Annotated in this window: 91 protein-coding genes and 6 pseudogenes (1 of these 97 only partly in view); 73 read left to right on the plus strand and 24 right to left on the minus strand. The window is 51.6% G+C overall.

What is annotated here, in order from left to right; all coding sequences use genetic code 11:
- Positions 1-1,349: the end of an efflux RND transporter permease subunit gene (locus BQ7394_RS22090; protein WP_075559385.1), read on the plus strand. 1,681 nt of this gene lie to the left of the window's left edge; only the last 1,349 of its 3,030 coding nucleotides appear in the window; the start codon falls outside the window, past its left edge; the stop codon is at positions 1,347-1,349.
- Positions 1,346-2,686 (plus strand): TolC family protein, encoded by a 1,341-nt coding sequence (locus BQ7394_RS22095; RefSeq protein ID WP_075559386.1) that lies wholly within the window; start codon positions 1,346-1,348, stop codon positions 2,684-2,686. The genes BQ7394_RS22090 and BQ7394_RS22095 overlap by 4 nt, the downstream gene beginning before the upstream one ends.
- 182 nt (positions 2,687-2,868) lie before the next feature.
- Here BQ7394_RS22095 and BQ7394_RS22100 read toward each other — a convergent pair whose 3' ends face one another.
- From BQ7394_RS22100 to BQ7394_RS22110, 3 genes are read right to left on the minus strand one after another with little or no spacing between them, the layout of a single operon-like run.
- On the minus strand, positions 2,869-3,330 hold the full coding sequence (locus BQ7394_RS22100) for a DUF4625 domain-containing protein (RefSeq protein WP_075559387.1): 462 nt from the start codon (positions 3,328-3,330) through the stop codon (positions 2,869-2,871).
- Positions 3,327-5,483, minus strand: coding sequence for a TonB-dependent receptor (locus tag BQ7394_RS22105; RefSeq protein WP_075559388.1), 2,157 nt, complete (start codon positions 5,481-5,483; stop codon positions 3,327-3,329). The genes BQ7394_RS22100 and BQ7394_RS22105 overlap by 4 nt, the downstream gene beginning before the upstream one ends.
- A 44-nt stretch (positions 5,484-5,527) precedes the next feature.
- A complete protein-coding gene (locus tag BQ7394_RS22110) occupies positions 5,528-5,857 on the minus strand; it encodes a hypothetical protein (RefSeq protein WP_235848801.1) in 330 nt (109 codons plus the stop codon).
- 371 nt (positions 5,858-6,228) lie between these two features.
- Between BQ7394_RS22110 and BQ7394_RS22115 the strand changes: the two genes are divergently transcribed.
- Both BQ7394_RS22115 and BQ7394_RS22120 read left to right on the plus strand, forming a co-directional pair.
- A complete protein-coding gene (locus BQ7394_RS22115) occupies positions 6,229-7,464 on the plus strand; it encodes a site-specific integrase (protein WP_075559390.1) in 1,236 nt (411 codons plus the stop codon).
- 6 nt (positions 7,465-7,470) lie between these two features.
- Positions 7,471-7,830 carry a RhuM protein gene (locus tag BQ7394_RS22120; protein WP_075559391.1) on the plus strand — a complete coding sequence of 120 codons (360 nt, stop codon included), beginning with the start codon at positions 7,471-7,473 and terminating at the stop codon, positions 7,828-7,830.
- A 100-nt stretch (positions 7,831-7,930) separates the two neighbouring features.
- On the opposite strand, the pseudogene BQ7394_RS22125 reads toward BQ7394_RS22120, so the two are convergent.
- Together BQ7394_RS22125 and BQ7394_RS22130 are read right to left on the minus strand one after the other, a co-directional pair.
- Positions 7,931-8,158: pseudogene (locus tag BQ7394_RS22125) on the minus strand (helix-turn-helix domain-containing protein); the annotation flags it as partial.
- Positions 8,159-8,363: 205 nt separating this feature from the next.
- The gene (locus BQ7394_RS22130) at positions 8,364-8,663 is read right to left on the minus strand and encodes a helix-turn-helix domain-containing protein (RefSeq protein ID WP_075560173.1); all 300 of its coding nucleotides are present in this window, start codon (positions 8,661-8,663) and stop codon (positions 8,364-8,366) included.
- Between the two features lie 201 nt (positions 8,664-8,864).
- Here BQ7394_RS22130 and BQ7394_RS22135 point away from each other — a divergent pair, with 201 nt between their 5' ends.
- The 6 genes and pseudogenes from BQ7394_RS22135 to BQ7394_RS22160 form a co-directional block, all read left to right on the plus strand.
- Positions 8,865-9,236: a helix-turn-helix domain-containing protein gene (locus tag BQ7394_RS22135; RefSeq protein WP_075559392.1), complete on the plus strand. Its 372-nt coding sequence runs from the start codon at positions 8,865-8,867 to the stop codon at positions 9,234-9,236.
- A gap of 3 nt (positions 9,237-9,239) precedes the next feature.
- Complete coding sequence (locus tag BQ7394_RS22140; protein WP_075559393.1) at positions 9,240-9,593, plus strand: helix-turn-helix domain-containing protein; 354 nt, start codon at positions 9,240-9,242, stop codon at positions 9,591-9,593.
- Positions 9,594-9,612: 19 nt separating this feature from the next.
- Entirely contained in the window at positions 9,613-11,217 is a 1,605-nt protein-coding gene (locus tag BQ7394_RS22145) for a DUF3945 domain-containing protein (protein ID WP_075559394.1), read from the plus strand.
- 64 nt (positions 11,218-11,281) lie between these two features.
- Positions 11,282-13,372 carry a type IA DNA topoisomerase gene (locus BQ7394_RS22150; protein ID WP_075559395.1) on the plus strand — a complete coding sequence of 697 codons (2,091 nt, stop codon included), beginning with the start codon at positions 11,282-11,284 and terminating at the stop codon, positions 13,370-13,372.
- 302 nt (positions 13,373-13,674) lie between these two features.
- Positions 13,675-14,127, plus strand: a complete 453-nt coding sequence (locus BQ7394_RS22155; protein ID WP_075560174.1) for a DUF1896 family protein — start codon at positions 13,675-13,677, stop codon at positions 14,125-14,127.
- Positions 14,117-19,627, plus strand: a pseudogene (locus tag BQ7394_RS22160) (N-6 DNA methylase); the annotation flags it as partial. The gene BQ7394_RS22155 and the pseudogene BQ7394_RS22160, both read left to right, overlap by 11 nt.
- Before the next feature lie 405 nt (positions 19,628-20,032).
- Here BQ7394_RS22160 and BQ7394_RS22165 read toward each other — a convergent pair.
- The 3 genes from BQ7394_RS22165 to BQ7394_RS22175 are packed head-to-tail and all read right to left on the minus strand — an operon-like array spanning position 20,033 to position 22,357.
- Positions 20,033-20,557 carry an acyltransferase gene (locus tag BQ7394_RS22165; protein WP_075559397.1) on the minus strand — a complete coding sequence of 175 codons (525 nt, stop codon included), beginning with the start codon at positions 20,555-20,557 and terminating at the stop codon, positions 20,033-20,035.
- A gap of 4 nt (positions 20,558-20,561) precedes the next feature.
- Complete coding sequence (locus tag BQ7394_RS22170) at positions 20,562-21,425, minus strand: aldo/keto reductase (protein WP_075559398.1); 864 nt, start codon at positions 21,423-21,425, stop codon at positions 20,562-20,564.
- Positions 21,426-21,448: 23 nt separating this feature from the next.
- A complete protein-coding gene (locus tag BQ7394_RS22175; RefSeq protein WP_075560175.1) occupies positions 21,449-22,357 on the minus strand; it encodes a helix-turn-helix domain-containing protein in 909 nt (302 codons plus the stop codon).
- Positions 22,358-22,624: 267 nt separating this feature from the next.
- Between BQ7394_RS22175 and BQ7394_RS22180 the strand changes: the two genes are divergently transcribed.
- From BQ7394_RS22180 to BQ7394_RS22260, 15 genes are all read left to right on the plus strand, one after another.
- On the plus strand, positions 22,625-23,617 hold the full coding sequence (locus BQ7394_RS22180; RefSeq protein WP_075559399.1) for an aldo/keto reductase: 993 nt from the start codon (positions 22,625-22,627) through the stop codon (positions 23,615-23,617).
- Positions 23,618-23,623: 6 nt separating this feature from the next.
- Complete coding sequence (locus BQ7394_RS22185; RefSeq protein WP_235848802.1) at positions 23,624-24,376, plus strand: flavodoxin family protein; 753 nt, start codon at positions 23,624-23,626, stop codon at positions 24,374-24,376.
- A gap of 111 nt (positions 24,377-24,487) precedes the next feature.
- Positions 24,488-25,483: an alpha/beta hydrolase gene (locus BQ7394_RS22190; RefSeq protein WP_075560177.1), complete on the plus strand. Its 996-nt coding sequence runs from the start codon at positions 24,488-24,490 to the stop codon at positions 25,481-25,483.
- Positions 25,484-25,497: 14 nt separating this feature from the next.
- Entirely contained in the window at positions 25,498-26,466 is a 969-nt protein-coding gene (locus tag BQ7394_RS22195) for an aldo/keto reductase (protein WP_317043298.1), read from the plus strand.
- Between the two features lie 179 nt (positions 26,467-26,645).
- Entirely contained in the window at positions 26,646-27,572 is a 927-nt protein-coding gene (locus tag BQ7394_RS25460) for a cyclophilin-like fold protein (protein WP_161951808.1), read from the plus strand.
- Positions 27,573-27,574: 2 nt separating this feature from the next.
- On the plus strand, positions 27,575-28,288 hold the full coding sequence (locus BQ7394_RS22210) for a flavodoxin (RefSeq protein WP_075560180.1): 714 nt from the start codon (positions 27,575-27,577) through the stop codon (positions 28,286-28,288).
- Between the two features lie 81 nt (positions 28,289-28,369).
- A complete protein-coding gene (locus tag BQ7394_RS22215) occupies positions 28,370-29,479 on the plus strand; it encodes a carboxymuconolactone decarboxylase family protein (RefSeq protein WP_075560181.1) in 1,110 nt (369 codons plus the stop codon).
- Positions 29,480-29,564: 85 nt separating this feature from the next.
- A complete protein-coding gene (locus BQ7394_RS22220) occupies positions 29,565-30,485 on the plus strand; it encodes an alpha/beta hydrolase (protein ID WP_075560182.1) in 921 nt (306 codons plus the stop codon).
- 4 nt (positions 30,486-30,489) lie between these two features.
- Complete coding sequence (locus BQ7394_RS22225) at positions 30,490-31,050, plus strand: flavodoxin (RefSeq protein ID WP_075559400.1); 561 nt, start codon at positions 30,490-30,492, stop codon at positions 31,048-31,050.
- An 18-nt stretch (positions 31,051-31,068) separates the two neighbouring features.
- Complete coding sequence (locus BQ7394_RS22230; RefSeq protein WP_075559401.1) at positions 31,069-31,830, plus strand: SDR family NAD(P)-dependent oxidoreductase; 762 nt, start codon at positions 31,069-31,071, stop codon at positions 31,828-31,830.
- A gap of 110 nt (positions 31,831-31,940) precedes the next feature.
- Positions 31,941-33,380 (plus strand): iron-containing alcohol dehydrogenase, encoded by a 1,440-nt coding sequence (locus BQ7394_RS26365; RefSeq protein ID WP_449406352.1) that lies wholly within the window; start codon positions 31,941-31,943, stop codon positions 33,378-33,380.
- A gap of 8 nt (positions 33,381-33,388) precedes the next feature.
- The gene (locus BQ7394_RS22245; protein WP_082212101.1) at positions 33,389-34,807 is read left to right on the plus strand and encodes a flavodoxin; all 1,419 of its coding nucleotides are present in this window, start codon (positions 33,389-33,391) and stop codon (positions 34,805-34,807) included.
- A gap of 15 nt (positions 34,808-34,822) precedes the next feature.
- Positions 34,823-35,383 (plus strand): flavodoxin, encoded by a 561-nt coding sequence (locus tag BQ7394_RS22250; RefSeq protein WP_075559402.1) that lies wholly within the window; start codon positions 34,823-34,825, stop codon positions 35,381-35,383.
- A 12-nt stretch (positions 35,384-35,395) separates the two neighbouring features.
- On the plus strand, positions 35,396-36,517 hold the full coding sequence (locus BQ7394_RS22255; protein WP_075559403.1) for an NAD(P)-dependent alcohol dehydrogenase: 1,122 nt from the start codon (positions 35,396-35,398) through the stop codon (positions 36,515-36,517).
- A gap of 12 nt (positions 36,518-36,529) precedes the next feature.
- Positions 36,530-37,246, plus strand: a complete 717-nt coding sequence (locus BQ7394_RS22260) for a dihydrofolate reductase family protein (protein ID WP_075559404.1) — start codon at positions 36,530-36,532, stop codon at positions 37,244-37,246.
- A 31-nt stretch (positions 37,247-37,277) separates the two neighbouring features.
- Here BQ7394_RS22260 and BQ7394_RS22265 read toward each other — a convergent pair whose 3' ends face one another.
- Positions 37,278-38,183 (minus strand): helix-turn-helix domain-containing protein, encoded by a 906-nt coding sequence (locus BQ7394_RS22265; protein WP_075559405.1) that lies wholly within the window; start codon positions 38,181-38,183, stop codon positions 37,278-37,280.
- Positions 38,184-38,494: 311 nt separating this feature from the next.
- Between BQ7394_RS22265 and BQ7394_RS22270 the strand changes: the two genes are divergently transcribed.
- The 18 genes from BQ7394_RS22270 to BQ7394_RS22355 all read left to right on the plus strand — a co-directional run bounded on the left by BQ7394_RS22270 (position 38,495) and on the right by BQ7394_RS22355 (position 57,141).
- Positions 38,495-39,667: an aldo/keto reductase gene (locus tag BQ7394_RS22270; RefSeq protein ID WP_075559406.1), complete on the plus strand. Its 1,173-nt coding sequence runs from the start codon at positions 38,495-38,497 to the stop codon at positions 39,665-39,667.
- A 6-nt stretch (positions 39,668-39,673) separates the two neighbouring features.
- Entirely contained in the window at positions 39,674-40,702 is a 1,029-nt protein-coding gene (locus tag BQ7394_RS22275) for an alpha/beta hydrolase (protein WP_075559407.1), read from the plus strand.
- A 12-nt stretch (positions 40,703-40,714) separates the two neighbouring features.
- Positions 40,715-41,362, plus strand: coding sequence for a flavodoxin family protein (locus BQ7394_RS22280; RefSeq protein ID WP_139317743.1), 648 nt, complete (start codon positions 40,715-40,717; stop codon positions 41,360-41,362).
- Positions 41,363-41,391: 29 nt separating this feature from the next.
- Positions 41,392-42,894, plus strand: coding sequence for a 4Fe-4S binding protein (locus BQ7394_RS22285; protein WP_075559408.1), 1,503 nt, complete (start codon positions 41,392-41,394; stop codon positions 42,892-42,894).
- A gap of 19 nt (positions 42,895-42,913) precedes the next feature.
- Positions 42,914-44,329, plus strand: coding sequence for an aldo/keto reductase (locus BQ7394_RS22290; protein WP_075559409.1), 1,416 nt, complete (start codon positions 42,914-42,916; stop codon positions 44,327-44,329).
- Positions 44,326-44,745 carry a DUF1893 domain-containing protein gene (locus tag BQ7394_RS22295; RefSeq protein WP_075559410.1) on the plus strand — a complete coding sequence of 140 codons (420 nt, stop codon included), beginning with the start codon at positions 44,326-44,328 and terminating at the stop codon, positions 44,743-44,745. Before BQ7394_RS22290 ends, BQ7394_RS22295 begins: the two co-directional genes overlap by 4 nt.
- The gene (locus tag BQ7394_RS22300; protein ID WP_075559411.1) at positions 44,742-46,646 is read left to right on the plus strand and encodes a TonB-dependent receptor; all 1,905 of its coding nucleotides are present in this window, start codon (positions 44,742-44,744) and stop codon (positions 46,644-46,646) included. The genes BQ7394_RS22295 and BQ7394_RS22300 overlap by 4 nt, the downstream gene beginning before the upstream one ends.
- A gap of 22 nt (positions 46,647-46,668) precedes the next feature.
- On the plus strand, positions 46,669-47,652 hold the full coding sequence (locus BQ7394_RS22305; protein WP_075559412.1) for a DUF362 domain-containing protein: 984 nt from the start codon (positions 46,669-46,671) through the stop codon (positions 47,650-47,652).
- 1 nt (position 47,653) lies between these two features.
- The gene (locus BQ7394_RS22310; protein ID WP_075559413.1) at positions 47,654-48,802 is read left to right on the plus strand and encodes an aldo/keto reductase; all 1,149 of its coding nucleotides are present in this window, start codon (positions 47,654-47,656) and stop codon (positions 48,800-48,802) included.
- 27 nt (positions 48,803-48,829) lie between these two features.
- Positions 48,830-49,342: an ECF transporter S component gene (locus BQ7394_RS22315; protein ID WP_075559414.1), complete on the plus strand. Its 513-nt coding sequence runs from the start codon at positions 48,830-48,832 to the stop codon at positions 49,340-49,342.
- Between the two features lie 2 nt (positions 49,343-49,344).
- Positions 49,345-49,560 carry a Sec-independent protein translocase subunit TatA/TatB gene (locus tag BQ7394_RS22320; RefSeq protein WP_075559415.1) on the plus strand — a complete coding sequence of 72 codons (216 nt, stop codon included), beginning with the start codon at positions 49,345-49,347 and terminating at the stop codon, positions 49,558-49,560.
- 5 nt (positions 49,561-49,565) lie between these two features.
- Complete coding sequence (gene tatC / locus BQ7394_RS22325; protein ID WP_075559416.1) at positions 49,566-50,342, plus strand: twin-arginine translocase subunit TatC; 777 nt, start codon at positions 49,566-49,568, stop codon at positions 50,340-50,342.
- 5 nt (positions 50,343-50,347) lie between these two features.
- Positions 50,348-52,666, plus strand: coding sequence for a hybrid sensor histidine kinase/response regulator (locus BQ7394_RS22330; protein ID WP_075559417.1), 2,319 nt, complete (start codon positions 50,348-50,350; stop codon positions 52,664-52,666).
- Positions 52,654-53,973 carry a sigma-54-dependent transcriptional regulator gene (locus BQ7394_RS22335; protein WP_075559418.1) on the plus strand — a complete coding sequence of 440 codons (1,320 nt, stop codon included), beginning with the start codon at positions 52,654-52,656 and terminating at the stop codon, positions 53,971-53,973. The genes BQ7394_RS22330 and BQ7394_RS22335 overlap by 13 nt, the downstream gene beginning before the upstream one ends.
- 325 nt (positions 53,974-54,298) lie before the next feature.
- Complete coding sequence (locus BQ7394_RS22340) at positions 54,299-54,703, plus strand: dihydrofolate reductase family protein (RefSeq protein WP_075559419.1); 405 nt, start codon at positions 54,299-54,301, stop codon at positions 54,701-54,703.
- Positions 54,704-54,932: 229 nt separating this feature from the next.
- Positions 54,933-55,550 carry an RteC domain-containing protein gene (locus tag BQ7394_RS22345; protein WP_075559420.1) on the plus strand — a complete coding sequence of 206 codons (618 nt, stop codon included), beginning with the start codon at positions 54,933-54,935 and terminating at the stop codon, positions 55,548-55,550.
- A gap of 184 nt (positions 55,551-55,734) precedes the next feature.
- Positions 55,735-56,661, plus strand: coding sequence for an Abi family protein (locus tag BQ7394_RS22350; RefSeq protein ID WP_075560185.1), 927 nt, complete (start codon positions 55,735-55,737; stop codon positions 56,659-56,661).
- 24 nt (positions 56,662-56,685) lie between these two features.
- Positions 56,686-57,141 (plus strand): hypothetical protein, encoded by a 456-nt coding sequence (locus BQ7394_RS22355; RefSeq protein ID WP_075559421.1) that lies wholly within the window; start codon positions 56,686-56,688, stop codon positions 57,139-57,141.
- Between the two features lie 58 nt (positions 57,142-57,199).
- Here BQ7394_RS22355 and mobC read toward each other — a convergent pair whose 3' ends face one another.
- The 3 genes from mobC to mobA are packed head-to-tail and all read right to left on the minus strand — an operon-like array spanning position 57,200 to position 60,902.
- Positions 57,200-59,209, minus strand: a complete 2,010-nt coding sequence (mobC, locus tag BQ7394_RS22360) for a conjugal transfer protein MobC (protein ID WP_075559422.1) — start codon at positions 59,207-59,209, stop codon at positions 57,200-57,202.
- 32 nt (positions 59,210-59,241) lie between these two features.
- Positions 59,242-60,495 (minus strand): conjugal transfer protein MobB, encoded by a 1,254-nt coding sequence (gene mobB / locus BQ7394_RS22365; protein WP_075559423.1) that lies wholly within the window; start codon positions 60,493-60,495, stop codon positions 59,242-59,244.
- A complete protein-coding gene (gene mobA / locus BQ7394_RS22370) occupies positions 60,474-60,902 on the minus strand; it encodes a conjugal transfer protein MobA (RefSeq protein WP_075560186.1) in 429 nt (142 codons plus the stop codon). Before mobA ends, mobB begins: the two co-directional genes overlap by 22 nt.
- A 385-nt stretch (positions 60,903-61,287) precedes the next feature.
- On the opposite strand from mobA, the gene BQ7394_RS26035 reads away from it, so the two are divergent.
- The 22 genes and pseudogenes from BQ7394_RS26035 to BQ7394_RS26370 all read left to right on the plus strand — a co-directional run bounded on the left by BQ7394_RS26035 (position 61,288) and on the right by BQ7394_RS26370 (position 77,754).
- Positions 61,288-61,455, plus strand: a complete 168-nt coding sequence (locus BQ7394_RS26035) for a hypothetical protein (RefSeq protein ID WP_167369468.1) — start codon at positions 61,288-61,290, stop codon at positions 61,453-61,455.
- A gap of 140 nt (positions 61,456-61,595) precedes the next feature.
- Positions 61,596-62,357 carry a ParA family protein gene (locus BQ7394_RS22375; RefSeq protein WP_075559424.1) on the plus strand — a complete coding sequence of 254 codons (762 nt, stop codon included), beginning with the start codon at positions 61,596-61,598 and terminating at the stop codon, positions 62,355-62,357.
- Between the two features lie 2 nt (positions 62,358-62,359).
- Positions 62,360-62,797, plus strand: coding sequence for a DUF3408 domain-containing protein (locus BQ7394_RS22380; protein WP_075559425.1), 438 nt, complete (start codon positions 62,360-62,362; stop codon positions 62,795-62,797).
- Positions 62,797-63,126 carry a DUF3408 domain-containing protein gene (locus tag BQ7394_RS22385; RefSeq protein WP_262497559.1) on the plus strand — a complete coding sequence of 110 codons (330 nt, stop codon included), beginning with the start codon at positions 62,797-62,799 and terminating at the stop codon, positions 63,124-63,126. The genes BQ7394_RS22380 and BQ7394_RS22385 overlap by 1 nt, the downstream gene beginning before the upstream one ends.
- Positions 63,123-63,854, plus strand: a complete 732-nt coding sequence (locus tag BQ7394_RS22390; RefSeq protein WP_075559427.1) for a conjugal transfer protein TraD — start codon at positions 63,123-63,125, stop codon at positions 63,852-63,854. The genes BQ7394_RS22385 and BQ7394_RS22390 overlap by 4 nt, the downstream gene beginning before the upstream one ends.
- A 194-nt stretch (positions 63,855-64,048) precedes the next feature.
- Positions 64,049-64,204: pseudogene (locus BQ7394_RS22395) on the plus strand (DUF4134 family protein); the annotation flags it as partial.
- A 420-nt stretch (positions 64,205-64,624) separates the two neighbouring features.
- Positions 64,625-64,759: a hypothetical protein gene (locus BQ7394_RS26505; protein ID WP_262497509.1), complete on the plus strand. Its 135-nt coding sequence runs from the start codon at positions 64,625-64,627 to the stop codon at positions 64,757-64,759.
- 112 nt (positions 64,760-64,871) lie between these two features.
- Positions 64,872-66,572: a group II intron reverse transcriptase/maturase gene (gene ltrA / locus BQ7394_RS22405; RefSeq protein ID WP_075555540.1), complete on the plus strand. Its 1,701-nt coding sequence runs from the start codon at positions 64,872-64,874 to the stop codon at positions 66,570-66,572.
- 116 nt (positions 66,573-66,688) lie between these two features.
- A pseudogene (locus tag BQ7394_RS26105) lies at positions 66,689-66,859 on the plus strand (DUF4134 domain-containing protein); the annotation flags it as partial.
- 11 nt (positions 66,860-66,870) lie between these two features.
- Complete coding sequence (locus BQ7394_RS22415) at positions 66,871-67,203, plus strand: DUF4133 domain-containing protein (protein WP_075559428.1); 333 nt, start codon at positions 66,871-66,873, stop codon at positions 67,201-67,203.
- Positions 67,200-69,704 carry a TraG family conjugative transposon ATPase gene (locus BQ7394_RS22420; protein WP_075559429.1) on the plus strand — a complete coding sequence of 835 codons (2,505 nt, stop codon included), beginning with the start codon at positions 67,200-67,202 and terminating at the stop codon, positions 69,702-69,704. Before BQ7394_RS22415 ends, BQ7394_RS22420 begins: the two co-directional genes overlap by 4 nt.
- 35 nt (positions 69,705-69,739) lie before the next feature.
- Positions 69,740-70,114: pseudogene (locus BQ7394_RS22425) on the plus strand (DUF3876 domain-containing protein); the annotation flags it as partial.
- Positions 70,115-70,230: 116 nt separating this feature from the next.
- Positions 70,231-70,860, plus strand: a complete 630-nt coding sequence (locus BQ7394_RS22430; protein ID WP_075560188.1) for a DUF4141 domain-containing protein — start codon at positions 70,231-70,233, stop codon at positions 70,858-70,860.
- Positions 70,861-70,863: 3 nt separating this feature from the next.
- Entirely contained in the window at positions 70,864-71,922 is a 1,059-nt protein-coding gene (gene traJ, locus BQ7394_RS22435) for a conjugative transposon protein TraJ (protein ID WP_075559430.1), read from the plus strand.
- 19 nt (positions 71,923-71,941) lie between these two features.
- Positions 71,942-72,565: a conjugative transposon protein TraK gene (gene traK, locus BQ7394_RS22440; RefSeq protein WP_075559431.1), complete on the plus strand. Its 624-nt coding sequence runs from the start codon at positions 71,942-71,944 to the stop codon at positions 72,563-72,565.
- Between the two features lie 6 nt (positions 72,566-72,571).
- The gene (locus BQ7394_RS22445; RefSeq protein ID WP_075559432.1) at positions 72,572-72,889 is read left to right on the plus strand and encodes a TraL conjugative transposon family protein; all 318 of its coding nucleotides are present in this window, start codon (positions 72,572-72,574) and stop codon (positions 72,887-72,889) included.
- Positions 72,870-74,213: a conjugative transposon protein TraM gene (gene traM, locus BQ7394_RS22450; RefSeq protein ID WP_075559433.1), complete on the plus strand. Its 1,344-nt coding sequence runs from the start codon at positions 72,870-72,872 to the stop codon at positions 74,211-74,213. The genes BQ7394_RS22445 and traM overlap by 20 nt, the downstream gene beginning before the upstream one ends.
- A gap of 41 nt (positions 74,214-74,254) precedes the next feature.
- The gene (traN, locus tag BQ7394_RS22455) at positions 74,255-75,247 is read left to right on the plus strand and encodes a conjugative transposon protein TraN (protein WP_075559434.1); all 993 of its coding nucleotides are present in this window, start codon (positions 74,255-74,257) and stop codon (positions 75,245-75,247) included.
- 2 nt (positions 75,248-75,249) lie between these two features.
- Entirely contained in the window at positions 75,250-75,825 is a 576-nt protein-coding gene (locus BQ7394_RS22460; protein ID WP_075559435.1) for a conjugal transfer protein TraO, read from the plus strand.
- Between the two features lie 10 nt (positions 75,826-75,835).
- Entirely contained in the window at positions 75,836-76,729 is an 894-nt protein-coding gene (locus BQ7394_RS22465) for a toprim domain-containing protein (protein ID WP_075559436.1), read from the plus strand.
- On the plus strand, positions 76,726-77,229 hold the full coding sequence (locus tag BQ7394_RS22470; RefSeq protein WP_075559437.1) for a DUF3872 domain-containing protein: 504 nt from the start codon (positions 76,726-76,728) through the stop codon (positions 77,227-77,229). The genes BQ7394_RS22465 and BQ7394_RS22470 overlap by 4 nt, the downstream gene beginning before the upstream one ends.
- Positions 77,226-77,754, plus strand: a pseudogene (locus BQ7394_RS26370) (glycoside hydrolase family protein). Before BQ7394_RS22470 ends, BQ7394_RS26370 begins: the two are co-directional and overlap by 4 nt.
- A gap of 112 nt (positions 77,755-77,866) precedes the next feature.
- On the opposite strand, the gene BQ7394_RS26695 reads toward BQ7394_RS26370, so the two are convergent.
- The 11 genes from BQ7394_RS26695 to BQ7394_RS22530 form a co-directional block, all read right to left on the minus strand.
- A complete protein-coding gene (locus BQ7394_RS26695) occupies positions 77,867-77,920 on the minus strand; it encodes a hypothetical protein (protein ID WP_449406353.1) in 54 nt (17 codons plus the stop codon).
- Between the two features lie 164 nt (positions 77,921-78,084).
- Positions 78,085-78,393 (minus strand): hypothetical protein, encoded by a 309-nt coding sequence (locus tag BQ7394_RS22485; RefSeq protein WP_075560189.1) that lies wholly within the window; start codon positions 78,391-78,393, stop codon positions 78,085-78,087.
- 47 nt (positions 78,394-78,440) lie between these two features.
- Positions 78,441-78,689 carry a DUF6956 domain-containing protein gene (locus tag BQ7394_RS22490; protein ID WP_075559439.1) on the minus strand — a complete coding sequence of 83 codons (249 nt, stop codon included), beginning with the start codon at positions 78,687-78,689 and terminating at the stop codon, positions 78,441-78,443.
- Positions 78,686-78,916 carry a DUF3873 domain-containing protein gene (locus BQ7394_RS22495; protein WP_075559440.1) on the minus strand — a complete coding sequence of 77 codons (231 nt, stop codon included), beginning with the start codon at positions 78,914-78,916 and terminating at the stop codon, positions 78,686-78,688. The genes BQ7394_RS22490 and BQ7394_RS22495 overlap by 4 nt, the downstream gene beginning before the upstream one ends.
- Complete coding sequence (locus tag BQ7394_RS22500) at positions 78,913-79,125, minus strand: hypothetical protein (RefSeq protein WP_075559441.1); 213 nt, start codon at positions 79,123-79,125, stop codon at positions 78,913-78,915. Before BQ7394_RS22500 ends, BQ7394_RS22495 begins: the two co-directional genes overlap by 4 nt.
- A 20-nt stretch (positions 79,126-79,145) precedes the next feature.
- A complete protein-coding gene (locus BQ7394_RS22505) occupies positions 79,146-79,403 on the minus strand; it encodes a hypothetical protein (RefSeq protein ID WP_075559442.1) in 258 nt (85 codons plus the stop codon).
- Positions 79,404-79,427: 24 nt separating this feature from the next.
- Entirely contained in the window at positions 79,428-80,711 is a 1,284-nt protein-coding gene (locus BQ7394_RS22510; protein WP_075559443.1) for a PcfJ domain-containing protein, read from the minus strand.
- A 2-nt stretch (positions 80,712-80,713) separates the two neighbouring features.
- Complete coding sequence (locus BQ7394_RS22515; protein WP_075559444.1) at positions 80,714-81,124, minus strand: PcfK-like family protein; 411 nt, start codon at positions 81,122-81,124, stop codon at positions 80,714-80,716.
- Positions 81,125-81,128: 4 nt separating this feature from the next.
- Positions 81,129-81,386, minus strand: coding sequence for a DUF6926 domain-containing protein (locus tag BQ7394_RS22520; RefSeq protein ID WP_075560190.1), 258 nt, complete (start codon positions 81,384-81,386; stop codon positions 81,129-81,131).
- A gap of 35 nt (positions 81,387-81,421) precedes the next feature.
- On the minus strand, positions 81,422-81,637 hold the full coding sequence (locus BQ7394_RS22525; RefSeq protein WP_075560191.1) for a hypothetical protein: 216 nt from the start codon (positions 81,635-81,637) through the stop codon (positions 81,422-81,424).
- Between the two features lie 4 nt (positions 81,638-81,641).
- Positions 81,642-81,980: a molybdenum ABC transporter ATP-binding protein gene (locus tag BQ7394_RS22530; protein ID WP_075559445.1), complete on the minus strand. Its 339-nt coding sequence runs from the start codon at positions 81,978-81,980 to the stop codon at positions 81,642-81,644.
- 1,098 nt (positions 81,981-83,078) lie between these two features.
- Between BQ7394_RS22530 and BQ7394_RS22545 the strand changes: the two genes are divergently transcribed.
- The 8 genes from BQ7394_RS22545 to porN all read left to right on the plus strand — a co-directional run bounded on the left by BQ7394_RS22545 (position 83,079) and on the right by porN (position 91,229).
- The gene (locus BQ7394_RS22545; RefSeq protein ID WP_075559446.1) at positions 83,079-83,870 is read left to right on the plus strand and encodes an O-methyltransferase; all 792 of its coding nucleotides are present in this window, start codon (positions 83,079-83,081) and stop codon (positions 83,868-83,870) included.
- Between the two features lie 80 nt (positions 83,871-83,950).
- Complete coding sequence (locus tag BQ7394_RS22550) at positions 83,951-84,514, plus strand: cob(I)yrinic acid a,c-diamide adenosyltransferase (protein ID WP_075559447.1); 564 nt, start codon at positions 83,951-83,953, stop codon at positions 84,512-84,514.
- 73 nt (positions 84,515-84,587) lie between these two features.
- On the plus strand, positions 84,588-84,809 hold the full coding sequence (locus tag BQ7394_RS22555; RefSeq protein WP_005633363.1) for a DUF2795 domain-containing protein: 222 nt from the start codon (positions 84,588-84,590) through the stop codon (positions 84,807-84,809).
- 153 nt (positions 84,810-84,962) lie between these two features.
- Positions 84,963-85,910: a PorP/SprF family type IX secretion system membrane protein gene (locus BQ7394_RS22560; RefSeq protein WP_075559448.1), complete on the plus strand. Its 948-nt coding sequence runs from the start codon at positions 84,963-84,965 to the stop codon at positions 85,908-85,910.
- Positions 85,911-85,913: 3 nt separating this feature from the next.
- A complete protein-coding gene (porK, locus tag BQ7394_RS22565) occupies positions 85,914-87,341 on the plus strand; it encodes a T9SS ring complex lipoprotein PorK/GldK (protein WP_075559449.1) in 1,428 nt (475 codons plus the stop codon).
- A 53-nt stretch (positions 87,342-87,394) separates the two neighbouring features.
- Positions 87,395-88,507, plus strand: coding sequence for a type IX secretion system motor protein PorL/GldL (gene porL / locus BQ7394_RS22570; protein WP_235848805.1), 1,113 nt, complete (start codon positions 87,395-87,397; stop codon positions 88,505-88,507).
- A gap of 23 nt (positions 88,508-88,530) precedes the next feature.
- Positions 88,531-90,099, plus strand: coding sequence for a type IX secretion system motor protein PorM/GldM (porM, locus tag BQ7394_RS22575; protein WP_075559451.1), 1,569 nt, complete (start codon positions 88,531-88,533; stop codon positions 90,097-90,099).
- A gap of 44 nt (positions 90,100-90,143) precedes the next feature.
- Positions 90,144-91,229: a type IX secretion system ring subunit PorN/GldN gene (gene porN / locus BQ7394_RS22580; protein ID WP_075559452.1), complete on the plus strand. Its 1,086-nt coding sequence runs from the start codon at positions 90,144-90,146 to the stop codon at positions 91,227-91,229.
- A 67-nt stretch (positions 91,230-91,296) separates the two neighbouring features.
- Here the strand turns inward: porN and BQ7394_RS22585 are convergent, their stop codons facing one another.
- Positions 91,297-91,626, minus strand: coding sequence for a hypothetical protein (locus BQ7394_RS22585; RefSeq protein WP_075559453.1), 330 nt, complete (start codon positions 91,624-91,626; stop codon positions 91,297-91,299).
- Positions 91,627-91,764: the final 138 nt, after the last annotated feature.

Consider the following 91,764-nt stretch of genomic DNA (forward strand, 5'->3'; position numbering starts at 1 on the left):
TCAATATGCGTGCGCAGGAAGGGGCTACCTTCGAGTTTATCCGCGATTATTCCGACCGGATAGCTGAACTGGCCGACTCTATCGCACCCGAGCGTAAGTTCCTGACCAACCGCTCGACGAGCAGTAACGCAAACATCAGCGTGATCCTGCCGGACATCAAAGAACGCGAGCGCTCGCAGATGGAAATAGCCGAGCAGCTTTCGGCGGCGGTGAGGAAAGAGACACAGGCCCGTGCATTCGTACAGCAGCAATCCACTTTCGGAGGACGCCGTGGGGGTATGCCCGTACAGTATGTATTACAGGCGCCCAGCCTGGAGAAACTGGCAGAACACCTGCCGGCTTTCATGCTGAAGGTAAACGAAAGTCCCGTATTCCAGATGGCGGACGTGAACCTGAAGTTCACCAAGCCGGAGACGCGTATCGAGATCGACCGCGACAAGGCTTCTTCACTGGGAGTAAGTACCCGTAATATTGCTCAGACATTGCAGTATGCGTTGAGCGGACAGCGTATGGGTTATTTCTATATGAACGGTAAACAGTATCAGATATTGGGAGAGATCAACCGTCAGCAACGTAACACGCCGCTCGACCTGAAATCCATCTATGTACGTAGCGACAACGGGGATATGATCCAGCTGGATAACCTCGTCGCCCTGCATGAAGATGTGGCGCCGCCGCAGTTGTACCGCTACAACCGCTTTGTGTCGGCAACGGTTTCCAGTGGTCTGAACAAAGGATATACAATAGGCGACGGTCTGGACGAAATGGATCGTATCGCGTCTGAGACGTTGGACAACAGCTTCCGTACGGCTCTTTCGGGCGAGTCGAAAGAGTTCCGCGAGAGTTCATCCAGCTTGATGTTCGCCATGATCCTGGCATTGTTGATGATCTACCTGGTGCTTGCCGCCCAATTCGAGAGCTTCAAAGACCCGCTGGTGGTGATGTTCACCGTGCCGCTGGCTATCGCCGGAGCGTTGATGTTTATGAGTTATTCGGGCATTACGATGAATATATTCAGTCAGATCGGTATCATTATGTTGATCGGTCTGGTGGCGAAGAACGGTATCCTGATCGTGGAGTTTGCCAACCAGCGTCAGGAGGCGGGGTTGAGTATGGCGGAAGCGATCCGCTCGGCATCGACACAGCGTCTGCGTCCGATCCTGATGACCAGCGTGTCTACCATCCTCGGATTGGTACCGCTGGTATATGCAACAGGCGAAGGAGCACAGGGACGTGTCGCGATGGGTATTGCCGTAGTAGGCGGTATGTTGGTTTCGACATTCCTTACTTTGTTTATCGTTCCGGCAATGTATAGTTTTATCTCAACAGACAGAGCAAAAAAGATATGAAAAGATTGGCAATAATCATACTGGCTGCATCTGCTGCCCTGGGTGTAAAGGCGCAGGAAGTATACAGCCTCAGACAATGTATCGAAACGGGACTGGAGCGTAACTATTCCATCCGCATCATACGAAACGAACAACAGATTAGCGACAACAACGCTACGCCGGGCAATGCCGGTTACCTGCCCACCGTGGATATGAGCGGCGGGTTCAGCGGTTCGATCAACAACAACCGTAACAAGCTGACCGACGGCACCACCGAAAAGCAAAACGGCGTCAACAGCGAAACCAGCAACATAGGCCTGAACGTGAACTGGACCGTATTCGACGGCTTCGGCATACAGGCCGAGTATTCGCGCCTGAAAGAGTTACAGCGGATGGGCGAACTGAACACCCGCATGACGATAGAGGATTTCGTGGCAGACCTTTCCAGCGAGTATTATAACCGTATCCGCCAGAATATCCGTCTGCGTAACCTACGTTCTTCCCTCGATCTTTCCCGCGAACGTGTCCGTATCGCGGAAGAGCGATATCATATCGGCTCCGGCTCACGCATGGACTTGCAACAGGCACAGGTCGACTTCAACTCCGACAGTTCGAAGGTTTTGAACCAGTTGGAGGTAGTCAACACCTCGCGTATCCGGCTCAATGAGCTGATGGCACTCGAAAATGTAGAGGAGAACATCGCTATCAAAGACTCGGTGATCTATCCGAATATCTTCCTGGATGAAGTGGAACTGTGGAAAAGCACGATAGAGTCGAACGCCTCGCTCCTGATCGCACAGAAAAACAAAACGCTTTCGGAACTGGATTACAAAAAGGTTAAAAGCCGCAACTACCCCTACGTAAAACTGAATGCGGGCTATGGCTACACCGCCAACTGGTATGAGGTGGGGAGCACCGACCTGCAACAACGCCTGGGCCTCAACTACGGCATAACCGTCGGGCTGAGTCTGTTCGACGGATTGAACCGCCGCCGCGAACGCCGCAATGCCCGTATCGAGATCGAGAATAAGGAATTACGCATGCAGGAACTGGAACTGGCCTTACGTGCGGACATGAGTAACCTCTGGATGGCTTACCAGAATAACCTCGACCTATGGAGCCTGGAAAAGGAAAACCTGGTCGTTGCACAAGAGAACTACCGTATCGCCATCGACCGCTACAAATTGGGTGAGCTTTCCGGTATCGAACTGCGCGAAGCACAAAACAGCTTACTGGAAGCCGAAGAACGCCAGTCCATCGCAGAATACTCCACCAAACTCTGCGAAGTCTCCCTGCTCCAACTGAGCGGCCAGATCCTGACGTATGTGGCTCCGGAACCGGAGAAAGCAAGTTTTTAACTACTTTTGGCTTGATCCAAAAGTAGACAAAAATCAAGGCCTCAGCTGGCGAGCGTTAAGCGCAGCAGCCGGAGTGAGCGTCCGGAGCATCCGCTGTAGGGGTCGTTCGCGAACGACCCTTACCTATCGACAGCGAACGTAGGATGCGGAGTAGCGAACCAGGTGCAGCCTTGAACTTTTGATTACTTTTCTTTCAAGAGAAAAGTAATTTTAATATTGCGCGCTACATACGCCTCGTTTCCGGCAGCATCCGTACAATATACCATCAGGTGATAATTACCTTCTGTTGCATTGGCCGGAATCTCTATTTCATGGTGATGGATATGCGTATTCTTCTGGCCTGACACATCCCATGACCGGTTAAATGCAAAAGCGACCGTCTCGCCTGTCACCGCCTTCGTATGGTCGTGCCCGTCGAAGTTATTGTGTATCTCGACCTTATAAGAGCCAAGCATCACATTATCCGACAGATCCATTTCAAAATGGATGGAAGAGCCCGGCTTCAACATCGCCCCCTCTTCCGGTTCGATCAGGTTGATGACCGGCTTCGTCGTGTCGCCGTCCTTTTCATCATCCGAACAAGATACAAACAAGGCAGATACTGCCAGGATACTAACTATCGATAGATAAAATGCTGTTTTCATTTGAGTAATTTTTTAAATGGAATCTTTATTAATAACTGGAAGTTACGTCCCGGCTCCGGGATCTCTACCTTACGATAAAAACTGAGGTGATTGTAATATTTCGTATTCAGTAAATTCCGGGCAGACAGAGTAACCTCTATATCCGTCCCGCCCATAGGAATACGGAAGCCGGCACCCAGATGCAATAACTGTGCTCCCGGCGTAGGATCTTCATTCCGGGCTACCCGGTTCTGATCGGCTATATACTGGTGTTCCACATAAAAACGCATCCGTTTCTTCTCCCACGAAAGCGTGTTCCGCAGGGAACCGGGGGGAGAGAAACTAAGCGGTATATGTTCGTCGCAGTTGTAGGTGTAGACATACTCGCCTCCCAATTCATAACTGAGATGCAACGGCAGATCGACCTTTGCTGAAAGTTCCCCACCGGCAAAAAGAGCCTCGGCTCCCGTATAGCGGTAAATCTGCCCGGCATGTGGAAGAACAGACCATTCGCCGGTCGGTTTCAAATAGATATAGTTGCTGAACCAACTGACAAACGGAGAAAAGGTAACCGAAAAGAACTTTCCAAAGAAGGAATAAGCCATATCCAACTGCCAGCCCCGTTCGGAGTCCAGGTTCGGGTCGCCCTGCTCATGCCGGAAAGTACCGTGATGCACCCCGTTGGAGGCCAGTTCGTTCGCACCCGGCAAACGAAAGCTATGTCCTACATTGACTTTCACCAGATGCTCCCTGGCCGGCGACCAGACAACACCCAACGAAGCGGAGTAATCGCCGAAGCTCCTGTCTACCGCATGACTGCGTACCTCATTCGCATCGATGACTGCCTGGTCGTAACCTTGCTCCTGGAGATAAGTAGCCAGATAAGCATCCGTAAAAGGGCTGATATCCGTTTTACCTATATCATAACGCAGTCCGCCGCTGACAGACAATACCTCCGTCGGCTTATAAGTAGTCAGCCAGGAGAAGCCTGTTGTAAAACGAGTATATTCCGGCAGCAGGAAAGAGTACCCCGAAATGGTATTCCGCTGGTACTGCAAGTCCCAGCCGGCACTGTGATCCCAAACCGGAGAGCCGGTAAGCCGCACTTTCACACCCGAACTGAACGTATTCAAGGTAAAAGCCAACTCTTTGTCCGGATCTATGTCGGGCACAGGCTGTGTGCCGTAATGGGTATGGAACAGGCTCCATTCCTCGCGGTGATTGTTCTGGTATCCCAGATCCCACTGAAGCAATAGCTTCTCCCAGGCATACTCCTGATGGGTAGTCACCTTCAGATGATTGACAAAACTGTAAGGCAATTCGATGTTCCGCGAACTACCGTCGTCCTCCACCCGCGACGGGTCGGGAATGCCGTGAGCACCCGGAAAGAAACCCACCTTCTGATAAGCGTTGCTGACCGCATAATTCCCCATATAACCGTTCTTCCGATATTGGGTAAATAAGCTCGCATCTCGCTCGAAGCCGGCCGTATTCTTCAACCGGCGGTTATATACAGGGATCTTCTGAGTCAGGTAACTGATCGTATCCGTCGGGATACGGTAATCGCTGAAATGCTGCTCCGAATAACGCAGCTTCGTGAACCAACGATCCTTCTTCACACCCAACATCAGGGAGCCGCCGAACAGTCCGTTGACCGACTTCCCCAATAAATCCACCTCACCGAACACCTGGTCGTCAAACGGAGGCGCGGCCTGGGTAATCTCGACTACTCCGCCCATCGCATCACTCCCGTACAGGAGCGAAGCCGGCCCTTTCCTTATGTTAACCTGTTCTACATTGAAAGCATCTATTTCAAGCCCGTGGTCGGCTCCCCACTGCTGGCCTTCCTGCTTGATGCCGTTCTCCGTCACCGATACCCTGTTGAAGCCCATACCACGAATCACCGGCTTCGAAAAACCGGAACCGATATCCATCGAATGAACCCCGGGAAGCTGTTCCAGGGTCTGCATCAAATTGCCGGAAAAATGCTCTTTTAGAAATTCTTTCCCAACCACATCCAAATGGAGTGTCGTATTCCTGTTCCGCAGATACTGGTAGTTTTCAGTAACCACAATCTCGGAAAGCGACACACTTCGGAGCGAGTCGGGATCTTGGGCATGAAGGGTACCTATACAGCATACCACCAGCATACCCGGAATTATTCCGATACGCATAAATACAATCTGTTTAATTTAGAAAATAATGAATTAGATATGTATCAGGCTACCGGCGGAGCACGGAGATTAGGTGAATAAGAAAGCAGAAAAACCTTCTTACCCGGGAAAGTAATACGCTCGACAGGACTGAGCGCAAGTATAAAATGTAAATCAAGTGAATGCGATTCGAGGAATGGCGAAAGGAAAAAATTACAGATCAGACAGTGGTCGGGGTTTTGAGAATGTCCTTCCCCTTCATCGGCATGCGAAGTAGTGCAGCAAGTCACCTCTTTCAGTTCATGCCTATGCGCGATCTTCACGACGAAGAACGGAAGCATGACCAAAAGCAATAACCACGCCAGGAATACCTGTTTTCTTCTTTCTGCCTTCACTAATGGGTCTGTTGGAGTGATAAATAATCCTTATTGATAAGACAAAGGTAGCAATAATCGGTGAGATATGGAAAAGTAGAGCAAAGTTATTGAGAAATAGGCTTTTTGAGAAAGTTACTTCTGTAACCGGATGACGAGAAAAGTCAAGTATGAACCAAGTTAGGACTTCGCTACGTTACCGATTCGTTACCCTGCATAATTGGTGGTATCGGAGCTTAGGAAGAATAGCGAAATACGCTATTATATAGTGAGTTACTGACAACTCACGTAATAATTTTGGTAACGGATGATAGTTGCACCGTTCCTCTGCGATTTGCGTATCGACGAAGGACTCTTCACCAAGTAATTTTGAAACCAAAAAGTTCAGAACGATGAAGAGTACATTTTCAGTCATCTTCTACCTCAAACGGCAGGTAGTGAAGAAAGACGGGACAGTTCCCGTCATGGGTCGAATCACGGTGGACGGAAGCCAGACACAGTTCAGTTGCAAGCTGACCGTCGATCCGAAGTTGTGGGACACCAAAGGCGGGCGCGTCACGGGCAGAAGCACGGCGGCACTCGAAACGAACCGCCTGCTCGACAAGATGCGCGTGCGCATCAACAAGCACTATCAGGAAATCATGGAGCGTGACAACTACGTCACGGCGGAAAAGGTCAAGAACGCCTTTCTCGGACTTGAACACCGCTACCATACCTTGATGCAGGTGTTCAGCAGGCATAACGAGGACTACGAGAAGCAGGTGGAGGCAGGCATGAAAGCCAAAGGCACGCTTGCCAAGTACAAGACCGTGTACAAGCACCTGCAGGAGTTCCTCACCATCCGCTACCATGTGAAGGACATTGCCTTGAAGGAGCTTACCCCGGCATTTATCTCCGACTTCGAGATGTTCCTCCGCACGGACAAGCATTGCTGCACCAATACCGTGTGGTTGTACGTATGCCCGCTGCGGACGATGGTGTTCATCGCCATCAACAACGAGTGGCTCATGCGCGACCCGTTCCGGGAGTACGAAATCAAGAAGGAGGAAACGACACGCAGTTTCCTGACGAAAGATGAAATCCGCCTGCTGATGGACGGGAAACTGAAGAACGCCAAGCAGGAGCTTTACCGCGACCTCTACCTGTTCTGCGCCTTCACGGGCTTGTCCTTCGCCGACATGCGCAATCTCACGGAGGAGAATATCCGCACCTACTTCGACGATCACGAGTGGATCAACATCAGCCGTCAGAAGACGGGTGTCGTTTCCAACATCCGCCTGCTTGACATCGCCAAGCGGATTATCGACAAGTACCGGGGATTGTGCGAGGACGGCAGGATATTCCCCGTCCCCCACTATATGACCTGCCTGCATGGAATCCGGGCCGTCGCCAAGCGTTGCGGCATCACCAAGCATATCACGTGGCACCAAAGCCGCCACACGGCAGCCACGACGGTTTTTCTGTCCAACGGCGTGCCCATTGAGACGGTGAGTTCCATGTTAGGGCACAAGAGCATAAAGACCACCCAGATTTATGCGAAGATAACCAAGGAGAAGCTCAACCAAGACATGGAGAGCCTTGCCGCCAAGTTGAACACCATTGAGGAATTTACCGGATGTAACATCTAAAACAGTATGAAACGAGGAATAATTATCATAGAGGACAAGAAGGTCAACGTAACCGGTAACGAGGTATGGATGACCGCCACCGAAATCGCCGGACTGTTCCGTGCAGGCGTCCCGGCAGTGAACGCCGCCATCAAAGCCGTCCGCAAGTCGGACGTGCTGAACGACTACGAGGTGTGCCGCTACATGCGGCTTGAAAACGGTCTGCACGCCGATGTTTATGCGCTTGAAATCATCATCCCCATCGCTTTCCGGCTGAACACCTACTGCACGCACGTGTTCCGCAGGTGGCTGGTGGAGAAGGCCCTTGCCAAAGAAAAGCAGCAGGCGTACGTGATGCTTGTCCACAAGGCAAACGGGTATTGCTGAACCCACATGGACATTGACGGTGCCGGCAACGCAAAGAGGAAACGGACAGCTCCCCGACCGGGGTTGTCCGTTTCCTCCTTGTGCATACCGCCGCCTTATCTCATCCTTCCAGCGGTTTCCTATAATTTGCTTCCAACACTTCGCGCAGTCCCGATTCCGGATAAAGCACCTTTCCCGCCAGCAGGATAAAAGGCAATATCCTGTTGTTGCGGTATTCCTGCAAGGTGCGGCGGCTCACGCGGAGCAGTTCCGCCACATCCTTGTCCGTCAGGTATCGCTCCCCGTCCAATGGCGGACGGTAACTTTCCAAAAAATCGGAAAGCCATCCGGCTTCTTTCCGCATCTTTTGCAGCAATGCGGNCTTGTCCGTCAGGTATCGCTCCCCGTCCAATGGCGGACGGTAACTTTCCAAAAAATCGGAAAGCCATCCGGATTCTTTCCGCATCTTTTGCAGCAATGCGGCTACTGGTTCACAATCCATCGTGATAACATTGTTGTCTTCGTTCATAATCATATCTGTTTTAAGTTAGTGGTTATCTGTCAGTGGGGCAAATTGTACCGACAAGCGGTATAAGCCTTTTTACATCTTCCGGCTTGTAGTAAAAACGGAAGCCGATTTGCGAATAACCGATAAAGCCCCTGTCCCGCAGTTTCTGCAACGTGCGCAGGCTGATTCTCAACTGCCCGCAGACCTCTTCGCCCGTGAGCCATTTCCCAAGCCGCTTTCCATCGCCTTTGCGCTGTAAGGCGGCTACCTTCTCCACGAAGGCATCCACTTGTGCCATCATTTCCCCGAAGGTCTTTTTCTCGATAGATACTATTTCCATATACAAAACGATTTTTGAATTTGTCGCAAAGGTAACGGTACGGGCTGAAACACCCATCGGTTTTGTCTGACTGGCAGCTTGTTGCGTCATTTGACCGGGTTACGGAGCCGTTTTCATAAAAATCTTACGTGAGTCACGTAGTGAGTTGTTAAAGCCGCCTTTGGCTATTGCCGAACTTTGCCGCAGAAACGATAAAAAACAGTAGTAATGAAAGTGATAACGATTGAAAGTTCCGCATACCAGGCTATGATGGAACAGATAGCGGAGATAGCCGGATATGTCCGCAAAGAACAGGAAGAAAAGAGGCGGCAGGAAGCGGCAAATAAAGAGTGTCTGCTCAATACAGCCCAAGCCGCCGAACTGCTGAACGTGAGTACCCGTACCCTGCAACGGATGAGGGACGACCACCGCATAGAATATGTGATAGTACGCGGCACTTGCCGCTACCGCCTCTCCGAAGTGCAAAGATTGCTGGAAACAAATACCGTCAGGAACAAGGAAGAAACAATAGACGCCCTGTTTCATAATTATTCCCTGCGGACGGGTGGCAAGAAAACCGACAAAGGAAGGAGGAAATGAGATATGGAACTGCTTACCCGTAACAACTTCGAGGGCTGGATGCAGAAAATCCTTGACCGCCTTGACCGTCAGGACGAGCTGCTGCTGGCGATAAAGGCGCAGGGGCAACAACCGCCGTCCCTCTCCGAAGGCATCCGCCTTTTCGACAATCAGGACCTGTGCATGCTGCTCCAGATCAGCAAGCGCACCCTGCAACGCTACCGCAGCGAGGGCGCACTCTCCTACAAGACCTTGGGCAAAAAGACCTATTACAGCGAAACGGACGTGCTGGACTTCCTTTCCAGACATGTGAAGGACTTCCGACAGAACGACATCGAGTTCTACAAGGCACGCATCCGCAATATGTTCAATAAATAACCAATTAAAATTTAATCAGATGGCAAAGAAAAAAGACGAAAAGGACGTGCTGGTTGTCCGCGACGAAAAGACGGGCGAGATCAGCGTGGTAGCCGGACTGAACGCGGACGGCACGCCCAAGCGCATTCCCGCCAAGGCGGAGAACGCGCAGAGTTTCCTGCAATTTGACCGGCACGGCGACGTGCTGGACAACTTCTTCAAGAACTTCTTCCGCCAGTGCAAGGAACCGAGCCGCTTCGGTTTCTACCGGGTGGCGGCAGACCAAGCCGACAAACTGCTGGAAGTGATGAAGGAACTGCTGAAAAATCCTGAAGCCAACAAGGAACTGCTCGCACCCCACAAGGTGGACACTTCCGGTTACGAGCAGAAAGTGCAGGAAGAACAGCAACAACAAAAAGAAGAAGAACAACAACCCAATCAGGAAAATCAAGAAAATCAGGAAGAACCTAAAAATCAAGAAGAAATGGAACAGAAACAAGAACAGAATCAGGAAGCCCCAAGGCAGACGCAGGGCAGACAGGGCTACCAGCCCATCGACGAGAGCAAAATCAACTGGCAGGAACTGGAAGAGCGCTGGGGCGTGAAGCGTGACGACCTTGAAAAATCCGGCGACCTCCAAAAGATGCTCAACTACGGCAAGTCCGACCTGGTAAAGGTCACGCCCAATTTCGGCGGCGAGGCATTCGAGCTGGATGCCCGCCTCTCCTTCAAGAAGGACGGGGAAGGCAATGTCAGCCTTGTGCCGCACTTCATCCGCAAGGAGCAGAAACTGGACGAGTACAAGGAACACAAATTCTCCGACGAGGACCGCAAGAACCTCCGCGAGACGGGCAATCTCGGCAGGGTCGTGGACCTCGTGGACAGGGAAACGGGCGAGATCATCCCCTCGTTCATCAGTATTGACCGCAAGACGAACGAGATTACGGATGTCCCGGCAAACAAAGTGCGCATACCGGAACGCATCGGCAATACGGAAATCACCAAGCAAGAACAGGACATGCTCCGTGCCGGGCTGCCCGTGCGTGACAAGCTCATCGAGCGCAAGGACGGCAGGAAGTTCGTCACCACCCTGCAAGTGAACGTGGAACAGCGCGGCGTGGAGTTCGTGCCGGGCACAGGCAGGTCGCCCCGTACAGCACAGACGCAGGAAGCCAAGGACAATCCCACGCAAGCACAAGCGCAGGCGCAAGGTACGGAAAATGCCGCCGGCACGAACAAGGAGCAGCGGCGCAACACATGGACAAACGCCGACGGCAGCATCCGCCCCATCAGCAAATGGAGCGGCGTGGAGTTCACCGACCGGCAGAAAGCCGACTATGTGGCGGGCAAGGCGATCCGATTGGAGAACGTGACCGACAAGCAGGGCTTCCACGCCACGATGTACATCAAGTTCAACCCGGAAAAGGGACGCCCGTACCGTTACGACACCAATCCCGACAATGCGCAGCAGGTCGCCCCAAGCAACGAGAGCCGCACGCAGGTGGCGGTGAACAACGAGGGAAAGACCAACGAGGCGACCCGGAACCTGAAAGAACCGTTGCAGATGGGACAGACCGCCCCGAAGGACGAGAACCAGCAACGGCAGCAGGAAAATCAACATAGAAGGACGGGCATGAAGATGTAATATCCCCAAGCCCGCCACTAAATCCAAACAATCCAAAGTATCAATTCATCAAAAACAATTCAGCATGAAGACAATCATTGCAGAGAAGCCCGGTGTGGCACGTGAGATTGCCCGCATCGTGGGCGCGACAAAGAGAGAGGAAGGTTATTTCGAGGGAGGCGGCTACGCCGTGACATGGGCATTCGGGCACCTCGTCCAGCTTGCCATGCCCGACGGCTACGGCAATCACGGCTTTGTCCGTGACAACCTGCCGGTCATCCCCGAAACCTTCAAGCTCGTCCCCCGTCAGACCAAGACGGAAAAGGGATACAAGCCCGACAGCGGCGTAACGGCGCAGATAAAGATTATCGCCACCCTGTTCAACAGGAGCGAACAGATTATCGTGGCGACCGATGCCGGGCGCGAGGGAGAGCTTATCTTCCGCTACCTCTACCATTACACCGGTTGTTCCACCCCGTTCGTGCGCCTCTGGATAAGCTCGCTTACCGACAAGGCTATCCGCGAGGGGTTGAAGAACCTCGAAGCGGGCAGCAAGTACGACAACCTCTACCTTGCCGCCAAAGCACGGAGCGAATCCGACTGGCTCGTGGGCATCAACGGCACGCAGGCACTCACCATCGCCGCCGGACACGGCACATACTCCGTCGGGCGGGTGCAGACGCCCACGTTGGGAATGGTGTGCGCACGCTACTGGGAAAACCGCCGTTTCACGCCCGAAGACTTCTGGCAGCTCCATATCGCCGTGGACGGCACTAATGAAGGAACGGTGAAATTCTCCTCTTCCGAAAGATGGAAAGAGAAAGAGCCTGCAACGGCATTATATAATAAGGTAAAGGAGGCAGGCACAGCCACCGTCACGAAAGCCGAACGCAGGGAGAAGGCGGAGGACACCCCGCTACTGTTCGACCTGACCACGCTCCAGAAGGAAGCCAACGCCAAGCATGGCTTCACGGCGGAACAGACGCTTGAAATCGCGCAGAAGCTCTACGAGAAGAAGCTCGTCACCTATCCGAGAACGGGAAGCCGTTACATCCCCGAAGATGTGTTCGCCGAAATACCCAAACTGCTTGCCTTCATCGGTAACCTGCCCGAATGGAAGGACAAGGTGCAGCCGAGAACCGTACCGACACGCCGCAGCGTGGACGGCGGCAAAGTGACCGACCACCACGCCCTGCTTGTCACGGGCGAGAAGCCACTGTTCCTCTCTAAAGAGGACAACACCGTCTATCAGATGATAGCCGGACGCATGATAGAGGCTTTCTCAGAGAAATGTATCAAGGACACCACTACCGTCACAGCGGAGTGTGCCGGAGTGGAGTTCATGGTAAAAGGCAGTGTAATCAGGCAAGCCGGATGGCGTGCCGTCTATGGCGAGGAAGAGAAAGAGGATATTATCCTCCCCGGCTGGCAGGAAGGCGACATGCTGATGCTGAAAGGCTGCTCCATCACGGAGGGAAAGACCAAACCCAAGCCGTTGCATACCGAAGCCACCTTGCTCTCGGCTATGGAAACGGCGGGTAAGGAGATTGAGGACGACGCACTCCGTCAGGCATTGAAGGACTGTGGCATCGGCACGCCCGCCACCCGTGCGGCGATTATCGAAACGCTATTCAAGCGCGGCTATATGGAGCGCTGCAAGAAATCGCTTGTGCCTACCGAGAAAGGACTCGCACTTTATTCGGTTGTGAAAACAATGCGTATCGCCGATGTCGCCATGACAGGCGAATGGGAAAAGGAGCTGGCACGCATCGAGCGCGGGGAGCTTCCTGCCGACACCTTCCGCAAGGAAATAGAGGCGTACACGAAGGAGATTACCTCGGAACTGCTCTCGTGCGACAAGCTGTTCGCCCGCAAGGATTCCGATTGCGTGTGCCCCAAATGCGGCACGGGAAGAATGCAGTTCTACGGCAAGGTGGTACGCTGCGACAATGAGGAGTGCGGACTGCCCGTGTTCCGGCTGAAAGCGAACCGCACCCTTTCCGACGACGAAATCAAAGACCTGCTCACCGACGGGCACACGAAGCTGCTTAAAGGCTTCAAGAGCAAGCAGGGCAATAGTTTTGACGCCATAGTCGCTTTTGACGGGGAGTATAACACGACTTTCGTGTTCCCCGAAAGGAAAACGACCAAGAAATTTTCAGGACGGAAGAAATAATATTATTTTTTGATAAGTTAGGCTGCATCTTAACAATAGAAATAAACGAGTTTATTTCGTATTGTCTTCGATTTGAATAAAATCCTCACGCTCACAAATGTAAATATGATTTTCATTTGTTTCGCTTAATCGGATTTTTGCGCTAACTTTGCCACTGGTTCAGAGTAATGAATTGTTCTTCGATACCGGATTACACTCATACTTTGGATTTAGTGGTGGCACTCGGAGGGATACCGGGTGCCTTTTCTTTCTCCTTTCCGACGATTATCCCGAACATTATCAATCCACTAAATTCCAAAGTAATGAACAACAAGAAGAAAAACGAGGGTCAGACCGACTTTTCCTATTACGGTCTGTATCTGCTGGACTACCTCCGCAACAACAAGTTTGAACAGGCGTCCGATGCCGCCTTCATCCGGGAGCGTGCCGACCGCGCCGCCGAAACGTATGAGCGGGCTCGGCTTGACGGCTATCCTGCCGAGGGTGCGCAGGAACTGGCGATGAACACCCTGCTGGGCGGGCTTCACTATTCCAAGTACGCCATCCTCCGCGAAGTCGTGGAAACCGAGTTTGCCGACGATGTGCCGGAGGAAAAGCGGGAATCCTTTATTATCAGGCTGCTTCCGCCCGTCGATGCGGTATTCTCCATTTACGACCTCTCGGACGACAACTTCGCCCTGTCGCCCGATTACGACCTGCTGCGCACGGAGCTGACGGGAGCCGTCATGCTTTATATTGACGAGTATGGCGTTTAACCGCAAACAGAAACTGCGGGACAACATCGAGGCGATACGGACGGCATTCCTGCTGGACAGGGAACAGCGCACCCCCACCGCACGCGAAAGGCTTTTGCTGGAGCGTTACTGCGGCTTCGGAGGGCTGAAGTGCATACTGAACCCTGCCAAGGAACTGACAGATGCCGTCCACTGGGCGAAATCAGACCTCGAACTGTTTGCCCCTACGGTGGAGCTGCACAGACTGGTGCGGGAGAACTGCCGTGACGAAATGGAGTACAAGCGCTACATGGACGCGATAAAGCAGTCCGTACTGACCGCCTTCTACACGCCGCCGGAGATAACCGATGCGATTGCCGACGTGCTGCACGGGCACGGCATACGCCCCGACCGGGTGCTTGAACCGTCGGCTGGCGTGGGCGCATTCGTGGATGCGGTGCTGGGCTATAAGCCGGATGCCGACATCATGGCGTTTGAGAAAGACCTGATGACGGGCAGGATTCTGAAACACCTGCATCCCGACCAAAAAGTGCGGGTGCAGGGATTCGAGAAGATAGAGAAACCTTTCACGGACTATTTTGACTTGGCAGTTTCAAACATCCCCTTCGGCGATGTGGCGGTATTCGACCCGGAGTTTACGGGCAGCAAAGACCCTGCAAGACGTTCGGCAGCAAAGACGATACACAACTATTTCTTCCTGAAAAGCCTTGACACGGTGCGCGAAGGCGGCATCGTGGCGTTCATCACCTCGCAAGGGGTATTGGATGCCCCGTCCAACGCACCCATACGCGAGTACATGATGAGCCATGCCAATCTGGTAGGTGTCGCACGCCTGCCGAACAACCTCTTCACGGACAACGCAGGCACGGAAGTGGGCAGCGACCTGATCATCCTGCAAAAGAATAGCAACAAGAACGGGGAACTATACTACAATGAAAAGCTATTTGTGCAGACCGAACAAACCTCTATCGGCACTCCCGTAAACGGGTATGTATGGAGCATCGGCTCTCTATCTAATACGGATATAGTCAAAGGTACAGACCCTTACGGGAAACCTGCATTTCAACTTATACACCGGGGAGGCATTGAGCAGATGGCGGAGGACTTGCGGGAACATCTGAAGATTGAGCTGCATCATTTTAATAAAGAACTGTATGACAGACACAGCCTTCATCCGGCACAAGGAAAAAGTACGGCAGTGGAAACGGTTTCCACGCCGATAGTCACTCCCGAAGTGCAGCCGCAAACTGAAACAGCACTGAAACCGGAAATTGAGCCACACCGTCCGATGAAACATTCGGAAGGCGTGCAGCTTACCCTGCTCGACCTTTGGGGAATGCCAGTAGAAGCACCCATCAAGAAGAAAAAGACGGTGAAGAAAGGCAGTACGGCAAAGCGTGTTCCTACCCGACCGAAACCACAGGTTACGGCTGCCCCACCTGTTGAAACCGCCAAGCCCGTGAACGGGAATAAGGAAGCAAAGCCGGAGAATATCGGGAAGCAAAGTGACTCTGACGATATTTACGCCACATTAGACTGGGAAACCAATCCGCCCATTAACGGCTTCTACGAGATGATGATGGATCTGACACCGGAGCGGCGAAAGGAACTTCGGGTACTGGCGGCACAGCATCAGGAGAAACGGTTGAGCGGAACAGACGTAAAAGCCGACTCCCCTGCCATGCCGGAGAAAGAAATGCAACAAGCCGGGACAAAGCCGAAGGAGGAAGCTCCCGACCTCTCGCCACGTCCCTATCACCGCACACCGGAGATGCACCTGCGTGAAGGCTCGCTGGTGGCAAGCAGGGCACGTGACATCGGTTATCTGAAGGATATCACCCCTTATGGCGCGACATTCCAGCCGCTCGGACTGACTGGTTATCAGAAAGAAAAGGCACTGCTGTATGTATCACTCCGTGACGCATACGAGCGTCTGTACCGTTACGAGTCGAACAGGCACGAGGAAAATGTCCCGTGGCGTGAGCACCTGAACACCTGCTACGATGAGTTCGTCATGCGCTACGGCAACCTCAATGCCAGACAGAACGTGAAACTGGTGATGATGGATGCCGGGGGACGCGACATACTTTCGCTGGAACGTGCGGAGGATGGGAAGTTCGTTAAAGCGGACATCTTCGACCATCCTGTATCCTTCTCGGTGGAGTCCGCCGTCAATGCCGGAACACCCGAAGAGGCTCTCTCCGCATCGCTCAACAAGTTCGGCACGGTCAATCTTGATTATATGCGGGAGATAACCGACAGCACGGAGGAAGGATTGCTTGATGCCCTCAAAGGGCGCATCTTCTACAATCCCCTCGTAACCGGTTACGAGATCAAGGACAAGTTTATCGCCGGAAACGTGATAGAGAAGGCGGAACGCATCGAGGCGTGGATAAACAGCAATCCCGAAAACGGGCGGTTGCCGGAGGTAAAGCAGGCTTTGGACGCGCTGAAGGATGCAGAGCCGGAGAAAATCCCGTTCGAGGACCTCGATTTCAACTTCGGGGAACGCTGGATTCCCACGGGCGTGTATGCCGCCTACATGAGCCGCCTTTTCGACACGGACGTGAAAATCGCCTACTCCGCAAGCATGGACGAGTTCTCGGTGGCGTGCGGCTACCGCACCATGAAAATCACGGACGAATTTCTGGTGAAGGGCTATTATCGGAACTATGATGGTATGCACCTGTTGAAGCACGCCCTGCACAACACCTGCCCGGACATGATGAAGTCCATCGGCAAGGACGAGAACGGCAACGACATCAAGGTGCGCGACAGCGAGGGCATACAGCTCGCCAACGCCAAGATTGACGAGATACGTAACGGCTTCTCCGAATGGCTGGAAGAGCAGTCGCCGCAGTTCAAGGAGCGGCTTACGACCATGTATAACCGGAAGTTCAACTGCTTCGTTCGCCCGAAGTATGACGGCAGCCACCAGACTTTTCCAGACCTCAATCTGAAAGGGCTTGCCAGCCGGGGAATCAAGAGCGTCTATCCGTCGCAGAAGGATTGCGTATGGATGCTGAAACAGAACGGCGGTGGCATCTGCGACCACGAGGTTGGAACCGGTAAAACGCTGATAATGTGCATAGCAGCGCATGAGATGAAGCGTCTGAACTTGGCGCACAAGCCGATGATTATCGGATTGAAAGCGAACGTGGCGGAGATTGCAGCCACCTATCAAGCAGCATATCCGAATGCACGTATCCTCTATGCTTCGGAAAAGGACTTCTCCACCGCCAACCGTGTGCGCTTTTTCAACAACATCAAGAACAACGATTACGATTGCGTCATCATGTCGCACGACCAGTTCGGCAAGATACCGCAGTCTCCGGAGCTGCAGCAGCGTATCTTGCAGGAGGAGCTTGACACGGTGGAGGAAAACCTCGAAGTGCTGCGGCAGCAAGGGAAGAACGTATCGAGGGCGATGCTGAAAGGGCTGGAAAAGCGCAAGCACAACCTTGAAGCGAAGTTGGAGAAGGTGGAACATGCCATCAAATCGCGCACGGACGATGTGGTGGACTTCAAGCAGATGGGTATCGACCATATCTTTATTGACGAGAGCCACCAGTTCAAGAACCTTACCTTCAACACCCGGCACGACCGTGTGGCAGGCTTGGGAAACTCGGAAGGAAGCCAGAAAGCCCTGAACATGCTCTTTGCCATACGCACCATACAGGAGCGGACGGGCAAGGACTTGGGGGCTACATTCCTTTCGGGAACGACCATCAGCAACTCGCTGACGGAACTGTACCTGCTTTTCAAGTACCTGCGCCCGAAGGAACTGGAACGGCAGGACATCCGCTGCTTCGACGCATGGGCTGCAATCTTCGCCAAGAAGACCACCGACTTCGAGTTCAACGTGACGAACAACATCGTGCAGAAGGAGCGTTTCCGATACTTCATCAAGGTGCCGGAGCTTGCCGCCTTCTACAACGAGATAACCGACTACCGCACGGCGGAGGATGTGGGCGTGGACAGACCTCACAAGAACGAGATACTGCACCACATCCCGCCCACGCCCGACCAGGAGTATTTCATCAGGCAACTGATGGAGTTTGCCAAGACGGGCGATGCTACCCTATTGGGCAGGCTGCCGCTTTCGGAAACGGAGGAGAAGGCGAAGATGCTTATCGCTACCGACTACGCCCGGAAGATGGCTCTCGATATGCGGATGATTGATCCGAACTATGAAGACCACCCCGACAACAAGGCGAGCCACTGCGCCAAGATGATAGCGGAATATTACCACAAGTACGAGGCGCACCGTGGAACACAGTTCGTGTTTTCCGATCTGGGTACGTACCAGCCGGGCGACGGGTGGAACGTGTACAGCGAGATAAAGCGGAAACTGACGGAGGACTACGGCATACCGGCAAACGAAGTCCGCTTCATTCAGGAGTGCAAGACCGACAAGGCACGCAAGGCGGTGATAGACGCCATGAACGCCGGGACGGTGCGTGTACTGTTCGGCTCCACCTCCATGCTCGGGACGGGTGTGAACGCGCAGAAACGGTGTGTGGCTATCCATCATCTCGATACGCCGTGGCGCCCGTCCGACCTGCAACAGCGTGACGGACGGGGAGTCAGGGCAGGCAACGAGATTGCTAAGCTATACGCTGACAATCAGGTGGATGTGATTATCTATGCGGTGGAGAAATCCCTTGATTCCTACAAGTTCAACCTGCTCCACTGCAAGCAGACTTTTATATCACAGCTTAAAAGTGGCGCGTTGGGCGCACGTACCATCGACGAGGGGGCGATGGACGAGAAGTCGGGCATGAACTTCTCGGAATACATGGCATTGCTCTCCGGCAACACCGACCTGCTCGACAAGGCGAAGTTGGAAAAGAAGATAGCCTCGCTCGAAGGGGAGCGCAAGTCGTTCAACAAGGGCAGGCGGGATTCGGAGTTCAAGCTGGAATCCAAGACGGGCGAACTTCGCAACAACACGGCGGTCATCGAAGCCATGACGGAGGACTGGAACAAGTTCCTTGCCGCCGTCAAGACGGACAAGGAAGGCAACCGCCTGAATGCGGTCAAGGTGGATGGCGTCAATTCCACCGATGAGAAAGTTATCGGAAAGCGTTTGCAGGAGATAGCCAAGAACGCCGCGACGGGAGGTCTGTACAAGCCTGTCGGAGAGATTTACGGTTTCCCCATCAAAGTGGTCAGCGAGCGGACGCTCAAAGAGGGACTGGAGTTTACCGACAACCGTTTCGTGGTGGAGGGGAACTACAAGTACACCTACAACAACGGGCATCTGGCGATGGCTGACCCGGTAGCCGCCGCACGCAACTTCCTGAACGCGCTGGAGAAGATACCCTCCACCATCGACCAGTACAAGGCGAAAAACGAGGTATTGGAGCGTGAGGTTCCGCAGTTGCAGGAGATAGCGGGTAAGGTATGGAAGAAGGAGGACGAGCTGAAACAGCTCAAATCAGAACTTGCCGCACTTGACCGGAAGATTCAGCTGGAACTTGCACCACCTATGCCCGAAACCACTGAAAAGGAGAACGACGGGCAGAAGGTTAAGCCGGTTGCGGAAAGTGTATGGAACATACCACCGCAGCACACCGAAGAAGTACCGCAGACACGCAGTCCAATGAATGAACGCAGTCCAGCGGGGAATTTCATTGCCGACCATATCATTATTGGACATCCAGGGTTTCAACTAAAAAATGAAAATCAACCTAAAGGGATTAAAATATAAAAGAGAGGCTGTCTCAAAATAGAATTGCAAAAGTAAAAATCTTATAGATTGAAACTTTGAAATAAAAAATCTCCTGCTTTAGCCCTTAATTACTTCAATTATAGGACTAAAAATAGGAGATTTTTATGTAGTAACTTATAGATTATAAGACTATCTCTGTTTTTCATTTTGAGACAGCCTCTTTCATTTACGAATACAATACCTGCAATTTTATTATATACGTTTTAATACTTTCGCCGGATTACCGCCTACCACCGTGTTGTCCTCCACGTCTTTCGTCACCACCGCTCCTGCACCGACTACGGCATTCTCGCCCACAGTGATACCCGGCAGGATGGTCGCTCCCGCGCCTATCCAGCAGTTGCGTTTCAGGCGGACGGGCTTGCAGGTAAGCACGGCATGGTCGTGGAGGTCGTGGTTGTTAGAGATAATCTGGACGTTGGCGGCTACCAGCACGTCGTCCTCGATGGTGATGCCGCCGGCCGCCATGAAGAGGGCGTTGTTCATCACGGTGACGTTCCTGCCGATCTTCACGCTGTTGCCGCGCACTACGGTCACAGGCGGCATCACGCGGCTGTTCTCGCCGATATTACCCAAAAACAATTCCCGCACCAACGCATCGTACTCCTTCGTACCGGGCATGGTGTGGTTTATCTTGAAACACAGTTGCATGCTGCGGAGGCTCTCCGCAGGATCGGCCTCTTCGGGTTTGCGCATGTCTATTCTGACTTCTTCCATTTCGTTATTTATTATTGGGGTTAAACTTCTTATCATATTCCAGAAGAAAACGCACCAGTTCGGGGTTGCGGTGCGACCATTGGAAATCCTGCGGTCGGTCGAGCGGCCGGATGGACTGCATCTCGGCATCGGTCAGCGCGAAGTCGAACACGTCCAGGTTCTGCCGCATACGCTCGACGTGCGTGGATTTGGGTATGGCGATGATACCGCGCTGTATCAAATAGCGCAATGCCACCTGCGTTACGCTCTTGCCGTGGTTTTCGGCAATCCCTTTCAGCACCGAATTGCTGAACAACTCCTCGTTCGCCTGCGCGATGGGTGCCCAAGCCATGATTTTCGTACCGTATTTACTGATCTCCTGCTCCATGTCCCATTGCTGGCTGAATACGTTGGTGCGGAGTTGGTTCACGGCGGGCTTTATCTCCACGTTCTCGGCCAAGTCCACGAACCGGTCAGGATAGAAGTTGCTCACTCCGATGGCGCGCACCTTGCCTGATTTGACGGCATTTTCCATAGCCCGGTATGTGCCGTAATAATCGGCGAACGGCTGGTGGATAAGTAACAGGTCGATGTAGTCGGTACGCAGTTTGCGCAGCGATTCGTCAATACTCTTGGCAGCTTTTTCTTCTCCGGCATTGCTGACCCACACTTTGGTGGTGATGAAAAGCTCGTTGCGCGGCACGCCGCATTTGTCGATTGCCCGGCCAACACCTTCTTCGTTGTAATAGGCCTGTGCCGTGTCGATGAGCCGGTAGCCTGTGCCGATGGCATCGAGCACACAACGTTCGCACTCTTCGGGGCTGACGAGATAGACACCGTAGCCCACTTGCGGCATCTCGATGCCGTTGTTCAATGTAATAGTTTGCATAATTTATAAGTATCTTCGGATTTTTAGTTCACATTCATCATATTGGCCCGGTAATCGTTCGGCGTGCATCCTTCCATCTTCTTGAACCAACGGGTAAAGTGCTGCGGATAGGGAAAACCGAGGCTGTCGGAAATCTGGCTGATACTTTTCGAGGTGGTGAGTATGCGCTCCTTGGCTACATCCAATGCCTTCTGCTGGATATGTTTCAAGGCAGACATCCCGGTCTCCTTTTTCACAAGGTCGCTGAAATAGTTGGTGGAGAGGCATAGCTTGTCGGCGCACCATTGCACGGTGGGGATGCCTCCCTTAGTCGGCTGCTCGGAGTTGAAGTAATCCCCGAGTAGTTCCTCGAAGCGTGCCAAAAGGTCGCTGTTCATGTTCTCGCGTGTAATGAACTGCCGGTCGTAAAAACGGATGCAGCGGTCGAGCAGCAGCTTGATGGTATCGATAATCAATGCTCGGCTATGCTTGTCGATAGGATGGCGCAGCTCCTCCTCGATGCCCTTCATGCAACCGATGACCACCTCGCGCTCCTGTTCCGACAAGTGCAGCGCCTCGCTGGCATTGTACGAGAAATAGGAGTAGTTTTTCATGATGGATGCCAGCGGCGTCCCACGCAGGAACTCGGGATGAAAGGCCAGTACCCACCCTTCCGGCTGATGGAGCTGTCCGTCATCCTCCGATCCCATCACCTGACCGGGCGCGAGGAAAAGCATGGTGCCTTTCTGATAGTCGTATATGCTGCGGCCATACCGCAAGTTACCACAGTCGGCATCTTTCAACAGCACCGAATATACATTATATAACTTATGGCAGAAGCGCAACGGCTTTGCCTTACGCCCGTCAATGAGGCTCACCAGCGGATGCAATGTCTCGACACCGAAGTAGTCGTTATATTGCTGTACGGTGTCTATTCTTGTTATTTCGCTCATAGTTGCTTGACTTTTATTCTGTTGCAAAAATAAATCTTTCATCCATAATTACCTTGATAACCGGAGAGGATTTTTGTACGGTGCAAAAATAGAGACGAAAAAAGAGACGACCTGTATCAAAATCACTTATTCAATTACCAATTTCACAGATACGGCGACAGCCCGTTCCCATACCCATTAAATTGGTCATTCTATCTGTGAAATTGATATGCCTGCGCTTTATCCGTTCCACTAATTTTGCGGCAGAAAATCAATCGTTTGGTAAATATGAAATACAGAAAACTCAGAAATTTGGATGTGTCGGCCATCGGCTATGGCTGCATGGGAATGAGTCATGGATACGGGCCTGTACCCGAAAGAAAGGAAGCCGTCAGGCTGATACGGTATGCCTACGAGCAGGGATGCACGTTTTTCGACACGGCCGAAGGGTATGCTGCCGGTGACAATGAACTATTGGTAGGCGAAGCGGTACGTCCGTTCCGCGACCGCATCGTGGTCGCCACGAAATTCGGAGGTCCACGGGTAGAGGGAGACAGACTGGTGCCGATTGAATACACTCCTGCTGAAATAAAGGCGCATTGCGAGGCATCCTTGAAACGGCTGGGTACGGATCATATCGACCTGTACTACCAGCACCGGGTCAGCCGTCGGGTCACACCGGAAGAGGTGGCCGGTTGCATGGGGGATTTGATACGGGAAGGTAAGATACTGGCATGGGGACAATCCATGCCTTCCGTCGAAGAGATACGCCGCGCCCATGCCGTAACCCCTTTGTCTGCCGTACAGAGCGAATATTCCATCATGGAACGTTCGGTGGAGAAAGACGTTTTGCCTGTTTGCGAGGAACTGGGGATCGGTTTTGTTCCGTTCAGCCCGCTGGCAAGCGGCTTTCTGTCCGGTAAGATAGATGCCGGTACACGTTACGAGGGGGACGACGTGCGTAGAGCGATTACCCGCTTCAGAGAGGATAACATTGCAGCCAACCAGCCATTGTTGGAACTGTTACGCCGGTTTGCAAAGGAGAAAGATGCCACACCTGCCCAGATATCGCTGGCTTGGATGCTTCACAAGAAAGGCTTTATCGCTCCTATCCCGGGCTCGCGCAAGGAGGAACGCATACGGGAAAACCTCCGTGCCGCAGAAGTTGTGCTCTCACCGGCAGAGTTCGCACAGATAGAACACGAGCTGGACAAAATCGAGATTCATGGCAACCGGACCGACGAGGATATCGTGTTCGGACTAAGAGGACAGTGTGACTAAAATACTATGGATAGGAGGATAACACGCCGGGAAGCCATCAAAAGAATGGGATCCGCAGCAGTCGGTTTAGGCTTAGGTGTCGGAGGTGTGAGAGCATTCGACATGTTGGATGACAAGGATGTAATTGGCAAAATGAAAGTATTGTTGGTCAACGGAAGTCCTCACAGGATGGGTTGTACCCATACGGCATTGGCTGAAGTGGAATCCGTATTGAAGGAAAATGACGTGAAAACCGATTACCTGTGGATTGGCAATAAGCCTGTTGCCGGATGTATCGCATGTGGCGCTTGCCGGGAAAGCGGAAGATGTTTTGTCGGGGATCCGGTAAATGACCTTTTAGATAAGGTACAAGAGTATGACGGTTTTGTCTTTGGAGCACCGGTACATTTTTCCGCCCTTCCAGGTTCCATGACTTGTTTCATGAACAGGCTTTTTTATTGTTCGAGGGTGAACAAGGATTTTGAAGGAAAAATCGCGGCTTCGGTAACGAGCTGCCGCAGAGCCGGAAGCATTGCTGCTTTGGACCAGTTCAACCGTTATTTCGTTTATAGCGGAATGCCTGTCGTGCCCTCGCAATATTGGCCGATGGTATTCGGAAACGAGCCGGAAGAGGTATTGCAGGACAAGGAAGGCCTGCAAGTCATGAGAACACTGGGACGTAACATGCTATGGATGCTGAAAAACAGAGAAGCCGGGGCAAAACTCGGTATCCTTTATCCGGAGCAAGAAAAGAGAGTTTCCACAAATTTTATACGCTAATCAATGACTGTCGAAACAGTCAAAATTAACATGGATATGAAAAGAGAGCTTAATGTATGCTTCAGGAAAAGATGGCTTGCCATCGCCCTTTCCGCATGGAGCGTTTCAGGTATGGCACAGAACTATGGAGTAAACAGAGTTTTCGAGCCTTTAACCATTGCCGGTCAAGGTAGCTTTACCGCCGGAGGTGTCGTCATGAAAGACAGTTTGGGAAGAACCTTTCATGGAGACCACGCATACGTGTTCTATCAGATTCCAGTAAACGCACACCGTTATCCGCTGGTGTTCGTTCATGGTATAGGACAATCGGGAAAGACATGGGAAACCACACCCGACGGACGCGAGGGATTCCAGACGATGTTCCTGCGCCGGGGATTCGGCACCTATCTCGTGGATCAGCCGAGAAGAGGACGTGCAGGGCGCAGCACGCTACCGACACAGACCACGCCGGTCATGGACGAGCAGATGCGTTTCGACCGTTTCCGTCTCGGTATTTACCCGGATTATTTCGAGGGTGTCCAGTTCAAGCAGGGTCGCGCTGTTCTGGATGCCTATTTTAGGCAAATGACATCGGACACGGGACCGTTGGATTTCGACGTGGTGTCGTCCGGCCTTGCTGCCGTTGCGGACAGCGTGGGCGGCTGCATATTCGTCACCCATTCGCAGGGAGGGCCGATGGGATGGGCTACCGCATTGAAGACATCGAACATCAGGGCTTTCGTGTCGTATGAACCGGGCGGACGTTTCCCGTTTCCTGCCGGCGAGTTGCCCGAGGACGAACGGTTGAAAGAGGGGAATACGGAAGTGACGACCATCACGACCGAGGAGTTCATGGCCTATACCCGTATGCCCATCGTCATTTACTACGGTGACAATATTCCCGACCATCAGGTAGAGAACAACGAGCAAAACACATGGAGGCTACGCCTCTTTCTGGCACGTCAATGGGCGGAATGCGTGAACCGCCACGGCGGGGATGCCACTGTCGTACACTTGCCCGAAGCCGGATTGTACGGCAACACCCATTTCCCCTTCTCCGACTTGAACAACGAGCAAGTGGCAGACCTGCTTTCCCGGTGGTTGCATGAAAAGAATTTGGACAAATAAAATCAGATACTGAAATGGATAGAAGAGATTTCATAAAACAGTCATTGCTGGCGACAGGCAGCATGATGGCGGCCGGGGCATTCGGAATGAATGCGTTCGGGCAGAAAGAACCGGATACGGCAAAGGTTACAATGGATTTTGTAACATTGAATAACGGTGTCAGAATGCCGATTTTAGGGTATGGAACACTAAGGCTTACCACGGAACAATGTGCCGGTTGTGTCGCGGAAGCCATACATAAAGGCTGGAGACTGATCGACACGGCCAAGAATTACATGAATGAAACAGAAGTCGGTAAGGGCATCCGCCAAAGCGGCATTCCCCGAGAGGAGCTTTTCATCACATCCAAACTTTGGATAGAGGATTACGGATATGAGCAGGCCAAGGCTGCTTTTCAAAAATCACTTGACCGCTTGGGGCTCGACTATCTTGACCTTTATCTGCTGCACCAGCCTTTCGGCGATGTGTACGGTGCATGGCGGGCGTTGGAAGAACTTTATGAAGCCGGAAAGATCCGGGCGATAGGCGTCAGCAACTTTCATCCCGACCGGATTGCGGACTTTGCTTTTGTCGGTAAGATAAAGCCTGCGGTCAACCAGATAGAGTTCAGCCCTTATTTCCAGCGTTGGGATGACAAACGGACGGATGACGAATACGGGGTACAGGTAGAGTCATGGGGACCATTGGTATCCGGGGCGCATCCGGAAGTGCTTACCGAACCTGTCCTTGTTGAAATCGGTAAGAAATACGGGAAAACTCCTGCCCAGATTATCTTGCGCTGGCTGACCCAACAAGGGGTTGTCACCGTGTGCAAAACCCAGCGTCCCGAACGGATGGAAGAAAATATCCGCATATTCGATTTCAAACTATCGGTAGACGATATATCGCGGATTGCGAAACTCGATAAGAAACACACCATGTTCAAAGACCATCGTTCACCGGAAGATGTACGGTGGTTTCATACAGAAGCTACGAGAAGATAGAGCAAGCACAACTGACGACCGCAAAGACTTGTCATGGTCTATACCGTAGAAATTGGTATAGGAAACAGAGTTTTGCGTTTAAGCCGGGGCTATGAAGCACGCTACCTTTGCAGCAAAGAAAAGAAAGAGCGAAAGATTCGCAATAAACCATAGTATAAATAATAAAAAGTCAAATGATTATGAAGTATTTAGCTGCAATGATGATGGCGATGTGCATGACATTCTCGCTGTCGGCTTGTGAAACGAGCAACACCGAAAATGAACCGGTAATACCGGAAACACCTCAAAATCCCGATACTCCGGGAGAAGACGACAATGACAACAACGGTTCCGGAGAAAGAACCGCTGTTACGCTGACTGTCGGCGAAACGGTACTCGAAGGCTATTTGAACGACAACCGGAGTGCCCGTGACCTGATTTCCCGTCTACCCGTGACGGTAAGCCTTAACCGTGGTGCCCATGACTATTGTGGAGACATCACTCCCGCATTGGCATACGACGAGGGAGACGTACAGAACGGATGGAAAAACGGCGACCTTGCCTTTTGGACTGCGGGAAATGATTTCGTGATATTTCACAGCGATGAAGAAAACTCTTCTTCCACTGGTAACATTGTCAATATCGGAGCGGTGACAAGCGATTTGGAAACGGTACGTTCACTCGGACAGAATATTAACGTGACAATCGCCAGAGCCGGAAACGACAATGAAGGCGGTGCTGACGATGACAACAATTCAAATGAAGATAACGATATGGTAACGAAAATGAGAATCACAGTGAACGGCCGGACACTGACCGCCACGCTGGAAGACAATGCCACGACACGCGCCATTGCCGGGCGGTTGCCCATGACCCTCCCGATGATGAACCTTTACGGGCGTGAGATGTGCTACCGTTTCCCCGAAGCCCTGCCTACGGACAATGCCCGCACACGCGGTTACGAGGTCGGTGAAATCGTTTATTACCCGCCCATGCACAGTTTTGTAATCATGTACCGTCAGAACGGCGAGCGTTTCCAGATGCAATCCATCGGTCGTATCGATTCGGGAGTGGAGGTGTTCAACGGTATAGGTGATGTGGAAGTACGGTTTGAAAAAGCGGAATGAATATGAAGAAACGGATTATTTTACTGACAATGCTTATGGCGGCTTTTGTAATGTCATTCGCCACTTCCTGTGGGAAAGACGATACAGATGCACCGCAGCAGGAACAACCGGATGCTCCGGATGATTCCGATAATTCAGACAACTCAGACAACTCTGACGAGCCGGAAGAGCCGGAAGAGCCTGACACGCCTTCCACGGGCAACGGAAAGGTACTGGTGGCCTATTTTTCACGTGCCAACCATGTACCTGACGGTACGGATGCCGTGTCGGGAGCCACGAACAAGGCACGCAACACGCAGACCGTGGCAATGGAACTTGCCGGGCTGACAGGTGGAGACCTCTTCGAGATTATCCCCGAACGTGACTATCCCGTATCGCACACCGAATGTTCGCAAATTGCCTTGCAGGAGTTCGAAGCCGATGCCCGTCCTGTACTGACAACCCATGTGGAGAATATGGAAGATTATGATGTCATTTACATAGGGTTCCCTATTTGGAGGTATTGCGAACCGATGGCTATCCGCACCTTTCTCGAAGAGTATGATTTTGCAGGCAAAACCATCCGTCCGTTCTGCACCAGCATGGCGGTCAGCATCAACGACGCGCAGGCAAATATTGCCCGCCTCTGTCCGGATGCCACGGTGGAAGACGGCCTGAGAATATCATACAATATTCCAAACAACATCGAAGAGATACTCTCCGAATGGATTAAGTAATAAACCATCCAACTCATTCAACAACAAAGAAACAGCAGTATGAAACTAAAGGAACAACTATTAGGAATCGCGGTGTCTGCCATGCTTGGCATAGGTGGCATCGCACAAGCAGAGGCACAGGAAATGGAAAATGACAAGAATTTATTAAGTAGAAGACAGCAGGCAATCGTCCCCATTGCCGCATTGACAGCCAAAGGCGATACGGCTCATCTGAAAACGGTACTGTCCGAAGGGCTGGAGTCCGGGCTTACCGTCAGTGAAATCAAGGAGGTTATGACCCACCTCTACGCTTACACCGGCTTCCCACGCAGTCTGAACGCTCTTACTACCTTTATGAAAGTGCTTGACGAGCGGAAGGCTAAAAACATCAACGATGTGGAAGGTAAAGACGCCTCCCCGTTACCAACAGATAAAACTTCGTTGGAGTTGGGCACAGAGGTGCAGACCCGTCTTTCGGGCAGACCGGTGCAGGGTGGCGTGATGGCATTCGCCCCGGCAGTGGACTATTTCCTCAAAGCCCACCTGTTCGGCGACCTTTTCGGACGGGACAATCTGGCGGAGTCCGACCGTGAGTTGGCAACCCTCTCGGCACTGGCATCGCTCGAAGGTGCGGAAGGACAGTTCCGTTCGCATGTGCGCTATGCCACGAATGCAGGCGTGACCTCCGGACAGCTTTGGCAGATTTCCCATATTCTGAAAGACAAGGTGGGCGCACGCGAGGCATGGCGTGCCAATCAGGTGCTGAGTGCCATTTATGAGCGCAAATATCCCATGCCCGAACCCATAACGGACGTGTTTCCTCGCGGCAAGGTATCGACTTTCAATTATTTCACCGGCGATGTCTATAACCAACGGCTCGTGTCGCCCGATGCGGAAACTCCCTGTCAGGCAAGCAACGTGACATTCAGTGCCGGAGCGCGTACCCGTTGGCACATCCACAGCGGCACGCAGATATTGCTTTGCACGGCAGGACGCGGTTGGTATCAGGAGAAAGGGAAGTCTGCACAGGCGTTGAAAGCCGGGGATGCCGTGAACATCCGTCCGGGTGTGGAGCATTGGCACGGCGCAGCCTACGACAGCGAGTTCAGCCATGTTTCCGTTATCCCAAATCCTAAAGACAACAAGGATACGTGGCTCGAAGCCGTCAGCGAGGAGGAATATATCAAGGTGAACAGTACGACAGTGAAATAATATGAATATCAAAACGAGGATTATAGGAATAGCGATTTCTGCCATATTCTGTATAGGCGGCATCGCACAAACAGAAGCTCAAGTCATGAAAAAAGAAGTAACATTCAACAACTGGGGCAACAGCATGGCGGGATGCCTGCATCTGCCCGATGATTTTGACGAAACGAAGAAATATGCCGCACTCGTTATATGCCATCCCGGTGGCGGCGTGAAGGAACAAACCTCTGCGCTCTATGCCGAGGGCATGGCAAAGGCTGGGTTCATCGCCTTGACGATGGATGCATCACATCAGGGTGAGAGCGGGGGTGAGCCGCGCTTGTGGGATAACCCATACGAACGGAGCGAGGACGTGAAATGCGGGGTGGACTACCTTACCACGTTACCCTACGTGGACCGCGAACGCATTGCCGCCATCGGTTCTTGTGCCGGAGCGGGCTATGCCATCTTCGCCACGCTGACCGACCGCCGCATCAAGGCGGTGTGCGGCATCTGCTGCACCAATCCCGGAGCCACCACCCGCCAAGGTTGGGACGGTAAGCGGAGCATCGAAGAGGTGAAACGCCGTCTGGACGAGATTGCCGCACAGCGTACCGCCGAAGCGAACGGCGCAGAGCCACGCTATGCTCATTACGTGCCGGAGGCAGATGAAATCAATGAAAGCACACCGCCCGATATGGTGGAGGCGAATGACTACTACCGTAACCCCGCCCGCGCCCTGCATCCCAATTCACCCAACAAGTTCCGTTTCATCGGCATGGCGAACCGTATCACGTTCGATGCCTATGAGTTTATCCCCGAACTGCTTGACCGTCCGTTGCTGGTCGTGGCGGGAAGCAAGGCAGGATCGCTGTGGCAAAGCAAGCGTGCCGTGGAACTGTCGAACGGTCCGAAGGAGCTGTACGTAATAGATGGTGCCGGACACTTCGACCTCTACGACAATCCGAAGTACATCGGCATGGCAGTCGGCAAAATGGCGGAGTTCTTCAATCATTCATTAAACCGATGATGCCATGAAGAACGTATGGTTGTTGCTCGGAGTTTTATTATCCATGATTGTCACCACAATGAATGCGCAGACTGTAACCAAAGACAGTAAAACACTTGTTGTATTCTTCTCACAGACTGGAAACACCCGGTCTGTGGGAAAAGCCATACAGGAGCTGACGGGGGCGGACATCTTTGAACTGGTTGCCGCCGAACCATATCCGGACGGCTATCGCGAGATAAGGGTTCGTGCCAAGGAAGAACAGCAGAAGGACATCCGCCCTGCCTTGCGGTCGCTTCCGGCAAGCATCGCGCAGTACGATACGATTTTCGTCGGATCACCTATCTGGAACTATACCATCGCACAGCCGGTAGCTACCTTTCTCGGGAAGTTCGACTTCAAAGGAAAGGTCATCGTGCCGTTCTGCACGCATGGCGGGGGCGGTGCCGGACACAGCGCTGCCGATGTCGCCAAACGTGCACCGGGTGCGAAGGTGCTTGAAGGTTATGCCTATACGGGGAGCAGAGCCGACAAAAAAGCCATTGAAGCATGGCTGCGTAAATTGAAAGCCATAAATGTAGCATGAGACACAGGAGATTTATTCATGGAAATATCATTCAATGAGAAAGTAGTTCTCGTCACGGGAGCGGCAGGTGGCATCGGTTGGGCTACGGCACGGATGTTTGCCGAATCGGGGGCGGCTGTGGCTTTGGCAGACTTGTCTGAACAAGTAGATGCCCGCGCAAAGGAATTGACGGAGAAAGGCTACAAGACCATTGCCCTGCACTGCGACGTATCGAAAGAAGAAGATGTCAAAAGAATGGTGGAACAGGTTGTCACCACATTCGGGAGGTTGGACATCGCTTATAACAATGTCGGCATCCACGCATCTGTTCGCAAGGATTTGGCGGAGACAGAGGGCTGGGATTTTGACCATGTCTTGTCGGTCAATCTTCGTGGGGTGTGGAATTGCATGAAGTACGAATTGATTGAAATGAAAAAACTGGCGGGCGGTGCTATCGTGAACTGTTCCTCGCAAGGTGGTCTGGTAGGTATTGCCAACATAGATGCTTATACGGCATCGAAACACGGCATACTGGGGCTGACGAAATCGGCCGCACTGGAGTATGCCCGTCAGGGGATTCGTATAAACGCCATCTGTCCCGGAACGTGTGAAACCCCGATGGTGAAGCACGCCATCGAAATGTCTCCCGAACATATGGCACGTGTCATCGATGCTATTCCGCTGGGTCGTATGGGCAAGCCGGAAGAAATTGCCTCAATGGTACTGTTGCTTTGCAGTGACTATGCCGGATTTGCCATAGGTCAGACATGGGCGATGGACGGAGGCTATACCGTAATGTGAAATTGGTATAGGAAACAGAGTTTTGCGTTTAAGCCGTGGCGACCTGTCCCTGTACCTTTGCAATCGGATAATTAAAACAAAAAAATACGATAACAATGGAACACTTCAACATGTACATCCCCACACGTGCCCTCTTCGGTGCCGGGGAGCTGAATAATCTGCACAAGCAGACATTACCGGGCAAAAAAGCCCTCGTGGTTATCTCCAACGGACGCTCTACGCGGGCAAACGGATACCTCGCCCGGCTGGAAGAACAACTGCGGCTGGCAGGCATCGCCTATGTGATATTCGACAAGGTAGAAGCTAATCCCCTGTTGGGCACGGTCATGGCGGGTGGAGCCACCGCACGTACCGAGGGTTGCGACCTGATTGTGGCACTCGGTGGTGGCAGCGTGATCGATGCCGCCAAAGCCATCGCAGTGACAGCCACCAACGAGGGCAACTATTGGAACTATATCTCCGGTGGCACTGGCAAAGCGCAACCATTGAAGCACCGTCCGCTTCCCCTCGTAGCCATCCCCACCACAGCAGGGACAGGCTCGGAGACGGATGCGGCTTGTGTGGTGACGAACGATGAGACGCACGAAAAGACCGGTTTCGGACACCCCTCGCTCTTCCCTGTGCTTGCCATCATCGACCCGGAATTGATGACCACCGTGCCGCCCCTGTTCACTGCCTACCAAGGCTTCGATGCCCTCTTCCACAGCATTGAGGGCTATGTTTCCAACCGTGCCAACCCCATGAGCGATATGTACGCATTAACAGCCATAGAGAATATAGCCCGCTACCTGCCTGTGGCGGTGGCTGACGGCAAAGATTTGGAGGCACGTTCTCGTGTGGCGTGGGGCAGCTACCTATCGGGGGGGGTGATGTGTGTGGGCGGGGTCACGAGCCAGCATTCGCTGGGGCATGCCATGTCCGCCTATCACCAACAACTANTGCCGCCCCTGTTCACTGCCTACCAAGGCTTCGATGCCCTCTTCCACAGCATTGAGGGCTATGTTTCCAACCGTGCCAACCCCATGAGCGATATGTACGCATTAACAGCCATAGAGAATATAGCCCGCTACCTGCCTGTGGCGGTGGCTGACGGCAAAGATTTGGAGGCACGTTCTCGTGTGGCGTGGGGCAGCTACCTATCCGGGGTGGTGATGTGTGTGGGCGGTGTCACGAGCCAGCATTCGCTGGAGCATGCCATGTCCGCCTATCACCAACAACTACCGCACGGGGCAGGACTGATCATGATAAGCCGTGCCTACTTCTCCCACTTGATCGAAACTCATGCCTGCGACGAGCGTTTCCTCCAATTGGCACGCACCATGGGACTTGCCGATGCCACGAAACCGGAGGATTTCATCGCCGCGCTCGAAGCCTTGAAGAAATTGTGCGGCGTCAGCGATCTGCGGATGTCCGACTATGACATTTCCACCGATGAATGGTCCCTGTTCGTCACCAATGCCAAGACCACGATGGGACGGCTGTTCATGCTCGACCGTGTGCCGCTCTCGTACACGGACTGCTGGACGATTTACAATGAGTCATATAAATAAGAGAAAAGATGAAAATGGGAATATTTACAATCATGACAATGGCTATGCTGACTGCCTGCGCCTCTTGCGATTCATCAGAAAACGTAGCCGAGGAACAGTTGCCGGAGGATGGGACTTCGGAACTGCCCGTAATCACCGAAGGACTGGCTACCATTCCCGGCGGAACATTTATGATGGGAAGCCCCGCTTCCGAAGCGTGGCGCATGGTAGACGAGACACAACACACGGTCACGCTCTCCGATTTCCAAATCAGTCTTTACGAGGTCAGCCAAATGCAATATGCCTCACTGATGGGACAGAACCCAAGTGCCATGCAGGGCAATGACTTGCCCGTGGAAAACGTATCGTGGACAGATGCCATCCGCTATTGCAATGCGCTGAGCGAGCATGAAGGTTTGGAAGCCGCCTACCGCATAGAAGGCAACGTAGTGACATGGAACCGTTCGGCAAATGGCTACCGCCTGCCTACGGAGGCAGAATGGGAATATGCCTGTCGTGCCGGAAGCTCCACTCCTTTTAACACAGGCGGCAATGTCACGGCGGCACAAGCCAACTGGTACACGAACTATCCTTATATAGACGGTGAGGGCGGAGGTGCTTACAACCGCCGCACCGTGCCGGTCACGGAGTACGAGCCGAATACGTGGGGACTGTACAACATGCACGGCAACGTGGGCGAGTGGTGCTGGGACGCTTTCGGCAGTTATGACGCTCTCCCCACCGATAATCCCGCAGCCGTAGCGGACGGTTCTTTCCGCGTTGTCCGTGGAGGCAGTTGGTTCGATGTCGGCAAGCACCTACGCTCAGCCTACCGCTCCGTGCTGCCCGCCGCTTACCGGGCTGATAATATCGGGTTCCGCGTGGCACGCAACACCGGGACAGGCGTGTCGGGCATCGTCTCTACCCGACTGCCAGAGGTTTCCGCCGACAACGCCCGTCGCACCTTGATTGTCTATTTCTCAGAAAGCGGGAACACACGTGGCTTGGCAAACCGTATACAGGCACTGACCGGGGCGGATATCTTCGAGATACGGCTGGTCAATCCCTATCCCGACAACTATTCAGCCCTGCTCGACCGGGCACAGGAGGAACAACGCACGCAGGCGCGTCCGGCACTTCGCGGCAGGGTGGAAAACATGGAACAATACGGCACCATCCTCTTGGGCTACCCAAACTGGTGGGCGTGTATCCCCATGCCGGTCGCCACGTTCCTCGAATCCTACGATTTCAGTGACAAGACCATCGTCCCCTTCTGTAGCCACGGCAACGGACAGATGGGGCAGACCGTACCGTCCATCTGCAAACTTGCACCGGACACAGACATACGCGAACCGCTTTCCGTGACATACAGCGGTGGCAGTTCGCTCGACAACGATATACGGTCATGGCTTTCTGCCAACGCTTGCTTTCAGAATAGAAACAAATGATAATATAGTTAAGAAATGAAATTCATAATTGGAATATTGCTGTTGCTGTTTGCTCAAGGAGCGAATGCACAGAGTCAATACGCTAAAGGACAAAAGGCGTTGATTGTCTATTATTCATGGAGCGGGAACACACGTACTGTGGCGCAGAAGATACAAGCTGCCACCGGTGCAGACCTGTTTGAAATCCGGCTGGTAAATGAATACCCTGCTGAATACCGGCAGGTGGTCGAACGATTCAGGCAGGAAAAGAACAGCAGGAATTGGCCTGCATTGAAAGAAAAGGTCAATAACCTCGGTCAATACGATGTCATATTCATCGGATCTCCGAATTGGGGACGTTCGATAGCCCCTCCGGTATTTTCTTTCCTGACAAGCCACGACCTGCAAGGCAAGAAAATCGTCCCTTTCATGACGCATGGCGGTGGTGGTTGGGGGCAGAGCCGTGAAGATATGAAGGCACTTTGCCCGAAGTCGGAATTCCTCGAAGGACTGGCATTGAAAGGAGACCGTGCCGCTACTGCCGACACAAGCATAATCCGCTGGCTGCAAAAATTAGGATTTACGAATGACAAATAGAAAGGAACATACATGAAACGATTGTTTTTTACACTGGCTACAACACTCCTTGCATGGAACTGTTTTGCCCAAAACACTGGGCAAGTACCCTCTAAGGGCTATGCCCTTTATACTGCAAATGGCGAATTGAAACCCTACGACTTTACCCGTCATGCGGTGGGTGAGAATGATATTTTGATTGAAACCCTATACTGTGGGGTATGCCACAGTGACATCCATCAAGGACGTGGTGACTGGAGCCCGCAAAGTTATCCGTTAGTCACAGGACATGAAATTGTCGGTCGGGTGGCACAAGTGGGAGCAAAAGTAACGAAGTTCAAAGTGGGCGACTATGCTGGAGTGGGCTGCATGGTCAATGCCTGCCGCCACTGCGAATATTGCGAGGCGGGCGAAGAGCAATACTGCCTTGACGGACGTGTACTGACCTACGGCGACACGGACGTGTATCACGATAAAGAACTGTCGCAAGGCGGTTATTCAAACAATATTGTAGTGGATGAGAATTTCGCTATCACTGTTCCTGCCGATGCACCTATGGAAAAGGTCGGACCACTGATGTGCGCAGGCATCACTACCTACTCGCCCCTCGTACATGCCAAGCTGAAGAAAGGAGACAAAATAGGCATTGCCGGATTCGGTGGATTGGGGCACATGGCGGTGCAATATGCCGTATCGATGGGTGCAGAGGTCACGGTGTTCGACCTAACCGACGAGAAACGGGAAGAGGCATTGGCATACGGAGCTGTGCGCTATGTCAATGTCAAGAAAGAAACTGATCTGAAAGGATTGGATAATACATTCCGCTTTATCCTTTCCACCATTCCATCAGCCTACGATCCGATGATGTATGTAAATATGCTAAAGGTCGATGGTGAACTGGCGGTAGTGGGAATGCCTGCTTTGAAGGATGCTCCTGCCGTTTCTATTATGGCTATGCGTGGACGTAAGAAAGTATGGTTTTCGCTGATCGGCGGCATACGCGAGACACAGGACGCGGTCAATTATTCCATTACCCATAACATCTATCCGAAAGTGGAGGTTATTCCTATCCAAAAGATAAACGAGGCATGGCGTAATGTGGTGGATGGAAAAGTGCATTTCCGCTATGTAATCGATATGGGTTCGTTGAAATAATATTGCAAAGATATGGAACAGATTAAAATCATCAGCCACATGTTGAGTTCCGTGGACGGAAGGCTGGATGTCGACCGCTGGACGCTTCCATTCGATGGAAAAGAGATTGAGGACGTGACATCCGTCTATACGGAAATTAAGGATGATTACCATGCGAATGCGTGGATACTGGGGCGCAACAGCGTGCAGAAACATTTCTTTCCGGAAACATTCCGTTGCGACACATACACGCCTGCCACCATGCTACGGACATTTGTCGGACACAGGGACAGCGACCGCTCGCTTGTCGTGTTTGATTCAAAAGGTGTCATCACATATACGGAGGATAAGGTGTATGGAGATACGATTATAGCCGTATTGGGCGAACGTGTCAGCGAGGAGTATCTGGAGTGTCTGCGCAGAGTAGGTATATCTTACCTTTTCGCTGGGGAGGATGGACACGACTATGCTTTAGCCGTAAAGACATTGCACGAAGAGTTTGCCATGCGACTCATGCTGTTGGATGGCGGAGGCACTCTGAACGGAGAGTTCATCAAACGACAACTGATTGACGAATTGAGTTTGGTGATTTATCCCGGCATGGACGGACTTAGTGGCATTTCTTCCATCTATGAATACAGAGGAGGCGACTGCGAGTTCCCCGCATTGGGGCAGTCGCTCGAACTGAAAGAGGTGAAACAGTGTAGAGACGGAGTCGTATGGATAAGCTATAAGGTACACAAGGCATGATATGAAAGCGGGCAGTTCCGAAGACCGTCCGCTATTTCAATTTCAATGCTTCCAGATACTCCGTTGGGGACATTCGCGTAACCTTCTTGAAAAGACGGCTTAAATGGTGGGTATAGTTGAACCCCAAACCATAAGCTATTTCGCTGATGCTCTTATTTCCTTCAGCCAACTCTTTTTTCACGCGCTCGATAAGAAAGCGTTGGATATGCTCGTGGGGACGTTCTCCTGTTTCCCGTTTGATGAGGTCGCTGAAATAATTGGGAGATAAGGCTAACCGTTCGGCGCATTCCTGTACGTTCGGAAGTCCATGCCGGATTTGTTCTTTGCTGTCGAAATAGTCGGTCAGCATCCGTTCAAAACGGGCTAAAATATCTTTGCTCTGCATTTTGCGGGTCGCAAACTGGCGCCCATAGAAGCGCATGCAGTAGTTGAGCAGTACCTCGATATAAGCGGCAAGAATCGTCCGGCTGTATTCATCCTGCGATACCGAGAGTTCCTCTCGGATATGTTTCATGCAGGCAACGATCGTCTCACGCTCCGTATCCTGCATGTGAAGGGCTTCGCTCACTTCGTAAGAGAAGAACGAGTATTGCTGGATTTTCTGGGCCAGAGACGTGCCTCTCAACAGTTCCGGGTCGAAGAGCAATGCCCAGCCCTTGCGTTGCACCGGTGCTCCGATGTCCACCGCTCCGCTGATCTGACCGGGTGCTATAGCGATGAGCGTACCGCCGAGGAAGTCATAGCGGCTTGTACCGTACACGACATTCTGCGGTTCATCTTCACGGATATAAATACCGTACACGCCTAATAGCGCACGGAACAGATGCCGGGGAGGATGGGCGGAAAAGTCGATCACGCTCACAAGCGGATGCTGGTCTTCAACGCCAAGAAGGGCATTGAAGTCATGGACTGTTGATATTTTAATGATGTCGCTCATAGATTATTCCGTAAATAATTGCAAATATAATTCGATGGAAATAAGAAAGGAAATATATGCTTGTTTTTATTGATAATTTAGAGAAAGATATAGAAAGAGACTGAGAAAAATTGAATCAGCAGGTTGGAACATCATAAAAAAGTCGCTTGAAGCCTCTTTTGTTCTTGGTGACGCATATTTGCGTTTGAAGGAGTTCGGTCTCTTGTTATCTGCCACCGATGAAATTGGTTATTATATCTGTGAAATTGATAGGTGCCTCATCATTAGAATGCCATAACTTTGCAACGGAAACAATTAAAAGACAATCAGATATGAAGAATGGAATGGATATAAGCCGCCGGGGATTCCTCAAGATGGCGGCACTGACAGGGGCGGCGATGTGCATCGAACCGACCCTGAACAAGGTAACGGCGGCAGAACGGGTGTTGACCGGACAGCGGCAGGTGGCAAACAATCTTCCGACAGGCATGGCAGCAGTGCGCACGCAACGCACATTGGGTAGCGGCAAGGCAGCCTTTACCGTTTCGGCGATGGGTTTCGGCTGCATGGGGCTGAACCATCACCGCAGCCAGTCGCCCGATGAAAAGGCCTGCATCCGGCTGATTCACGAAGCGATAGAACGGGGTGTAACCTTATTCGATACGGCTGAAAGTTATGGCTACCACAAGAACGAAATCCTGACGGGAAAGGCATTGAAAGGATATACCGACCGTGTGTTCGTCTCCTCGAAGTTCGGACACAAGTTCGTGAACGGCGTGCAGGTGAAAACCGAAGAGGACAGCACCCCGGCAAACATCCGGCGCGTATGCGAGAACTCCCTGCGCAATCTCGGCGTGGAGACGCTCGGTATGTTCTACCAGCACCGCATCGATCCGAATACGCCCATAGAAGTGGTGGCGGAGACCTGCGGAGAGCTTATCAAGGAGGGCAAGATCCTGCATTGGGGCATGTGTGAGGTGAATGCGGAAACGATTCGTCGGGCGCACAAGGTCTGTCCCGTGACAGCGATACAGAGCGAATACCACTTCATGCACCGCACGGTGGAAACCAGCGGCGTGCTTGCCGCATGCGAGGAGTTGGGCATCGGCTTCGTGCCGTATAGTCCGCTGAACCGTGGTTTTCTCGGCGGAGCAATCAATGAGTACACTATCTTTGATCAAACCAATGACAACCGTCAGACCCTGCCACGCTTTCAACCCGAAGCCATCCGTGCCAACTATCGTATCGTTGAAGTGCTCAATGCCTTTGGCCGCACACGTGGCATAACGGCGGCGCAGGTGGCGTTGGCATGGCTGATGAACAAGCGTCCCTACATCGTCCCTATTCCCGGTACGACCAAGCTCTCGCACCTGGAGGAGAACCTCCGCGCCTGCGACATCGTATTTACGGCAGCAGAGATGCAGGAGTTGGAGGCGGCGGTATCGGCAATCCCCGTCGTGGGCAGCCGCTATGACAAGTTGCAGGAGTCTAAAATACAGAAGTAAGAAGCTATGAGAAAGACTACGCCTATTATAATATGTATGCTGCTGGCGTTAATCTCATGCAGCAACAACAGCAACGTGTTGCAGATAGCCAAGCAGGGCAGTTTCGCCGTGGGTGGCACAGTACTAACCGACTCCCTCGGGCGGCAATATCACGGCGACCACGCCTACGTGTTCTATCAGAAACCCGTCAATGCACGGAAGTATCCGTTGGTATTCGCCCACGGCGTGGGGCAGTTCTCGAAGACATGGGAGACCACGCCCGACGGACGCGAGGGCTTCCAGAACATCTTTCTGCGGAGAGGCTTCTCCACATACGTAGTAGACCAACCACGCCGAGGCAATGCCGGACGAGGAACAGAAACCGTCACCATCACTCCGCAGTTCGATGAAGAAGAGTGGTTCAACCGCTTCCGTGTGGGCATCTGGCCCGACTACTTTGAGGGGGTGCAGTTCAGCCGTGACGCGGAGGCATTGAACCAGTATTTCCGGCAGATGACCCCCAACGTCGGTTCTGCCGATCTGAACGTCTATGCCAGGGCATACGCCGCCCTGTTCGACAAGATAGGTCCCGCCATTTTCGTCACCCATTCGCAGGGCGGAGGCGTGGGCTGGTTAACTCTGCCGCAGACGGAAAATATCCGTGCCATCGTAGCCTATGAACCGGGATGCAACGTCCCTTTCCCCGCAGGGCAGATGCCGGAGGAAGGCAAGGTCATCACGCTCTCCGGAAAGACCGAGGGCACGGAGGTGCCGATGGAGGTGTTCCTGAAGTTCACCGAGATACCTATCATCGTCTATTATGGCGACAATCTGCCCGAGACGGACGAACGTCCCGAACTCTATGAGTGGACACGCCGCCTGCACCTGATGCGCAAGTGGGCTGCACTTATCAACGAACATGGCGGAGACGCCACGGTCATCCACTTGCCGGAGATAGGTTTGAAGGGCAATACCCATTTTCCTTTCTCCGACCTGAACAACGTGGAGGTAGCGGACCATTTGTCGGAGTGGCTGCACGAGAAGGGGCTGGATTAACAGCATAAGAATATGGATAGAAGAAACTTTATAAAGGCAGTAGGCATGACAGCCGGGGCAACCGTCCTTTCCGGCATGGGTATCGCCGGAGCTGCCGAATTACTGAATGATAAAACGAACAAGAAAATGAAAATAACAGTATTGACAGGAAGCCCACGTCGGAACGGAAATACCAACCATCTGGCATCCCAATTCATCAAAGGAGCGGAAGAGGCCGGGCATGAGGTTTTCCGTTTCGATTGTGCGCATCACAAGATATCCGGCTGCATCGCCTGCAATGCGTGCGGTATGGACGGGGATTGCGTGTTGAATGACGATTTCTCGGAACTGCGCCCTCACCTGCTGGAGGCCGACATGGTGGTGTTTGCCACTCCGATGTATTACTTCGGCTTTTCCTCACAGTTGAAAGCGGCAATAGACCGTTTCTATGCGCTCAACGGAAAGATAAAAGGCGCAGCGAAACAATCCGCCCTCCTCATGGCATACGCTGACACCGACCCCAAGGAAGCCGAACCGATGATTTCCCACTATCATACGCTGCTCCGTTACTTGGGCTGGAAAGACCGTGGAACCGTCGTTGCCCGAGGCATGTGGCCTGCCGGTGCGGTGAACGGCACAGAATACAGCAGGAGAGCATACGAACTGGGACGTAATGTATAGACGTTAAGATAAAGATTAAGTTTAGGGTTATGTTGCGTAAAATCAGATTATCCTTGGCCATACTCTCCTTTGCAGCAGTCACGCTGCTGTTTCTCGACTTCACGGGAACGGTGCACGCATGGCTGGGGTGGATGGCTAAAATACAATTCCTGCCGGCCGTGTTGGCATTGAATGTAGGGGTCGTGTTGTTCCTTGTCGTATTGACAGGTGTGCTCGGGCGGGTGTACTGTTCGGTCATCTGTCCTTTGGGCATTTTCCAGGACGTGGTATCATGGATAAGCGGCAAACGGAAGAAAAAGAAATTCCGCTTTTCTTATTCTCCGGCCAAATCATGGATGAGGTATGGCGTATTGGCTATATTTATAGTGGCGATGGTGGCCGGGATAGGTTCTGTGGTGGCTCTGCTTGCCCCGTACAGTTCCTACGGTCGCATTGCCCAAAACTTGTTCTCGCCTGTTTATATCTGGGGGAACAACCTGCTTGCCTATTTCGCCGAGCGTGCCGACAGTTATATGTTCTATGAGAAGGTGGTATGGCTACGAAGTCTGCCTACGTTCATCATTGCCTCCTGCACGTTCGTGGCGCTCATTCTGCTGGCATGGAGGAACGGAAGAACCTATTGCAATACGATATGTCCGGTGGGAACTGTGTTGGGATTCATTGCAAGATACTCCTTGTTCCGCCCTGTCATAGACGGGAGCAAATGCAAGAATTGCAGCCTTTGCGCCCGCAAGTGCAAGGCTGCCTGCATCGATTACAAGAACCATCGGATAGACTACAGCCGTTGCGTGACTTGTCTGGACTGCATAGACACCTGCAAGCATGGGGCATTGCACTACCAAATGCGACGTGGAAAGACTGACGATAAAAAAGAGAACACCCCCCAGAATGAAAGTCAGACTGACAACGCCCGTCGCAGCTTCCTGACCGGCATAGGACTGCTTGCCGCGACATCTGTCGTGAAAGCGCAGGAAAAGAAGGTGGACGGCGGACTGGCTGTCATTTTAGACAAGAAAGTGCCGGAGCGTCGGACGCCGATCGTACCGCCGGGAGCGCAGGGATTGCGGCACATGGCGACGCACTGCACGGGATGCCAGCTCTGTGTCTCGGTCTGCCCCAACGGTGTATTGCGCCCGTCGGCAAAGATAGATACCCTGATGCAGCCGGAATCATCCTATGAACGAGGATATTGCCGCCCGGAATGTACAAAATGTTCGGAAGTGTGCCCTGCCGGAGCGATCCTGCGGATTACGCCTGCGGACAAGTCGGCCATCCGGATAGGACATGCCGTTTGGGTACGCAAGAACTGCATTCCGCTTACGGACGGCGTGGAGTGCGGCAACTGCGCCCGTCATTGTCCTTCGGGAGCGATACTGATGGTTCCGTCCGACAGCGAAGATCCGAACTCCGTCAAGATACCCGTTGTCAATACCGAGAGGTGTATCGGGTGCGGTGCGTGCGAACATCTGTGTCCGGCACGTCCGTTCAGCGCCATCTATGTGGAGGGGCACACGATGCACAGCGTGATGTAAAACCGTATAAGTAAAGAATATGAACTATAATCAAGATAAAAACAAGAAAGTTTTGTCGCGCCGGAACTTTCTGAAAACGATGGGAGCCGCCGGAATCGCCGCGACGGGGCTGACGGCGTGTGTAAGCGGCGAAAAAGAGAGTGTATCGACGGCGGCTGCCGGGGAGATTCCCACCGACCAGATGACCTACCGGGTCAATCCGACATCGGGCGACAAGGTGTCGTTGCTGGGGTTCGGCATGATGCGTCTGCCCTCCGTCGGAGGCCGCAGCGCCCGCGAAGGCAACGAAGAGATAGACCAGGAGATGGTGAACGAACTGGTGGATTATGCCATCGCCCACGGAGTGAATTATTTCGACACGTCGCCCGCCTATTGCCGGGGCAAGTCGGAACGCGCCACGGGCATCGCCCTGAGCCGCCATCCGCGCGACAAATATTTCGTCGCCACCAAACTCTCCAACTTCTCTCCGGCCACGTGGAGCCGCGAGGCGTCCATCGCCATGTACCGCAATTCGCGGAAAGAGTTGCAGGTGGATTATATCGACTACATGCTGCTGCACGGCGTGGGCATGGGCGGCGGCATGGAGGAGTTCGAGAGCCGCTACATGAAGAACGGCATGCTCGACTTCCTGCTGGAGGAACGCAAGGCGGGACGCATCCGCAACCTCGGCTTCTCCTATCACGGAGATATCCGGGTGTTCGACTATCTGCTTTCGCGGCACGACGAATACAAGTGGGATTTCGTGCAGATACAGCTCAACTATCTGGACTGGAAGTATGCCAAGCAGATCAATCCCCGAAACACCGATGCCGAATACCTGTATGGCGAACTGGAAAAGCGCGGCATTCCGGCGGTCATCATGGAGCCCCTGTTGGGCGGTCGTCTTTCCAACGTGCCGAGCACGATCGTCGCCCGTCTCAAACAGCGCGAACCGGAGATGAGCGTGGCTTCGTGGGCGTTCCGCTTCGCCGGCAGTCTGCCCGGCGTGCATACCGTGTTGAGCGGCATGACGCGCATGGAGCATTTGCAGGACAATCTGCGTACCTACGCTCCGCTGAAGCCTCTGACGGAGGAGGATTTCGATTTCTTGCAAGAGACGGCGACCCGGATGATGCAGTTCGACACCATTCCCTGCAACGACTGCAAATACTGTATGCCCTGCCCGTACGGGCTCGACATTCCGGCCATCCTGCTCCATTACAACAAATGCCTGAACGAAGGCAATATCCCGGAGAGTACGCAGGACGAGAACTACCGTAAGGCACGCCGGGCCTATCTGGTGGGCTACGACCGGAGCGTCCCTAAATTGCGTCAGGCGAGCCATTGCATCGGTTGCAACCAATGCTCGCCGCATTGCCCGCAACGCATCGACATCCCGAAGGAGTTGCAGCGCATAGACCGTTTCGTGGAGCGACTTAAACAGGGAACATTATGAGGGACGAATTGATAAGCCGTCTGCATGACGAGAGGTGTTCGCTCGTTGTCGGCAACGGAGAAGCGATAAGCACGTTCAATGGGCGCGGAATTTCCGACCTGTACCGGTTGTCGAAAGAAAATGCCGGTATGCTGCATGGGGCATCCGTGGCGGACAAGGTGGTCGGGAAAGCCGCCGCCGCCCTGATGATTGCCGGCGGGGTGAAAGAGGTATTCGCGGATATCGCCAGTACGCATGCCCTGTCTTTGTTGGATAAGTATGGGGTAAAGGTACGGTATGCCAAAGAAGTTCCCCATATAATCAACCGAACGAATACCGGTTGGTGCCCGATGGAGATACGTTGCAAGGATTGTACAACCATAGAAGAGTGTTTGGAAGAAATAGAAGGTTTTATGAAACAGAATAAAGATAGATGAAAAAGAGATATTTTATAATCCCCGTTTTACTGGCTTTTTCCGTATCACAAGGCATGGCACAGGAAACGAAAGACACGCTCGACGTGTCAAAAACTTATACGATCGGGGAAGTCGTTGTCACCGGAACACGCAATGAAACAGACGTGCGCCACTTGTCCCAGACCGTATCGGTAGTGAACCGCACGAAGATAGAGCAGAGTATGCAGCCCTCGCTGCTGCCGGTATTGACGGAACAGGTGCCGGGACTATTCACCACCTCGCGCGGCGTGATGGGTTATGGTGTGTCGGGTGGTGCGGCAGGCGGCATATCGCTACGCGGACTCTCCGGCGGTAGTGCCCGGCTGATGGTGCTAATCGACGGACATCCGCAATATGCCGGGATCTTCGGGCATCCCATCGCCGATGCCTACCAAACCCTGCTCGCCGACAAGGTGGAGGTGCTTCGCGGCCCGGCCTCCGTGCTCTACGGCTCCAACGCGATGGGCGGAGTCATCAACATCGTCACCCGCCGGATGCACGAGGACGGGGTGCGCACCGACCTGCATACCGGCTACGGCTCCTACAACACCTTGGAGACGGAACTGACCAACCGCATCCGTAAGGGACGTTTCTCCAGCGTTGTCAGCGGCTCGTATAACCGCACGGACGGGCACCGCGAAAACATGCCGTTCGAGCAATACGGCGGTTATGCCAAATTGGGTTATGAACTGACCGATAACTGGAACACCTACGCCGATGTGAACGTGACGCACTTCAACGCCACCTATCCCGGCCCGGTGTCCGCGCCCCTGCTGGAAGGCGACCAGCGCATCACGCGCGGCGTGACCTCCTTCGCTTTGGAAAACCGATACGAACGGACCTCCGGTGCGTTGAGTTTCTTCTACAACTGGGGCGACCATTGGATTAACGACGGTTATACACCGAGCGAGGGAGAAAAGCCGCAGGACGGGCGCTTCAACTCGTTCGACGACATGATGGGCGTATCGCTCTATCAAAGCACGCAGTTCTTCAGGGGAAACCGCATCACGTTGGGCTTCGACTGGTTCCGCTACGGTGGTGAGGCATGGACGGAATTTATAAAAGGAGAAAATGCCGGAACACGAGATGATATGGTGGACAAACACGAGAACGAGATGGCAGGCTACGTGGACTTCCGGCAGGATATCGGCTCGTGGCTGACCTTCAACACGGGTTTGCGCGTCGACCACCATTCGCGTGTGGGCACGGAGTGGGTGCCGCAGGCAGGCCTGGCATTCCATCTGCCGCATGGCATGGAACTGAAAGCGTCGGCCACGAAAGGCTTCCGCTATCCCATCCTTCGGGAGATGTATGTGTTCAGACCTCAAAATCCCGACTTGAAGCCAGAGTCGATGTGGAACTACGAGCTTGCCTTCTCGCAAAGGTTGCTGGACGGCCGCCTCTCCTACGGTGTGAACCTGTTCTACATCGACGGCAAGAACCTGATTATGACCCTCCCCAATCCCAACGGCAGCGGAATGCTGAACCAGAACTCCGGCGAGATAGACAACACGGGTATCGAACTGCAAGCCGCCTGGCGCATCGACCGCACCTGGTCGGTGGATGCCAACTACAGCTTCCTGCACATGGACAATCCGGTCGTTGCCGCTCCCGAACACAAACTGTACGCCGGAGCCGCTTTCTCGCAAGGCCGTTGGAGTGTATCGACCGGACTTCAGTACATAGCCGGGCTTTACACCTCCGTCGATCCCGACACGACGGAAGAGTTCGTGCTGTGGAACCTTCGTGCCTCGTTCCGCGTTGCCGAATGGCTCGACATCTGGGCTCGCGGAGAAAACCTGCTGGCGCAGAAATACGAAATCAATGCCGGATACCCGATGCCGCGTGCTACGGTGATGGCAGGTGTGAATATCAATTTCTGATAACTATCGACACGTTAAGAGCATGAAAAGAAACATTTATATCTCCCTGTTATCGGTTCTGATGATGCTGGCGACTGCAAGTTGCGCTCAAGCGCAGAACACAAAAGACAATGGCAACCCCTCTGTCGGCAACACGGCGGAAGTGCCCAAAGTATATATGTTCCAAGAGATTTCCTCGGACAATCTCTTGAAGATTTACGAAGCGTTGGGTCGTGAGGCGAAAGGAAGAGTTGCTGTGAAACTTTCCACCGGCGAACCGGGTGGGCACAATTTTCTTGACCCGAATCTGATAAAGGTTCTCGTACAGAAAATAAACGGAACTATCGTAGAGTGTAATACCGCATATGGTGGCAAACGCGGCACTACAGCAGAGCATTTGAAAGCAGCCGAAGACCATGGCTTCACAGCCATAGCGCCGGTTGTCATCATGGATGCAGAGGGTGAAGTAGAATTGCCTTTGAAAGGGGGCAAGCATCTGATGCGCGACATCGTGGGAAAGTCTTTCCTCAATTATGACTTCACCGTTGTACTGTCCCACTTCAAAGGGCATTCTATGGGTGGATTCGGCGGCGCCATCAAAAACATATCCATTGGTATCGCATCTGCAAACGGCAAACGGTATATCCACTCGGCCGGTACCAGCACGACAAGCTGGGGTAGCCCCGAACAAGATGATTTTCTTGAGTCAATGGCAGAAGCAGCCAAAGCGGTAGTGGACCATTGCGGTGAGAATATCCTCTATATCAGTGTAGCGAATAATCTTTCAGTGGACTGCGACTGCGACTCCTCTCCCGAAGACCCGAAAATGGGAGACATCGGTATCCTTGCATCCTTGGATCCAGTAGCATTGGATAAAGCCTGCACAGACCTTGTACGTTCGTCGGAAGACCACGGAAAGATACATTTGATAGAGCGTATCGACTCACGCCACGGTATGCACACGTTGGATTATGCCGAACAGCTCGGCATAGGAAGCCAAAAATATGAACTCATAAGACTCGATTAGTATGGATTATCGGATATTGGGGCGGACAGGATTAAAAGTGGGCACGATAGCACTCGGCTGCGAAGGCTTCATGCACAAGACGCAGGAAGAGGTAAAGGCCAATTTCGATTTTGCCATAGCCAACGGAATCAATTTCGTAGACATCTATTCCTCCAATCCTGATTTGCGCTCGAACATAGGTGCTGCTCTCGACAGACGGCGTGAGGGATTTGTCATACAAGGACACCTCTGTACCGCATGGGAGAACGGACAATATCTGCGTACCCGCGATGTGCGGAAGACACTCGATTCGTTCGAACTTCAACTGAAACAACTTCGTACAGATTATTTGGATATTGGCATGATTCATTATGTCGATACCGAGGCTGATTTTCATGAAGTTTTTGACGGAGAGTTAATCCGTATCGTCTGTCGACTCCGAGACGCGGGACATATCCGTCATATAGGCATGAGCAGCCACAACCCTGTGGTAGCCCGCATGGCGGTAGAAACCAGGTTAGTCGACGTGTTGATGTTTTCCATCAATCCGGCTTATGACCTTCAGCCGCCGGGAGACAACGTGGACGCATTATGGGCAGACGAAAGCTATGCTCGTACTTTACAGAATATTGACCCGGAGAGGGAAAGGCTTTATGAGCTGTGTGAACGGATGGGTGTGGGAATAGATGTGATGAAAGTGTATGGTGGAGGAGACCTGCTTTCGGAAGATAATTCACCGTTCGGACGTGCCATAACTCCGGTTCAGGCCATTGAATACGCTCTGAGCCGCCCCGGTGTCGCAGCCGTCATGGTCGGTTGCAAATCGATCGAGGAGATACGGACGGCGCTCGGTTGGTGCGAGGCCACTCCTGCCGAAAAAGATTATACATCCGTATTGGCCGGATTGGAAAAATTTTCTTGGAAAGGGCATTGCATGTATTGCGGTCATTGCGCTCCCTGTTCGGTGGGAATAGACATCGCATCGGTGAATAAATTTTATAACCTGACAACTGCGGAAGATGGAGTTCCCGAAACGATACGCGAACATTACAAGTTACTTTCGCACCATGCTTCGGAATGTATCGCCTGTGGAGCTTGTGAGAGCCGCTGTCCGTTCGATGTCCGAATTACGGAGTCGATGAAACGTGCCACCAAACGATTCGGATATTAAAGTTATAATAAACAAATAATTAGCAAAATGCAAACGAAGACTGTAAAACTTTACACATGGGGCTATGCCGAGGCAAGAACCTATCTGGCCTCCTCGTTATTCGTCTTGGGCAATATCGCCTTGCCGCAACTCTTTCATCTCGTGCCGCAGGGCGGCGTAACCTGGCTGCCGATTTACTTTTTCACGCTCATCGGAGCGTACAAGTACGGTTGGAAAGTGGGATTACTGACCGCCTTGCTTTCCCCGGCCGTCAATTCCGTCCTGTTCGGTATGCCCATGCCTGCGGCTCTTCCGGCAATCCTGCTGAAATCCGTTCTGCTGGCGGTCGCTGCCGGATATACGGCTTCACGTTTCCGGAAAGGAACCTTGCCGCTACTTGTCGCTGTGGTACTGTCCTATCAGATTGTCGGGACATTGGGCGAATGGGCTATGAAGGATGACTTCTGGCTTGCCATACAGGATTTTAGGATAGGCATACCCGGTATGCTGCTCCAGGTATTCGGAGGTTGGATATTCATTAACCGTTTAATTCAAAAATAATTATGACACCATTATTCATAGGAGGCATCGGTATGCAGGAGGTATTGCTGATTGCATTGGTTGTATTGCTGTTCTTTGGCGGCAAGAAAATTCCCGAACTGATGAAAGGACTCGGAAAAGGGGTACGATCGTTCAAGGACGGGATGCACAATATCGAAAGCGACATTGAACTGACAGACAAGGAAAATGCAACTATCGAGACAAAAGAAAAACAATAGGTAGAATGGCTGAGAATGCAGATACACAATCCTTTTGGGAGCACCTTGACGTGCTGCGGGCAGCGGTTGTAAAAATCGTTGCCGTAGCCGTCTTGTTCGGCGTGGCGGCATTCTGCTTCAAGGAGGAACTGTTTGCCGTCATCCTCGCTCCCAAGGATGACGGCTTTATCACTTACCGGCTGCTGTACTCGCTCAGCGGTCTGGTAACGCAGGCTGACGTGCCGGATTTTCATGTAAAACTGATCAATACGGGACTGGCCGAGCAGTTCATTATCCACATGAAAGCGGCATTGTGCACCGGGACGTTGTGTGCATCGCCCTACATCCTCTATCAGTTGTTCCGGTTCGTGTCACCGGCCCTGTATGTAAATGAACGGAAATACGTCGTGCGGGTGGTCGGAGGAGGCTATGCGATGTTCATGCTGGGCGTTTTGATCAGCTACTTCCTGATCTTTCCGTTGACATTCCGATTCTTGGGGACCTATCAGGTCAGCGGCGAAGTGGAGAACATGATCTCGCTGCAATCCTACATCTCCACGCTGATGACCATGTCTCTGGCGATAGGGCTGGTTTTCGAGATCCCGATACTTTCGTGGCTTTTCGCCAAGTTGGGCTTCCTCTCGGCCAACTTCATGCGCCAATACAGGAAACATGCCGTGGTGGCTATTCTCATTGTTGCGGCCATCATCACGCCGACATCAGATGTATTCACCCTGTCGCTCGTTGCATTGCCCATGTGGTTGCTGTATGAAATAAGCATTGTGATTGTTAAACGTGTATAAGGTTAATGAAGTTGCTGTTACAACATAAGATATTTGTCGGATATTTTCTTTTGACGGCGGTCATCGGCAGTATGGTCACCATTATTTTGCATGAACGTGACCGTGTACAAAAAATAGAAGATGAGTCCGTTATTATTTATCAGACTCGACGTAATATCAACACGGCGCATCGTTACATTACCATGCTTGCATCTTATGGAGAGTCGGTTGTTTCATGGAATGAAGATGACCGTATTGCCTATAATAAATACCGTTTGCGGACGGACTCCCTATTACAAATTCTAAGGGAACAATGCAAGGATTTCGTACAGCCCATGCAAATAGATACACTCCGCACATTATTGGCAAACAAGGAGGAGCATCTACTCCACATTATGCAACTGTTTCGGAAGCAGGACGAAACGGACCGTCTCTTATTGCATTGTCTGCCTGCCATCACACGGCAAATATCGCAATCACGTACCATTACACGCAAGAAGAAAGGGATAGCAGGATTTTTCGGTGTAAAAGAAACCGTGCAAATACCACCAAATACCTCTACACTTAAATCATTAAACAATGAAATACTCTCCATTCAGGAGGAACAGCAAAGAAACATAAGCATTTACACAGATAGTCTGCGTACATATAATAGGGAGCTCAATTACAAACTTCGTATGCTGATAACCTCCATGGACAAACAAATCGAATGTGATATGGCATCCAGGGAAATACAACTTAAGACCTCCCACGAATGCTCAATGCGTATCATAACATGGTTAGTTGTATCTGCTATTACATTGCTTATCATATCATATATAATCATCCAACGAGACACTAGAGAGAAGGTGAAAAATCAAGAGCAATTGGAGAGTGTTGTGGAAAAACTTCGAGATAATATAAAGGAAAACCATCGCTTGATAAATTCGCGTAGACGTATTATACAGACTATTGCCCATGAACTCCGCACTCCCCTTACCGCCATTGTTGGTAATGCAGAATTGATAGAGACAGATAAAAAATCAGAACGATTATGCCATCTAAACTCTATCCGTCATTCCGCAATACGCATGACCTCGTTGTTAACCAATCTAATGAACTATTTCCGATTAGATAATGGCAAGGAACAAGTAAATCCCAAACCGTTTCAGCTAAAAAATATCGCCGATACCCTGCATATGGAGTTCGTAACACAGACGGAAGCCAAACAGTTAGTGTTCCAAGTGAGGAACTGCGAGGACGAGGTGGTAGTCGGGGACAAAGACCTCATACTTCGCATCGGAAGCAACCTGCTATCCAATGCCGTCAAGTTTACAGATCGGGGCATGATCTCATTGTCGGTCTTTTATCAGGACGGCATGTTCATTATGATGGTAGATGATACGGGTAGTGGAATAGCTGAAGAACAGCAGGAACGGATATACTACCCTTTCGAGCGGCTGACTAATGCCGCCACGCAAGATGGCTTCGGGTTGGGACTGTCCATCGTTCGAGAACTCGTAGCTTTGATGGGTGGGGATTTATCATTAAATAGCACGCCGGGGAAAGGCAGCAGCTTTTGTGTAAAGTTACCCCTCGGACGGGCGGAAGAAACAATTCCCGATGAGGACAATACGAGAACACGACAACCGCTGCGCGACATCTCCGTGCTGGTACTCGACAACGACGAGGTGCTGCTTACCATGACACGAGACATGCTCGCCCGTCGGAAGATAAACTGCGACACCTGCTGCAATGTCCATGAGTTACTGGATCGGATGCGCAGCAGGAACTATGACCTACTGGTAACCGACCTGAAAATGCCGGACATGAACGGGTATGAGGTTATGGAACTGCTGCGTACTTCGGATATAGGCAATTCAAGGGACATTCCGATTGTAGTTTCCACCGCAATGGACAAGAGTGCGGAAGCGGAACTACTTGCGGCAGGTTTCAGCGGTTGCCTGTTCAAGCCATTCTCGTCTGATGAAGTGGCTCTTGCCATCACTTCCAGCATAGGTGACACGCAACAAAGACAGCGGATAGATTTATCCGCTTTGCTTGCCTATGGCGATAAAGCGGAGATATTGGAACGGCTGATAACCGAAACAAAGAAAGAAATGGAGCATTTCAGTAAATCCTACGAGAAAAAGGATATGGCGGAATTGGATACTCTGATACATCACTTACGCAGTTCATGGATGCTAATCAATGCCGACTGCCCGTTACGCGAACTTTACGGGCTGATACACCAATCCCCAATAGACGAAATAGTGCTGAAAGAAAAGGTGCAAGCCATATTGGACAAGGGAGAGCATATCATCCGTATGGCTCAAAAAGCAAAGGAGGGCTTATGGGAAAGATAATCATCATAGACGACAATCCTGTCTATTGCGACTATGTGGGTAACCTGCTTGCCAAACATGGCATCCCTGCTGAAAAGTTCTATAGTCTTCCTGCCGCCCGAAAAGCGTTATCCAAAACAGAACCGGATGACATCATCTTGTCCGACTTCCGGTTTCCGGACGGAGACGGCATAGAGCTGTTAAGACACCTGCGTGAAACCGGACATCGCAATCCGTTCTTTATAATGACGGACTATGACGAAGTGCCCACAGCAGTCAGATCTATGAAGTCTGGTGCGGAGGACTATATCAGCAAACGGACATTGGAAAAGGAACTCTTGCCAAGATTATTCAACCTTTGGAAACAGCAATCTCGGACTGCATCAAAGAAAGAACAGATATTTGAAAGGAAGAGCGAGGCATTCCGTAAGATACGCCACCGCATCAAGCTGGTTGCGCCGACCGACATGAGTGTATTGGTATTAGGTGAGAATGGAACGGGGAAAGACCACATTGCGCGTAAGATACATGACCAAAGCGACCGTGCGGAGAATACTTTCGTGGCAGTGGATTGCAGCGTGCTGACTTCCTCGTTGGCAGCATCCATCCTGTTCGGTCACGAAAAAGGTGCATTTACTGGAGCTACCGACTGTAAGAAAGGTTATTTTGCGGAGGCTGACGGAGGTACACTCTTTCTTGATGAAGTGGGTAACCTACCGCCGGAAGTACAACAGATGTTGCTCCGGGCCATACAGAACAAGACCTATCGCTCTGTGGGTGGAAGCAAGGACAAGACAGCCGATGTGCGGATTATCTCCGCCACCAATGAGAATATGGAGAAAGCGATAGAAGAAAAGCGGTTCCGCAGAGACCTGTATTATCGGCTTCGGGAGTTTATCATCGAAGTCCCTCCACTCAGGGAGTGTCGGGAAGATATATTGGAGTTAGCTGATTTTTTCCTGCATGAGATGAATGCAACATTGAAAAAGTCGGTAACCGGGTTTGATGAGGATGCCCGAAAACGGTTGTGTAGTCATTATTGGACCGGCAATGTGCGTGAATTGCGACAGACAATCCAATCCGCTGTGCTACTGACCGGTAAAGGACAGATTACTGCCGATATGTTGGAACTGGAAGATGTGGATACCGAAAGCTCCTCCGGCTTCTCCCTGACGGATGAAAAGATGGAGAAAAAGCGTATTATAAAGGCTCTGAATATGACAGAAGGCAATAAACGTCAAGCCGCGAAATTGCTTGGCATTACCCCTCCTACGCTCTATAAAAAGATAGAACTGTACAATATAAAGTGGAAAAAGGAGATGAGATGAAAGATTTTAGGGGAAAAAGAGTACCTTTGTAACCGATTGTGGGAGTGGCTGAAAACCGCTTCTACGTGACATACGAAAATAGCGGACAGAAAAGCCTACGCTTCATGTCCGACTATATATTAGACATAAGACCGCAAGGTGTTTCAAGTGTAAATCTGGTAAATTGAAACTGAAAGAAGCTAATTGCGTGATGCTTATGCTATGCCTTGGCATAGCGTGCATTCACGGACTTCTTTCAGGGGCTTACCAGAGCCTACACTTGAGGTGTGTGTTTGCACGCTTCTTTTTTGGACGCTTCCGGTCAAGAACTTAAAAACTGGAATATATGGCCAAAGTACGACTGCTCATCGTCCAATCCATCGAGGGGTGTCTGGTGGAGGACTATACGCAACGATACCCCTCTCTGAGTAGAGAAACAGCGGAATTGTTGAACGATGCCACTTTCCCGCTGAATGAAAACGCTTCGCTTTCCATGTTGATAGAAGGGAAAAAGCGAAAAGACAATGATGTGATATACATTATTGAAGCTACTCCCATCTCTACAAGCATCATCAATGGTATGTTGAGGATGTACCTTATAGACGAAATCATCATTTATACCATACCTGTGATGCTTGACAACGGTAAACAGATATACCAATCCAATTTAGTCAAGACGGATTGGAAATGTACCTCTACAAAAATCCGCAAAGACGGAATTGTACAGACGGTTTTCTGTAAAATCAAATAACGGATTAAGGTATAATGCGTTAAAAGAATTTACGCACCCGTAAAATTATTTTTCACTTTATAGCCGTCGAAAAAGAGAATTTAAAACAGTTTTTTATTTGTATATCATTGAATTTTAATAATATACAAATAAAATATTCCGACTCAGGGTTAAATGGAACTCCATTTGCCATTTATATTCATGTGCGCACACAGAAAAACAGAATGTGAAACTTCAAAATTGACAGTACATGAATTATTTCCTGCTGGCGGAAACCGAGTTCTTCCGCCTTATCAATGAAGCCGGGGACTGCGATATGGAAACGGCATATATGGCTTTCGCCACCCAAGTGATCGAGCTGTGCAGCGGAAGTATGGATACGGGCTGCACCATTATCGCGTTGGCTTACATCGAAATCGAGTTGCAGCACCATTCCGTGCGCCTTCTTTCCGAAGACCGCAAGGAAGCAGCCTCCTACATCGGCAAGGCTCTCTCTTTCGTAAGGAAGATGCAGAAGTTCCTTTCCACATCCCAAGTGCCGCCACTAATCCCCATCCGTACATCCGCCGACAACACAACCGAAAATCCTGCCTCACCCCTCCAATGGACGGGCAACGCCATCGACCTCGTGGAACTTATCTACGGTATCCACGAAATGGGCTGCATCAACAACGGCGAAATGCCGCTCAAACAGCTTGCGCCGCTACTGTACCGGATTTTCGGCATCGAAGCCAAAGACTGCTACCGCTTCTATACCGACATCAAACGCCGGAAAACAATCAGCCATACGCATTTTCTCGAACAAATGCAAGACAGGCTGAATGAGCGGATAAGAAGGGATGAGGAAGCCGAATTGAAAAGAAGATAGCTGTTCCTGGAGAATCCCCGTCCATTATCTGAAAAAAGCAACTTATTTCTTGTGCGTTACGCAAAAAAGGCTTATCTTTGCCGCGTAATTAAGAAGATATGCGGCTCAGACCGTGTTCAACGATAACAGTACCCGTTTGGCATACCGTAAGATCTGCCGGCGGGTCATTCTTTTTTATAACGGTATGGCAAACAAGAAATCACGTTCCATTGAAGAACAAATAGAACTGCTCAAACAAAGGGGAATGATTGTCGGGGATGAAGCTTTTGCCGCCCGGCATCTGACCCATATCAGCTACTATCGTCTGAAAGGCTATTGGTGGGATATGCAGTATGACAAGACCCGCCATCTGTTCCGGCCCGATTCCAAACTGGAAGATGTCGTCACACGCTATTATTTTGATAAAGAACTGCGCCTTATTTTATTCGATGCCATCGAGACAATAGAAATTACCCTGCGTACAAAGATGATTTATCATCTGTCACAGTCTTACGGAGGGCTTTGGTACCGTGACCCGCAGCTGTTTGCAGATGCCGCTTTCCATGCCCAACACCTCAAAGAACTGATGGAAGAGTTCTTGCGGAGCAACGAGATATTCGTGAAGGACTACAAGCGCAAGCATCTCGTTACGGATACAGACGGAGAAAGGATACTTGACGAATACCCGGATGCGTGGATTATATTTGAGGTAGCCACGTTCGGCACACTTTCCAAGATATACAAGAACCTCAACCACCAGTTGCCCGAAAAATCGGCAATAGCCAATGATATGGGGCTAAATTTACACAATGAACTGTCGGGATGGCTGGAAGCCATTTCATACATGCGCAACATCATCGCGCACCATTCCAGAATATGGAGCCGGAATATGGTCAAACGCCCTTGTGAAATCCGCAATCCGCGAATGGCATGGCTTTCCCGCCCGTTGACCGAGGTGCAGCAGAAAAAACCGTTCTATGTGATTACAGCCATGCTATACCTCTGCAATGCCATAGACGAGGGACATGCGTTCAAAGAGAAATTACTGGCATTGTTTAAGGAGTATGCGGATGTGCCCATCTACAAAATAGGCTTTTTCAACCGTTGGGAAGAGGAGCCGATCTGGAAATGAAAAAGATGTCGGAATAGAATCAATATGGCGAAGAAGAAAAAGAAAAAACAGCAGGGGCACTATTGCCGTATCTGTGGCGACTACAAGGCGAACGAGAAGTTCAGCGGAAAGGGACACGCCCAACATATCTGCAAGAGTTGTATGTCAGCCATGCGTAGCGGCAAGAATCCGGAGGATATTCTTTCGGAGCCGTTACCTGTGAACCGTGAAACGATACGTTTCAAGAAACTGGACAAAGAAGAAAAAGCCGTGCTGAAAGCGTTTATCACCGAAGTCACAACCGAATACTGGCAGGAAAACAGACAGATACCGTTTGCGGACAGCTTCTCCGAATTAAAAAAATACATCATAGGAACTTATGATGAAGAATGCGGCATACTTCTGAAAGATGATGTTGAATTGAAAAACTACTTTCAGACCCATACGATAACGACCATAAACAAATTGCTTAAAGAGGAAATTTCTGAAAATCAGGATTAAGACAAAGGACGGAGCAAGGAATCAAATTTGCACCGCCCTTTGTCTTGTCGCCCATCGGTTATTTCTGCTGCAACAGATGCTTCAGGTTCTCGTCATTGGCAATGCGCTTTAGCTCGTCGGCGACAATCTGTTTCACCTCCTCCTTGATGCGCCTGTAATTCGCCTGCACCGTTTCCTTCATGCAGTCATTGCCGTCCTCGTCCGTAAAGTCGGTAATGACAGGTATCGGCTTGTAGGCTTTCTCCTCACGCTTTACCTTCTCGGCATCCACGACAATCTCGCAATGGAAAATCTTCTGCTCGATGCGCTCGCCATAGTTATCCGACACCGAACCGACAAACATGCCCTGTGTCAAGCCGGAAATCTTGCTCGGCGGGATAAGCGCGTCCATCTGCGTGTTGATGGAAGTGGAGACATCCTGCCGGTTAATGGATATGGACTGCCGTTTCTGCAACACCTTTCCGAAGCGTTCCGAAAGCGTCTTGGCGGTTTCGCCCACCACCTGACCGGAGAAGATGTTGCCGACGGTGTTCATCACGACTTTGGCCTCCTTGTCGCCATAGTCGCGCACCAACTGGCTGAAATCCTGAAAGCCCAGACACACGGCGACCTTGTTGCTCCGTGCGGTGGCGATAAGGTTGTCCAGCCCCTTGAAGTATATCGTCGGCAGCTCGTCGATGATGACCGACGACTTCAACATCCCTTTTTTATTGATTAACTTCACGATACGGGAGTTATACAGACCGAGAGCCGCGCCATAGATGTTCTGGCGGTCGGGATTGTTGCCCACGCACAGGATTTTCGGCTCTTGGGGATTGTTGATGTCCAGCGTGAACTCGCTGTCCGACATGACCCAATAGAGCTGCGGGGAAATCATGCGTGACAGCGGGATTTTCGCCGAAGCGATCTGCCCCATCAATTGCTCGGCAGCCCCACCGAGCCACGCATCCATGAACGGTGAGAGGTAGTTTTCCAGTTCCGGGTAAGAGGTCAGTATCGGGAAAATATCCTCGTAACGGCGGTTCAGGAACTCGATGGCATGGGGGAACGTGCAATATTTGCCGTTTTGAAAAATTTTGAGATACCAAATGATAGCGGCAAAGAGGATAATAGGCGATTCCACAAAGAAGTCGCCCTGCTTCTGCACCCAACTCTTATTTAAGTTGAGCATGATGGTGTACGCACTTTCATAGGCATCCGTAATATCCTCCATGAAATCCGGGTGTATCGGGTTACAGCGGTGGCTGCGGCGTGGGTCGTCGAAGTTTATCACGTAAAATTTAGGTCGTACCTTGTATCCGTCCGGGTGGTTGAGCAAATGGTTATAGGCAATCGTGGACAAGTCGCTGAACTTGAAATCATAGACATACATCGAGAAGCCCTTCTCAATCTGCTGCTTGATGAAATTGTTTACCACCGCGTATGACTTTCCGCTGCCCGGCGTACCCAACACGATGCTCGCACGAAAAACGTTTACAACGTTAATCCATCCGCTGTTCCACTTCTTCTTGTAATAGAAGCGTGTGGGCAGATTGACCGAATACTCGCTTTCGATGAGCCGTGTCTCCTGCATGAAACTCTCGTTCTCGTTGTTGAACACGTCATCCATCAGATTTGTCTTCAACAGGCGGCTCATCCACAGACCGCCCATCAGCAGGCAGACATAGCCCGCGCCGACAGTCAGGACGTAAAGCCCCGTCACCGCTTCAGCGGGCAACGGCAGCGCCAGAATCCACCAGTTCAGGAAAAAGAGTACGAACCCTGCGGCAAGCACTGCCCAGATCCTTCCCCAAGTGATTTTCTCCCCCTTGACGCCCTTCGTCCCCAGACAGGACAGGGCAAGCAGGAGGACGGCGAACAGTTTCGTGTACAGGATGGAACGGAACAGCCCCGCCGTGCGGTCGAAGTTCATCAGGATTTTGTCCACCACACCGATGTCCACGCCCCACAGCCTTATGGCTTCATAGCAGAACCAGTACACGTTCATGACCACCAAAATAATACTCACGGCACGCAGGAAATCCATGATTTTCGCCAGTGCCCTCAAATCGTCTTCTTGTTGTGACATAGATTGAAAATTTTTGATTGTTGATACTTCTGTTACATTCCCAAGCCCTTGCGCTTCTTCCTTTTCTTCTTGCGCCGCATCGCCCGGATGAAGGCTTCCTCCTCGGCATCCCCTGCCGGACCTTCGGGAGAGAGCAAGCCCATACCGCCCTCCGTGTCGTCATGCCCGGAAACAGCCCGCCCGCGCATATCTTCACCGTTTTCCACCGGAATGGAAAGCGTGAGCGGCGGCTGTCCGGCATAAGGCAGCGTGAAGTGTTCCTGCAAGGCATTGGCGGAAAGTTCCTTGCCCATGCGCGAACCGTTCAGCACGCATCCTGTGCGGTGGTCGATGAAGGTCACCCCATAGATGCGCCCTTCCTCCGTGTGGCGCAGCACGGTGTCGATGCCTTTCTCCTTGAGCCGAGAAACGAACCTCTCCTTGTCATACGTGCTTTCCAGCACGGAAAGGACGGTGTGCTTCGTCATGTCTGCGAGCTTGCCGTCCTTGATCTGCTGCTTGGAACGGGCAAACTTCTTCCCAACGGCTTCATAGCCGACGGACTTCCCGAAGAGCGAGGACTTGAACGGGGTGCCCACCTTGTTGCCTGTTTCATCAGTGACAGAATAGACCAGCCCGTGATACTCCCGTCCACGCACGTTGCCTTGCGTTTCCTCCACCGTCAGATTATACAAGGAAAGGAGGGCGCGGTATTCGCCCATCGTCTGGAAGCGGTATTGGGCGTTCAGTGCCTTAACCGTGTTCCCCACCTGCTTCTTCACGTCACCAGCCGAAGCGTCCACCTTGTGCAGAGGCGGTGTATCAAGACGGCGGTTCCTCCGCTCTGCATCATGCAGCCCGTACTTCCGTTCCAGCTCACGGGTAATCTGCTTGCTCCGGTAGAAGTTGTTGCGTGTGTCGATACTCCTGCCGTTCCCGTCCACCCTGACCGTCACGATATGCAGGTGGTGGCGGTCGATGTCCTCGTGCTTGAATACAAGGTACGGCTGGTTGCCGTAGCCCATCTTTTCCAGATACTCGCGTGCGATGTCCTGAAGCTCCGTGTCGGTCAGCACGTCCTCCGGGTGCGGGTTGAGCGAGATATGCACCACAGGTTTCTCCACCCTCGTATGCTCCGGCATACAGGCAAGAAAGCCCTCCATCGCCTTGCGGATGTCCACCGTCCCCGTGCCGTCATTGTAGATGCGGTTGGCGGTGAGCAGCCGACCTTTCGCTTCGTTAATCTTCTCCCCGTTATAGGCAAGTGCGCCGTACAACGAGCTGCCTACACTGATTTTTGCGACCATTTCTCCTCCAGTTCCCTTGAAAGTTCCACTATCCGGCGGCTCAGTTTCACGAGTTCTACGGTCTGCCCTTCCAATTTGTAGAGCAACGCCATCGCCTTTTTCTCGGAGAAATGGCAGCGCAACTCTTTCACGACCTGGTTGTAGTTCGTGCCTACCGCACGGAACTGCGCATGAAAATCGGACAGCTTGGTGTAGTAGTCCACCAGTGTCCTGTCCACTTTCAGTACCTTGAAAGGCTGCCCGAAGAAGTGTGCCTTAATGAAAACCGACTTGGCGTAAACACCCGATTTCTCGAACATGGAGAGGAAACGGTTGTGTTCCTCCCCGTTGAAACGGACGGTGTAGCGGTACACCACCGGATCAAGTTTGGGATTTCTCCCGGTCTTGTTCTTTCTTTTTTCACTCATATAATTTGGATTTAGCGGTTTGACGACATAAGCCGCCGCTTCGAGGCACAGATACCGTAGGTTTGAAAGGCTTCCCGACTTCGGAGAGGAAGCCCGCCCCCTGCAAGGGCAAGGTGTTTTCCGGGATGCTCAAAATGTTTTGAGCGGCTGAAAACATACCTTGCTATGTTCAGGCGAACATAAAAATCCGCCTTCGGACGGATTGGGGGAATACCTTTCAAACTCCGGGCTGCGCCACCTGCGGCGTACCCTGCCGTTCGGGTGCAAATTTAGGGTGATAAATCCGTGTATGACAGAGGCGTAAGTGTGCCAGATGGTGCCAACCGGCGCAACATGCTGCCACTTGCCGGAGAAGTGATACAAGTGCCGGAAATTCATTGTTTATTTGCAGCGTGATTGGTTGAAAGACCGGTTTGTCGTACTATCGGCAAGCCGTCTTGAAGCCCAGTCTGACGACCAGTCTGATGACCGGTCAGCTGATAAGCGTGCAAGCTGTGCGGCTGACAAGTCAGTAAAGCGGCAAGCTGATATGACAGCCGGCAAGCAAGCCTGAAAACTGACAAGCATACAGACCGGTCCATCAGGCATACAATCCGCCAGCCGACTTGTAAGCCGTCAGACAATCCCTCCGGTCCGCCAGCCAGTCACAAAACAGATAAAATGATTGTATAACCGACTTGAAAGAAAAAAGCAATGAAGAAAGAAACATTACTTGTCGCCTTCTCCACCCAGAAAGGGGGTGCGGGCAAAACGACGCTCACGGTGCTGATGGCAAGCTATTTCTATTACGTGAAAGGAATGGATGTCGTCGTGGTCGATTGCGATTATCCACAGTTCAGCATCAAGGATATGCGTGAGCGTGACCTGAAGAACATCGAACGCAACCCACGGCTGCAAAAGACAGCCTTCGAGCAGTTCGCCCGGCTGCAAAAGAAAATGTACCCGATTGTGGAAAGCCATCCCGAAACAGCCATCGAGAAGGCCAAGGCTTTCATCGGGAAGGAAACGCCGCCGGACATCATCTTCTTCGACCTGCCCGGAACGGTGAACAATCCCGGCGTCATCAGGACCGTGGCGACAATGGATTACGTGTTCTGCCCCATAACGGCTGACCGCGTGGTGGCGGAGAGCTCGCTGAACTTCGCTTCCGTCGTGAACGAATCCTTCATGAGTACCGGGAAAGCCAACCTCAAAGGGCTTTACCTGCTGTGGAACATGGTGGACGGCAGGGAGAAGACCAACCTTTATGACGTGTACGAGAAAGTGGCGGGAAGCGTCGGGCTGAACATCATGAAGACCTACCTGCCCGACAGCAAGCGTTTCCGCAGGGAAAGCGAGGAGGACGGGGAACGCTCCGTGTTCCGCTCCACCGTCATGCCGCCCGACAAGTCGCTGATGAAAGGCAGCAACATCGAAACGCTTGCGGAAGAAATGTTGAAACTGATAAACGGATAACCATGGCAAAGAACCTTGATGTGCAAATCGACACCGCGAGCTTTCTCGACAGCATACGTCCGGAAATGCCCCCGTCCGCCGCCCCTGCGGAAAAGGCGGAGACTCCTCCTGCGCCAACCGACAGCCCGGCTGAAAAGAAGAAAACGGCAAGAAACGAGAACCGCAGGAAAGCGGTGGCCGCTTCCGCCATTCCGCCCATAGAGAATGAAGAGGATTATCTTGAAATGTTCATCAAAGGAGCGGAAACGGCGGCACGGTCGGGAAAGATGGCATACGTGCGCAGGGAGTACCATGACCGTATCATGCGGATCACCCGCGTGATCGGCAAGGACAAGCTCACCCTGTCCGGCTACCTTGACCATGTGCTGACCCAACATTTCCTCCAATGCGGGGATGTGATAAAGAAACTGTATGACAAAAATTATGAAGACGTATTTTAATCACTAAAAAACAGAAAGAAATGAAGACAACGAACAAGAAAAGCCAGAAACAGGCCGGCAGCTACAAGGCTGAAATCCTGAAAAAATCCGGTATCGTAACCAACCCCAACATGCAGGCATGCGTGCGACCGGAATACCACCGCCGTATGGAAGAGATCATCGGTCTGTTCGCAGACAAAGGCATGACGGTAGAAGATTATCTGGACAATGTATTGACCGAACATTTCGCACAGTTCCATAATGAGATAGAAGCCTCTCTCAAGCAGAGTGCGGCAGACCGGCATATGGACGAGGAAAACGTACCGGACATTAACACCGCCGGGCTATGACAGAACTACTATTGGCAGTATCAATAGCCTGTAACGTATGGTTCCTGTTCCTGCTGCTCTATGAGCGTATCATGGAAACGAAACTTGTCCGCTTCTTCAAGGGAATCGCGGATGTATGGCGGTCGCTGAACAGTGTGGCAACGAAACAACAGGCGGCACGGGAGGAAGCTCCCGCAGATACTTCGGACATCATCGGCAAGAGCCGCTTCAAAATGACATCAACCCGGACAAACGCTGCCATACCGACGCAGGAAGCTGCCACTTCGGAAAAAGGCATGGAACTGTCGGAGGAAGAGGCTACTTTTGACGACGGAAACGAAAACACCGCCTCTTATCCGGCACAAGTCCCGGAAGACAAACTCGATGAAACCTTCACGAGTGTCCCGCCTTCCGATATGGAGTTCGGGGAGGAAGAGCTGGAGGAGGAAACTCCGGACAGACGGCAGGCTTCGGGATACAGCTTCGATGAAATCGGGGAAGCCGTCGGCATAGCCGGAAAGGACAACCCGACCAAAGACGAGAAACGGCAGGCAGGAAAAGTATTCTCAGAATTGGACGGTACGGAACTGCTTGACAAGCTGAACAAGTCCGTCAAAGTGAAAATAACGGGTCTGATAGACTTCTATCTTTACGACGAGCCTGTAACGCCGCCCGTAAAGACGGAAGCGAAGAAAGAACTGGTAATCCCCGAACGGTTGGAGGATTTCAACATAAGGGACTTTGTATGACGATAAAAATGGAAATGAAAACGTAAAATGACACCCATGCGGCGAGGAAGCGCAAGGCGCATCCGGTTCGCAACGGACAGCCCAAGTCCGTGGAAACAAACGGGCACACCACTGAACCAAAGAAAAGTAATCAAGTATCAACCGCCCGACAAAGGACCATCCACCCTTTCGACGGCACAAAACAAGAACATTTTATGAACAAGAACATCAAGAACGCTTTGAAAAGCAAGAAAACAATCCTCTCTGCGGCGCTTGCCATCGCCGCCACCGCTTCCGCTTTCGCACAGGGAAACGGTCTGGCAGGCATCACGGAAGCCACCTCTATGGTTACCAGCTATTTTGATCCGGGCGTGTGACACGTAAAAGCCGTGTAAGTGATTGTGTGACTATGATTTAATTCATTGATTACACCTGCAATTCCGTTTGCAGTAGTCTGAGAGTACGTGCATTGCGAGTAATCTCTTTGTGCGAAGCTGCTCTGACAAAGTACCCTTTCCGAAAGGAATAGACCGAAGCGTGAGTGGAGGTTAAGGCAGATAACATCGTTCTGCCGAGGGGCGAGACTTGATGGTATGGTCAACCAATGTGAATGTCCGATAAACATCGTTACGAAGAACAAGCCAAATGATGTTGAGGGCTTCGCTCCAAAAGCGAGGCTGTAGGCTTGAACCAAAAGGTGCGCAGTCGGTCAACTCCCTGTCCAGGTGGGGTTGCACGGACATAATGACTGCCGGTGGATAGGACAGACCTAACCCATTATCGTCACTTGCATGGAACGTGGTAAGCCCGTATCTCTCCCCCTCTTTGAGGAGGTAAGCGAGCCGCAAGGCAAGCCTATATGGGGTGCGGGTATAGGAACGTGGAAAAAGCGAATGCCGCTCTGTAATGGAGCGGATACGGATTGACCTCATTGCCATGTATGGCAGGGAGCCACATCATCCGACACGAAAGTGTGCCCACTTCCACAAGGTAACTCTTTACAATAAACTTATAGAACTTCTAAAGAAAGGAAAGCAAATGAACAAATCGAAAGAAAAGTGTGCGCCTGAAAATATGGTCCTCTCTGATACCGAACGTTGGAAAAGCATTGACCGACACAAGGCAGAGGAGTATGTTCGGAAGCTGCAAGCACGTATTGTAAAGGCTCAAAGGGAAGGCAGACACGGCAAGGTCAAGTCCTTGCAATGGCTGTTGACCCACTCGTTCTACGGTCGCTATCTTGCCGTAGTCCGGGTTACTACTAATAAGGGTAAAGACACCGCAGGAGTTGACCATGTAAGGTGGTCGTCCGATGCGGCAAAAGTCAAAGCTATTGACACACTCAAACGCCGTGGCTATCAACCGATGCCCCTGCGCCGTGTGGAAATACCGAAGAAGAACGGGAAGAAACGCCCCTTGGGAATCCCTACGATGAAAGACCGTGCGATGCAGGCTCTCTATCTGATGGCTCTCGACCCTATTGCGGAAACGACAGGCGACCAACACTCCTACGGCTTCCGTAAATATCGCAGCTGCCAAGATGCAATAGCCCAGTGTCACAATGTCCTTTCAAGGGATGTTGCCCCCAAATGGATTTTGGAGGGAGACATCAAAGGATGCTTCGACCACATCAGCCATGAATGGCTTCTTAACAATATCCCTATGGATAAGGGGGTGCTGAGAAAATGGCTCAAAAGTGGTTATGTATTCAATGGAAGTCTTTTTCCGACCGAGGAGGGAACTCCACAAGGAGGCATAATCTCCCCAACCCTTGCCAACATGACTCTTGACGGGCTACAATCCCTTGTCCAAAAGGCGGTGAAACCCTATTGGCAACCTACCGCAGACGGACGTAAATGGATTAAGCCCAAAATCAATCTCGTGCGCTATGCTGATGACTTTATTGTCACTGCAAAGGATAAGGAAACAATTGAGGATGTTATCCTGCCCCTTATACGGCAGTTTATGGCAGAACGTGGACTGATGTTGTCGGAAGAAAAGACAAGGATTACTCATATCAGTGAGGGCTTTGATTTCCTCGGCTTCAACATCAGGGAATACAAGTCAAACGGAAAACTTCTGACTAAGCCGTCAAAGGACGCGATGAAGAATTTCTGTGACAAGGTTCGTACGAAAATCAAGAGCAACAAGTCGGCAAAGGCTTCCTCACTTATAAGGATGCTTAACCACATGATTCCCGGATGGGCAAACTATTACCGTTACGGGGCATCATCGAAAGCATTCTCACGTGTGGACTACGAGGTGTACAAGACGCTTTGGCAATGGGCAAGACGCAGGCATCCGAAAAAGGGCAAACATTGGATTAAAGACAGGTATTTCAAACAATTGCATGGACGTGAATGGTGCTTCGCCACTATAACCAAGAACAAGAAGTCGGGTAAGGAAACGACTTTAAGTCTTAAAAGGCTGGCGGACACTCCCATATTGAAGTACGTGCGTGTCAGAACCAATACTAATCCATACGACCCTGCCGATGCTCCTTACTATGCACGGCGCAAGTCAAAGAACACGGAGAACCAACTACGTGAGATTGATGACCTGCTGCGTATGATTTGGATTCACCAAGAAATGCGTTGCCCAATCTGTGGAGAGATTATTGACGATGAACGAAGATGGACGACTATCAAGGAGACTGTCAACGGCAAACCGTTCAAGATTCTCATACACAGTTCATGCAAGAACAAGAAGTTTAACCCTAATAAAATTAGTAGGAAATGAGGCAGAACTATTCCTTCAGTAAGAATGGTAATGCGTTGCTTGAGCCGTGTGAGGGGAAACTCTCATGCACGGTTCTTAGAGGGGAAAGCCCCAGCAATGGGGCTGACCTACTCGACACTAAGCTCATTTACGCCATCGGCGCGGTAGTCGGGCTTATCGGAGGCGTGAAAGTGTACGGGAAATTCTCTTCGGGAGACCCCGACACGAGCAAGACTGCCGCCTCGTGGTTCGGAGCCTGCATCTTCCTGATTGTAGCCGCCACCATCCTGCGCTCGTTCTTCCTTTAATATGATAATGTATGGCTGAATACCCGATAAACAAGGGTATCGGCCGTCCGGTCGAGTTCAAGGGACTGAAAGCCCAGTACCTCTTCATCTTCTGCGGAGGTCTGCTCGCTCTCTTCGTCCTGTTCGTCATCCTCTACATGGTCGGCATCGGCCAGTGGATATGTATCGGCTTCGGTGCGGTATCGTCCTCCGTCCTCGTATGGCAGACCTTCGCGCTGAACGCCCGGTACGGCGAACACGGGCTGATGAAGCTGGGAGCTGCACGGAGCCATCCCCGATACCTTATCAACCGGCGGCGGATCACCCGATTATTCATACGGAAACGAAAGGAAGAAACAAAATGAGAAATACATCGAAAATGACGACACTGGAAAACAAGTTCCCGCTGCTGGCGGTGGAGCAAGGCTGCATCGTCTCCAAGGATGCCGACATCACGGTAGCCTTCGAGGTGGAACTGCCGGAGCTTTACACCGTGACGGGTGCGGAGTACGAGGCGATACACGGCTGCTGGTGCAAGGCTGTCAAGGTGCTGCCGGACTTCTCCGTCGTCCACAAGCAGGACTGGTTCATCAAGGAACGGTATAAGCCGGAACTGGATAAGGACGGGATGAGCTTCCTCTCGCGGAGCTTCGAGCGTCACTTCAACGAGCGTCCGTACCTGAAGCACACGTGCTACCTCTACCTGACCAAGACGACGAAGGAGCGTAACCGGATGCAGAGCAACTTCAGCACGCTGTGCCGGGGGCATATCATCCCGAAGGAGCTGGACGGGGAAACCGCCGCGAAGTTCATGGAGGCAACGGAGCAGTTCGGGCGCATCATGAACGACAGCGGTTTTGTCAGGCTGCGCCGCCTCTCCACCGATGAGATTGTGGGGACGGACGGCAAAGCCGGGCTGCTGGAGCGGTACTTCTCGCTCCTGCCCGAAGATAACGCCACGTTGCAGGACATCGAGCTTTCGGCAAGGGAGATGCGCATCGGCGACAACCGGCTGTGCCTGCATACCCTTTCCGACACGGAAGACCTGCCCGGCACGGTGGCGACAGACACCCGTTACGAGCGGCTGTCCACCGACCGCTCGGACTGCCGCCTCTCCTTCGCCTCCCCCGTGGGGCTGCTGCTATCCTGCAACCACATCTACAACCAGTATGTGATTATCGACAACAGCGAGGAGAACCTGCAGAAGTTCGAGAAGTCTGCCCGCAATATGCAGTCGCTCTCCCGCTATTCGAGGAGCAACAGCATCAACCGCGAGTGGATAGACCAGTACCTGAACGAAGCCCATTCCTACGGTCTGGCCTCTGTACGGGCGCACTTCAACGTCATGGCGTGGAGCGACGACGCGGAGGAGCTGAAGCATATCAGGAACGATGTGGGAAGCCAGCTTGCAAGCATGGGGTGCGTACCCCGCCATAATACCACCGACTGCCCGACGCTCTACTGGGCAGCCATGCCCGGCAACGAGGCGGACTTTCCTGCGGAGGAGAGTTTCCATACCTTCATCGAGCAGGCGGTGTGCCTCTTCACGGAGGAGACCAACTACCGCAGCTCGCTCTCACCCTTCGGCATCAAGATGGTGGACAGGCTCACGGGAAAACCGCTGCACCTTGATATTTCCGACCTGCCGATGAAAAAAGGTGTCACGACGAACAGAAACAAATTCGTGTTGGGTCCCAGCGGAAGCGGCAAATCCTTCTTCATGAACCACCTCGTGCGTCAATACTACGAGCAGGGTGCGCACGTGGTACTGGTGGACACGGGAAACTCCTATCAGGGATTGTGCGAGATGATACGGCGCAAGACGGGAGGCGCGGACGGCGTGTATTTCACCTATACGGAGGAGAAGCCCATCAGTTTCAACCCGTTCTATACCGACGACTACGTGTTCGACGTGGAGAAGAAGGACAGCATCAAGACACTGTTGCTCACGCTCTGGAAGTCGGAGGACGACAAGGTGACGAAGACGGAGAGCGGGGAACTGGGCAGTGCCGTGAACGCCTATATCGGGCGTATCCGCGCCGACCGGAATATCGTACCGTGTTTCGACAGTTTCTACGAGTACATGCGTGACGACTACCGCAGGGAACTGGCGGAGCGTGACATCAAGGTGGAGAAGTCCGACTTCAACATCGACAACATGCTCACCACCATGCGGCAGTATTACCGGGGCGGACGTTACGACTTCCTGCTCAACTCGGCGGAAAACATCGACCTGCTGTCAAAACGGTTCATCGTCTTCGAGATTGACAGTATAAAGGAAAACCGCGAGCTGTTCCCCGTTGTGACCATCATCATCATGGAGGCTTTCATTAACAAGATGCGACGGCTGAAAGGCGTGCGGAAACAACTGATAGTGGAAGAGGCTTGGAAGGCTCTATCTTCAGCGAACATGGCTGAATATCTGCGTTATATGTACAAGACAGTGCGCAAGTATTTCGGTGAGGCAATCGTGGTGACGCAGGAGGTGGACGACATCATTTCCTCCCCCGTCGTCAAGGAGAGCATCATCAACAATTCGGACTGCAAGATACTTCTTGACCAAAGGAAATATATGAACAAGTTCGATGCCATACAGTCCTTGCTGGGGCTGACAGAGAAGGAGAAGTCGCAGATACTCTCCATCAACATGGCGAACAACCCTTCAAGGTTCTACAAAGAGGTTTGGATAGGCTTGGGCGGCACACAGTCGGCGGTCTATGCCACCGAGGTGAGCGCGGAAGAGTATCTGGCGTACACCACCGAGGAAACGGAGAAGGTGGAGGTTTACCGTCTGGCGGAGCAGCTGGGCGGCGACATCGAAGCCGCCATCCGGCAGCTTGCCGAAAGGCGGAGAAACAAAGAATGAGTAAAACAGAATTATCAATCAAAAAAGAAAATCTTATGAGCTTATCAAAAGTAAAAATGCTGAAAATCAGCGAGTGTCTGATCGGACTGGCAGTCGTGATGCTGCAATCCTGCGACGTGGCGGATAACCGCCGCGACCAACTGTGCGGAAACTGGACAAGCATGGAGGGAAAACCCGACGTGCTCATCTACAAGGAGGGCGAAGCCTACAAGGTGACGGTGTTCAAACGGAGCGGCATCCGCCGCAGGCTGAAACCGGAAACCTACCTCTTGCAAGAGGAGAACGGCAACCTGTTCATGAACACGGGATTCCGCATTGACGTGGCGTATAACGAAGCGACCGACGTGCTGACCTTCTCGCCGAACGGGGACTATATACGTTCCGCCAAGAAGACGGAGGACGAAAAGGAACATTCCGGTCTGTCCTTTTCCGGGGATATGGAGGGCGTTTCGTTTTCAGAACTGGAAGACGCCCTTAAAGAGTCCGGTAAGAAATAGCCAATCCACTAAATCCAAAGAAGATGATAATAAAAACAAGAATGGCATTAGCCTTTTGCCTTTGCTTGCTCCTTGCGGGCAGGGCATCCGCCCAATGGGTGGTGAGCGACCCCGGCAACCTCGCGCAGGGCATCATCAACGCCTCGAAGAACATCGTCCATACCTCAAAGACCGCCACCAACATGGTGAACAACTTCAAGGAAACGGTGAAGATTTACGAGCAGGGCAAGAAGTATTACGACGCGCTCAAATCGGTGAACAACCTCGTCAAGGACGCACGCAAGGTGCAACAGACCATCCTCATGGTAGGCGACATCACGGACATCTACGTGAACAACTTCCGGAAGATGCTCCAAGACGAGAACTTCACTCCCGAAGAGCTGTCGGCAATCGCCTTCGGCTACACCAAGCTGCTGGAGGAGAGCAATGACGTGCTGACGGAACTGAAGAACGTGGTGAACATCACCACGCTCTCCATGACCGACAAGGAGCGCATGGACGTGGTGGAGCGGTGCCACTCCAAAATGAAGCGTTACCGTAACCTCGTGAGCTACTACACCAACAGGAACATTTCCGTCAGCTACCTGCGTGCGAAGAAGAAAAACGACCTTGACCGCATCATGGGGCTGTACGGGAATATGAACGAAAGATACTGGTAGCCTATGGAATTTGACAACCTTCACCAGATTTTACGCTCGCTCTATGACGAGATGATGCCCCTGTGCGGGGACATGGCAGACGTGGCGAGGGGCATCGCCGGGCTGGGCGCGTTGTTCTACGTCGCCTGCCGGGTGTGGCAGTCGCTGGCGAGAGCCGAAGCGGTAGACGTGTTTCCCATGCTCCGCCCGTTCGCCGTCGGGCTGTGCATCATGTTCTTCCCCACGGTGGTCCTCGGCACGGTGAACAGCATCCTCTCGCCCGTGGTGCAGGGCACGGCGAAGCTGCTTGAAGCGCAGACTTTGGACATGAACGAGTACCGGAAGCAGAAGGACAGGCTGGAATACGAGGCGATGGTGCGCAACCCCGAAACAGCCTACCTCGTATCGAACGAGGAGTTCGACAAACAGCTGGAGGAACTGGGCTGGTCGCCCTCCGACATGGCGACAATGGCATGGATGCATGTTGACCGGAAGCTGTACGAGATGAAGAAAGGCATCCGCGACTTCTTCCGCGAGATACTGGAACTGATGTTCCAAGCCGCCGCCCTCGTGATAGACACCATCCGCACGTTCTTCCTCGTGGTGCTGGCGATACTGGGACCCATAGCCTTCGCCATATCGGTGTGGGACGGCTTCCAGAGCACGCTCACGCAGTGGTTCTGCCGCTACATACAGGTCTATCTGTGGCTGCCCGTGTCGGACATATTCAGCACCATACTGGCGAAGATTCAGGCATTGATGCTGCAAAGCGACATCGAACGGATGCAGGCAGACCCGAACTTCTCGCTGGATTCCAGTGACGGGGTCTATATCGTCTTCATGATCATCGGCATCATCGGTTACTTCACGATACCCACCGTCGCGGGCTGGATCATCCAGGCAGGCGGCATGGGCAGTTACGGGCGCGGTGTGACGCAGCTTGCCGGACGCGGGGCGGCCCTTGCGGGCGGCATCGCGGGTGCTGCGGCAGGAAACGCCGCCGGGCGTGTCGGACGTGCCGGGATAAATATGGGCAAGGCGGCATGGAAGCATACCGCCGGACGCCTTCTCAAACGGAAATAAACCTATAAAATCAGACAGAATGGAATTCAAGTCATTAAAGAACATCGAATCGTCGTTCAGGCAGATACGCCTGTTCGGTATCGTCTTCCTCGCCCTTTGTACCGTGATAACGGTCTGGAGCGTGTGGAGTTCCTACCGCTTTGCGGAGCGGCAGAGGGAAAAAATCTACGTGCTGGACAACGGCAAGTCGCTGATGCTGGCACTCTCGCAGGACCTCTCGCAGAACCGTCCGGCGGAGGCGAGGGAACATGTGCGCCGCTTCCACGAGCTGTTCTTCACCCTGTCGCCCGAAAAGAGCGCGATAGAGCACAACGTGAAGCGTGCCCTGCTGCTGGCGGACAGGAGCGTGTACCACTACTATTCGGACTTTGCCGAGAAGGGGTACTACAACCGCATCATCGCCGGGAACATCAACCAGGTGCTGAAGGTGGACAGCGTGGTATGCGACTTCGACAGCTATCCCTACCGTGCCGTGACCTATGCCACGCAGAAGATCATCCGGCAGAGCAACGTCACCGAGCGCAGCCTCGTGACCACGTGCCGCCTCTTGAACTCGTCCCGTTCGGACGACAACCCGAACGGTTTCACCATCGAGGGATTTACCATCATTGAGAACAAGGATTTACAGACAATCAAAAGGTAACAGGACATGAAAGGTATCAGAAAGGCTGTGTGGAGGGCATATTGGAAGCTCCATGATGAGAAGAAAAATATCATTGCAAAAATGAAAGGCTATCTGGACGGCTTGCCGCCGAAGACACGCAGGCGCATCGTGCTGGCGATGCTCACCGCATTCGCCGCGCTTGCCCTCTACACCTTCGGCAAAGCCGTCCATGACATCGGCAGGAATGACGGCAGCCGGATGGAAACAGACCACGCCGGAGAGGTGGAGCTGTCCGTGAAGCCGGAGAAGAACGACCATTTTACACCTTATTATAATAGTATGTATGGAACAGACGAAGAATGACACAAAGAACGGAAACAAAGCCGCTCCCGGCAAGGAGAAGCCGAAGAAGGAGCGCAAACCGCTGAGCGAAGCCCAACGGCTGAAACGCCAAAAGATGATTGTGCTGCCCGTCATGGTGCTGGTGTTCATCGGGGCGATGTGGCTGATATTCGCACCATCCTCCAATAAGGAACGACAGGCGGGAACAGGCGGCTACAACATCGAGATGCCCGATGCGGACAAGGAGGAACGGCAGATTATCGGTGACAAGGCGAAAGCCTACGAGCAGATGGCGATGGAGGAAAGGCGGGAGAACCGCAACCTTGCCATGCGGCAACTGGGCGACCTGTTCGACCATGAAACGGAGGAGGCCGGCAGGGACTTCGACCTTGCCAATCCCGGCGGCACGGAAGAGGCGGCGGAACCCGCACCGGAGACCGTCCGGTCCTCCGCAGCCGCTTACCGCGACCTCAATGCCACGCTCGGCAACTTCTACGGGCAGCCGAAGGACGATAATGCTGAAACGGACAAACTGCTGGAGCGTATCGCCTCGTTGGAATCGGAACTGGAAGATGAAAAAGAGAGAAACTCCACAATGGACGGACAAGTGGCGCTCATGGAAAAGTCCTACGAGCTGGCGGCAAAATACATGGGCGGGCAGAACGGCACGCAGGCGGCAGCGAGACAGACCGAAAAGACTTATCCCGTGCAGAAAGCCGGGAAGAACTTGGCGATGCCCGTAAAGCAGGTGGCGCATCAGGTGGTGTCCTCGCTCGGACAGCCCATGAGCAACGCTGAATTTGCCGCCACCTTCGTGCAGGAGCGCAACCGCAGCTTCAACACGCCAGTGGGAGGTACGGCTGTATCGGACAGGAACACCATACCGGCATGCGTCCATGGGGCGCAGAGCGTGACCGACGGACAGGCTGTCAAATTGCGGTTATTGGAGCCGATGGCGGTGGCGGACAGAATCATCCCCCGTAATGCGGTGGTGGTCGGTGCTGCCAAAATCCAAGGCGAACGGCTCGGCATTGAAGTCACCTCGCTGGAACACGGCGGCACGATTATTCCGGTGGAATTGGAGGTCTATGACACGGACGGGCAGCCCGGAATATTCATCCCCAACTCTATGGAGATGAACGCCGTCAGGGAGGTCGCCGCCAACATGGGCGGCTCGCTGGGCAGCAGCATCAACATCTCCTCCAACGCCGGAGCACAGCTTGCCTCCGACTTGGGCAAGGGGCTGATACAGGGCACGAGCCAGTACATTGCGGGGAAGATGCGCACCGTCAAGGTGCATCTGAAAGCCGGGTACAGGGTCATGCTCTATCAGGAAACGAATTAGGAAAACAATCAATTTTTATTTACCACTAAATCCAAAGTAAAATGAGAAAAGTAATCATGATGTTTGCCCTCGCCATGGGCATCGTAACTGCCCATGCGCAGGAAAATGTAACCGTTGCTGAAGAAAACAACGGAAGTGAGCAACAGCCGGTCTTGACCAAGGAGGTCTATCCGCAGAAAGAGGCGGACGGCGACCTGTATCACGGTCTGACGAAGAAGCTGACCTTTGACCGCATGATACCGCCCCACGGTCTGGAAGTGACCTACGACAAGACCGTGCATGTCATTTTCCCGGCAGAAGTGCGCTATGTGGATTTGGGCTCCCCCGACCTGATAGCCGGAAAAGCGGACGGTGCGGAGAACGTGATCCGTGTGAAGGCTACCGTGAGAAACTTCCCGAACGAGACCAACATGTCAGTAATCACGGAGGACGGAAGTTTCTACACATTCAACGTGAAGTACGCCGCCGAACCGCTGCTGCTCAACGTAGAGATGTGCGACTTCATCCACGATGGCGAAGCCGTGAACCGTCCGAACAACGCGCAGGAAATCTATCTGAAGGAGCTGGGCAGCAAAAGCCCGATGCTGGTGCGCCTTATCATGAAGTCCATCTACAAACAGAACAAGCGTGAGGTGAAGCATATCGGCTGCAAGCGTTTCGGTATCCAGTACCTCTTGAAAGGCATCTACACGCACAACGGACTTCTCTATTTCCACACGGAAATCAAAAACCAAAGCAACGTGCCTTTCGATGTGGACTACATCACATGGAAAATCGTGGACAAGAAAGTGGCGAAGCGCACCGCCGTGCAGGAGCGGATTATCCTGCCGCTCCGTGCGCAGAACTATGTGACCCTCGTGCCGGGCAGGAAGAGCGAGCGCACGGTCTTCACGATGGCGAAGTTCACCATCCCCGATGACAAGTGCCTCGTGGTGGAACTGAACGAGAAGGACGGAGGTCGTCACCAGTCCTTCATGATTGAAAACGAGGATCTGGTGCGTGCCAACACGATTGACGAACTTCAAGTGCGCTGACCATGAGAAAGTACATCGTAATCATCATCGCGTCGCTTGCCCTTTTCACGGGGCAGGCGTACGCCCAGCGATGTTTGCCGAAGATGCAGGGCATCGAGGTAAAGGCGAATTTGGCAGACGGGGTCAAACCCGGCGGCAATGACGGAGGGTATAGCTTCGGGGCGGCTCTCGCCACCTATACGGAGAATGGGAACAAGTGGGTGTTCGGCGGTGAATACCTGTTGAAGAACAACCCTTACAAGGCTACTGCCATACCTGTGGCGCAGTTCACGGCGGAAGGGGGATATTACCTCAAGCTGTTGTCGAATGCACGTAAAATCGTGTTCGTATATGCGGGGGCTTCGGCTCTCGCCGGATATGAGTCTGTAAATTGGGGCAAGGAAATTCTTTTTGACGGCTCGACGCTGCATGACCGGGATGCTTTCATCTATGGCGGTGCGCTGACGCTCGATGTGGAGTTTTACGTGGCTGACCGCATCGCCCTGCTCGCCAACCTCCGGGAGCGCCTGCTGTGGGGTGGCGACACCCAAAAGTTCCACTGTCAGTGGGGTGTGGGTGTCAAGTTCATCATCAACTGACACGTGGCGCATGGAACGGACTGACATAGAAGACATGAGACGGATGCCCCTTGCGGACTTCCTCGCACGGTTGGGGCATGAGCCTGTCCGAAGAAGCGGCAATGAGCTTTGGTATCGTGCGCCATACCGCGATGAGCGCACACCCTCTTTCCGTGTGAACGTGGCGAAACAGCTCTGGCACGACTTCGGCTTGGGCAGGGGCGGCGACATCTTCACACTTGCCGGGGAGTTCATCCGAAGCGGTGATTTCATGGTGCAGGCGAGGTTTATAGCGGATGCCGCCCATATACCGCCAACTGTATTGCCAACCTTTGAGCCGAAACCCTCAGAGCCGGTCTTTGAGGAAGTGGAAGCCGTTCCGCTGCTCCGTTCCCCGCTGACAGACTATTTGCTGGAACGGGGCATTCCCTACGGCATCGCTTCCCGTTACTGCTGCCGGCTGAACTACGGTGTGCATGGGAAAAGGTATTTTGCTGTCGGTTTCCCAAATGTGGCGGGCGGCTATGAAATCCGAAGCCGCCATTTCAAGGGCTGTGTACCTCCGAAGGACGTGTCGTTGGTAAAGACGGAAGCCGCTGACGCTGACGTCTGCTGCGTGTACGAGGGATTTGTGGACTTCCTTTCCGCTGTCACGCTCGGCATGGGCGAAAGGTGCGACCACCTTGTACTGAACTCAACCGCCAACGTGAAAAAGGCTCTGAGGTATCTGGACGGTTACGGACGCATCGGCTGTTTCCTTGACCGTGACGATGCGGGACGAAGGACGCTTGAAGCCCTGAAAGAACGGTATGGCGGGCGTGTCGCAGACCGCTCCGCCCTCTATGACGGTTGCAAGGACTTGAATGAGTACCTGCAACGGACAACGAAAAAACAGAATAACAACTTAAAAATCAAATTGAAATGAATATACTGAACAACAGAAGCAAGAGAACATCATTTTTCAAGGCGTTGGCGCTTTGCCTGTTCGCCGCCATGTCATTCACATTCGTATCGTGCGACGATGACATGGACATCCAGCAGTCCTATCCCTTCACGGTGGAAACGATGCCCGTGCCCAACAAGGTGACGAAGGGGCAGACGGTGGAAATCCGCTGTGAGCTGAAAAAGACGGGCAATTTTGCGAATACGCTCTATACCATCCGCTATTTCCAGTTCGAGGGGGAAGGCTCCCTGAAAATGGATAACGGCATCACGTTCCTGCCCAATGACCGTTACCTGCTTGAAAACGGGAAGTTCCGCTTGTATTACACGGCGGAGGGTGACGAGGCTCACAGTTTCATCGTGGTGGTGGAGGATAATTTTGGCAACTCCCATGAATTGGAATTTGACTTCAACAACCGGAATGTGGAGGCTGACACCCTGGGCGTTATCTCTGCAGGCAACTTCAACACCCTGCCAAAATGATACGTGTGTTGTTGGTTATGCTCTGCTCTTTGGGGGGTGGTCTGTTCCGTGTCCGCACAGGACAACCGCCAGGAAGGGACAGACGGAGAGGCGGCAATCTGCCGCCTCCCGCTCATGGAACGGGCTTTTTTATGCTGCCGCTATTTTGAGGGATGGCACGACCAAAGCTGCTACCCTTACGTGGGCTGGGGACATCGTTTACAAAAAGGCGAGAGGTATTCCGCACGCACCATGACGAAACGGCAGGCGGACACGCTCCTGCGAGAAGACCTGCGGAAGTTCTGTGCCATGTTCCGCAAGTTTGGGGCTGACAGTTTGCTTCTTGGCACGCTGGCTTTCAATGTCGGTCCGGCGAAGCTCTTGGGGAACGGACGATACCCCAAAAGCAGGCTGATAAAAAAGTTGGAGGCTGGCGACAGGGACATTTACCATGAGTATGTCGCTTTCTGCCATTACAAGGGAAAACGGCACGCCATGCTGCTCAAACGGAGGAAGGCGGAGTTTGCGTTACTGTATGTGCCATGACATCAGTATATGTCTGACCAAAGAAAAATCCGATGAAGCCATCAACTTCATCGGATTTTTCTTTGGTTTCATGGCTTCGGGATTTTTCCCTTGCCGGAAACTTTACACTTTATCATTCTTGAAAATTTTCACCCATGAGGCTATTGAAAATCATCTTTTTGCTTATGCCTCCGTTGCTTTGCAAGATGATTTTTCAGTTCTGCCTGATTGCTTCCATAAAACTTGTTTTTGTGACTGACATCGTAGATTGGGACAGAGGTTTCTTTGCTACTTTCTTTGTCCGCCATCATGCTCACTGAAAGAAAGTAGGCGGCTTCCGCCGCCCACCGCTTAAAAATGCGTGTAGAGTCCCGTCACCATAGTAAACATATCTTCGAGCATATCGCAATAGATGCCTTCGTGCGTGGCTATGTCCGTTGTCCTGCACTCAAAGGTCTTTTTGCTGAAGGTCTTGCGGTAGAAACGCATATTATATAAATCTGCTCCTGCATCGTAGATGATGTCAAGGCGGTTTGCACTCGTCTTGTTCCGTGCAAGGCTCATACGCAAGCCGTTGCCCATATCTATGAAGCCTTTGCTTCCCGTCATGGCGGCAAAGCGTCTGCCGCCTATCTGTTCAAAAATGGTCTTTGCCATCATATCTGTTTTTAGTTTTATGGTTGGCGGTGTTTTCACCGCCAACTTGTTCAACATTCGGTTATCTCGGCAATGGGTGTATTGTGTTTCAGCCATTCCAACAGACACTCCATATTGTACTCGCTCGTTATGACAGCCGTGTGGGGGTCAATGGCGGTAAACCTGCTTCCCTCATAGTCATCTATCCACTCTTTGAGGGTTGCCACTCCCCAGAACTGCGTATCTCTGAAAATGCCGTCCAACTCCGTTATCGCTTCTCTGAACTGGACGATTATTGTCTGATAGGCGGGTGTATTCATAATCTATCCTCCTTCCCTTGTTTCTTGTTCAACCACTTGTCCCTCTCATTTCGGCACTCCTCCAATGTCGGTTTCACACAAGAAAATAACGTGCCATCGGTGTGGCGGTAGTCATACTGCACAAGGGTTCTTCTGCGTCTGCCTGTTCCTAATTGGAAACGCTCGTATTTTTCCGTGCCTGCCGTTTGGCAGGTGCTTACTCCGCCTATTGTCATTTCTGTACTCATATCGTTTGCTTTTGAATGATTTTTTCCAAATACTTCTCTTGTATGCCGAGTGCTTCGGCATAGATACTTAATTGGGCTGCATAACGGGTATTGTAATAACTCCTTTCCATTTCGTTTGTGGATAATCCGATATGTTCCCTTATATCGTTCAAATGTCTTTTGACGATATACTTGTAGTAGCGGTTTCTTTTTTCTCTTTCGTTGGTCATAATTCCATTCTGTTTATAGGTTAAAAATGTACTGACAGTACTCTGTTCTGCATCACCATTTCGGGGTCGCTTGTGTAGCGTTGGTGCATATAGAAATGGTGTGAGCCGAAGCCGTAAAGGAAGAACTTGTCAAGTTCGTGCTTCTCGGCAAAGTCCTTTACGCTTCTCCTTAACTGCTCCTCACTCGTTGCAAGAGTGAGAAGGTTTACAAATTCAAGGAACATCTTTGGGATTGTATCATCCCAAAGACAAACCATACTTTCAAATCTTACTTCCATATTATTCAATATTATAGGTTGATATTATGCTGCGTTCATCCGCTGGCGGATAAGTTCGGCATTGTCCTCCACAAGTTTGATAATGCGTTCGTGGTATTCCGTATTGGAGTTGCATACACCTCTGCTCTGTACCACTTTCAATGTTATCAAGGACACTTCAATCGTTTCAATCCGCTTTCCGTCAATGGTAGCGGAAAGGATAAGGGAGTTTGCCCGCTTGTGGTAGCCACCCACGCAATGGTGCATGAGCCTTCCTTCCGTTATCATTTCCTCCACGCTTTCAATGACTTTGACAAGGATAAGGTCATCGGAAATTACAAGTCCGAAGAACATCCCTTTGGCTTTCAGATAGTTCTTTTCGTTCTCTATCATCTTTCTCCGTTCATCCTCGCTTCTTTCACGCTCCCTTTGTCGGTTACGTTTTGCCACCAGCTTGTCGTGCTCGGCTTTGAGGTCGGTGGGGCAAACATATTTCGGGCTGTTCGTGTCCTTGCCGAAATGCCGCAGGAGGTCTATCATATCGCGCCACATGGAGCCGTCCGGAATGGTATAGCCGTTACGGATACATATCCTTATGGATGCCCAATACTTGCCGATGTCGCAGGAACTGCGCAGGTAGTAGCGCAACATGGCGTATTGTCCTGCCTTCAAAAGCGTTTCCGCACGGCTGTCGGCAAGGATAGCCGAAAAGAGGTCATAGGGAAGGATGCGGTGGAAGTCCCCATTGAAGCCGTTGCGCTTCAGTTCGGGAATAAACCGCTTTCGGGGATAGGTACACACGGGGTCTATGTCGTATGCCCGAAGTCCTCCGTTCTTGCGTATCTCCATATCGCTGTATTCCGACCACAAGTCGTAGTAAATAAAGGACATGCCACGCAATCGGGCTACGGTCATTTTCGTTCCGTTTGGGGAAATCCACCGCTGTACTACCTCATAAGCGGAATACTCGGCTGGCTGTCCTGCCTTGTATCGGGACTTGACGAAGAAGAAGCGTATCACTTGGTACTGCTTGCAGGTGGTGATGACGGAGAAATACTCGCTGTCCGAAAAAACTCTCTTTCGGGTGCGCAACGCTTCCAACGCCATACCGCAGTGGGGGCAGGTGCATCCGCAAATGGTGTCTGCAAGGTCGTGGTCGCTCTTCCACGAATGTCCGCATTCGGTGCAGATGTTCGTGCCGTCCGCCCTCTTGATTGCATAATGCTTGAAGCAATGGCGGAAAGCGTATGTCTTTTGCGTGTCGGTCAATACCGGCAGTCGCTTGCTCAAACGTGCGACTTCTTTCTGTATGCGTGTCTTGGGTTTCATAATCAAAAGTCAAATAGGGAGGGTTGTACAATGGTTTCTTTTTTCGCTGTCGGTCTGTTGCGGTTCTGCAACTTGCGGAGTTCCTCGTCTTGGTATTTGCGGACAGCCTGCTGACGTGCCTCCGCCTTTTCCTCCGCTGTGAGTTCCACAACGTGGTTCACCGCCACTTGGCAGTTCAACGGCTCGCCGACTTCTATCTCGTTTTCATCATAGTAGTGTATGGCTTGTCCGTAAATTTCCCCGTCCGTAAAGCCGTTGCAACCGCTGTTCTTTACATAGTTCAGAATGTAGGTCATGCAATCGTCCATGTTCTTGGCTGGGTTGCGGTAGCTCTTTGCAAAGAGCGCATCTTCCGCTGCACGCTGTTCCAAATACATCTGTATCGTTCTCTTGAAATGGTCTGTTCCTTTCATATCGTCAAATTTTTGTCGGGTTGTCATTCAGATAAAGTATGTCGCAGTCCTCCACTTCGGCAGGTAGTCCGAAAAGCGGATAGTGTGAGAAGTACGGCTGTGCGTTGCCATCCCCGTTGGTAAGAGGTGAAACAATCTGCACCTGCCAATCATTCATCCATTTGTCTATCATACGGATTTCATCGTCCGTCAATCCCGTTGCGTCCCCATTGATAAGGTAACACAAGCTCCATGTCGGTATCTTTTCAGTTGTCTTGTTCATATTGTTACGGATATTCTTAGCCATGTCGGTAGGTATTAAAGGGTGAATAACCAAAGGATAAAGCCGAAGAAGGCAATAGTGGAAAGGATAGCCACGATTACACCTATCGCCACTCGGAACAATCCGTTTATTATCTCCATGATGATGCCCCAAAGGATGCCGAACATCCCGAAGGCGGTGCGCACGATTAAACCGCATACCGCAAGTCCTATGTACTGCGCCACTTGTCTGAAATTTACCATTGCCGTCATATCCTTATCTTTTTTTAAGTTCCACAATGCTGTTTATCCTGCCATACAGAAACCTGCGAAGTCCTGTCTTGTCGGTTGCCTTGTATTCCGTCCATCGTCCGTATTGGTTCACGATGAACGTGCGGAGTATGTCGGAAAAGTCAAACCGCCAACCTTGCAAGGGTACTGCACTCTTGAAATAGGTGTTGCTGTTCACTTCACGGGTGAGCCAGTCCTTTTCCTCCCTGCTCAGTTTTTCGCCATTGTTCAGTTTGATACGAAGTCCGTACACCTTGCTGTCTTGCAGGTTCTCCAAATTCGGGACTTCCCATGCTACGAATTTTGTTGCTACCGTTGTTTTCATATCTGTTTTGCTTTTTTGTTTTAATGCGGATTCAAGAGCTGAGGGAGTTGAGTTTCAAACTATCTTATCTGCCTCTCGTTTATCCGACATTTTTTTTAATGCGTCTTTCTGTCGCATCGGTCGTTTTCGTTTCGGGTGCTTAAAAAGGTAGGGATTAGGGAATGCAAGGTTTTTCGGGAAAAATACTACCCGCAGGGCTGGAGATTTTTACAGAAAACAGGAGGCTTGACCTTGCATTCCCGTCAAATCCCGGAATTACCTTTGCGCCCAGAACGAAAATGACTGACTGATGCGGCTACTGAAAGGCGTAAAAATGGAGGTAAACGGAAATAGAGGCAGATTCGAGAGAAAACTTCAGAGAGAAATCCACAAAAAGAAGAAAAAACAAAGAGAAAGGAAATACTGCCGGAAGCGTGAAACCGGGCAAACCACCTGCAAGGAAGTATGGTTTATCTGTTTGGCCAAACCCGTTTGGTCGGGCGGATGAACCATTCTTCCCGGTTTGCCTGCTGTGGGTGACGGCTTGTTCCATTTATGGGCGAGCGGTCATATAAGGCTTTCCGCTTCCGGCTCAAAAGGACAGCAAAAAGAAAAAATCCACTGAAAATCCGTAAAAGCACCTCTGTGGCATAAGCGCAAAAAGAAATGGGCCTTGCTTCATCAGTCTAAACTTTAGTTCAGGCGTGAGGCAAAGCCCTTTTCTTCGCTTATGCGGATAGTCGGCACACGGTCGTCCAAACTTGTTTGGGCGATGGTGTGCCGACGAAATAAAATCGCTTTTACGGAAAAGACAAATTAAAGTGAAAAAAGTAGGGAGATTCTGTCGTAATCTCCCGTTTTATTTGTACTTTTGTACTTGAAGAGTTCTTTCAAAGGTTACGCAACGCGCAGAAGTATATTTAAGGAGATAACTCTCTTAATCGTAACCTATTACCATAATGAACGAATAACCTATGCTCATTTCCAATATCTTAGACCTTTTTCATAACTTCCCGCGACAAATATATGGATATTCTCTTTCCCGCTGTAATCATTAGATGCTAATTATTGCCAATAAATAAGAATATCTTACTTTTGTGTGGCAAATACAAATGAGAAATGCAGATCATACCCAAAGCTAATACCTTACGCAAAAGCGTACTCTTATACCGGGGCATACGATACCGCCGCGGTTACGGGGTGCATTCGCCTTTCGTATTCAATCTGATAACGAAGGTGATCGAGGAACGTTGTTCGTATTATAGCTTTTACGATATAGAGCTGATCCGGAAACAGCTTCTTTTCCGGGACGATATCATTACCTATCCGGACAGGCAACAGAAAGGGAAACTGCGTCGCCGTACGATGGGGGAAATAGTGGAACGCGAAGCGATCAAACCCAAACACGGGGCATTGCTTTTCCGGTTGACCAACTATTTCAAGTCGCGAAATATACTACAGCTGGGTTCGTCGATGGGATTATCCACCCTCTACCTGACCTCCTATGCTCCCGGATTGAAATGTATCGCCCTCGAAAACGTACCGGAGTTCGCTCCTATCGCCCGGATCGCTTACGAAAAAGGGGCTCACAACCCGATCGACCTGCGTACCGGGACAAACAAAGAACTGCTCCCACAAGCGCTGGAAGAGCTTAAAGAGCTGGATTTTGTATTTTTTAATACCTTATATGAACAACATAATAACGTTTGGTTGTTTAATGAATGTATTAAGTATGCACACGACGGTTCAGTCTTTGTCTTTGAGGGGATCAAAGCCAGTCGCAAAATGAGGGAATTTTGGAAAGAAGTCTGTACGCATCCGGAAGTGACAGTAACGATCGACCTCTATTCGATGGGTATCGTATTCTTTAATAAGAAATTGCATAAACGCGATTATATAGTCTACTTCTGACGGCGGTACTGTAAGGGCGGTTCGCGAACCGCCCCTACCAACGACATTATATTAAGAATATTGAATAAAAAAAGTAGTATATGAAGAAAAGTGTTATTTATACCGGTGGCGGCGATAAGGGCAAAACGTCCCTTGTAGGAGGCCAACGGGTATCGAAAGCGCACCAGCGCATAGAAAGTTACGGTACGGTGGATGAACTGAACTCATTCATCGGGTTGCTTATCACCGCCCTCGACGACCAGGCGGATATCGATTTTCTTTCTTTCGTCCAGCATAAACTGTTCACCATCGGCTCTTACCTGGCAACCGACCAGGAAACGACCGAGCTGAAAATAGAAAGCAAAGTCACCCCCGAAAGCATCGCCCGTATCGAAGGTGAAATAGACCGCCTGGATAGTGAATTACCCCAGATGAAAAATTTCATCCTTCCCGGAGGAAGCCGTTCGGCCTCGCTGGCACATGTCTGCCGCACCGTCTGTCGTCGCGCAGAGCGTCAGATCTATCGCCTGGCCGAAACAAATCCGGTGGAAGAGCCTGTACTTATTTTCATGAACAGACTATCTGATTATCTGTTTGTTCTGGCCCGGAAAGAGTGTATAAAGAATAATGGTAAAGAAATTATTTGGGATTATACTTGCAACTAAGAAATATTGTTTTATTTTTGCGGAAAAAATGAGAACCTGACTGTCTTCGGACAGTTGTTAATACTAGATAGCTATGTATTGGACATTAGAGTTAGCTTCAAAACTGGAAGACGCACCCTGGCCTGCAACCAAGGACGAGTTGATTGATTATGCACAACGTTCCGGTGCGCCACTGGAAGTGATTGAAAATTTGCAGGAAATGGAAGACGAAGGCGAGATTTACGAATGTATGGAAGACATTTGGCCTGACTATCCAAGTAAAGAAGACTTTTTCTTCAACGAAGAAGAATATTGATGTGCTGTAACTGGGCGTATTGAAATAAAAGCGAGGTAGTGGGCCTTCAAGGTTCCCTGCCTCGTTTGTTTTTTTGCGATAAATACAATTTATGCCTTTTTGCTGCGTTATTGTAGGGGTGAAACCTATTTCGCCACGTTAGTTATAGTTTAAATGAAGAGAGTCTTCCTGTTTATTATTGCATTGATTACCTGTACGGCCGGCGTGCGGGCCCAGGATGATGTGCAGTTAAGCCAGTATTTTCTGGGCATGGGATATTACAACCCGGCCTATGCCGGAACAACAGGAGATTTGAACATGCTCGGTTTCTTCCGCCAGCAATGGATCGGTATGCCCCAGGCGGGAACTTCCTTCTTCGTGATTGCCGATATGCCGCTGACGTTCGGAAAAACAAACCACGGCGTCGGGCTGGTTGTCAATACGGAAAGTATCGGGCTCTTCACGAATACAAAAGTTGCCGCTCAATATGCCTACAAACAGAAGCTGTTCGGAGGTACATTAAGCATCGGATTGCAGGGAGGTATATTCAACAAAGGTTTCGACGGAACAAAAGTTTTCATACCCGAGGGAAATGACTATCACCAACAGGACGACGAAGCCATCCCCCGTACCTCGGTGCAGGCCATGGCCCTCGACATAAATGCCGGTGTTTATTATACCCACAAGAATTTTTACGTCGGCTTCGGAGCTACTCACCTGACCTCTCCGGAAATGCAATTCGAAGAAAATGCTTATACTTACCTGTCTACCGGATTAAATTTGACAGGTGGATACAATATTCAATTTAATAATCCGTTGTATGAATTACAGCCTTCTGTATTCCTGAAAACGGACATGCAGACGTTCCAGGCGGATATCACCGCCCGGATGGTATATAATAAAATGTTTAACGGAGGTCTTTCCTGGCGTGTGAATGAATCGGTAGTAGTATTATTGGGAGCCACATTCGGCAGATTGCAAGTTGGATATGCTTACGACTTCCCTACCACGGCGATATTAAAGGCAAGTACCGGTAGCCACGAGGTGGTGGTAAGGTATCAGTTGAAGTTGAAGAAGACGAAAACAGGAAAGAACAGACATAAAAGTGTACGTATATTATAGTATATGAAAAAAGTATTATTAGTACTTATGGCAGTAGCCTTGCTTACCTCATGTGGTAAATCCCTTTCCGGAGCGGGAGGAGAAGTTACCGGGGTACGGTCAGTGGCTTTTAATGAACCCTCGCCTTATGGCATGGTTCTGATCAAAAGAGGTTCGTTCGAAATGGGACCGGCAGACAAAGACTCGTTGTGGGGAATCAATCCCGAAACAAAAGGGGTTTCGTTTGACGCTTTCTGGATGGACGAAACAGAAATAACCAATGCCAAATACCGTCAGTTTGTCTACTGGGTACGCGACTCTATCATCCGCGAACGCCTGGCTGACCCTGCTTTTGGTGGCAACGACCTGTTCAAGATCACCGAAGACCGGTATGGCGAACCCGTGACTCCGCATCTGGACTGGAGCCGTCCGATCCCCTGGAAACGGGCGAACGAAGACGAGTTGCGCGCTATCGAAAGCGTATACTACGTACATCCGATCACCGGAGAGAAACGTCTGGACGAAAAACAGATGGTCTATAAATACGAATGGTACGACTACACATCGGCCGCCCTTCGCAAGAATCGCCTCGATCCGAGCGAACGCGTGCGCAACACCGATATCCAGGTCAACCCGAACGAGGTTGTCATGATCTCGAAAGATACGGCCTACATCGACGATGACGGTAATATCATCAACGAAACCCTTACCCGTCCGCTCAGCGGCCCGTGGGATTTTCTCCATACCCGCATCGTAAATATTTATCCTGACGAAACCTGCTGGATAAACGACTTCAACAATGCTTACAACGAACCATACATGCGTATGTACTTCCAGCACCCGGGATACGACGATTATCCCGTAGTAGGTGTTTCCTGGGAACAGGCTACCGCTTTCTGCGTATGGCGTACCGATATGTTCAAACAATCCCTGAACTTCCCCTCCGGACAAGCCATCGAGCCGTTCCGCTTGCCGACAGAAGGCGAATGGGAATATGCGGCACGTGCCGGAAAGAACGAGAACAAATACCCCTGGTCGACCGACGAATTGCAGAACGCCAAAGGTTGTTTCATGGCAAACTTCAAGCCCGGAAAAGGAAACTATACGGAAGACGGACACCTGATCCCTTCACGGGTAGGTTCATTCGCACCGAACGAATTCGGCCTGTATGACATGGCCGGTAACGTGGCGGAATGGACATCCACCATGTATTCGGAATCGGGTCCGAGCCAGATGAGCGATATGAATCCGGACCTGCGCTACAATGCAGCCAAGGAAGACCCGTATGCCATGAAAAAGAAAGTGGTACGCGGCGGTTCATGGAAAGATGTGGCACAGTTTATCCGTTCGGATATGCGCACGTTCGAGTTCCAGAACGAAACACGTTCGTACATCGGCTTCCGTTGCGCACGTACACAAGTCGGGTTCTCCCGTTCAAAAGGAAAGAAGTAATAACGTAGGGGCGGGGTCTGCCCGCCCTCTTAAAAATAGAAACATACAACATTATGGGAAAATATAGAAGATATAAAAACAGAATAGAGATGTTCCTTTCCAGCGACATGGGAAAGAGAGTACTGAACTTCTGTTACAGCTGGGGAGCATCTATCGTAATCATAGGTGCCATGTTCAAGTTGCTGCACCTGCCGTACGGTAACCAGATCCTGTTTATCGCCATGACGGTGGAAGCACTGGTATTCTTTATCTCTGCATTCGAACATCCTTCAAACGAATATCACTGGGAAGAAGTATTCCCGGTTCTGAAATCAAAGAACCCGATGGACCGTCCCGACTTCGCAGGCACAGGTATGGCCGGCCTGGTCAACTCGGAAGACAATCTGGAAGACGATAATTCCGGCAAAGGCATCAACATAAATGTCGGTGCGGCAAAGAAAGCAGGTATCGTAGGCGACCTGGGAGGAGCTTCCGTACTGAGCAACCTCGATGTCAACGAAGAAGACACAAAGAACCTGAGCGAAAGTATCAAGAAACTGAGCGGTGCAGCCGAACAGATTTCCAAGATGGCCGAACTGACCGAAGCCACCCAGAAATATCTGGAACAACTGTCGGGCATGTCCGAAAACATGGAACGTTTCAGCCATGTCACCAACTCGCTGACCGATGTTTCAGACACATTGCTTAACTCATATAAGAGTATCACCGACAATTCGGACGGTATCAACCAGAACTCACGCGGTTACGTGCAGCAGATGGAAAATCTCAACCGCAATATCTCCGGTTTGAACACTATCTACGAAATACAATTGAAGAGTATCAGTTCACAGATCGAATCGATCGAACATATCAACGGCGGCCTGAACCGTATCCGCGAAATGTACGACGGCTCGGTAACCGACAGCTCGGTCTTCCGCAACGAAACGGAAAAGATGACCCGCCAGTTGGCTGAACTGAACCAGGTATACAGCCGCTTGCTGCAAGCCATGACTGTCAATATGGGTGGAGCCCCCGCTTATCAGCAACCGGCTCCGCAACCACAACAGCCGCAGCCTAATTACCAGCAACAGCAGACTGCCTATCAGCAGCCGTACCAGCAACCGTACGGATACCAGCAGCAGCCTCCGTATACAAACAATCCTGGCCAGCAACAAGCCGGTAGATAACAAACAAACGAAACTGAAGAAAAATGTCTGGAATAGCAAATAATCCCAACTCGCCCCGTCAGAAGATGATCAACCTGATGTATCTGGTGTTCATCGCGATGATGGCACTGAATGTGTCGTCGGAGGTTCTCGATGGTTTCGAGTTAGTGGAAGACAGTTTACGAACGTCTATCGATAACTCGTCTCACCGAAACGATATCGTATCCGGCGAACTGGCTGCCTATTACCAAAGTAACCCCGAAAAGGTGAAAGAATGGTACGACAAAGGCAAGCAGGTCAAGACGGCTTCCGACAGCTTGTATAACTATGTACAGGAACTGAAAGAGCGTATCGCAGTCATTGCCGACGGAAAAGATGCCGACGTAAATAAGATCGACCATAAAGACGACCTCGAAGCCGCTTCACGTGTCATGCTGGCACCGGTCACCGGTGAAGGCAAGAAGCTACGCGAAGCTATCGACTCTTATCGTTCCATGATGGGAGAAATGGTGGAAGACACCGCCAAGACCCGTGTCCTGGAAGCGAGCCTGAGCACTACCCCTCCTCACAAAGCCGGTATCAATACCCGCACATGGGAAGAGGCTCTGTTTGAAAATATGCCGGTAGCGGCTGCCGTTACTTTATTGACCAAGCTGCAAAGCGACATTCGCTATGCGGAAGGTGAAGTACTGAATAACCTGTTGAACAGCGTCGACGTAGGCGACTACCGCGTGAACCAGATGACGGCACAGGTCATCCCGGAAAGCCAGATCGTTATGCGCGGAGGCCAGTACAAGGCAAACATCGTCCTGTCGGCTGTCGACTCTACGAAACGTCCGACCGTATTTGTCAACGGTAAAGAACTGCCGGCAGAAAGCCGCGGTCAGTTCACTACTATCGCTGGAGCTCCGGGTACTTATCCTATCAAGGGATATATCGAAATGCCGAACAACGACGGCAGCATCATGCGCCAGAACTTCGAAAGCGAATATTTCGTGACCGAACCGAGTGCCACCGTTGCACCGCTATTGATGAACGTATTATATGCCGGTATCGCCAACGATATGCGTATCGCCGTACCGGGTGTACCGAGCGGAAACATAACAGCTACCATGACAAACGGAACCCTGACCCGCAAAGGCGATATCTGGGAAGCCCGTCCGTCGAAAGTAGGAACCGACGCTATCATATCCGTCAACGCACGCATGGCCGACGGCCGCAGTGTGGAAATGGCAAAGAACACCTTCCGTGTACGTGCCCTGCCCGACCCGATGCCATACATCGAGTATAAAGACCAGAACGGCAACGTTCGTAAGTTCCGCGGTGGCAACATGACCAAGCGTAACCTGGTCGAAACAGAAGTCCTGCAGGCTGCTATCGATGACGATATTTTGAATATCAAGTTTGACGTATTACGTTTCGAACTGTTGTTCTACGACTCTATGGGAAATGCAATCCCCGAAGTATCTCAGGGTCCCCGGTTCTCGGATGGTCAGAAAGACAGAATACGTCGTTTAACAAGAGGCAAACGCTTTTTCATCAGAGGTGTAGTAGCCAAAGGCCCCGATGGTCTGGAACGTACCCTCACACCGATCGAAGTCATTGTAAATTAAATGTAGGGGCGGTTCGTGAACCGTCCCAAATAAGGATATAAAATATGAAACGTTTTTATTACATACTGGCAATTGCAAGCGCTCTGTTCTTCACAGCCACCTCGATTCAGGCTCAGGAAGAAACAGGCAACACCCAGCAACGGGCAAGAAGAAGCCCGCAGGCCACCCGCGGAGAACGGGCTTCTGATAAAAAAGACACCGGTATGCCCGAACTGACCGTACGGGCACAGGATATGAACGAGCGTATGACACAGGAAGTGGGTAACGCCCGGTGGATGCGTGTCATGCTACGTCAGATAGACCTGATGAAAGAAAAGAACGCTCCGCTGTATTATCCGGTTACTCCGATGAACGGACAGATGAATCTTTTCTCCATCATCTTCAGTCTGATCAGCGAAGGTAAAATAGATGCGTACCAGTATGAGGACGGTTACGAAGATTTCAGCGAAGGCAATAAGATAGACCTGAAAAAGATGCTCGACAGCTTCGGTATCTATTACGAAGAGGTGCCCGGAAGAGGAACCGAAGGAACCACATTCGTCATCAACGAAAGCGACATACCTTCTGAAACCGTTCGTAGTTATTACATAAAAGAAGCCTGGTATTTCGACCAGAATAACTCTGTCTTCGATGTAAAGACACTGGCTATCTGTCCGATCATGACAAGTTCGGGTGATGTGGGTGAAGTCACCATGCCGATGTTCTGGGTTCCTTACGAAAGTATCCGTCCGTATATCAACACCGCATTCATCATGACGTCCAACATCAACAATGCCATGACGTTCACCATCGATGATTATTTCCGCCGCCGTATGTTCGAAGGAGATATCATCAAGACACAGAACCTGATGAACCTGCCGTTGCAGGCTTATTGCCCTACTCCGGATTCATTGAAGAGAGAACAGGATCGCATCGAAGGACAACTGGTTGCCTTTGAAAAGTCCCTCTGGTTCCAGCCCGACACCACCCAGGTAGCCGATACGAAAGAGGCTAAGAAAACAAAAAAAGCTTCGGCTCGCGGACAGAAAGGCGCCACAACCGAAAAGGCAGTCAAAGAAAAGACAGTCAAGACAAAAGCTCCGAAAGCCGAGAAGTCTTCTCCGGTTCGTAGCGTACGTCGCAGAAGATAAAAAAAGATACTCCCTTCCATAGTGTCGGGAGTACCTTTTCTCCTCTCAAGAGGGGGCAGGGGGTGTGTTAGAGCATCCTCAACAACCAGCTGCCCGCCGCATAAATCATCAACGCATATCCGGCTGTGACGGCAAGCTGCTGCCGGAACTCTCCCCTGAACCGCTTCCGCACCCCGAGAGTGTCAACAACGCCCCGATGCAGGCCAGGACGATTTCGGTACGGTCCGCCCACAAGGCCGTCATCCCCAGTATCACCAGGTACCACACGAGCCACTTCCGGCTGATTGTCCGGCATAGCCACTTCTTCTTTTTTCCCATCTGTCTCCTTCTTTTTAAGGTTCAACAAAAAGCCCAACAGGGCCCTGATAAATTGCAGGATTTGTCTTAGTTTGTTCATTGTTGTTGATTGTTTGTTATTATCAATTGTAAGAGTCACAGTTATTATCAGAAATGAATGTCGTAGGTAGGGGCGGTTCGCGAACCGCCCTTACAGGCGCCGTCATAACGGAACAGGCAGGGTTGACCGTAGGGGCGG

This window comes from Parabacteroides timonensis (genome assembly GCF_900128505.1).
Classification (GTDB): domain Bacteria; phylum Bacteroidota; class Bacteroidia; order Bacteroidales; family Tannerellaceae; genus Parabacteroides; species Parabacteroides timonensis.

Excerpts from the sequence above, each read along its gene's own strand:
- BQ7394_RS22145 (WP_075559394.1), top strand. The coding sequence starts at position 9,613 with ATGGCAAAGAAAAAAGACGAAAAGGACGTGCTGGTTGTCCGCGACGAA.
- mobA (WP_075560186.1), bottom strand. The coding sequence starts at position 60,902 with ATGAGTGAAAAAAGAAAGAACAAGACCGGGAGAAATCCCAAACTTGAT.
- BQ7394_RS22195 (WP_317043298.1), top strand. The coding sequence starts at position 25,498 with ATGGATAGAAGAGATTTCATAAAACAGTCATTGCTGGCGACAGGCAGC.
- BQ7394_RS22330 (WP_075559417.1), top strand. The coding sequence starts at position 50,348 with ATGAAGTTGCTGTTACAACATAAGATATTTGTCGGATATTTTCTTTTG.
- BQ7394_RS22245 (WP_082212101.1), top strand. The coding sequence starts at position 33,389 with ATGAAAATGGGAATATTTACAATCATGACAATGGCTATGCTGACTGCC.
- porM (WP_075559451.1), top strand. The coding sequence starts at position 88,531 with ATGTCTGGAATAGCAAATAATCCCAACTCGCCCCGTCAGAAGATGATC.
- BQ7394_RS22270 (WP_075559406.1), top strand. The coding sequence starts at position 38,495 with ATGAAGAATGGAATGGATATAAGCCGCCGGGGATTCCTCAAGATGGCG.
- BQ7394_RS22155 (WP_075560174.1), top strand. The coding sequence starts at position 13,675 with ATGAACAACAAGAAGAAAAACGAGGGTCAGACCGACTTTTCCTATTAC.
- BQ7394_RS22210 (WP_075560180.1), top strand. The coding sequence starts at position 27,575 with ATGAAGAAACGGATTATTTTACTGACAATGCTTATGGCGGCTTTTGTA.
- BQ7394_RS22375 (WP_075559424.1), top strand. The coding sequence starts at position 61,596 with ATGAAGAAAGAAACATTACTTGTCGCCTTCTCCACCCAGAAAGGGGGT.
- BQ7394_RS22460 (WP_075559435.1), top strand. The coding sequence starts at position 75,250 with ATGAGAAAGTACATCGTAATCATCATCGCGTCGCTTGCCCTTTTCACG.
- BQ7394_RS22275 (WP_075559407.1), top strand. The coding sequence starts at position 39,674 with ATGAGAAAGACTACGCCTATTATAATATGTATGCTGCTGGCGTTAATC.
- ltrA (WP_075555540.1), top strand. The coding sequence starts at position 64,872 with ATGAACAAATCGAAAGAAAAGTGTGCGCCTGAAAATATGGTCCTCTCT.
- BQ7394_RS22380 (WP_075559425.1), top strand. The coding sequence starts at position 62,360 with ATGGCAAAGAACCTTGATGTGCAAATCGACACCGCGAGCTTTCTCGAC.
- BQ7394_RS22180 (WP_075559399.1), top strand. The coding sequence starts at position 22,625 with ATGAAATACAGAAAACTCAGAAATTTGGATGTGTCGGCCATCGGCTAT.
- BQ7394_RS22505 (WP_075559442.1), bottom strand. The coding sequence starts at position 79,403 with ATGGAAGTAAGATTTGAAAGTATGGTTTGTCTTTGGGATGATACAATC.
- BQ7394_RS22265 (WP_075559405.1), bottom strand. The coding sequence starts at position 38,183 with ATGAGCGACATCATTAAAATATCAACAGTCCATGACTTCAATGCCCTT.
- BQ7394_RS22290 (WP_075559409.1), top strand. The coding sequence starts at position 42,914 with ATGAACTATAATCAAGATAAAAACAAGAAAGTTTTGTCGCGCCGGAAC.
- BQ7394_RS22115 (WP_075559390.1), top strand. The coding sequence starts at position 6,229 with ATGAAGAGTACATTTTCAGTCATCTTCTACCTCAAACGGCAGGTAGTG.
- BQ7394_RS22150 (WP_075559395.1), top strand. The coding sequence starts at position 11,282 with ATGAAGACAATCATTGCAGAGAAGCCCGGTGTGGCACGTGAGATTGCC.
- BQ7394_RS22185 (WP_235848802.1), top strand. The coding sequence starts at position 23,624 with ATGGATAGGAGGATAACACGCCGGGAAGCCATCAAAAGAATGGGATCC.
- BQ7394_RS22105 (WP_075559388.1), bottom strand. The coding sequence starts at position 5,483 with ATGCGTATCGGAATAATTCCGGGTATGCTGGTGGTATGCTGTATAGGT.
- BQ7394_RS22485 (WP_075560189.1), bottom strand. The coding sequence starts at position 78,393 with ATGATGGCAAAGACCATTTTTGAACAGATAGGCGGCAGACGCTTTGCC.
- BQ7394_RS22415 (WP_075559428.1), top strand. The coding sequence starts at position 66,871 with ATGGCTGAATACCCGATAAACAAGGGTATCGGCCGTCCGGTCGAGTTC.
- BQ7394_RS22100 (WP_075559387.1), bottom strand. The coding sequence starts at position 3,330 with ATGAAAACAGCATTTTATCTATCGATAGTTAGTATCCTGGCAGTATCT.
- BQ7394_RS22470 (WP_075559437.1), top strand. The coding sequence starts at position 76,726 with ATGAATATACTGAACAACAGAAGCAAGAGAACATCATTTTTCAAGGCG.
- BQ7394_RS22175 (WP_075560175.1), bottom strand. The coding sequence starts at position 22,357 with ATGAGCGAAATAACAAGAATAGACACCGTACAGCAATATAACGACTAC.
- BQ7394_RS22260 (WP_075559404.1), top strand. The coding sequence starts at position 36,530 with ATGGAACAGATTAAAATCATCAGCCACATGTTGAGTTCCGTGGACGGA.
- BQ7394_RS22095 (WP_075559386.1), top strand. The coding sequence starts at position 1,346 with ATGAAAAGATTGGCAATAATCATACTGGCTGCATCTGCTGCCCTGGGT.
- BQ7394_RS22230 (WP_075559401.1), top strand. The coding sequence starts at position 31,069 with ATGGAAATATCATTCAATGAGAAAGTAGTTCTCGTCACGGGAGCGGCA.
- BQ7394_RS22190 (WP_075560177.1), top strand. The coding sequence starts at position 24,488 with ATGGCACAGAACTATGGAGTAAACAGAGTTTTCGAGCCTTTAACCATT.
- BQ7394_RS22560 (WP_075559448.1), top strand. The coding sequence starts at position 84,963 with ATGAAGAGAGTCTTCCTGTTTATTATTGCATTGATTACCTGTACGGCC.
- BQ7394_RS22135 (WP_075559392.1), top strand. The coding sequence starts at position 8,865 with ATGAAAGTGATAACGATTGAAAGTTCCGCATACCAGGCTATGATGGAA.
- BQ7394_RS22490 (WP_075559439.1), bottom strand. The coding sequence starts at position 78,689 with ATGAATACACCCGCCTATCAGACAATAATCGTCCAGTTCAGAGAAGCG.
- BQ7394_RS22140 (WP_075559393.1), top strand. The coding sequence starts at position 9,240 with ATGGAACTGCTTACCCGTAACAACTTCGAGGGCTGGATGCAGAAAATC.
- mobB (WP_075559423.1), bottom strand. The coding sequence starts at position 60,495 with ATGGTCGCAAAAATCAGTGTAGGCAGCTCGTTGTACGGCGCACTTGCC.
- BQ7394_RS22390 (WP_075559427.1), top strand. The coding sequence starts at position 63,123 with ATGACAGAACTACTATTGGCAGTATCAATAGCCTGTAACGTATGGTTC.
- BQ7394_RS22545 (WP_075559446.1), top strand. The coding sequence starts at position 83,079 with ATGCAGATCATACCCAAAGCTAATACCTTACGCAAAAGCGTACTCTTA.
- BQ7394_RS22300 (WP_075559411.1), top strand. The coding sequence starts at position 44,742 with ATGAAAAAGAGATATTTTATAATCCCCGTTTTACTGGCTTTTTCCGTA.
- BQ7394_RS22340 (WP_075559419.1), top strand. The coding sequence starts at position 54,299 with ATGGCCAAAGTACGACTGCTCATCGTCCAATCCATCGAGGGGTGTCTG.
- BQ7394_RS22345 (WP_075559420.1), top strand. The coding sequence starts at position 54,933 with ATGAATTATTTCCTGCTGGCGGAAACCGAGTTCTTCCGCCTTATCAAT.
- BQ7394_RS22215 (WP_075560181.1), top strand. The coding sequence starts at position 28,370 with ATGCTTGGCATAGGTGGCATCGCACAAGCAGAGGCACAGGAAATGGAA.
- BQ7394_RS22225 (WP_075559400.1), top strand. The coding sequence starts at position 30,490 with ATGAAGAACGTATGGTTGTTGCTCGGAGTTTTATTATCCATGATTGTC.
- BQ7394_RS22465 (WP_075559436.1), top strand. The coding sequence starts at position 75,836 with ATGGAACGGACTGACATAGAAGACATGAGACGGATGCCCCTTGCGGAC.
- BQ7394_RS22550 (WP_075559447.1), top strand. The coding sequence starts at position 83,951 with ATGAAGAAAAGTGTTATTTATACCGGTGGCGGCGATAAGGGCAAAACG.
- tatC (WP_075559416.1), top strand. The coding sequence starts at position 49,566 with ATGGCTGAGAATGCAGATACACAATCCTTTTGGGAGCACCTTGACGTG.
- BQ7394_RS26505 (WP_262497509.1), top strand. The coding sequence starts at position 64,625 with ATGGAACGTGGTAAGCCCGTATCTCTCCCCCTCTTTGAGGAGGTAAGC.
- BQ7394_RS22170 (WP_075559398.1), bottom strand. The coding sequence starts at position 21,425 with ATGCAAACTATTACATTGAACAACGGCATCGAGATGCCGCAAGTGGGC.
- mobC (WP_075559422.1), bottom strand. The coding sequence starts at position 59,209 with ATGTCACAACAAGAAGACGATTTGAGGGCACTGGCGAAAATCATGGAT.
- BQ7394_RS22165 (WP_075559397.1), bottom strand. The coding sequence starts at position 20,557 with ATGGAAGAAGTCAGAATAGACATGCGCAAACCCGAAGAGGCCGATCCT.
- porK (WP_075559449.1), top strand. The coding sequence starts at position 85,914 with ATGAAAAAAGTATTATTAGTACTTATGGCAGTAGCCTTGCTTACCTCA.
- traJ (WP_075559430.1), top strand. The coding sequence starts at position 70,864 with ATGGAATTTGACAACCTTCACCAGATTTTACGCTCGCTCTATGACGAG.
- BQ7394_RS22445 (WP_075559432.1), top strand. The coding sequence starts at position 72,572 with ATGAAAGGTATCAGAAAGGCTGTGTGGAGGGCATATTGGAAGCTCCAT.
- BQ7394_RS22350 (WP_075560185.1), top strand. The coding sequence starts at position 55,735 with ATGGCAAACAAGAAATCACGTTCCATTGAAGAACAAATAGAACTGCTC.
- BQ7394_RS22500 (WP_075559441.1), bottom strand. The coding sequence starts at position 79,125 with ATGACCAACGAAAGAGAAAAAAGAAACCGCTACTACAAGTATATCGTC.
- traM (WP_075559433.1), top strand. The coding sequence starts at position 72,870 with ATGGAACAGACGAAGAATGACACAAAGAACGGAAACAAAGCCGCTCCC.
- BQ7394_RS22515 (WP_075559444.1), bottom strand. The coding sequence starts at position 81,124 with ATGAAAGGAACAGACCATTTCAAGAGAACGATACAGATGTATTTGGAA.
- BQ7394_RS22320 (WP_075559415.1), top strand. The coding sequence starts at position 49,345 with ATGACACCATTATTCATAGGAGGCATCGGTATGCAGGAGGTATTGCTG.
- traK (WP_075559431.1), top strand. The coding sequence starts at position 71,942 with ATGGAATTCAAGTCATTAAAGAACATCGAATCGTCGTTCAGGCAGATA.
- BQ7394_RS22510 (WP_075559443.1), bottom strand. The coding sequence starts at position 80,711 with ATGAAACCCAAGACACGCATACAGAAAGAAGTCGCACGTTTGAGCAAG.
- traN (WP_075559434.1), top strand. The coding sequence starts at position 74,255 with ATGAGAAAAGTAATCATGATGTTTGCCCTCGCCATGGGCATCGTAACT.
- BQ7394_RS22310 (WP_075559413.1), top strand. The coding sequence starts at position 47,654 with ATGGATTATCGGATATTGGGGCGGACAGGATTAAAAGTGGGCACGATA.
- BQ7394_RS22585 (WP_075559453.1), bottom strand. The coding sequence starts at position 91,626 with ATGAACAAACTAAGACAAATCCTGCAATTTATCAGGGCCCTGTTGGGC.
- BQ7394_RS22555 (WP_005633363.1), top strand. The coding sequence starts at position 84,588 with ATGTATTGGACATTAGAGTTAGCTTCAAAACTGGAAGACGCACCCTGG.
- BQ7394_RS22420 (WP_075559429.1), top strand. The coding sequence starts at position 67,200 with ATGAGAAATACATCGAAAATGACGACACTGGAAAACAAGTTCCCGCTG.
- BQ7394_RS25460 (WP_161951808.1), top strand. The coding sequence starts at position 26,646 with ATGAAGTATTTAGCTGCAATGATGATGGCGATGTGCATGACATTCTCG.
- BQ7394_RS22120 (WP_075559391.1), top strand. The coding sequence starts at position 7,471 with ATGAAACGAGGAATAATTATCATAGAGGACAAGAAGGTCAACGTAACC.
- BQ7394_RS22315 (WP_075559414.1), top strand. The coding sequence starts at position 48,830 with ATGCAAACGAAGACTGTAAAACTTTACACATGGGGCTATGCCGAGGCA.
- BQ7394_RS22285 (WP_075559408.1), top strand. The coding sequence starts at position 41,392 with ATGTTGCGTAAAATCAGATTATCCTTGGCCATACTCTCCTTTGCAGCA.
- BQ7394_RS22520 (WP_075560190.1), bottom strand. The coding sequence starts at position 81,386 with ATGAACAAGACAACTGAAAAGATACCGACATGGAGCTTGTGTTACCTT.
- BQ7394_RS22280 (WP_139317743.1), top strand. The coding sequence starts at position 40,715 with ATGGATAGAAGAAACTTTATAAAGGCAGTAGGCATGACAGCCGGGGCA.
- BQ7394_RS22525 (WP_075560191.1), bottom strand. The coding sequence starts at position 81,637 with ATGACGGCAATGGTAAATTTCAGACAAGTGGCGCAGTACATAGGACTT.
- BQ7394_RS22335 (WP_075559418.1), top strand. The coding sequence starts at position 52,654 with ATGGGAAAGATAATCATCATAGACGACAATCCTGTCTATTGCGACTAT.
- BQ7394_RS22255 (WP_075559403.1), top strand. The coding sequence starts at position 35,396 with ATGAAACGATTGTTTTTTACACTGGCTACAACACTCCTTGCATGGAAC.
- BQ7394_RS22305 (WP_075559412.1), top strand. The coding sequence starts at position 46,669 with ATGAAAAGAAACATTTATATCTCCCTGTTATCGGTTCTGATGATGCTG.
- BQ7394_RS22220 (WP_075560182.1), top strand. The coding sequence starts at position 29,565 with ATGAAAAAAGAAGTAACATTCAACAACTGGGGCAACAGCATGGCGGGA.
- BQ7394_RS22250 (WP_075559402.1), top strand. The coding sequence starts at position 34,823 with ATGAAATTCATAATTGGAATATTGCTGTTGCTGTTTGCTCAAGGAGCG.
- BQ7394_RS22530 (WP_075559445.1), bottom strand. The coding sequence starts at position 81,980 with ATGAAAACAACGGTAGCAACAAAATTCGTAGCATGGGAAGTCCCGAAT.
- porN (WP_075559452.1), top strand. The coding sequence starts at position 90,144 with ATGAAACGTTTTTATTACATACTGGCAATTGCAAGCGCTCTGTTCTTC.
- BQ7394_RS22355 (WP_075559421.1), top strand. The coding sequence starts at position 56,686 with ATGGCGAAGAAGAAAAAGAAAAAACAGCAGGGGCACTATTGCCGTATC.
- BQ7394_RS22495 (WP_075559440.1), bottom strand. The coding sequence starts at position 78,916 with ATGAGTACAGAAATGACAATAGGCGGAGTAAGCACCTGCCAAACGGCA.
- porL (WP_235848805.1), top strand. The coding sequence starts at position 87,395 with ATGGGAAAATATAGAAGATATAAAAACAGAATAGAGATGTTCCTTTCC.
- BQ7394_RS22295 (WP_075559410.1), top strand. The coding sequence starts at position 44,326 with ATGAGGGACGAATTGATAAGCCGTCTGCATGACGAGAGGTGTTCGCTC.